Annotated in this window: 115 protein-coding genes, 4 tRNA genes and 3 pseudogenes (1 of these 122 running past the window's edge); 40 read left to right on the top strand and 82 right to left on the bottom strand. The window is 43.4% G+C overall.

Annotation, left to right across the window (positions count from 1 at the left end; all coding sequences use genetic code 11):
* The 11 genes and pseudogenes from MTN95_RS08805 to MTN95_RS08755 all read right to left on the bottom strand — a co-directional run.
* Window positions 1–465, bottom strand: partial view of a M20 peptidase aminoacylase family protein gene (locus MTN95_RS08805; protein WP_248337819.1) — the beginning only. It extends 678 nt beyond the left edge of the window; only the first 465 of its 1,143 coding nucleotides appear in the window; its start codon is at window positions 463–465; its stop codon lies off the left edge, out of view.
* A 15-nt stretch (window positions 466–480) separates the two neighbouring features.
* Complete coding sequence (locus MTN95_RS08800) at window positions 481–1,230, bottom strand: amino acid ABC transporter ATP-binding protein (RefSeq protein WP_105954550.1); 750 nt, start codon at window positions 1,228–1,230, stop codon at window positions 481–483.
* A gap of 12 nt (window positions 1,231–1,242) precedes the next feature.
* Window positions 1,243–1,917 carry an amino acid ABC transporter permease gene (locus MTN95_RS08795; RefSeq protein ID WP_024123423.1) on the bottom strand — a complete coding sequence of 225 codons (675 nt, stop codon included), beginning with the start codon at window positions 1,915–1,917 and terminating at the stop codon, window positions 1,243–1,245.
* 22 nt (window positions 1,918–1,939) lie between these two features.
* Window positions 1,940–2,734 (bottom strand): amino acid ABC transporter substrate-binding protein, encoded by a 795-nt coding sequence (locus MTN95_RS08790; RefSeq protein ID WP_095712644.1) that lies wholly within the window; start codon window positions 2,732–2,734, stop codon window positions 1,940–1,942.
* Window positions 2,735–2,757: 23 nt separating this feature from the next.
* Window positions 2,758–3,255, bottom strand: a complete 498-nt coding sequence (locus tag MTN95_RS08785; protein ID WP_095712643.1) for a GNAT family N-acetyltransferase — start codon at window positions 3,253–3,255, stop codon at window positions 2,758–2,760.
* Window positions 3,256–3,268: 13 nt separating this feature from the next.
* Entirely contained in the window at window positions 3,269–4,594 is a 1,326-nt protein-coding gene (locus MTN95_RS08780) for an LLM class flavin-dependent oxidoreductase (RefSeq protein ID WP_248337817.1), read from the bottom strand.
* A 185-nt stretch (window positions 4,595–4,779) separates the two neighbouring features.
* Window positions 4,780–5,010: pseudogene (locus MTN95_RS08775) on the bottom strand (hypothetical protein).
* Window positions 4,997–5,983, bottom strand: a complete 987-nt coding sequence (gene yxeI / locus MTN95_RS08770; RefSeq protein ID WP_248337815.1) for a choloylglycine hydrolase family protein — start codon at window positions 5,981–5,983, stop codon at window positions 4,997–4,999. Before yxeI ends, MTN95_RS08775 begins: the two are co-directional and overlap by 14 nt.
* Window positions 5,984–6,134: 151 nt before the next feature.
* Complete coding sequence (gene yidA / locus MTN95_RS08765) at window positions 6,135–6,947, bottom strand: sugar-phosphatase (protein WP_105954554.1); 813 nt, start codon at window positions 6,945–6,947, stop codon at window positions 6,135–6,137.
* Between the two features lie 39 nt (window positions 6,948–6,986).
* A complete protein-coding gene (locus MTN95_RS08760; RefSeq protein ID WP_248337813.1) occupies window positions 6,987–7,547 on the bottom strand; it encodes a hypothetical protein in 561 nt (186 codons plus the stop codon).
* Window positions 7,537–7,959: a DUF3255 family protein gene (locus tag MTN95_RS08755; protein ID WP_044160075.1), complete on the bottom strand. Its 423-nt coding sequence runs from the start codon at window positions 7,957–7,959 to the stop codon at window positions 7,537–7,539. Before MTN95_RS08755 ends, MTN95_RS08760 begins: the two co-directional genes overlap by 11 nt.
* A 104-nt stretch (window positions 7,960–8,063) precedes the next feature.
* On the opposite strand from MTN95_RS08755, the gene cotNE reads away from it, so the two are divergent.
* Together cotNE and MTN95_RS08745 are read left to right on the top strand one after the other, a co-directional pair.
* Window positions 8,064–8,429: an inner spore coat protein CotNE gene (gene cotNE / locus MTN95_RS08750; RefSeq protein WP_095712641.1), complete on the top strand. Its 366-nt coding sequence runs from the start codon at window positions 8,064–8,066 to the stop codon at window positions 8,427–8,429.
* Window positions 8,430–8,675: 246 nt separating this feature from the next.
* Window positions 8,676–9,029: a hypothetical protein gene (locus MTN95_RS08745; protein ID WP_105954556.1), complete on the top strand. Its 354-nt coding sequence runs from the start codon at window positions 8,676–8,678 to the stop codon at window positions 9,027–9,029.
* A gap of 43 nt (window positions 9,030–9,072) precedes the next feature.
* Here MTN95_RS08745 and MTN95_RS08740 read toward each other — a convergent pair whose 3' ends face one another.
* Entirely contained in the window at window positions 9,073–9,471 is a 399-nt protein-coding gene (locus MTN95_RS08740) for a hypothetical protein (protein ID WP_248337811.1), read from the bottom strand.
* A 174-nt stretch (window positions 9,472–9,645) separates the two neighbouring features.
* Between MTN95_RS08740 and MTN95_RS08735 the strand changes: the two genes are divergently transcribed.
* Entirely contained in the window at window positions 9,646–10,611 is a 966-nt protein-coding gene (locus MTN95_RS08735) for an iron-hydroxamate ABC transporter substrate-binding protein (RefSeq protein ID WP_105954558.1), read from the top strand.
* A 41-nt stretch (window positions 10,612–10,652) separates the two neighbouring features.
* On the opposite strand, the gene MTN95_RS08730 is transcribed toward MTN95_RS08735, so the two are convergent.
* The 15 genes from MTN95_RS08730 to iolA form a co-directional block, all read right to left on the bottom strand.
* Window positions 10,653–11,000 (bottom strand): YxeA family protein, encoded by a 348-nt coding sequence (locus MTN95_RS08730; RefSeq protein WP_202853160.1) that lies wholly within the window; start codon window positions 10,998–11,000, stop codon window positions 10,653–10,655.
* Between the two features lie 13 nt (window positions 11,001–11,013).
* Entirely contained in the window at window positions 11,014–12,882 is a 1,869-nt protein-coding gene (gene yxdM, locus MTN95_RS08725; protein ID WP_248337809.1) for an FtsX-like permease family protein, read from the bottom strand.
* Complete coding sequence (gene yxdL / locus MTN95_RS08720; RefSeq protein ID WP_014115765.1) at window positions 12,857–13,630, bottom strand: ABC transporter ATP-binding protein YxdL; 774 nt, start codon at window positions 13,628–13,630, stop codon at window positions 12,857–12,859. The genes yxdM and yxdL overlap by 26 nt, the downstream gene beginning before the upstream one ends.
* Window positions 13,631–13,773: 143 nt before the next feature.
* Window positions 13,774–14,751, bottom strand: a complete 978-nt coding sequence (gene yxdK, locus MTN95_RS08715; protein ID WP_105954561.1) for a two-component system sensor histidine kinase YxdK — start codon at window positions 14,749–14,751, stop codon at window positions 13,774–13,776.
* Entirely contained in the window at window positions 14,748–15,437 is a 690-nt protein-coding gene (yxdJ, locus tag MTN95_RS08710) for a two-component system response regulator YxdJ (protein WP_202853158.1), read from the bottom strand. The genes yxdK and yxdJ overlap by 4 nt, the downstream gene beginning before the upstream one ends.
* Before the next feature lie 106 nt (window positions 15,438–15,543).
* Window positions 15,544–16,416: a class II fructose-1,6-bisphosphate aldolase gene (gene iolJ / locus MTN95_RS08705; protein ID WP_248337807.1), complete on the bottom strand. Its 873-nt coding sequence runs from the start codon at window positions 16,414–16,416 to the stop codon at window positions 15,544–15,546.
* A 20-nt stretch (window positions 16,417–16,436) separates the two neighbouring features.
* The gene (gene iolI / locus MTN95_RS08700) at window positions 16,437–17,273 is read right to left on the bottom strand and encodes a sugar phosphate isomerase/epimerase family protein (RefSeq protein WP_248337805.1); all 837 of its coding nucleotides are present in this window, start codon (window positions 17,271–17,273) and stop codon (window positions 16,437–16,439) included.
* Between the two features lie 86 nt (window positions 17,274–17,359).
* A complete protein-coding gene (locus tag MTN95_RS08695) occupies window positions 17,360–18,229 on the bottom strand; it encodes a sugar phosphate isomerase/epimerase family protein (protein WP_059335278.1) in 870 nt (289 codons plus the stop codon).
* Between the two features lie 21 nt (window positions 18,230–18,250).
* Window positions 18,251–19,285 carry a bifunctional inositol 2-dehydrogenase/D-chiro-inositol 1-dehydrogenase gene (iolG, locus tag MTN95_RS08690; protein WP_248337803.1) on the bottom strand — a complete coding sequence of 345 codons (1,035 nt, stop codon included), beginning with the start codon at window positions 19,283–19,285 and terminating at the stop codon, window positions 18,251–18,253.
* Window positions 19,286–19,307: 22 nt separating this feature from the next.
* Entirely contained in the window at window positions 19,308–20,627 is a 1,320-nt protein-coding gene (locus MTN95_RS08685; protein ID WP_248337801.1) for an MFS transporter, read from the bottom strand.
* A 14-nt stretch (window positions 20,628–20,641) separates the two neighbouring features.
* Window positions 20,642–21,535, bottom strand: coding sequence for a myo-inosose-2 dehydratase (iolE, locus tag MTN95_RS08680; RefSeq protein WP_095712630.1), 894 nt, complete (start codon window positions 21,533–21,535; stop codon window positions 20,642–20,644).
* Between the two features lie 15 nt (window positions 21,536–21,550).
* Window positions 21,551–23,464 carry a 3D-(3,5/4)-trihydroxycyclohexane-1,2-dione acylhydrolase (decyclizing) gene (iolD, locus tag MTN95_RS08675; RefSeq protein WP_248337799.1) on the bottom strand — a complete coding sequence of 638 codons (1,914 nt, stop codon included), beginning with the start codon at window positions 23,462–23,464 and terminating at the stop codon, window positions 21,551–21,553.
* Between the two features lie 32 nt (window positions 23,465–23,496).
* Window positions 23,497–24,474 carry a 5-dehydro-2-deoxygluconokinase gene (iolC, locus tag MTN95_RS08670; RefSeq protein WP_248337797.1) on the bottom strand — a complete coding sequence of 326 codons (978 nt, stop codon included), beginning with the start codon at window positions 24,472–24,474 and terminating at the stop codon, window positions 23,497–23,499.
* A gap of 23 nt (window positions 24,475–24,497) precedes the next feature.
* Window positions 24,498–25,313: a 5-deoxy-glucuronate isomerase gene (iolB, locus tag MTN95_RS08665; RefSeq protein WP_248337795.1), complete on the bottom strand. Its 816-nt coding sequence runs from the start codon at window positions 25,311–25,313 to the stop codon at window positions 24,498–24,500.
* 74 nt (window positions 25,314–25,387) lie between these two features.
* Window positions 25,388–26,851, bottom strand: coding sequence for a methylmalonate-semialdehyde dehydrogenase (gene iolA / locus MTN95_RS08660; protein WP_105954570.1), 1,464 nt, complete (start codon window positions 26,849–26,851; stop codon window positions 25,388–25,390).
* Between the two features lie 406 nt (window positions 26,852–27,257).
* Between iolA and iolR the strand changes: the two genes are divergently transcribed.
* From iolR to MTN95_RS08630, 6 genes are all read left to right on the top strand, one after another.
* Window positions 27,258–28,013, top strand: coding sequence for a myo-inositol utilization transcriptional regulator IolR (gene iolR / locus MTN95_RS08655; RefSeq protein WP_024123450.1), 756 nt, complete (start codon window positions 27,258–27,260; stop codon window positions 28,011–28,013).
* Window positions 28,014–28,066: 53 nt separating this feature from the next.
* Window positions 28,067–28,999 carry an aldo/keto reductase gene (locus MTN95_RS08650; protein ID WP_248337793.1) on the top strand — a complete coding sequence of 311 codons (933 nt, stop codon included), beginning with the start codon at window positions 28,067–28,069 and terminating at the stop codon, window positions 28,997–28,999.
* A 213-nt stretch (window positions 29,000–29,212) separates the two neighbouring features.
* Window positions 29,213–29,863 (top strand): hypothetical protein, encoded by a 651-nt coding sequence (locus MTN95_RS08645; RefSeq protein WP_105954571.1) that lies wholly within the window; start codon window positions 29,213–29,215, stop codon window positions 29,861–29,863.
* Between the two features lie 3 nt (window positions 29,864–29,866).
* Entirely contained in the window at window positions 29,867–30,175 is a 309-nt protein-coding gene (locus MTN95_RS08640) for a DUF2653 family protein (protein ID WP_024123453.1), read from the top strand.
* Between the two features lie 212 nt (window positions 30,176–30,387).
* Window positions 30,388–30,963 carry a CGNR zinc finger domain-containing protein gene (locus MTN95_RS08635; RefSeq protein WP_248337925.1) on the top strand — a complete coding sequence of 192 codons (576 nt, stop codon included), beginning with the start codon at window positions 30,388–30,390 and terminating at the stop codon, window positions 30,961–30,963.
* A gap of 153 nt (window positions 30,964–31,116) precedes the next feature.
* The gene (locus tag MTN95_RS08630) at window positions 31,117–32,502 is read left to right on the top strand and encodes a sugar porter family MFS transporter (RefSeq protein ID WP_248337791.1); all 1,386 of its coding nucleotides are present in this window, start codon (window positions 31,117–31,119) and stop codon (window positions 32,500–32,502) included.
* Between the two features lie 44 nt (window positions 32,503–32,546).
* On the opposite strand, the gene htpG is transcribed toward MTN95_RS08630, so the two are convergent.
* On the bottom strand, window positions 32,547–34,427 hold the full coding sequence (gene htpG, locus MTN95_RS08625) for a molecular chaperone HtpG (protein ID WP_105991069.1): 1,881 nt from the start codon (window positions 34,425–34,427) through the stop codon (window positions 32,547–32,549).
* Window positions 34,428–34,616: 189 nt separating this feature from the next.
* Window positions 34,617–34,868 (bottom strand): hypothetical protein, encoded by a 252-nt coding sequence (locus MTN95_RS08620; protein ID WP_024123458.1) that lies wholly within the window; start codon window positions 34,866–34,868, stop codon window positions 34,617–34,619.
* Between the two features lie 118 nt (window positions 34,869–34,986).
* On the opposite strand from MTN95_RS08620, the gene MTN95_RS08615 reads away from it, so the two are divergent.
* The gene (locus MTN95_RS08615; RefSeq protein WP_248337789.1) at window positions 34,987–35,808 is read left to right on the top strand and encodes an SDR family oxidoreductase; all 822 of its coding nucleotides are present in this window, start codon (window positions 34,987–34,989) and stop codon (window positions 35,806–35,808) included.
* A 147-nt stretch (window positions 35,809–35,955) separates the two neighbouring features.
* Here the strand turns inward: MTN95_RS08615 and MTN95_RS08610 are convergent, their stop codons facing one another.
* The 4 genes from MTN95_RS08610 to MTN95_RS08595 all read right to left on the bottom strand — a co-directional run bounded on the left by MTN95_RS08610 (window position 35,956) and on the right by MTN95_RS08595 (window position 37,253).
* The gene (locus MTN95_RS08610; RefSeq protein ID WP_024123460.1) at window positions 35,956–36,180 is read right to left on the bottom strand and encodes a Blp family class II bacteriocin; all 225 of its coding nucleotides are present in this window, start codon (window positions 36,178–36,180) and stop codon (window positions 35,956–35,958) included.
* 16 nt (window positions 36,181–36,196) lie between these two features.
* Complete coding sequence (locus MTN95_RS08605) at window positions 36,197–36,427, bottom strand: hypothetical protein (protein WP_024123461.1); 231 nt, start codon at window positions 36,425–36,427, stop codon at window positions 36,197–36,199.
* 192 nt (window positions 36,428–36,619) lie between these two features.
* Window positions 36,620–37,045: a DUF6773 family protein gene (locus tag MTN95_RS08600; protein ID WP_095431017.1), complete on the bottom strand. Its 426-nt coding sequence runs from the start codon at window positions 37,043–37,045 to the stop codon at window positions 36,620–36,622.
* Complete coding sequence (locus MTN95_RS08595) at window positions 37,035–37,253, bottom strand: helix-turn-helix transcriptional regulator (RefSeq protein ID WP_105954576.1); 219 nt, start codon at window positions 37,251–37,253, stop codon at window positions 37,035–37,037. Before MTN95_RS08595 ends, MTN95_RS08600 begins: the two co-directional genes overlap by 11 nt.
* 413 nt (window positions 37,254–37,666) lie before the next feature.
* Between MTN95_RS08595 and MTN95_RS08590 the strand changes: the two genes are divergently transcribed.
* The gene (locus MTN95_RS08590) at window positions 37,667–39,850 is read left to right on the top strand and encodes a peptidase domain-containing ABC transporter (protein ID WP_105954577.1); all 2,184 of its coding nucleotides are present in this window, start codon (window positions 37,667–37,669) and stop codon (window positions 39,848–39,850) included.
* Window positions 39,851–41,320 (top strand): beta-barrel domain-containing protein, encoded by a 1,470-nt coding sequence (locus MTN95_RS08585; protein WP_248337787.1) that lies wholly within the window; start codon window positions 39,851–39,853, stop codon window positions 41,318–41,320.
* Between the two features lie 323 nt (window positions 41,321–41,643).
* On the opposite strand, the gene MTN95_RS08580 is transcribed toward MTN95_RS08585, so the two are convergent.
* Window positions 41,644–42,786 (bottom strand): TetR/AcrR family transcriptional regulator, encoded by a 1,143-nt coding sequence (locus MTN95_RS08580; protein WP_248337785.1) that lies wholly within the window; start codon window positions 42,784–42,786, stop codon window positions 41,644–41,646.
* A gap of 141 nt (window positions 42,787–42,927) precedes the next feature.
* Here MTN95_RS08580 and MTN95_RS08575 point away from each other — a divergent pair, with 141 nt between their 5' ends.
* The gene (locus tag MTN95_RS08575; protein WP_105954580.1) at window positions 42,928–44,265 is read left to right on the top strand and encodes an aldehyde dehydrogenase family protein; all 1,338 of its coding nucleotides are present in this window, start codon (window positions 42,928–42,930) and stop codon (window positions 44,263–44,265) included.
* Between the two features lie 122 nt (window positions 44,266–44,387).
* On the opposite strand, the gene MTN95_RS08570 is transcribed toward MTN95_RS08575, so the two are convergent.
* On the bottom strand, window positions 44,388–44,813 hold the full coding sequence (locus tag MTN95_RS08570) for a DUF5391 family protein (RefSeq protein ID WP_105954694.1): 426 nt from the start codon (window positions 44,811–44,813) through the stop codon (window positions 44,388–44,390).
* A gap of 144 nt (window positions 44,814–44,957) precedes the next feature.
* Window positions 44,958–45,491 carry a MerR family transcriptional regulator gene (locus tag MTN95_RS08565; protein WP_248337783.1) on the bottom strand — a complete coding sequence of 178 codons (534 nt, stop codon included), beginning with the start codon at window positions 45,489–45,491 and terminating at the stop codon, window positions 44,958–44,960.
* A gap of 157 nt (window positions 45,492–45,648) precedes the next feature.
* Between MTN95_RS08565 and MTN95_RS08560 the strand changes: the two genes are divergently transcribed.
* Complete coding sequence (locus MTN95_RS08560; protein WP_248337781.1) at window positions 45,649–46,104, top strand: RDD family protein; 456 nt, start codon at window positions 45,649–45,651, stop codon at window positions 46,102–46,104.
* Between the two features lie 53 nt (window positions 46,105–46,157).
* On the opposite strand, the gene MTN95_RS08555 is transcribed toward MTN95_RS08560, so the two are convergent.
* The 3 genes from MTN95_RS08555 to yxaF form a co-directional block, all read right to left on the bottom strand.
* Window positions 46,158–47,360, bottom strand: a complete 1,203-nt coding sequence (locus tag MTN95_RS08555) for a DUF418 domain-containing protein (RefSeq protein WP_248337779.1) — start codon at window positions 47,358–47,360, stop codon at window positions 46,158–46,160.
* Between the two features lie 150 nt (window positions 47,361–47,510).
* Window positions 47,511–48,524: a quercetin 2,3-dioxygenase gene (locus MTN95_RS08550; protein ID WP_248337777.1), complete on the bottom strand. Its 1,014-nt coding sequence runs from the start codon at window positions 48,522–48,524 to the stop codon at window positions 47,511–47,513.
* An 89-nt stretch (window positions 48,525–48,613) separates the two neighbouring features.
* Entirely contained in the window at window positions 48,614–49,189 is a 576-nt protein-coding gene (yxaF, locus tag MTN95_RS08545; protein WP_202853702.1) for a transcriptional regulator YxaF, read from the bottom strand.
* A 130-nt stretch (window positions 49,190–49,319) separates the two neighbouring features.
* Between yxaF and MTN95_RS08540 the strand changes: the two genes are divergently transcribed.
* Window positions 49,320–50,390, top strand: coding sequence for an SDR family oxidoreductase (locus MTN95_RS08540; RefSeq protein WP_105954583.1), 1,071 nt, complete (start codon window positions 49,320–49,322; stop codon window positions 50,388–50,390).
* A gap of 71 nt (window positions 50,391–50,461) precedes the next feature.
* Here MTN95_RS08540 and MTN95_RS08535 read toward each other — a convergent pair whose 3' ends face one another.
* Window positions 50,462–50,893 (bottom strand): MarR family winged helix-turn-helix transcriptional regulator, encoded by a 432-nt coding sequence (locus MTN95_RS08535; protein ID WP_095712611.1) that lies wholly within the window; start codon window positions 50,891–50,893, stop codon window positions 50,462–50,464.
* A gap of 223 nt (window positions 50,894–51,116) precedes the next feature.
* Between MTN95_RS08535 and MTN95_RS08530 the strand changes: the two genes are divergently transcribed.
* Together MTN95_RS08530 and MTN95_RS08525 are read left to right on the top strand one after the other, a co-directional pair.
* Window positions 51,117–51,521 carry a CidA/LrgA family holin-like protein gene (locus tag MTN95_RS08530; RefSeq protein ID WP_248337774.1) on the top strand — a complete coding sequence of 135 codons (405 nt, stop codon included), beginning with the start codon at window positions 51,117–51,119 and terminating at the stop codon, window positions 51,519–51,521.
* Complete coding sequence (locus MTN95_RS08525) at window positions 51,491–52,183, top strand: LrgB family protein (protein ID WP_248337772.1); 693 nt, start codon at window positions 51,491–51,493, stop codon at window positions 52,181–52,183. The genes MTN95_RS08530 and MTN95_RS08525 overlap by 31 nt, the downstream gene beginning before the upstream one ends.
* Window positions 52,184–52,314: 131 nt before the next feature.
* On the opposite strand, the gene MTN95_RS08520 is transcribed toward MTN95_RS08525, so the two are convergent.
* Window positions 52,315–52,815 carry a DUF1433 domain-containing protein gene (locus MTN95_RS08520; RefSeq protein ID WP_248337770.1) on the bottom strand — a complete coding sequence of 167 codons (501 nt, stop codon included), beginning with the start codon at window positions 52,813–52,815 and terminating at the stop codon, window positions 52,315–52,317.
* 61 nt (window positions 52,816–52,876) lie between these two features.
* Between MTN95_RS08520 and MTN95_RS08515 the strand changes: the two genes are divergently transcribed.
* Both MTN95_RS08515 and MTN95_RS08510 read left to right on the top strand, forming a co-directional pair.
* On the top strand, window positions 52,877–54,346 hold the full coding sequence (locus MTN95_RS08515) for a lipase (protein WP_248337768.1): 1,470 nt from the start codon (window positions 52,877–52,879) through the stop codon (window positions 54,344–54,346).
* Window positions 54,347–54,360: 14 nt separating this feature from the next.
* Window positions 54,361–54,771 (top strand): hypothetical protein, encoded by a 411-nt coding sequence (locus MTN95_RS08510; RefSeq protein WP_248337766.1) that lies wholly within the window; start codon window positions 54,361–54,363, stop codon window positions 54,769–54,771.
* A gap of 146 nt (window positions 54,772–54,917) precedes the next feature.
* On the opposite strand, the gene MTN95_RS08505 is transcribed toward MTN95_RS08510, so the two are convergent.
* The gene (locus MTN95_RS08505; protein WP_248337764.1) at window positions 54,918–55,949 is read right to left on the bottom strand and encodes a polysaccharide pyruvyl transferase family protein; all 1,032 of its coding nucleotides are present in this window, start codon (window positions 55,947–55,949) and stop codon (window positions 54,918–54,920) included.
* A gap of 87 nt (window positions 55,950–56,036) precedes the next feature.
* A complete protein-coding gene (locus MTN95_RS08500; protein ID WP_248337762.1) occupies window positions 56,037–57,185 on the bottom strand; it encodes a glycerate kinase in 1,149 nt (382 codons plus the stop codon).
* A gap of 193 nt (window positions 57,186–57,378) precedes the next feature.
* Between MTN95_RS08500 and gntR the strand changes: the two genes are divergently transcribed.
* From gntR to ahpF, 6 genes are all read left to right on the top strand, one after another.
* Window positions 57,379–58,110, top strand: coding sequence for a gluconate operon transcriptional repressor GntR (gene gntR / locus MTN95_RS08495; protein ID WP_202853706.1), 732 nt, complete (start codon window positions 57,379–57,381; stop codon window positions 58,108–58,110).
* Entirely contained in the window at window positions 58,103–59,644 is a 1,542-nt protein-coding gene (gene gntK, locus MTN95_RS08490) for a gluconokinase (RefSeq protein WP_248337760.1), read from the top strand. The genes gntR and gntK overlap by 8 nt, the downstream gene beginning before the upstream one ends.
* A gap of 28 nt (window positions 59,645–59,672) precedes the next feature.
* Window positions 59,673–61,019 carry a gluconate permease GntP gene (gntP, locus tag MTN95_RS08485; protein WP_044160144.1) on the top strand — a complete coding sequence of 449 codons (1,347 nt, stop codon included), beginning with the start codon at window positions 59,673–59,675 and terminating at the stop codon, window positions 61,017–61,019.
* A gap of 25 nt (window positions 61,020–61,044) precedes the next feature.
* Window positions 61,045–62,457 (top strand): decarboxylating NADP(+)-dependent phosphogluconate dehydrogenase, encoded by a 1,413-nt coding sequence (gene gnd, locus MTN95_RS08480; protein ID WP_248337757.1) that lies wholly within the window; start codon window positions 61,045–61,047, stop codon window positions 62,455–62,457.
* A gap of 290 nt (window positions 62,458–62,747) precedes the next feature.
* A complete protein-coding gene (ahpC, locus tag MTN95_RS08475) occupies window positions 62,748–63,311 on the top strand; it encodes an alkyl hydroperoxide reductase subunit C (protein ID WP_024123485.1) in 564 nt (187 codons plus the stop codon).
* Window positions 63,312–63,324: 13 nt separating this feature from the next.
* On the top strand, window positions 63,325–64,854 hold the full coding sequence (gene ahpF, locus MTN95_RS08470; RefSeq protein ID WP_095712603.1) for an alkyl hydroperoxide reductase subunit F: 1,530 nt from the start codon (window positions 63,325–63,327) through the stop codon (window positions 64,852–64,854).
* A gap of 111 nt (window positions 64,855–64,965) precedes the next feature.
* Here the strand turns inward: ahpF and MTN95_RS08465 are convergent, their stop codons facing one another.
* The 3 genes from MTN95_RS08465 to MTN95_RS08455 form a co-directional block, all read right to left on the bottom strand.
* Window positions 64,966–66,318 carry a polysaccharide pyruvyl transferase family protein gene (locus MTN95_RS08465; protein WP_105954593.1) on the bottom strand — a complete coding sequence of 451 codons (1,353 nt, stop codon included), beginning with the start codon at window positions 66,316–66,318 and terminating at the stop codon, window positions 64,966–64,968.
* A gap of 290 nt (window positions 66,319–66,608) precedes the next feature.
* The gene (gene bglA / locus MTN95_RS08460; protein WP_248337755.1) at window positions 66,609–68,048 is read right to left on the bottom strand and encodes a 6-phospho-beta-glucosidase; all 1,440 of its coding nucleotides are present in this window, start codon (window positions 68,046–68,048) and stop codon (window positions 66,609–66,611) included.
* A 13-nt stretch (window positions 68,049–68,061) separates the two neighbouring features.
* Window positions 68,062–69,930 carry a beta-glucoside-specific PTS transporter subunit IIABC gene (locus tag MTN95_RS08455; protein ID WP_248337753.1) on the bottom strand — a complete coding sequence of 623 codons (1,869 nt, stop codon included), beginning with the start codon at window positions 69,928–69,930 and terminating at the stop codon, window positions 68,062–68,064.
* 157 nt (window positions 69,931–70,087) lie between these two features.
* Between MTN95_RS08455 and MTN95_RS08450 the strand changes: the two genes are divergently transcribed.
* From MTN95_RS08450 to fbp, 3 genes are all read left to right on the top strand, one after another.
* Complete coding sequence (locus tag MTN95_RS08450; protein WP_248337751.1) at window positions 70,088–70,798, top strand: GntR family transcriptional regulator; 711 nt, start codon at window positions 70,088–70,090, stop codon at window positions 70,796–70,798.
* A 69-nt stretch (window positions 70,799–70,867) separates the two neighbouring features.
* Window positions 70,868–71,026 carry a hypothetical protein gene (locus MTN95_RS08445; protein ID WP_105954597.1) on the top strand — a complete coding sequence of 53 codons (159 nt, stop codon included), beginning with the start codon at window positions 70,868–70,870 and terminating at the stop codon, window positions 71,024–71,026.
* A gap of 240 nt (window positions 71,027–71,266) precedes the next feature.
* On the top strand, window positions 71,267–73,192 hold the full coding sequence (gene fbp / locus MTN95_RS08440; RefSeq protein ID WP_248337749.1) for a fructose-1,6-bisphosphatase: 1,926 nt from the start codon (window positions 71,267–71,269) through the stop codon (window positions 73,190–73,192).
* Window positions 73,193–73,646: 454 nt separating this feature from the next.
* Here fbp and MTN95_RS08435 read toward each other — a convergent pair whose 3' ends face one another.
* The 5 genes from MTN95_RS08435 to MTN95_RS08415 form a co-directional block, all read right to left on the bottom strand.
* Window positions 73,647–74,243, bottom strand: a complete 597-nt coding sequence (locus MTN95_RS08435; RefSeq protein WP_248337747.1) for a hypothetical protein — start codon at window positions 74,241–74,243, stop codon at window positions 73,647–73,649.
* Between the two features lie 1,123 nt (window positions 74,244–75,366).
* A complete protein-coding gene (locus tag MTN95_RS08430; protein ID WP_248337745.1) occupies window positions 75,367–76,203 on the bottom strand; it encodes an HNH endonuclease family protein in 837 nt (278 codons plus the stop codon).
* 151 nt (window positions 76,204–76,354) lie between these two features.
* Window positions 76,355–76,591 (bottom strand): hypothetical protein, encoded by a 237-nt coding sequence (locus tag MTN95_RS08425; protein ID WP_248337742.1) that lies wholly within the window; start codon window positions 76,589–76,591, stop codon window positions 76,355–76,357.
* A complete protein-coding gene (locus tag MTN95_RS08420; protein ID WP_248337740.1) occupies window positions 76,588–76,911 on the bottom strand; it encodes a hypothetical protein in 324 nt (107 codons plus the stop codon). The genes MTN95_RS08425 and MTN95_RS08420 overlap by 4 nt, the downstream gene beginning before the upstream one ends.
* Window positions 76,912–76,923: 12 nt before the next feature.
* Window positions 76,924–77,403, bottom strand: coding sequence for a JAB domain-containing protein (locus MTN95_RS08415; RefSeq protein WP_248337738.1), 480 nt, complete (start codon window positions 77,401–77,403; stop codon window positions 76,924–76,926).
* 299 nt (window positions 77,404–77,702) lie between these two features.
* On the opposite strand from MTN95_RS08415, the gene MTN95_RS08410 reads away from it, so the two are divergent.
* Both MTN95_RS08410 and MTN95_RS08405 read left to right on the top strand, forming a co-directional pair.
* Window positions 77,703–79,973 (top strand): hypothetical protein, encoded by a 2,271-nt coding sequence (locus MTN95_RS08410; protein WP_248337736.1) that lies wholly within the window; start codon window positions 77,703–77,705, stop codon window positions 79,971–79,973.
* Window positions 79,974–80,076: 103 nt separating this feature from the next.
* Entirely contained in the window at window positions 80,077–80,676 is a 600-nt protein-coding gene (locus MTN95_RS08405; protein WP_248337734.1) for a ScaI family restriction endonuclease, read from the top strand.
* A gap of 123 nt (window positions 80,677–80,799) precedes the next feature.
* Here the strand turns inward: MTN95_RS08405 and rlmH are convergent, their stop codons facing one another.
* Both rlmH and MTN95_RS08395 read right to left on the bottom strand, forming a co-directional pair.
* Window positions 80,800–81,279, bottom strand: coding sequence for a 23S rRNA (pseudouridine(1915)-N(3))-methyltransferase RlmH (rlmH, locus tag MTN95_RS08400; protein WP_003243164.1), 480 nt, complete (start codon window positions 81,277–81,279; stop codon window positions 80,800–80,802).
* 80 nt (window positions 81,280–81,359) lie between these two features.
* Window positions 81,360–81,530: a CxxH/CxxC protein gene (locus tag MTN95_RS08395; RefSeq protein WP_003236479.1), complete on the bottom strand. Its 171-nt coding sequence runs from the start codon at window positions 81,528–81,530 to the stop codon at window positions 81,360–81,362.
* A 184-nt stretch (window positions 81,531–81,714) separates the two neighbouring features.
* Between MTN95_RS08395 and MTN95_RS08390 the strand changes: the two are divergent.
* Window positions 81,715–82,125 (top strand): annotated as a pseudogene (locus MTN95_RS08390) (hypothetical protein); the annotation flags it as partial.
* A 35-nt stretch (window positions 82,126–82,160) separates the two neighbouring features.
* Here MTN95_RS08390 and fdhA read toward each other — a convergent pair.
* The 6 genes from fdhA to MTN95_RS08360 all read right to left on the bottom strand — a co-directional run bounded on the left by fdhA (window position 82,161) and on the right by MTN95_RS08360 (window position 86,613).
* Window positions 82,161–83,387 (bottom strand): formaldehyde dehydrogenase, glutathione-independent, encoded by a 1,227-nt coding sequence (fdhA, locus tag MTN95_RS08385; RefSeq protein ID WP_248337732.1) that lies wholly within the window; start codon window positions 83,385–83,387, stop codon window positions 82,161–82,163.
* Window positions 83,388–83,449: 62 nt separating this feature from the next.
* Window positions 83,450–83,620, bottom strand: coding sequence for a hypothetical protein (locus tag MTN95_RS08380; RefSeq protein WP_024123503.1), 171 nt, complete (start codon window positions 83,618–83,620; stop codon window positions 83,450–83,452).
* A 195-nt stretch (window positions 83,621–83,815) separates the two neighbouring features.
* Window positions 83,816–84,064: a DUF2651 family protein gene (locus tag MTN95_RS08375; RefSeq protein ID WP_101859660.1), complete on the bottom strand. Its 249-nt coding sequence runs from the start codon at window positions 84,062–84,064 to the stop codon at window positions 83,816–83,818.
* 18 nt (window positions 84,065–84,082) lie between these two features.
* On the bottom strand, window positions 84,083–85,246 hold the full coding sequence (locus MTN95_RS08370) for a hypothetical protein (protein WP_248337730.1): 1,164 nt from the start codon (window positions 85,244–85,246) through the stop codon (window positions 84,083–84,085).
* Window positions 85,247–85,255: 9 nt separating this feature from the next.
* A complete protein-coding gene (locus tag MTN95_RS08365) occupies window positions 85,256–85,993 on the bottom strand; it encodes a YiiX/YebB-like N1pC/P60 family cysteine hydrolase (RefSeq protein ID WP_105954617.1) in 738 nt (245 codons plus the stop codon).
* A 149-nt stretch (window positions 85,994–86,142) separates the two neighbouring features.
* A complete protein-coding gene (locus MTN95_RS08360) occupies window positions 86,143–86,613 on the bottom strand; it encodes a GNAT family N-acetyltransferase (protein WP_248337728.1) in 471 nt (156 codons plus the stop codon).
* A gap of 109 nt (window positions 86,614–86,722) precedes the next feature.
* Here MTN95_RS08360 and rapG point away from each other — a divergent pair, with 109 nt between their 5' ends.
* Both rapG and MTN95_RS08350 read left to right on the top strand, forming a co-directional pair.
* On the top strand, window positions 86,723–87,820 hold the full coding sequence (gene rapG, locus MTN95_RS08355) for a response regulator aspartate phosphatase RapG (RefSeq protein ID WP_248337726.1): 1,098 nt from the start codon (window positions 86,723–86,725) through the stop codon (window positions 87,818–87,820).
* Window positions 87,821–87,937, top strand: a complete 117-nt coding sequence (locus MTN95_RS08350) for a Phr family secreted Rap phosphatase inhibitor (RefSeq protein WP_010332587.1) — start codon at window positions 87,821–87,823, stop codon at window positions 87,935–87,937.
* A 38-nt stretch (window positions 87,938–87,975) separates the two neighbouring features.
* Here the strand turns inward: MTN95_RS08350 and rocF are convergent, their stop codons facing one another.
* The 3 genes from rocF to rocD form a co-directional block, all read right to left on the bottom strand.
* Window positions 87,976–88,866, bottom strand: a complete 891-nt coding sequence (rocF, locus tag MTN95_RS08345) for an arginase (protein WP_024123509.1) — start codon at window positions 88,864–88,866, stop codon at window positions 87,976–87,978.
* Window positions 88,867–88,939: 73 nt separating this feature from the next.
* Window positions 88,940–90,343 carry an amino acid permease gene (locus MTN95_RS08340; protein WP_095712589.1) on the bottom strand — a complete coding sequence of 468 codons (1,404 nt, stop codon included), beginning with the start codon at window positions 90,341–90,343 and terminating at the stop codon, window positions 88,940–88,942.
* Between the two features lie 224 nt (window positions 90,344–90,567).
* Window positions 90,568–91,773: an ornithine aminotransferase gene (gene rocD / locus MTN95_RS08335; protein ID WP_024123511.1), complete on the bottom strand. Its 1,206-nt coding sequence runs from the start codon at window positions 91,771–91,773 to the stop codon at window positions 90,568–90,570.
* A 240-nt stretch (window positions 91,774–92,013) separates the two neighbouring features.
* On the opposite strand from rocD, the gene rocR reads away from it, so the two are divergent.
* On the top strand, window positions 92,014–93,396 hold the full coding sequence (gene rocR, locus MTN95_RS08330) for an arginine utilization regulatory protein RocR (RefSeq protein WP_105954622.1): 1,383 nt from the start codon (window positions 92,014–92,016) through the stop codon (window positions 93,394–93,396).
* A 92-nt stretch (window positions 93,397–93,488) separates the two neighbouring features.
* On the opposite strand, the pseudogene MTN95_RS21645 reads toward rocR, so the two are convergent.
* The 14 genes and pseudogenes from MTN95_RS21645 to dnaB all read right to left on the bottom strand — a co-directional run.
* Window positions 93,489–93,601, bottom strand: a pseudogene (locus tag MTN95_RS21645) (hypothetical protein); the annotation flags it as partial.
* 19 nt (window positions 93,602–93,620) lie between these two features.
* On the bottom strand, window positions 93,621–94,820 hold the full coding sequence (gene htrC / locus MTN95_RS08325) for a serine protease HtrC (protein ID WP_105991102.1): 1,200 nt from the start codon (window positions 94,818–94,820) through the stop codon (window positions 93,621–93,623).
* A gap of 81 nt (window positions 94,821–94,901) precedes the next feature.
* Window positions 94,902–95,696: an MBL fold metallo-hydrolase gene (locus MTN95_RS08320; protein ID WP_024123515.1), complete on the bottom strand. Its 795-nt coding sequence runs from the start codon at window positions 95,694–95,696 to the stop codon at window positions 94,902–94,904.
* 14 nt (window positions 95,697–95,710) lie between these two features.
* Window positions 95,711–96,556: a two-component system regulatory protein YycI gene (locus MTN95_RS08315; RefSeq protein ID WP_202853274.1), complete on the bottom strand. Its 846-nt coding sequence runs from the start codon at window positions 96,554–96,556 to the stop codon at window positions 95,711–95,713.
* Window positions 96,543–97,910, bottom strand: a complete 1,368-nt coding sequence (gene yycH / locus MTN95_RS08310) for a two-component system activity regulator YycH (RefSeq protein ID WP_044160402.1) — start codon at window positions 97,908–97,910, stop codon at window positions 96,543–96,545. Before yycH ends, MTN95_RS08315 begins: the two co-directional genes overlap by 14 nt.
* On the bottom strand, window positions 97,900–99,735 hold the full coding sequence (gene walK / locus MTN95_RS08305; protein WP_044160205.1) for a cell wall metabolism sensor histidine kinase WalK: 1,836 nt from the start codon (window positions 99,733–99,735) through the stop codon (window positions 97,900–97,902). The genes yycH and walK overlap by 11 nt, the downstream gene beginning before the upstream one ends.
* A gap of 6 nt (window positions 99,736–99,741) precedes the next feature.
* Window positions 99,742–100,449 carry a cell wall metabolism DNA-binding response regulator WalR gene (walR, locus tag MTN95_RS08300; protein WP_010332599.1) on the bottom strand — a complete coding sequence of 236 codons (708 nt, stop codon included), beginning with the start codon at window positions 100,447–100,449 and terminating at the stop codon, window positions 99,742–99,744.
* A gap of 383 nt (window positions 100,450–100,832) precedes the next feature.
* Window positions 100,833–100,905, bottom strand: a tRNA-Phe gene (locus tag MTN95_RS08295).
* 35 nt (window positions 100,906–100,940) lie between these two features.
* Window positions 100,941–101,017: transfer RNA gene (locus MTN95_RS08290), tRNA-Asp, on the bottom strand.
* Window positions 101,018–101,099: 82 nt separating this feature from the next.
* Window positions 101,100–101,171: transfer RNA gene (locus MTN95_RS08285), tRNA-Glu, on the bottom strand.
* Window positions 101,172–101,181: 10 nt separating this feature from the next.
* Window positions 101,182–101,257: transfer RNA gene (locus tag MTN95_RS08280), tRNA-Lys, on the bottom strand.
* A 222-nt stretch (window positions 101,258–101,479) separates the two neighbouring features.
* A complete protein-coding gene (purA, locus tag MTN95_RS08275; RefSeq protein ID WP_248337724.1) occupies window positions 101,480–102,772 on the bottom strand; it encodes an adenylosuccinate synthase in 1,293 nt (430 codons plus the stop codon).
* A 206-nt stretch (window positions 102,773–102,978) separates the two neighbouring features.
* Window positions 102,979–103,398, bottom strand: coding sequence for a VOC family protein (locus tag MTN95_RS08270; RefSeq protein WP_248337722.1), 420 nt, complete (start codon window positions 103,396–103,398; stop codon window positions 102,979–102,981).
* Between the two features lie 118 nt (window positions 103,399–103,516).
* The gene (gene dnaB, locus MTN95_RS08265) at window positions 103,517–104,881 is read right to left on the bottom strand and encodes a replicative DNA helicase (protein WP_024123520.1); all 1,365 of its coding nucleotides are present in this window, start codon (window positions 104,879–104,881) and stop codon (window positions 103,517–103,519) included.
* A gap of 170 nt (window positions 104,882–105,051) precedes the next feature.
* Here dnaB and MTN95_RS08260 point away from each other — a divergent pair, with 170 nt between their 5' ends.
* Complete coding sequence (locus MTN95_RS08260; RefSeq protein ID WP_038954329.1) at window positions 105,052–105,252, top strand: DUF2188 domain-containing protein; 201 nt, start codon at window positions 105,052–105,054, stop codon at window positions 105,250–105,252.
* A gap of 52 nt (window positions 105,253–105,304) precedes the next feature.
* Here MTN95_RS08260 and MTN95_RS08255 read toward each other — a convergent pair whose 3' ends face one another.
* Window positions 105,305–105,508: a hypothetical protein gene (locus tag MTN95_RS08255; RefSeq protein ID WP_059335329.1), complete on the bottom strand. Its 204-nt coding sequence runs from the start codon at window positions 105,506–105,508 to the stop codon at window positions 105,305–105,307.
* 120 nt (window positions 105,509–105,628) lie between these two features.
* Here MTN95_RS08255 and MTN95_RS08250 point away from each other — a divergent pair, with 120 nt between their 5' ends.
* From MTN95_RS08250 to MTN95_RS08240, 3 genes are all read left to right on the top strand, one after another.
* On the top strand, window positions 105,629–105,769 hold the full coding sequence (locus tag MTN95_RS08250) for a YycC family protein (protein ID WP_003242786.1): 141 nt from the start codon (window positions 105,629–105,631) through the stop codon (window positions 105,767–105,769).
* A gap of 72 nt (window positions 105,770–105,841) precedes the next feature.
* On the top strand, window positions 105,842–107,050 hold the full coding sequence (locus MTN95_RS08245) for a CynX/NimT family MFS transporter (protein ID WP_248337720.1): 1,209 nt from the start codon (window positions 105,842–105,844) through the stop codon (window positions 107,048–107,050).
* A gap of 134 nt (window positions 107,051–107,184) precedes the next feature.
* Complete coding sequence (locus MTN95_RS08240) at window positions 107,185–109,260, top strand: ArnT family glycosyltransferase (RefSeq protein ID WP_248337718.1); 2,076 nt, start codon at window positions 107,185–107,187, stop codon at window positions 109,258–109,260.
* Window positions 109,261–109,296: 36 nt separating this feature from the next.
* On the opposite strand, the gene rplI is transcribed toward MTN95_RS08240, so the two are convergent.
* From rplI to MTN95_RS08220, 4 genes are all read right to left on the bottom strand, one after another.
* Window positions 109,297–109,746 (bottom strand): 50S ribosomal protein L9, encoded by a 450-nt coding sequence (gene rplI / locus MTN95_RS08235; RefSeq protein ID WP_010332608.1) that lies wholly within the window; start codon window positions 109,744–109,746, stop codon window positions 109,297–109,299.
* Window positions 109,743–111,722 carry a cyclic-di-AMP phosphodiesterase GdpP gene (gene gdpP / locus MTN95_RS08230; protein ID WP_105954631.1) on the bottom strand — a complete coding sequence of 660 codons (1,980 nt, stop codon included), beginning with the start codon at window positions 111,720–111,722 and terminating at the stop codon, window positions 109,743–109,745. Before gdpP ends, rplI begins: the two co-directional genes overlap by 4 nt.
* Window positions 111,723–111,758: 36 nt before the next feature.
* The gene (locus MTN95_RS08225; protein WP_101859650.1) at window positions 111,759–112,688 is read right to left on the bottom strand and encodes a YybS family protein; all 930 of its coding nucleotides are present in this window, start codon (window positions 112,686–112,688) and stop codon (window positions 111,759–111,761) included.
* A gap of 224 nt (window positions 112,689–112,912) precedes the next feature.
* Window positions 112,913–113,062, bottom strand: a complete 150-nt coding sequence (locus MTN95_RS08220; RefSeq protein WP_010332611.1) for a hypothetical protein — start codon at window positions 113,060–113,062, stop codon at window positions 112,913–112,915.
* Window positions 113,063–113,207: 145 nt separating this feature from the next.
* Between MTN95_RS08220 and MTN95_RS08215 the strand changes: the two genes are divergently transcribed.
* Window positions 113,208–113,693, top strand: a complete 486-nt coding sequence (locus MTN95_RS08215) for a spore coat protein (protein ID WP_024123527.1) — start codon at window positions 113,208–113,210, stop codon at window positions 113,691–113,693.
* A 29-nt stretch (window positions 113,694–113,722) separates the two neighbouring features.
* Here MTN95_RS08215 and MTN95_RS08210 read toward each other — a convergent pair whose 3' ends face one another.
* Window positions 113,723–114,100 carry a winged helix-turn-helix transcriptional regulator gene (locus MTN95_RS08210; RefSeq protein ID WP_024123528.1) on the bottom strand — a complete coding sequence of 126 codons (378 nt, stop codon included), beginning with the start codon at window positions 114,098–114,100 and terminating at the stop codon, window positions 113,723–113,725.
* 209 nt (window positions 114,101–114,309) lie between these two features.
* Between MTN95_RS08210 and MTN95_RS08205 the strand changes: the two genes are divergently transcribed.
* Window positions 114,310–115,239: a manganese-dependent inorganic pyrophosphatase gene (locus MTN95_RS08205; RefSeq protein WP_010332614.1), complete on the top strand. Its 930-nt coding sequence runs from the start codon at window positions 114,310–114,312 to the stop codon at window positions 115,237–115,239.
* Window positions 115,240–115,343: the final 104 nt, after the last annotated feature.

Below are 115,343 nucleotides of genomic sequence, written 5' to 3'. Positions count from 1 at the left end.
AAAAATGGCAGAAACATCATCCAGCACGCCTGCTTCTATGACTTTCCTTGCTCCTGCGGCGATTTCTTCCGCTGGCTGAAAGATCAAGCGGACCGTGCCTTTCAGCTCGTCTCTTCTTTTATTCAGCAAAATGGCCGTGCCGATAATGGAAGCTGTATGAAAGTCATGCCCGCACGCATGCATCGCGCCGTCAATCTTAGAGGCAAACGGCAGGTTCGTTTGTTCTTGGATCGGGAGCGCATCAATGTCCGCTCGTATCGCGATCACAGGTCCGTCTGACTGCCCTTTGATTTCCGCAATTACACCTGTTTCTAATTGAGGAACGTCAAGAATCTCTATATGTTCTTCCTCGAGCCAGCGGCGGATTTTTTTTGTCGTTTCAAACTCTTCAAATGAAAGTTCAGGGTGTGCATGAAGGTCACGCCGCATATTGATTAAACGTGTATGAAACGTTTCTTCGGCCATTCTTCTTCTTCCCTTCTATATAAGCTCTGCAGGCTCTCCCACCTGCTTGATAAATCGTTTCGTCCGTTCGTTTTTCGGATGGTCAAACAGTTCTTCAGGCGTTCCCTGCTCGATAATATGGCCGTCTGCCATAAAAATCACTTTATCGGCAACCTCTCTTGCAAATGCCATTTCGTGGGTGACGATGATCATTGTTGTTTGTTTTTCCGCAATCGATTTGATGACCTGAAGCACACCCGCCACGAGCTCCGGGTCAAGCGCCGAAGTCGGTTCATCCAGCAAAATCGCATGCGGATTAACCGCAAGTGCCCGCGCGATGCCGATTCGCTGCTGCTGGCCGCCGGACATTGTGATCGGGTAGCTGTCAGCTTTATGCTCTAAACCAACCTGCCTCAGAATCTCCATCCCAATACGGTTCGCTTCATCTCGTGATTTTCTTTGAGCCGTGATTAAAGCCTCAGTAATGTTTTGCAGGGCGGTTTTATTTTTAAACAGATTGTAATTTTGGAAGACCATGGCCGTTTGCTGACGGAGCTGGTACGCTTCCTTGCGTGTAAACTTTTCCGCGTTCAGTTTGGCTTCTCCAATTTCAATGATGCCTTGATTAGGGCGCTCCAATAGATTCAAGCACCGAAGAAGCGTTGATTTTCCGGAACCGGACGGACCGATGATCGCCACCACTTCTCCGCGTTTTACTTCAAGGTCGATTCCGTCCAGCACGACCAGATCTTTAAACGCTTTGCGAATATTTTTTACTTTTATCAACTAATATCACCTCTAAGTCCGGTATGGCTTGCTCATGGCGCGTTCAAACAAGTCCTGCAGGATGCTGTAAATGATTGTAAGAACCCAGTAGACAATCGCAACCGCCAAATAGGTTTCAAAATACTTCAGATTTCCTGATGCATACATCTTGCCTTGCGCAAACATCTCCATGACACCCAAAGTAAATGCCAATGAGGTTTCTTTTAGGAGGCCGATAAATGTATTACCCGTTGCCGGTATCGCATTTCTGACTGCTTGCGGAAGGATAATTCGTCTGTAAGCCTGAAGTTTCGTCATACCGACAGACAGGCACGCCTCCAGCTGCCCTTCATCAACAGAGTTAAGAGCGGCGCGGAAGATTTCTGCCAAATAGGCGGCGTTTTTTAAACTTAAACCGATAATGGCAGCTGTGAGAGCTGTCATCTTGCTCATCTCCGGAAACAGCTGCGGCAGCCCGTAATAAATTAAGAACAGCTGCACAAGTGTCGGCACGCCCCGGAAAAATGAGATATACAGCTTTGACAGCTGATGAAGCACTGGAATTTTGTTTTTTGTAATGAGTGCGAGAATAAGTCCTCCGATAATCGCAAAAATCATAGCTGCTACAGCCATAAACAATGTAATCGGAAGGGCCTGAATTAAAGTCGGGAATGCTGAGATCATGAATTCCCAATCAATCGTATTCATTCTGGTGGTTCACCGCCGTTTCTTAATGCTTCTGTTCTGCTGTGATATCTTCGTTAAAATATTTTTCTGAAAGCTTTTTAAGCGTTCCGTCTTTGCGCAGTTCATCGAGCGCTTTATTGACTTTTTTACGGGTCTTGTCGTGCGCGTCATCCTTGGCAAATGGGAATGCGACTTGCTCGTACACAATCGGATCTCCGGCTAGCTTCAACGGCAAGCCTGTTTTCTTAATTTGTGCGATCAGCACACTTCGGCTGTTTACGTAAGCGTCCACACGTCCGTATGCGACATCCTTCAGCGTGCCTTCTTGTGTTTCGTATGTTTTGATATTGATTTTTTTGTCAGGATCTTTGCTTTCAAGATTTTTCGCGTGATTTGAACCTAAAACAGCAGCTACTGTCTTTCCTTTTAAATCGTCTGCTGATTTGATGTCGTTGTTGTCTTTTTTGACGACAATCTGTGTTCCTGCATAAGAGTACGGTTCTGTGAAGTTGTACATTTCCTTGCGTTCATCTGTCACCGCTACCTGATTGGAAATGGTGTCAAGCTTGCCTGTTTGAAGCTCTCCCATCAGACCGCTGAATTCGAGCAGCTTCCAGTCCAGTTTCATGCCGATTTTCTTTGCAACAGCTTCCATTACTTCTACATCAAAACCTGTCAGCTTTCCGTCTTCTTTATAAGCGAATGGGTAGCTCTGTCCGGTCGCACCCACATGAAGTACGTTGTCATCCTCTTTACTGCTGCTGTTTCCATTGCCGCAAGCTGATAGCACGGCTAATAACGCAGCAACTAACAGCACAGTCCATTTTTTCATTTTCATTTGATTTTCCCGCCTTTTATCTTTTATAGGTCATGTCGCAGTTGTTTTTTCATATAGACTGTCATATGTCCTTTGCCCAGATCCTTCTCGCCTGCTCGGACATATCCTTTTCTTTCATACATCTCGATCAGCCACGGGTGCTTATCCGCTGTTCCTAGCGATACAAACGGAACCTTTAGCGTATCGCGCAGGATGGTCTGCTCAAGCCATTGAAGCAGCTTTGTCCCGACTCCCTTTTGCCCGGTTTCAGGATCAACAGCGAACCACCAGATATGAGGAACGCCATACGGTCCAGGCTGCTGCCCCCAAGGCATTCGTAAGGAGATGGTCGCGATGATCCGCCCGTCTTCTTCCATGACGTAACAGGCGTTTTTTCGGATATTGTTTAGGACCAGATCCAGATCCGCTTGGGCCGCGGCAAAACGAATGCCGAGCTTTCGAATCGGTTCATAGGCGCGCCATGTCAGTTCGAGAAGCTGTTCGGCATCACGTTCAGCTGCGAGGCGATATTGCGTCTTCATCGAGCGTTCCTCCTTACTTCGCATAACGGTTTACCGGTTTTTCTAAACCAAAATGCTCTCTCAATGTTGTGCCTTCATATTCTTTTCTGAACACGCCGCGCTCCTGTAAAATCGGAACCACTTTGTCAACGAACAGTTCAATTCCTTCTGGAAGAAGCGGAGGCATGATATTAAATCCGTCACAAGCTTTATGATCGACCCATTCCTGCATCTTGTCGGCAAGCTGTTCCGGCGTTCCGACAAAAATGTGATGGCCTCTGGAGCCTGCAACGTATTTGTAAAGCTCACGTATTGTCATATTGTCTCGTTCAGCCATTTCTTGAACAAGCTTAAATCGGCTCTTCACCGCATTGGATGCATTCGCGTCAAGCTTTGGCAGCGGCCCGTCAAGCGGATATGCAGACAAATCAATACCGCCTAAATAATTCTGCAGGATTTGCAGACCGACAGATGGAATGATTAAATCTTGAAGCTCTTGATATTTAGCCCGCGCCTCTTCTTCAGTGTCTGCGATGACCGGAAAAATGCCCGGCATGATCGCAATTTTCTCAGGATCGCGGCCAAACTCGGCTGCCTGCTTTTTAATTGATTGATAAAATTCCTGTGCCGATTCCAAATGGTTTTGCGCCGTGAAAATCACTTCAGCCGTTTTGGCAGCCAGCGCTTTCCCATCCCCTGATGAGCCCGCCTGAATAATGACCGGCTGGCCCTGCGGCGTTCTTGAAACGTTCAGAGGCCCGCGGACTGAGAAATAATTTCCTTTGTGGTTGAGCTCGTGCATTTTTTCTTTATCGAAGAATTCACCTGTTTCTTTATTGCGGATAAAGGCGTCCTCTTCCCATGAATCCCAAAGCCCTTTTACGGCCTCGACAAATTCTTCTGCCCGCTGATAGCGCAAGTGGTGTTCGAGATGCTTTTCCCCGCTGAAATTCTGCGCTGTTGACTCAATGGATGAGGTCACGACATTCCATCCGGCACGGCCGTTGGACAGGTGATCCAGTGAGGCGAATTGTCTGGCAATATGAAACGGCTCGCTATAAGTAGTAGAAGCTGTCGCTGTCAGGCCAATTCTTGAAGTCACCTGCGCCAGAGCTGAAAGCAAAGTAAATGGCTCAAACCTTGTAAGCACATTCGGATGCGATTTGCTGTCGATTGACAGGCTGTCTGCTAAAAACAGCATATCCAGCTTGCCCCGCTCCGCTGTTCTCGCCAGCTCTTTAAAATAATCCAAGTTCATACTCGCATCCGCAGGCGCGTCCGGATGCCGCCAAGACGCAACATGATGTCCGGTCCCCGCAAGAAAAACTCCTAATTTGATTTGCTTCTTTTTGCTTGTCATGACGTTACTCCTTTTATAATGTTTTAGGCTGAAAAGTCCGAAAAATAAACTCCTATATTCCTAGTCGTTTAATATGAATAAATCAAAATGTACATTTGTATTGCGAGTTTGTCAATGAGTTGAGATTAATTTTTTCTATTTAAGCTGAAAAGACCCTTGCGTAACCATAATGGAACGGCATTGGTTCATTCAACTAGTGCAATAACCTGTATATCGGCAAGAAAACTGAGTCTGATGAAGCAAAGACTAAGTTTTTATTCAAAAAATGGATATGCGATTTCGCCATTTCCTTGCCTTTTCTTTCGCTTTTAGCAAACTGCCTATCCACTCAGACGCCGTAACGATCGTATATAAAAAACAGCTGACTCCGGATTCAAACCGGAATCAGCTGATTGATGTGAATTAATTAAGCTCATGAATACTTTCTTCTGCTTTAGCGGAAAACACTTTAGGCTCCAAACAGTCAAGGTCTTCATGAAATAAATTTACTTTTTGGATTTGCCGATTGTCATAGTGGTGGAAATAGTAGTTTCCCGTGTCGTTACACATCACGGAAGTATATTGCGTATAATGAATTTCGTCTTTTTCCGTTATCACTGCGCCCTTGGGTATCGTCATATTTGCCAAAATTTGAAGAGCGGCTGTTACACCTTTCGTTTCATCGGCCGCCGGCTCTAGGTGTTCTTTCAGATACACAGCTCTGACAAATCGGGAAGGCGGTGTATAATCCCCCGGCAGGCCTACAGTTCCTAAGCCTTGGCCAAAAGCGGAAAGGGCTAATCCGCCCAGCTCTTTGCTCTCTAATTGCTTCGGTCTGATTCCTGTATATTGCTGCAGATTGGTTACATGCCATATAAAGTCGGGGCTGTTCGTCATGACACCAGGCTGATTGTCATAGACTTTGAGGCCATCTGCTCTCGGTTCTATCGTCAGGCTGCGTCCCGTCCGGTCTGACAATATCCAGTGAAGCGGTAAAACCGTATCCAATAGATCTAATTTTTTCTCTACAATCGTTAAAGATCGAATCTTTTCTTTCACGTCATCCAAAGACTTACAGACTGACAGCGCCCATGTCACAAACTCATGCGGGGCAATGTGTACGGTGTCTTCCCGTATCGTTTTTTCGTACTCCGCGTAGCCCGGAAAATAAAGTGCAGCACACGATAAACCGTTTTCATTAACGCCGTCTGCAAATAAAATATTACCAAGTTTTCTCCCCATACCGATAAATGCGTACTGTGTCTGATAGGCCTTTCCGTCAGCTTCACTACTCCAACTGTAACGGCGCGGATAGAGAATAACCTCTGTCCCCAGCTGAAATGCAAAATCCATTGTTCTCGCTAATACATGTTTACGGTCAGCAGTTTCCAATGTAAGACTTGTGCACATCTGATCAGTCCCCCTTTTCAATTCAGATTAATATCATACATATTGTGAACGAATTGGTTTTATCAGCATAACGAAAGTCAAATCGATTCGTCAAAGAATTGACATTATATCAATAAAACGAAAAAATCCAGCCTTTAAAAGGCTGGATTTTTTATTTAGCCAAAACAAGCTCGTGAATCGCATGCGCAACGCCATGTTCATTATTGGAGCGCGTTTGAAAGTTTGCGGCCTCAAGCACTTCCGGAATGGCGTTTGCCATGGCAACGCCGCAGCCGGCCCATTCGATCATTGTCAGATCGTTGCCGTTGTCGCCTATGCTCATGACTTCAGCCTGCTTGATTCCGAGCAGATTCGCCAGCTGACGCACAGCGTTTCCTTTGCTTGCTTCCGGATGCAGAATTTCGTAAAAGAAAGGAGCGCTTCTGACCATCGTATACTTTTCTCTCACGTCTTTCGGTATCGATGTAATGACGCGGCTTAAGTGCTCTGGTTGATCAATAAACATCACTTTCGGAATGAGAATGTCTTTAGGTATCTCCTCAATCTTGCGGTAATGAAGCGGCACCTGTGTCACGTACGACTCATATACGGTAAATTCGCTGATATCACGGTTAGGCGTATACAGGTTGGCTGAGTCGAAGAAGTGCATCGGTGTCTTCAGCTCTAAGCTCAGATCATATAATGATGCCAAATCATCATATCCTAGAGACAATTCCGTCACCACTTCTTTTGTATGCGTATTTTGAACAAGCGCCCCATTATAGGCAATGACGTAGTCGCCTTCCTCAATTAAATTGAGTTCATCTAAGTATCTCCGAACACCTCCGATAGGCCGGCCGGTGCAAAGAACAATTTTTACCCCTTCCGCTTTTGCGGCATGCAGCGCGTCGCGGACCTCCGCCGTCACTTCATGATGATCATTTAAAAGTGTTCCGTCCATATCAATTGCTATTAATTTGTACATCCTGCATCTCCTTCGTGTCGTTTTCAGGCTATAGTCCCATCATATCGTTTTTTCTTTTTGATATTCAACTGAAAGCGATGATTTTCTCCTGTTTCTGTTTAGACGTCTGCCTTGTCTCCGGATCCGCGTGCGCGGCTTTCGCTTTGGTTCTGCACCCTTTTCGCCGCTTTCTGCTTGTTTCTGTTTCATCAGCAGGAAGCCGGCAGCTAAAAATGGAATACCCGTGATATTTAAGATTGCAAGCTTCACACCCGCCGCCGTCAAAAAATATGCCCATGAAGATGAAGGATTCCGTCTGATCATCACATAAGCAGCCATTTCCAGAACAATCATGACCGCATGAAGCACTAAACAATAGATAAGCAATGCAATCACAAAAAACAGAACATAATTCACCATGGCGCCCGAGTACATCATAGAACGCAGCATTTGCATAAACGATAACGACTGCATCGTTCCGTTTATGACATTCGGATTGTAGATCGTATAGTCACTAAATAAATGTTTGATTTTGAGAAAAGCCCATAATACCAACAACCACTGAATGATATGTAAAATAAGGCCTGTTAACACCAGTCTTTCCGCTTTTTTATTTCTCATGTTTCTCCTCCTTGCGGGCCTTTGACTCGATTCTTGTCATCGTTTTTTCCTGACCATTTTGCTCCCATATCAACGTCCCGTCTTTCCCTCTTTTCAGTTTGCTTTTGAGCGGATAATAGGAGCCAAGGTACTGGATCTCAATGGAACCGTCAGCGCTTTGAGATATTACCTTGTATTCCATAAAGGGCAGCTGCACCTCTCCTCTCCCTTCAATCACCTCCGTCTCCAGCACCTTGTCTTTGGTAAATGTGACCGTTGCTGATTTCACGCCATCCATGGGACCGGGGATAATGCCCTCATCCCAAGTTCCGTAATAAAACGGCGTCTCGTCTTTTGGCTGCTGACAGCCCGAAATGATGAGACATACAGCAGACAGGAACACAATAACAGGTCCTTTTCTGCTCAGCGTCATCACCGTCCTTTCTTACTTTTTTAGGCGAATGCCGTGGCACTGTGCCAATGACTACATAGATTATAAGGAATTCACCCACATTACTTTTTAAGGAGATTGATTACATGAACCCTTATCAATATTACAGCCCGCAGCTCCCTCAGCAGGAACCCTACTATAGCCAATATGAATACAATCCATATCCGCAGCAGGATGTATACCAGCCATACCAGACGGACAGACAGCCGGCATTGGAAAGAAGAATCGCTGCTCTTGAACGGCAAAACGAACAGCAGACAAGAGAATTAACCCGTCTGTCGAATGAGGATCGCCGTCAAAACCGGGAAATTGCAAGAATGGCCGATCAGGTCAATCAGCTAAGCCAGACTGTTGAACGCCATACACGCCGCTTAAACCGGCTCAATCAGCGCCTCCGCGCGGTAGAAAACAGATTAAATATCCCATTTACTGCGGGCGAAGGCGGTTTCTGAAGCAAGAAAAGAAAAAAGCGGAATACGATTCTCCAGATTTCGGAGTTTCGTTTTCCGCTATTCTTATGTGCAGAGCGGGACATTTACATAAAAAGGGTTTTTACAAGTATACAATCTTTGCCGATTTCATTCAAAGATAGAGGGGGGAAGGAAAATAATTGTAGTTCCCCTTTTGCAGAATTTCTTTTGGTTCGGGTCGCATGATAATACCGACAAATGTCAATTGAACATACGGAGGGGTCATTTATGCACAATACGCAACACAGCCTGCAGCAGCTGAACCAGTGCCGCCAGACAGCTCAGCAGCTTATTCAGCAAACACAGCAAAGCAGCAACCAATATCGTCAAATGCTTCATCAGGAGCAGCAAAACATCCAAATGCTGCAACAGATTCTAAACCACGAACAACAAGCTGCACATACCATTCAGCAAGCGCTGCACGGACATGACACAGCCATTCAAAAATGCCAGCAGGTTGTCAACATGTGCAACCAAATGCAGCAGGAACTTACTGGACAATCCAGCATGATGAATACGAATGTGTCTACACTTCCATTCGGCCAAAACACGCCATTCCAGCAGCAGTCCTATCAGCAGTAACATATAAAAAGCTCAACACAATGTTTAGTGTTGAGCTTTTTTCTTACCGTTCTTTGCGAATATGTATATCCTGAATAGACTGTTTCGGCGCATGAAATCTGCTCTCGGCTTCACTTCTTGCCTCAGCAAAGGCCCGTGCCTCCACATTGTCTTTGTAGACATCCAGCTGAATCAGATACAGCGGACGCACTTTAAGACCGTGAATAATCGTCACAGCCCACAACGGGAGCACAATAAGCAATCCGGGCGGATCAGGCAGCACGAAAGCAAACGCAAATACGAAAAAATAAATGATTGCGTACATGATCCACTTTTTATTTCTAACCTTGATGCCAATAAATAAAAAGGCAAAAAAACTGGTAATGGCAAAAGGCATGAAAATAAACAGCATCCACCAGCTATGAAGCCATTCCCATGCGGCACCTCTTTTTGTGATTTCCATATTTTCCTCCTCCTATTTACCTATAATAATCGATTAAGAATATCGCGTCACTTGTATAACAAAAACTTTCTCCTTTTAAAATAGTGATAGACGGGGCACAGGTTTCTTGCTATATTATTAATTGATAATGATAATCATTACTAATGAATCAAAATACATATTGGAGGGTTCTTAATGAAAAAGAACACATTGCTCGCAGGCATGCTGGTGCTGCTTCTCATGTTTGTCAGTGCTTGCAGCGGCACGGCTTCGAAAGGAAGCTCAGGTGATTCAGCTTCAGATAAGACAGAAATGAGAACATACAAATCAACAAAAGGCAACGTCCAAATTCCTGCACATCCGAAACGCATCGTCACTGATTTTTATGCTGGGGAATTGCTGTCTGTCGGGGCAAATGTGGTCGGCTCGGGCTCATGGTCATTTGATAATCCATTTTTAAAATCAAAGCTGAAAGATGTAAAGGATGTCGGTGATCCGATCAGCGTTGAGAAAGTAATGGAGCTTCAGCCTGACTTGATTGTTGTCATGAATGAAGAGAATGTCGATAAATTAAAGAAAATCGCTCCAACCGTTGTCGTTCCTTATAACACCGCGAAAAACGTCGAAGATACCGTAGCAATGTTCGGAGATATTGCGGGCGCCAAGGATAAAGCAAAAGCATTTATGGCTGACTTTAACAAAAAAGCGGAAGCAGCCAAAAAGAAAATAGCCGGCGTCATCGACAAAGATGCGACCTTCGGCATTTATGAAAACACGGACAAGGGCGAATTCTGGGTCTTCAATGACAATGGCGGTCGCGGCGGCCAAGCTGTATACAACGCGCTTGGGTTAAAAGCGCCTGAAAAGATTGAACAAGATGTCATCAAAAAAGGCGAGATGAAACAGCTCTCTCAAGAAGTGATTCCTGAGTATGCCGCAGATTATATGTTTATTACGGACTACAATCCGAAAGGCGAAAGCAAAACACTCGACAAGCTGAAGGAATCCTCCATTTGGAAAAACCTAGACGCTGTGAAACATAACCGTGTGTTTATGAATGATTTTGACACCTTCTATCCGTACGATCCGATTTCTGTCAGCAAACAGGTTGATATCATCACCGACATGCTGATCAAACGGGCCGAAGAAAATAAAAAATAAAGAAAATGGCACAGTTATGACACTGTGCCATTTTTTATGATTCACTTTAATGCTGACTGTACGGAGTGCGGCATATCTTCAAACCTGACTTCTTCCCAAGTCTCGACATACTTTCCTTTTGCCTTCACCTTCAAATATGCGTTCTTCCGAAGGTCTTTACCGGCGAAAAAGGTCACTTCTTCTTTTTTTCCGGATGCATGATATCCGTCTAATGTATACTCAGTACCGCCTGGGCTAAGATGTTTGCCATCTCGATCAATCTGCACATAGACATCTTGCTGGTGAATAAACGGATTAAATCTGTCTGTAACATCGTTATGAAAAAAGAGAAGCCCGCATATTACGGCAGCAGCCGCCAAAACGACCAGGATTGCCATTGCTTTTTTCATCTTTACCCTCCTCTTACTTGTTCATTTTTTTCAAATAGCTTGACCGCACCGCGAGGAAGAATAGAAGCTGAAAAAGGAAAAACCCTCCGATGGTGAGACTGAGCGGTCCCGCTACATCGGAATAGCCATCCACGGCCAATGTTCTCAAGGCAAACAGCGTATGCATAACAGCAATGACAAATGGAAAGAAAAAGAGAATCGCCAATTGTATCGTCACGCTTTGTGACATCTCACGCTCACTCAAACCGATTTTGGCCAGCGAACGGTAACGCTCCCGATCTTCTTCTAAATCGGTGAACAGCCTGAAATATAAGAAACTTGCTGCCGCGATAAAGAAGACGATCGCGATAAACAGGCCGATGAATAAACTTAAGCTCGGCAGCTGCACCGTATCATAGTAAGTCCCGGCTTTTGCCATAAAATCAGAATGCACGTCGATATAATTGCCGTAAATCTCATTTTTCAAGGATTGGCTGAACCCAAGACTGTCTTTCCAATGATCATACCTGTAGCCGTATAATGTCGCTTTATCACCGAGTGATTTGAGCTGATCAAAGGTTTTATCGTTCACCGCGATGATGGCATTTAATGAAATCAGCGGTTTTTTGACTTCTTTTACCGACAGTTTTTGGTCAGACGGCTTGCCTTTTTGGTTCAGCAGCTTCAGCTGATCCGGCGCTTCGTTTTTGAAATTGCGGTCATACGTGCCCGGGAAAAAGACAGCCTCACCATTTTTCAGGCCGTTCAGCTTGACATGGAAGTATTTTGATACATCCGATTCGCTGATCATGTAAACAGGGGGAACAGTTTCTCCTTCCTGATAGCGAACATAAGAAACATCTATTTCGTCTTTCTTATACGTAAAGCCGTGTGTTTTCAGTTCATGGTCAATTTTTTTCAAATGAGTCTCTTCTTTTGGATTGCCGCTGTAAGATATATACTCCATCTCATAAGCGGACTCTTCCGCCCCGACGGTCGATTTGTACATCGCGAGCACACCCGTAGCAGTAAACGCAACCGCGGAAATAATGCTGACAATAAAGAACAGGCGGGCGTTGTCTTTTAAACGATAGACAAGATCAGAAACCCAAATGACATTTTTCCCGCGCAGATAAAAGGTTTTCCACTTCTTCAGCGCGCGCAGAATCCATATGCTGCTTTGGCTGAAAAAGAAATATGTTCCGATGACGGTGAGCAGTAAAATGATAAACGGTTCGGCCCCGTGGACATTGCCTTTAAGAACCATGCCGTACCCGCCGCAAAGACAGGCGATGCCGAATAAGGACAGAAGCACGGACGGCTTAGGCTCCGGCTTAATCTTGTCAGTGCCCTTTATTAATTTGATAACCGTATTTGATCTGACAAAAAGGATCGTAAACTGCGATAAAAAGAAAAATAAGAGCAGAAATCCGCCGGCCGTAATACCGAGCGCTTTCCAGGGCATATACAAAGGCAGCGCGTCCATTTCTAAAATATAAGCGCCGACCGTAAAGAACGTCTTTGAAAAAATGAATCCTCCGATTATGCCGGCTGCAATTGACATGACGCCGATGATCATGTTTTCCGCAGTAATGAGCTTTCTCAGCTGCCCCGGCGTGATGCCCTGCATGAGCAGGATGCCGAATTCTTTATTTCTTGATTTCAAAAATGCGTTAACCGAATACAGAACAAATAAGAAAGAAAAAACAAAGATCATCCATTCCGCAGCGGTTAAGCCTTTTTTGGCGATATTATTCAGGTAGCCTTCCTTTAATGCCGGATGAAACAGGAACATCGCAAAGGTAAAGAAAATCAAAACGGAAAAAGCGCTGCTTAAAAAGAATGCAAGATAGGCCCTTTTGTTTCTCGTGACGTTTTTATAAGCGAACTGAAGAAAGGTCATTTGCGTTTCCCCCCAGCATAGATAGCACATCGAGAATTTGTTCATAAAATACTTGGCGGTTTTCTCCGCGGTAAATCTCATTAAACAGTTCGCCGTCTTTTATAAAGATGACGCGGCGGCAGTAGCTTGCCGCAACAGGATCGTGGGTCACCATCAAAGCCGTGACATGATCATCCTGATTCAGGCTCTGCATCGTTTCCATGACGTCTTTTGACGCTTTGGAATCAAGGTTGCCCGTCGGTTCATCGGCCAGGATGAGTGACGGCTTATGAATGACCGCTCTTGCGATGGCGGCACGCTGGCGCTGTCCTCCGGATACTTCAAACGTCCGTTTGTTGAGCAGGTTTTCGATACCGAGCTTTGCCGCGATGCCTTGCAGTTTTTCTTCCATTACAGATGGTGCTTCTTTTTCAAGCGTTAACGGCAGCATGATATTTTCACCGATTGTCAGCGTGTCCAGAAGGTTGAAATCCTGAAACACAAATCCGAGCTGCTTGCGGCGGAAATGAGCGAGCTTTGTCCGCTTCAGGCGATGCGGGTTTTCTCCGTGAATCAGGATATCGCCTGAATCCGGACGGTCGATCGTTGAAATGATATTCAAAAGCGTTGTTTTCCCGGACCCGGACGGCCCCATCACCGCCGTAAACTCGCCTTCTTCTATTGAAAATGAAATTTGCTTTAAGGCTTGATAGGATACTTGTCCTTTATAAGTTTTATTTATATGTTTGACTTCAAGCATATTCGCCATGAGAATCCTCCTTATGGTTTTATTCTTGTTGATCTGGGCTGCTTTCATGTAGTGCCGGGACGTTCAACATAAAAATCCCCTTGACATAAATCCATGTTATCAAGGGGAAACAAAGCGGGCTATGTTGTTTTCTTAACGCAGCCTTACATTTTTGTAAGAAATGAAAATCGAACTGATGTCCCTTCACCGGGAGACGAGCTGATGTCCACAGTATGATTGAGCTTACTTGTAATTTCTTTGACGAGATGGAGGCCGATTCCCGTAGATTCTTGGTAACGCCGCCCGTTTTCACCGGTGTAATAAGGGTCAAATACCCGCTTGATGTCTTGCGAGGGAATCCCGACGCCGTAATCTTTGACTTCAAGCACCGTCCTGTCTTCATCGCGGAAGACATTCAGCTCAAGTCTGTCACTCTTGCCCGCTGAATACTTGACCGCATTTGTGACCACTTGGCCGATCGCAAATTTGAGCCATTTTGCATCGGTGTAAATCTGATGATCATCGCAAACGTTCATTTTCGGATAAACGCGATATTGAATAAAAAATCGTTTATAGCTTTGAATAACTGATTGAAGAAGCTCGGACAGGGAAACCGCTTCAATTTTAAAATCCCGTTCAAACAGGTCGAGCCTTGAAGAATAAAGAAGCGTCTCCAGCCCGAATTCAATCTGCCGGACTTCTTTTTTGATTTGTTCAAAAACGGGCTCATCCTCTTCCTGAATGATTAAATTAATGACCGACAGCGGCGTCTTTACTTGATGCACCCATTGATTCATATACGTCACCCGCGCGTCAAGCTTGGCTTCGGTCTCATGGAGCTTCTGGTGCTGAAGCCGGATCAGCTCCATCTGCTTTTCATACAGCTCTGAACAAAACACTGAAGAACCGAGATACGGGATGTCCGTCCCTTCCTGTCCTGAACTGAGCCAATGATACACGCCGCGGTCTTTGTACCAGCGATAGGCAAGATAACCCGCCAAAATAAGAAGCTGCACGCCCAATATGTAAAACAAGTGAGAAAAAGAATGAAGACCCGCAAACCAGTAATAAAAAAAGACAAACAGCCCTTGAAGGAGAAAAAGCAGAATCAGCACTGCATGAGACCGGAGAAACAGCTTCATGACAGCGCCCTCAGCTGGTAGCCTTCGCCCCGCACCGATTCAATCGAAACAGGCGCATTCAGCTCCCGCAGTTTTTTCCTGAGCCTCGTGATATACACGTTAAGTGTATTATCATCGACGAAAATGTCGGTGTCCCACGCTTTTTCCATGAGCCGGTCTCTTCCCGTCACCTTTTCTCCCCGCTCCAGCAGCACTTCCAAAAGCTTACTTTCTTTTTTAGAAAGCTCGCTTTTTTCTTCATGAAAGCGCAGTTCAAACCGTTCCACAAAGAGCTGCACGCCGGCATATTCAACCACTTTCTCCCCCTGTTTTGCGGCGTACTCTCCGTATGCCCTGCGGATCTGGCTTTTGATTTTCGCCAGCACAATATCGTAGGAAAACGGTTTTTCGATATAATCGTCTCCGCCGTTTTCAATCGCCATCACCTGATCCATTTCCCCGCTTCTGGCTGAAATGAAAATGATCGGGCTTGTGGAGTGCTGGCGGATCTGGCGGCACCAATAATAGCCGTCATAGGACGGTAGGTTGATATCAAGCAGCACCACATCAGGCTTTTCTCGCAAAAAGACATCAAGAACAGCCGTGAAATCCGCGGCGACCACGGTTTGGTATCCGTATTTTTCAAGATAATTCTGCAATAGTCCGCGAATGTCTTCACTGTCTTCCACAATCATGATTTTATTCAAACTGAACCACTCCCGTTTCTTACACTGCTGCCATCATCATAATCGTTTCGGGGGTACGGACGCAACACCGCACAAAAAACCGCCATCTCGGCGGTTTCAGGTCTCTTCAGCCGACCTGCTGCTTAGCTGCTTTACCGGCTGATCCGAACTCTCTCATTTTGCTTCGCACTGTCTCTTCCACGGCTCCAATGCCGGGTGTCATATAGCCGCGCGGTTCGTACAGATCGCTGTTTTCCTGAAACATGCGGCGTGTTTCGTTTGTCCAGGCTACCATACATTCCGTATTGATATTGACCTTCGCGTGGCCGAGCGTGATGGCTTTTTTGATCTGATCCCGCGGAATCCCGGATGCCCCGTGAAGAACGAGGGGAATATCAGTCATGCGGGAGATAGCCTCCATTTCCTTAAATCCGAGATTCGGCTCACCCTGATATTTGCCGTGTACAGAGCCGAGGGCAGCGGCTAGCGCGTCGATATTGGTTTCTTTGACGATCCGCTCACATTCCGTGATATCGGCATAGCGGACCCCGCCGACCAGCCCGTCTTCCATTCCTCCGACCGTGCCGACTTCGGCTTCTACTGACACACCGTACTTTGCGGCATAATCGGTGACTTCTTTTGTCATCGCGATATTCTCGTCAATCGGCTGATGAGAGCCGTCAATCATCACTGAGCTAAATCCGGCATCAATTGCCTGTCTGCAGCGTTCCGCACTGCTTCCGTGATCAAGATGAAGCACCACGGGAACGGTAATCGCCATTTCCTCCATTAACGCGCCGACCATGGCGGCAATCGTTTTAAATCCGCCTAAATAGTCGACAAGGCGATCGGAAGCCGCGGCGATGACTGGTGATTGCTCCTTTTGCGCCGCCTGCAAAATCGCCTTCGTCCACTGCAGGCCGTTGATATTAAACTGTCCGATCGCGTATTGCTCCCGCTTTGCATCTTCAAGAAGCTCTTTCATCGATACAAAAGCCATGTTCACCCCTCCTTTATCAATTACATGCTGAAATATTTTGATACCGCATCAATTGTAGTTTCTTTCGCTGTTTGAATTGTTTCTTCCGCACTGAGCTTATAGTATTCAGGCCGGAACAGCTCAACGGATACCACCTCAGAGAAGCCGATTTCCTTGAGGGCTGATAAGTGGGCATCCAAGTCAATCGCCCCTTGGCCGGGCCATACGCGATCTTCATCCGTTAAAAAGCCGATTGGGAAATCTTCCGTATCGTCAATATGATAAATAAAGATTTTCTTCCCGTCCGCCTGCTTTAAGCTTTCAATATTTGATCCCATCGCATGGAAGTGGAAGCTGTCAAAGACAAGCCCGACATTGTCGCGGCTGACAGTATTGATGATGTCATACGCCTGTTCAAACGTATTGACCGTACATTGCGGGTGGCCGACAAACTCAAGGGCGATTTTTACGCCGTACGGTTCGGCGATATCAGAAAGCTCAGTCAGAACCTCTACACAGCTCTTTTTGATCTCTTCTTTTAAAATTTTCTGCTCCGTCACAAGCGGAACGGCCACCACATATTTCACACCGAGGGTTTTGCAGGTTTCCATCATGCCCTTAAATTCAGCAATGATCTCCTGATAGCCCTTTTCATCACGGTTATTGAAGAAAACGAGTGCGTTTAAGGCAAGCGGTTTAATGTGATGGGTTTGAAAGTATTCCGCAAGATCGGCCAATGAATGGTCTTTTAAGTACTCCGGCAGCTTATCCATTGTGCGGATTTCAATATAATCATAGCCATGCTTTTCGCATAGCTCTAAATCCTGTTTAAGATTTGAGTTTTCCAATGTTGTTGCTTCATTGAAACACAGTTTCATGTCAGACTCCCCCATCTGCGTTTTAGATATGAAGGGAGTTCGGCAGGGAGGCTGTTCGCCATATCCCGCCGAACTCCATGCTCAGCTTATGCCAGACCTAATTCTTCTTTCATTTTTTTAAGCATAAATCGGCTTGATTCATCCGCTCTTTCGTCTACCCAAGCAAATACGGCATTCGTCGCAATTCCGTCGAACTTCATCTCTCTCAGCTTTCTGAAAATCGTATCAAAATCAACCTCGCCTTGACCAATGTCCAAATGCTGGTGAACCGTTACTTTCGCGTCAGGCGGATTGACGATGTAGCGCAGGCCGTGAGCCGCTTTATGATTAAAGGTATCTGCAAATAAAACATGTGTGAGACGGTCGCCGGCTTCGTCAAACATTGTCGCGATATCTCCTTTTCCGTCATCATAGAAGAACGTATGCGCAGTCGAGTAGACAAGGTTGATCCAGTCCTTGTCGAGCGCGCGGATCATATCCATCGCACCTTTGTGCGTTTCGATAAAATCGTACGGATGGGCTTGAAGATTGAGTTTAATGCCTTCTTTTTCAAAGACTGGCAGAAGCTCATCCATGGATTTGATAAATTTTTCTTCGCTTGTTAAAGGATCATATTTTGAACCGCTGAATTCACTGTTCATCAAATCCACTTCAAGTTCAACCGCAATTTCGATCGCCCTTTTCCAGTTGCGCACCGCAGCCTGGCGGCGGTCTTCTTCAGGACCCGCCCAGTGGTAAAGCGGAAGGAGTGATGAAAGCTTAACACCTGTATCCCTTAAAAGCCGCTTTAATTGTTTGATCTTTGCTGAATCGACTTTCGGATATTTATAGAATGGACAAAAATCCTCGCGGGGGGAAAGTTCAATATATTCATAGCCAAGCTCCGCCGTTTTATAGACCATTTCCTCCAACGTTAAATCATCTCGATACATCGATGGATCCAATGCTAATTTCATTTTTTTCACTCCTCCATATTCCTAGTTTTCCACTGTTGTAAAGGATTGATAGAATTCAGGTTTTTCCTTCAAATCAACCTTTTCTTTTTGTCCAGATTCCTGGGCTTTTACACACGCGTCAGTCGTAACGGCAGCAATATAGCCGTCCCAAGCCGTCGGCCCGCTGACTTCGCCTTTTTTCCGGATCGAATCAATGAAGTCTTGGATTTCCACATCGTACGCATCCACAAAGCGTCTCTGCCAATCCATCAGGATATTTGTGCTGAATTTGCCTTCTTTTCTCATGCTGATGCTTGATGGTTCAGGAAGCTTGATGATGCCGTCTTCTCCAACGATCTCACATTGAATGTCATAGCCGTATTTACAGTTCACATAGATCTCAGCATTGATGACGATACCGCCTTTTGTTTCAATGACTACGATTTGCGGATCTTTTAAGTGCGGCAGGGCATTTTTTGATTTTTTCGGATAGATGACTTGAACGGACTCGTAGTCATCATTGACGAGCCAGTGCAGCACATCAATTTCATGAACAAGTGTATCGACAACGGCCATATCCGTTGTATAGTTATCAGCTACACTTGGGTTGCGGTGCGCGCAGTGAATCATAAGCGGCTCGCCGATGACATTGTTGTCGAGCGCCTCTTTCAGCTGTACGTAACCGCTGTCATAACGGCGCATAAAGCCGACTTGAACGAGGCGTTTCCCCGTTTTCATTTCCTCTTCAACGATGCGCATGCATCCTTCAGCAGTTGTCGCAAGCGGCTTTTCACAGAACACATATTTCTGGGCTTTAATGGCTTTCAGCACACTCGATTCGTGCGCAGGCCCCCAGCTTGTCACTAGGACAGCGTCTACATTTTCAGCTGCCAGAAGGCTGTCATCATCAGGATATACTGCTGCGTTTAATTGGTAGTGCTCAACGACGTTCTGTGCGGCTTCTTGATTCACATCCGTTACAGCTACAATTTCTGCGCCGGACAGTTTGTTTGTGATGCGGTTAATATGTTCTTTTCCGATTGCTCCAGTTCCAATTACGCCAATACGTAAACTCATTGACAGCCACTCCTTCTGTTAGTTACATCATTTTGCTTTCAGTTTCTTGCTTTACTTGGCTCCGAGGAGATCCGTAGAGTTCCTCTTGAATTTGTTCAAGCGACTTGCCAGATGTATTCGGCGCGAAAAGAAGCCCGATCATCATGCTGGCCGTCACACACCCGAGGAGAATTGCAGCCATCGTTCCAATGCCGAAATGGCTGATAATCATTGGGACAAACAGACTCCAAATCCCTATTGAGATACGAACAAGAAAAAACATCAGTCCTTGTGCGGAAGCACGGTATTGAGTAGGGAAAATTTCGCTGGCCCATAATTGATAGTTCGCCTGCTGGCCGGCTCCGTTATTGATCCCCATCACCACGATAAACAGAAGCAGGACCGGCATTCCTTCAACCGGGAGCAGAAACAGCGTCCAGCCGATGACGGCCATAAAAGCAGCGATTCCAAAAACCGTTTTTCTATATTGATCTGCAAAGGGCATAAAAATCAGAGCGACCCCAAGGCCGGTAAAGATAAACAGACCCATTTGCAAAAGATTTGCCATGTTGGCAGATACCCCGCCGACCTGCTGATAAATGTAAGGCATAAAGAAGCCCATAACGCCGGCGGCTAAGTTCCAAACCAAGTACACACCCATTAAAAACAGGATGCTTTTTACATACTTAGGCTTGAGCAAATCAAAATACGAGGTTTTGTGTAATACAGCCGGCTTCTCTGCCGCCTGTATGTCTGCGGGCTTATTTTTCTGCTGCCACGCGTCTGACTCAGGAAGCCTGATTCTGAGGACGTACGTAATCAGCGCAATCACCAGCAGATGAGCAAACACAATTTTATTTCCCAACAGACCTAAATCACCGACCAACACAGAGAGAAGCAGAACGGCGACTGCCCCTGCGGCCCACGCAACCTGTGCCACGCCGCAGTGGCGAGCCCGGTTTTTCTTAGGCGCGTTTTCCGCGATGATCGTCCATGAGGCGGTGATATCAGCGCCAACTGATAGCCCGATAATCATGTAACCGCTTAACAGCATGGGGAAGTTAACACTAAACAGGACGAAACAAATCCCCAGCGCATAAATCAGCATGCTGTTCGTATAAACAGCTTTTCTCCCGACTTTATCCGCCAAAAATCCGCCGAGCAAAGCGCCGACAGCGGCAGAGATGGCATTCGCGCTCAACGCGCCGAGCAATCCGATTTGGGTATCTGACAGCTTCAGGTAACTGACCCATAACGATAAACCAGCAGATCCAGCCACAATCGAACCGGCATCAATGTAGTTAGCCAATGCTGCCGCGATTGTCCGTTTATTGAAGGCCGAATCTGCATTGGTATTGCCCATATATCCAGTCCCCATTACGCCAGATCCAGCAACTGCTCATCAATATAGTTTCTCGCGATCAATGCATACTCAAGCGGGTTTGCGACATCGGGGTCCTGTTCAGCTTCAATGACAATCCATCCGGAATAATTGTGTTTTAACAGCAGCTGATATACGTCTCTAAAATCAATGCAGCCGTCACCGGGAACCGTAAACATGCCTTGTAAAAACGCTTGCTGAAACGATTTCCCTTCGAGTTTGCATTTTTCCATGACATTCAGCCGGGCATCTTTAAAATGGACATGTTTAATGCGATCGATATGCTTTTTCAGCATGCCCATGTAGTCGCCGTCAGAAATATATGCATGGCCCGTATCGTAGAGGAGGTGCACATGTGCAGGGTCTGTTCCCTCCATCAGGCGGTCCACTTCAGCCGCTGTTTGGACGCCGGTGCCGAGATGGTGATGATATACCAGCTTTAAGCCATGCTGATCGGCAATTTTCCCAAGATGATTTAATCCTTCACAAAGCCGTTCCCATTCCTCATCAGTAAAATGCGGCTTCTCTGTGAACACGTTTTTCTCCAGACTTTGCACGCTGTAGGTTTGTTCAGAGACAACTGCGACATCTGCATTGACTTGCTGCAAATACTCACAATGCAGGGTAAATGCCTTCGCCGCTTCACCAAGTCCGTCACGCAAAATAAAACTGCTGAACCATTTTCCCGCAATGCGTAAATTCCGAAGCTTAAGCTCTTTATTAAGAATGGAAGGCTCGGGGAAAAAGCCCCCGACTTCCGTACCTTGAAAACGCGCGACAACAATATCACTTAACAAATGCTGAAGTGTATTTCCCGCTCCGATTTCAGGCATATCATCATTCCGCCACCCAATGGGAGCGATCCCCCACAGGATTTCATGTTTGCCCATCATGATGCCTCCCCTCTAATACTGCTTAGCAGATTCGAGCATGTTCTCTTTTGCTTCATATGCTTTTTGAACGCTTTCTTGTTCAGATACCTCAGCCACTCCGACATGCCACCAGCTGTCATAGCCGTCAGTCATTGTTTTTGGCAGCACTTTCATTTCAATCAACGTTGATACGTCTTGTTTCTTCGCATCCTCTAACGCCGCTTTTAACTCTTCTACTGTGTTAGCACGGTACGTTTTCGCGCCGTAACCCTCAGCGACTTTCGCGTAATCGACATTCAAGATTTGGTTGTCATCTGTGCGGAACTCACAGTAGTAGCTGCCGCTTCCGTGGTCCATTTGCAGGTTGTTGATACATCCGAATCCTGAGTTGTCAAAGAGCAGCACATTGATCTTCTTGTTATACTGAATCGCTGTGATCAGTTCGGAATGAAGCATCAGGAAGCTGCCGTCTCCGACAATCGTATACACTTCTCTGTCTGGGTGAGCCAATTTAAGCCCCAGTGTTCCGGACACTTCATAGCCCATGCAGGAATATCCGTACTCCAGGTGATACGTATTCGGGACATTGGAGTGCCACAAACGCTGCAAATCTCCCGGGAGAGAGCCTGCCGAACAGATAATCACGCTGTCTTCAGGAATGGTCTCGTTAATCGTCAGCAATGCCGTTGTTTGCGGAAGCTCGGTATTCAACGCATCAGCGTACTCGTTTAGAATCTCTTGAGAGAAATGATGTTTGATTTCCGGATCAAAATCTTCCCGTTTAAATGTCACTTTGCTGAGGCGTTCGCGTTCAGCGAGCCATTCGTCCTTCAGCTCTTGAATCGTTGAGCCGAATTCACTCTTATAGCCTTCAAGCAGGCCGTGCAGTTTGCCAAGCGTCACTTTCGCATCCGCCACCACTTGGAACGCATCGAGTTTATACGCCTGCATTCGGCTGACATTGATGTTCAGAAACTTCGCTTTATCAAAATCAAAAGCGGTCTTAGAGGATGTCGCAAAATCCGTATATCTTGTGCCGATACCGATAATCAAATCAGCCTGGCGGGCCGCCTTATTTGCCGCGAGTGTTCCTGTGATGCCCATTCCGCCCAAGTTGTTCGGAAAATCAGCTTCCACAGTCGATTTGCCTGCCTGTGTTTCAACCAGCGGAATGTCACAGGCCTCAGAAATGGCGATTAATTCATCGCGCGCACCGGAATATTTCGCGCCTCCACCTACGAGGATCACAGGGTTTTTGCTGGCTTTAATCAGCTCCGCCGCACCTAGAAGCTCACGCTCGCTCGGCTGCATGCGATCAATATAGTGAACCCGTTTGACGAAGAAACTTTCATCGAAATCGTACGCTTCGCCTTCCACATCCTGAGAAATGCAAATGGTCGCCGGACCCGCTTTTGCCGGATCAGTCATGACTTCAAAAGCGCGAAGCAAGCTGCTCATCAGCTGCTCAGGGCGTGTAATGCGATCCCAGTATCTCGATACAGGCTTCAATGCATCGTTTGTTGTAACCGCCGCACTGTACTCTTGCTCCATTTGCTGCAGTACAGGGTCGGGCTGTCTTGTCGCAAATGTATCTGCCGGAATGAAGAGAACAGGAATATTATTTGCCAATGCAGTGCCGGCTGCCGCCACTAAGTTGGCCGCTCCCGGTCCGACAGATGTTGAGACCGCGTAAATTTTTCTTCTCAGCATTTGCTTGCTGTACGCCATTGCGGCATGCGCCATTCCCTGTTCATTTTTCCCTTGGTACACTTTTAAATGGCCAGCATCCTGCTCAAGCGCCTGCCCAATCCCTAAAACATTTCCATGACCGAAAATCGTGAAAATCCCTTCTACGAAAGGCTCTTCCTTGCCATCAATATGGATGTACTGCTGGTTTAAGAATGTAATCAGCGCTTGTGCTGTTGTTAAGCGAATTTTCTTCCCCACAAACGATCCCACCTTTACTCGATCTTTTTCAATTATGACTGTGCTTCAATAAGCTGAGCGATTTCATCCGCCGTCGGCATGGCTTCCGATGAGCTGTGCTTGCTGACAACAATGGAGGCTGACGCGCTGCCGTATTTCAATGCCGTTTCAATGTCTTTGCCGCTGACAAGTCCGTAGATAAAGGCCGAAGCATACGAGTCACCGGCTCCGAAGGTTTTCAGAACTTTTGTCTTGTACGCTTGGGCGCGGAAGACTTCGCCGGATTTGCTGTATGCGTACGAGCCTTCTACGCCATGCTTGATGACGACGAGGTCGGCTGAATGATCAAATAAATAATTGACAGACTCTTCATTGCTGCCGCCTGTGCGGTTTTCCATGACATCGAATTCATCCCGTGTTCCGATGACGATATCGGACTGCTCAGCGACCAAAGAATAGTAAACAGCTGTTTCATCGGCTGACTGCCATGTATATGGGCGATAATCCAGTTCGAACACGACTTTTACCTGGTGCTTTTTCGCATATTGAACGGCTTTTAACACCGCTTCCCGTGACGGGCTTTTAGCGAGCGCTGTCCCGGAAACGAGCAGCATTTTCGCATTTGCGATGTAGTCCTCGCTTACCTCTGAAGGCTCAAGATAAAGATCGGCCACGTCATCGCGGTACATTAAGATACTGCATTCTTCCGGGCTCAGAATTTCAGTAAATGCGAGACCGGCTTTATGCCCTTCCTTATCAACGACCATTTGCGTTGTGTCTACGCCGTTTTTTCTCATATAGGACTCTATGAATCTGCCATGCTGGTCATCTGGAATTTTGCCGATAAAGCCCGCTTTTAAGCCGAGCTTTGAGCTGCCGATTGCGATATTCGCAGGCGAACCGCCGACGTATTTCGAAAATGTCATCGTTTCTTCCATTGGGCGATTGTATTCAACCGCGTTCAGATCAATACACGCCCGGCCGATGGCAACAATATCAAAGTCCTTCTCTTCATTGAATGTATACTTCATCGTAAACAGCCACTCCTCACTTGTTAGCGTTCTAAAATCCACTCATGAGCCGGATCATTATAAAACTTCCATTTTCGTGTCGGTCCTGCCATGACATTTAAATAGTAGGACGTATATCCGTCCGGCACACCTACCGGGTGATATCCCGCAGGAACGATGACAACGTTTTCATTTTCTACAGTCATTGTCTCGTCAATGGAGCGGTCATCTGTGTAAACGCGCTGAAATACAAAGCCTTGGCCCGGATCTAATTCATGGTAGTAGGTTTCTTCCAAGAAGGATTCCTCCGGCAGGTTGTCTTGATCGTGTTTATGAGGCGGGTAGCTGGACCAGTTTCCGCTGTCTGTATACACTTCAACCACTAAGAGGCTGTTAGCTGAAGGATCTGAATCCGGAAGAATGTTGTGAACGGTCCGTTTGTTGGAAAACTTTCCGCGATGTTCAATCCCGTTGTCTTCCGCCTTGATCAGCTTTGTCGGAAGCTGTTTCTCTGATGGCGAATAGCAAAGCGCCACTCGCGCATCACGCTCTGCCGTAATCTCAAAGGCACGGTCATTGGAGATATAGACGCTGTCTGTCGGTTTTCTCTCAAATACGCTTTCACGCGTACCGATATGTTCAAACGTAGATTCATGATCCGTCACTGTGATTTTTCCTGTCACTGCCACAATGCAGATTTCTTGTTTTTTCAATTCTTCTGTATAGCTTGAACCGGATGAGAGTTCTAACACTTTGAACTCTACATAGGTAAGATCTGAGTTTGATTTCGTTACTTCATGCACAAGCTTGACGCCTTTTGATACTTCATTCGACTGCGGCTTACGCAACAAATGACTCATGGTTAAGCCCTCCTCTTTCTATGGTAAGCATGAGTCCGAACAGCGCAGAGACACGCCGTTCGGCTGTTCGTCGTTTAGTTAAAATCAGGTGCCGGGTATCTTGCTGTCACCACTTTTTTACGCGTGTAGAAGTCAACGCTGTCTTTACCGTTCGCGTGCAGCGTTCCGAAGAAGGAAGACTTCCAGCCGGAGAATGGGAAGAATGCCATCGGTGCCGGCACACCCAGGTTGATGCCGAGCATTCCCGCGTCAATATTTTCACGGAAGTAGCGGATGGCATTCGAATTGGATGTGAACAGGCAGGCGCCATTCGCAAATTCAGACTTGTTGGCAATCTCAATGGCTTCTTTCAGGTTTTTCACACGAATGACGGATAGGACGGGAGCAAAGATTTCATCTTTCCAGATCGTCATCTCTGTTGTGACATTATCGAAGATTGTCGGGCCGACAAAGTAGCCGTCGTCAGACACATTTTCACGTCCGTCACAAACGAGTCTCGCGCCTTCTTCCAGCCCTTTTTCAATGTAGCTGAGCGTGCGTTTCTTGTTGTCCTCACGAATAACCGGTCCCAAGAACACGCCGTCATCAAGGCCGTTTCCGATTTTAATCTCAGCGGCTTTTTCCTGAAGCTTCGCCATGAATTCATCAGCGATACCTTCTTCAACTGTCACAACCGCACAAGCCATGCAGCGTTCTCCGGCTGAACCGAAGGCTGCTCCGATGATGTTTGTGATCGTGTCTTCGAGATTCGCATCATTCAGGACAATCGTGTGGTTTTTCGCGCCTGTCAGAGATTGAACACGTTTTAAGTTTTCGCTTCCTTTTTTGTAGACGTATTCACCGACCGGCTTTGAGCCTACGAATGAAATCGCTTTAATTTCAGGATGCTCGAGGATGCCATTCACAACGTCATGCGCACCGTATACGACGTTGAAAACACCTTTTGGAAGGCCCGCTTTTTCAAACAGCTCAACCAATTTCTCCGTTAACAGCGGCGTACGCTCAGACGGCTTTAAAATAAATGTGTTGCCGAGTGCAATGGCCATTGGGAACATCCAGCAAGGAACCATCATCGGGAAGTTAAATGGTGCGATTCCGCCGACAACTCCAATCGGGTAGCGGTAGTTCGCCGCTTCTACATCCGTCGCAATAGAAGCAAGTGAGTCACCCATCATCAGAGAAGGCGCGCCTGCCGCGAACTCAACGTTTTCAATCCCGCGTCCCACTTCTCCCAGAGCTTCTTTTGTGTTTTTGCCGTTTTCGATGGTAATCAGATGAGCAAGTTCTTCTTTATGCTGAGACAGCAGCTGCTGGAAGTTAAATAGAATTCTCGCACGGCGCGGAACCGCCACTTTCGACCATGTTTTAAATGCCTCACCTGCTGTTTGAGCCGCGTAATCAATATCTTCTTTTGTAGAAATCGGCACTTGGCACAGCACTTCTTTCGTAGCCGGATTGATAACGTCTTCATATTGATCCGTTTTGCTTTCAACCCATTCACCGTTGATATAGTTTTTTAATTTTCTGATTTCTGCCATTCTTATTGCCTCCTTCATTAGTAAACACATACACTTGTATGGATGGTTCAGGATAGATTCATAAGATAACAATTAAACGCTTTCAAAAAAACAAAAAATCAATGGTTAGATACACTTTTTATGTAAGCAACCATATCATCACTGAAATCACACACAACAGGTTACTTCTTGGTCATTTCTTGGTTATATTCTAATCGTATAATACCCATAAGTCAATCATAAACACTACATTTTTTCATTATTTTTATTATACTAATCTTTCAGTAATGCAAGAGACCGCCTGGAAGTCCAGCGAATCTTGCAAAAGATACATACCAATGTTATCATTTTTTAAGCAACTATTGATTAACTTTTGGTTTTTATTATATATTTACATTACTTTAAGATTCAAGAAGGAGTTTTTTGTATGAAATTGATGCGGATACAGGAAATGGAGGAGTACATTTTATCGCATGGCACTGTTTCCTTAGATGAGCTGTGCCAGGTTTTCAATGTCTCAAAAAACACAGTCAGACGCGATATCAACAAGCTGACGGAAAAGGGTGCGATCGAAAAAGTATACGGCGGCGTAACATCAATTGAGAAAACCGCACTTGTTCCTTTTGAGAATCGCACCATCCAGCACCAAGATGAGAAAACAAAAATTGCCCATTATGCTTCCCGGTTTATTGAAGACCATGACTTAATCTTCATTGACTCAGGAACAACGACCAAATCGATTCTCGATACGCTTGATCCGAACAAAAATGTCACCATTTTAACCAACAGCTTGGACATTATCAATGCGGCATCTGCTATGAAGAATATCAACTTAATCATTATCGGAAACAACTATAAAAGAAAAACACGCTCCTTTGTCGGCATGGATGATCCGGGCACTTTGGAGAAGTACAATATCAATAAAGCCTTTATGTCTGCAACCGGAACAACACTGACACACGGACTGACCAATTCGGACCTGCTCGAGTATGACATTAAAAAGAGGATTTCTGAAAAAGCGAAAGAAGTGTATTTATTGGCCGACCATTCAAAATTCGGAAAATCAACGCTGCTGACCTATGCGCCCTTTGACAGACTGCACTGTATTGTGACCTCTCAGCCGTTAGATGACGAGTACACGCAGTACTGCCATGAGCACCAAATCGGCATTCATCTGGCCTAACGTTTACAATAGTGTTGAGAGTCTTTCATCAATTTTATTCCAGGAGGTAGATCATGAAAAAAGCAACGCTCGGAAAATCAGACTTGCAGGTATTCCCTATCGGATTAGGAACAAATGCTGTCGGAGGACATAACCTCTACCCGAATCTGAATGAAGAAACCGGAAAAGAATTGGTTCGCGAGGCCATTCGTAATGGCGTGACCATGTTAGACACTGCTTATATTTATGGCATCGGCCGTTCGGAAGAGCTAATTGGTGAAGTGCTGCGCGAGTTCAATCGTGAAGATGTCGTCATTGCCACAAAAGCCGCGCACAGAAAAGAAGGAAATGACTTTGTTTTTGATAATTCGCCTGAGTTTCTGAAAAAATCAGTTGATGAAAGCCTGAAACGTTTGAATACCGATTATATCGATCTGTTCTACATTCACTTTCCGGATGAACATACGCCGAAGGATGAAGCGGTTAACGCACTGTATGAAATGAAGCAAGCCGGAAAAATCCGTTCCATCGGTGTCTCCAATTTCTCTCTGGAACAGCTGAAGGAAGCCAACAGAGACGGTTTGGTCGATGTGCTTCAAGGTGAATACAACCTGTTAAACCGTGAAGCGGAAACAACCTTCTTCCCGTATACGAAGGAACACAATATTTCATTCATCCCTTACTTCCCGCTTGTATCAGGATTACTGGCCGGAAAATATACGGAAGATACGACGTTCCCTGAAGGAGACCTGCGAAACGAACAGGAACACTTCAAGGGCGAGCGTTTCAAAGAAAATATCAGAAAGGTCAACAAACTGGCGCCGATTGCTGAAAAGCACAACGTGGACATCCCTCACATCGTATTGGCTTGGTATTTGGCAAGACCGGAAATTGATATTTTAATCCCTGGAGCAAAACGTGCCGATCAGCTGATTGATAACATCAAAACAGCCGATGTAACGCTTTCTCAAGAGGATATTTCGTTTATTGATAAGCTGTTCGCATAATAAGAAAACAGCCTTCTCCATAGGGAAGGCTGTTTTTTTGCCCATAAATTGGTTTGATTTTGATACAAAACTTACAAAAAGAGCCATGAATCCGATAAAATAAAGGTAGTTTATCTCAGAAAGAAAGTGATGAAAAAAGCTAAACATGATATGAAAGATTGATATGATTCAAACCAGAAATAACGGGCCGTTGCGGTCTATGGAGGAAACAGAATGAAACTGAAATATGTTAAAGCCTTAGTTGCAGTGACCGTTGCTTTAGGTGTACTGCTGCCATCAGCCATTTCTCATGCAAAAAGTTTTAGCGGCCGCTCCTCATCCAGTCACAGCAGCCGAAGTTCAAGCTCGTCATACAGCGGAAGCTATAAATCCAGCCCGAAATCAAGCTACAGTTCAGGATCAAGCTCTTCAAGCAAAAAGTCCAAAACGTCTGATGATTCATCATCATCGATTTCGCTGAAAAAGAAATCTTCCGAAAAGACAAGCTCATCAAGCTCTAAAAAATCGTCAGGCACGTTTTCCGGCGCCACATCAAAAGTAAGCGGAAAGACATACAGCGGAAAAACATCTAAAGCTTATGTTGGCGGACGTTATGTTTCAGTGAATCATTATTACAATGCAGGATTCTCGCCATCAGGATGGTTTGGCTATTATAGCGGATTCACAACGAGTATGTTCATGATCAGCATGATGCACCCTTGGGGTTACACCTATCATCCAGTCGGGGGCCCAGGCTATGTTTCTTATGGCGCTTCACCCATTGCCTGGATCGTTGATGTCATTGCTTTGATCATTATTTTAATCATTGTCATCGCACTGATTCGCGCATTTAAAACACCGAAGACGTACAGAAGGAGCTTTTAGGTCATGAAGTTAGTATTAAATGAGCAAGAAATTGTAGACGGGATTTGTGTGTATATTTCTAATGAAGAAGAGATTTACCCTGAGGACGTTGAAGTAAAAGAGCTGTCTTACAACAAGCGTACAGGATTCTTCGCTGAAGCTAAATATGGCCTGCATCACAAGCAGCTTGAGTCAGATGACATTTCAGAAGGCATTATTCAGTTCTTAGAGGAATACCACAACTTCAATCCAGACGTTACCGTCGTTGAATTGCAATTTGATAAGAAAAAAGGATTCTCCGCCTTGGTTTTCGTCAACGAGGGTGAAGAATAAAAATGTCCTAATCAGAACCTTACTCCGGGCGAGTAAGGTTTTTTTATGATGTTTTTTGAAATGCAGGTACAGAAACGGCTGTTTCCGGTCATGGGAGACGCACCATCCCTAATGATCAGCAGACTGCCTGACAGATAAAATGGGAAAAAGCCTCCTTTTACTCATATCCTTGCGTGAAAAAGGTTTTGGCGCTTACAATGATTTTGAAAGGAATGATTACATTGGCAAATGCTCAATTCCCTCTTATCACACAAAACCTTTCTCTCGATCTCGTTAATACTGAAATCATAAGCTATGATAAACGGCACGATCTCATCCAGTCAGAAAAAGATCTGATGGCATGGTTTGAAATAATGGGAGAAACTGCTCCTTTTCTCAGGTCTTTTACGCTGCAGCAAGTCCAAGAACAATTGCAACGGATTCATCAATTCCGCGCTGAGCTGAGAAAACATTTTGAGAGTATCGCCGAAGGCAGTAAACCTTCTCTAGCTTTTATCGCTTTCCTGCAAGATCAAATCGCCGCCGCTCCTTTTTCTTATCAAATCTTAGATGACAAACTTGCCCGCATTCCGAATGGAAAACCAGATGATTCTATTTTATCGCTTATCGCTTACGATGCATTATGGCTGATTCATACAAAAGAAATCCAACAGCTGAAACGGTGCGCAAACGAAAAGTGCATTTTGCTTTTTCTTGATAAAACAGGAAGGCGAAAATGGTGCTCCATGAAGATATGCGGCAACAGACAAAAAGTCTCACGCCATCATAAAAAAGTCAATAATGAGTAAAAATCCGTTCCCCAGAGAACGGTTTTTTATCGAAATCAAAACTAACCATTAAAAATAAAAATGTTTCAAATCGATTAGGAGAAGGGTACTAATCTATTAACTTTGTTACACATCGTACATACTCATTGGCTCAAAGACTGAGGAGGAACATTTGTGAAGACAAACACAAGGAAATATATGATCTACTTTTTCGGCGCTTTAGGGGGGCTGCTTTACGGTTACGATACGGGCGTTATCTCGGGAGCGCTGCTGTTTATCAACAATGATATCCCTTTAACAACACTGACAGAAGGATTGGTTGTCAGCATGCTGCTCCTCGGCGCGATTTTCGGTTCCGCCTTAAGCGGCACGTGCTCCGATCGCTGGGGCAGGAGAAAAGTCGTATTTGTTTTATCCATCATTTTTATCGTCGGGGCGCTTGCTTGTGCATTTTCTCAAACCATTACCATGCTGATCACGTCTCGGGTCATTCTCGGCTTGGCCGTAGGCGGTTCAACGGCGCTGGTGCCTGTATATCTTTCAGAAATGGCACCGACAAAAATCCGCGGAACACTCGGCACGATGAACAATTTAATGATTGTCACCGGTATTTTACTTGCATATATCGTAAACTATCTATTCACACCGTTTGAAGCGTGGCGCTGGATGGTGGGGCTGGCTGCGGTGCCTGCCGTGCTTTTATTAATCGGGATCGCATTTATGCCTGAATCACCAAGATGGCTCGTGAAGCGCGGGCGTGAAGATGAAGCGAAGCACATCATGAAAATCACTCATGATCAAGAAGATATTGAACGTGAACTGGCAGATATGAAACAAGGGGAAGCAGAGAAAAAAGAAACAACACTCGGCTTGCTAAAAGCCAAATGGATTCGCCCTATGCTTCTCATTGGCGTCGGCCTCGCCGTTTTCCAGCAGGCTGTCGGAATTAACACGGTTATCTACTACGCGCCAACCATTTTCACTAAGGCCGGTCTCGGCACATCGGCATCGGTGCTCGGCACAATGGGAATCGGCGTACTCAACGTCATCATGTGTATTACAGCTATGATTTTAATCGACCGCATCGGCCGCAAAAAGCTGCTGATCTGGGGAAGCGTCGGTATTACGCTGAGCTTGGCCGCACTATCGGCTGTGCTCCTGACGCTGGGGCTCTCAACATCAACAGCTTGGCTGACCGTCGTTTTTCTCGGTGTTTATATCGTATTCTACCAGGCGACATGGGGTCCGGTTGTATGGGTTCTGATGCCTGAGCTCTTCCCATCCAAAGCGCGCGGAGCCGCGACGGGCTTTACCACTTTGGTGTTATCGGCAACCAACCTGATCGTGTCGCTGGTCTTCCCGCTGATGCTCAGCGCCATGGGCATTGCATGGGTGTTTACAATTTTTTCAGTCATTTGTCTTCTCTCATTTTTCTTCGCCCTTTACATGGTTCCTGAAACCAAAGGGAGAAGCTTAGAAGAAATTGAAGCAAGCCTGAAAAAACGTTTTAAAAGAAAGAACAACGGACAAAGCCGTATGCTCAATGAACGGACGTCATAAATAGAAAAAGGAATCGTCTCATCGGGACGATTCCTTTTTTATGATTACACCATCACCTTGCACATATTGTTCGTAAATTCCACAGGGTCCTGAATCGGCAGACCTTCGATCAGAAGCGCCTGGTTGTACAGGAGATTTGTGTACAGGCTTAGTTTCTCTTTATCTTGTTCGAAAGCGTTCTGCAGCGTGTTGAATACCTCGTGATTCGGATTGATTTCCAGCACTTTGTCCGCTTTTACATTTTGGCTGTCCGGCATCGCATTTAAGATTTTTTCCATCTCGATTGTCACTTCACCGTCAGCTGCAAGGCAGACCGGATGAGATTTGAGGCGTTTCGATACTCTGACGTTTTTCACTTTGTCAGACAGAATATTTTTCATTTCCTCAAACAGATCCTTGTACTTGCTTTCCTCTTCTTCAGACTGCTTTTGATCCTCTTCTGAATCGATGCCAAGATCGCCGCTTGAAACAGATTTGAACTCTTTTTCTTGATATGAAGCGAGCATTTTGATCGCAAATTCATCGATGTCCTCTGTAAAGTAAAGAATTTCATAGCCTTTGTCCGCTACCATTTCCGTTTGCGGCAGTTTTTCAATGCGATCATATGAATCACCGGTCGCGTAGTAAATATATTTCTGCTCTTCAGGCATTCTGGATACGTACTCGTCCAGGCTGACCAGTTTTTTCTCTTTGGAAGAGTAGAATAATAAGAGATCCTTCAATTGATCTTTATTCGCGCCAAAATCATTGTACACGCCGAACTTCAGCTGTCTGCCGAACGATTTGTAGAAGGTCTCATATTTTTCTCTGTCTTTTTTCAGCAGGCTCTGCAGCTCGCTTTTGATCTTTTTGCTGATGTTTTTCGCAATCAGCTTCAGCTGGCGGTCATGCTGCAGCATTTCTCTGGAAATGTTCAGCGACAGGTCCTCAGAATCAACCATACCCTTCACAAAACTGAAGTGGTCCGGAAGCAGATCCGCGCATTTGTTCATGATGAGCACGCCGTTGGAATAGAGCTCCAAGCCTTTCTCATATTCCTTAGAATAATAGTCAAACGGCATGTTTTCAGGAATAAATAAAATGGCGTTGTAGCGCACGGCACCGTCAACACTGATATGGACATGAGTGAGCGGTTTATCAAATCCGTAATGCTTTTCAGAATAGAACGTTTCATAGTCCTCATCTGTCAGCTCGCTCTTGTTTTTTCTCCAGATCGGCACCATGCTGTTAACCGTCTGTTCCTCCTGCACCTCTTCAAATTCATTGTCGCTGCCTTCCTTCGGCTTATTAACCGTTGTATCCATTTTGATCGGGTAGCGAATGAAGTCAGAGTACTTTTTGATGATCGCTTTTAAACGATATTCTTCTAAAAACTCATCATAGCTCTCATCTTCCGTGTTCTCTTTGATCTTCAGGATAATGTCTGTGCCGACAGAATCCTTTTCACAGGGCTCAATTGTATAGCCGTCTGCGCCAGCAGATTCCCATTTATACGCTTCTTCGCTGCCGAGCGCCTTACTGATAACGGTCACCACATCGGCAACCATAAACGCCGCATAAAATCCGACACCGAATTGCCCGATGATGTCATGGCCGTCCTTCAGTTCGTTTTCTTTTTTAAACGCAAGAGAGCCGCTTTTCGCAATCGTACCGAGGTGCTGTTCAAGCTCGTCCTTTGTCATTCCAATCCCTGTATCCGTAATGGTCAGTGTTCTCGCGCCTTTGTCAGCCGCGACTTTTATGTAGTAATTGTCTTTATCGAAGGTTAGCGCATCATCCGTCAGCGCCTTGTAATAGATTTTGTCAATCGCGTCACTCGCATTGGAAATTAACTCGCGAAGAAAGATTTCTTTTTGAGTGTAAATGGAGTTAATCATCATATCCAGCAGTCGTTTGGACTCTGCTTTAAACTCTTTTTTGGCCATTCAGCTCGCTCCTTTTTCATGCTTTGTGATGTTATGTAAACTCTTTTCAGCATCTATTTATCATAAATGACGACTCATGTCAATACGGTTTTCATCAAAGATTGATAGATGCATATATATGTAAATTTAACATTAGTTGGGTGTGTTTTCACTATTTTTTCTAGACATTCAGATACGAAAAAGAGAGGATCATCCTCTCTTTTGTCCTGCATCATTCCATCGGCTAAACTCCCGCTTCATCCAAATATGCACCGGATAGAAAAACAAACAGAACGGTATCAGAAACAATAGATTATGCCATGAAGCATTCAGAAATGCGCTAGCTGTAACCGGAAACGTAATCTCTTGCAATAAAAAAGAGATGACAGTCAGCACAGCAAACGCAGCCGGAATCGTAATGAGACAATAAAATTTGAGTTCCTTCTTATGCTGTATCTTCAAAACACATAAAACCTCCCAACAATTTCTAGTTCATTTTAACATATACAGGTATTACTTTTCTCACATGTTTATCACTGCACACAGCGGGAAGACAACTAGAAAAAGGAGGATTCGTGTTATGGGAAGACTTGATAACAAAACCGCTGTGATCACAGGCGCTGCGACAGGCATTGGACAAGCAACGGCAGAGGTTTTTGCCAATGAAGGCGCGCGTGTGATTGTCGGCGATATGAATGAAGATCAAATGAAAGAGACAGTCGAAGCGATCAGACAAAACGGAGGACAAGCTGAGGCTTTTCACCTTGATGTGTCAGATGAAGAAAACGTGAAGCAATTTGCTGATCAACTCAAAGACGCGTACGGAACGATTGATATTCTCTTTAACAACGCCGGCGTCGATCAGGAAGGCGGAAAAGTGCACGAATATCCCGTAGATCTGTTTGACCGCATTATCGCAGTCGATCTGCGCGGCACGTTTCTTTGCAGCAAATATCTGATTCCGCTTATGCTCGAAAAGGGAGGCTCCATCATCAACACCTCCTCCATGTCAGGCAGGGCTGCAGACCTTGACCGCTCCGGCTATAACGCCGCAAAAGGCGGAATCACAAACCTGACAAGAGCGATGGCAATTGATTACGCAAGAAGCGGCATCCGGGTCAATTCCATCTCACCGGGTACGATTGAAACGCCGCTTATTGACAAATTAGCTGGCACCAAGGAACAGGAAATGGGCAAGAAATTCCGCGAAGCCAACAAATGGATCACGCCGCTCGGCCGTCTCGGCAAACCGAAGGAAATGGCGACGGTGGCGCTGTTCCTCGCATCTGACGACAGCTCATACGTCACAGGCGAAGACATCACCGCAGACGGCGGCATCATGGCGTATACATGGCCTGGCAAGATGTTGATTGATGAGAAATGGAAGGAAGAAACAAAATAACTGAGATAGTCAGTTAAAAGAATTTATAATAAATAGACGCTACAAAACATTATGTATATATAAATACAAATATAACAAGACCGAGAAAAGATATACTCTTTCCGGTCTTGTTACATAATGTTCAAACTAGTTCTTTATGTATTTTTATTACCAAGCGTTTATTCCGCCAACTATACCGCCAACTATGCCGCCAGTAATTGCTCCGCCGGCACCACCAACGGGTCCGCCAACAGCTGCTCCACCGACGCCTACTGTTGAAGCACCGACTAATGCACCTGAAAAAGCTCCGCCAAGGGCACTTCTCCAGCCTCCGCCATCAATTTGTTCCATTTCTTTTACATTCAATTCTGAAAGACGATTATTATTTTCCATTTATGCTATTCCCTCCTTAAAGCCATTTTCCTGCGATTAATGACCCGCCTAAATAACCAACTGACCCTGCAATTGCACCTGCATGGGCACCAAGAATAACACCTGGAACTCCTCCGACTACACCTGCGCCGGCACCTGTAACTACTGCACTGCCAAGATATTTAGCATAACTTCCTCCATCAATTTGTTCAGCTTCTTCAAGAGTCAATGCCTGAAGTTCAACGTCTTTTATGCTTTTTGCGTTCATCAATATTCCTCCTCAAAGTTATTCAGGTAAATAATAATAACTAGTATAAATTTACCATGGGAATTATAATATTACATAATAAATCCTAAATCAATAGTTTTTTCCATAAAATCATCTATAACCTATCGATCAATTTATATATAGTAAAAGAGAGCTTAACCTAATTCAGTTATTTAGGTTAAGCTCTCTTAATTAATTCTCTAATTCTTTTTTCTGCTGCCTGTTTGAAAATTTATATGTAGTATACATGATGAGACTAAAAGGAATTAGCCATAAAATATACATAAGAATTTGGAATAAGAATTCTTTAGTTGTAAAAGGGAATGTAATGATTTTAAATAATACCGACGTTGCCATATACAGAATAAAAGTAAAAACAATTAAAAGAAAGTACGAACTCTTCTTCTTCTTTTTCAGATTTACTCTTAAAATGCCTTTTGACATAGCTCTTAATCCATAATATCCGCTTCCAACAAACAATATGATAATTGTCATTAACGTGCTCGGCATTTTAAACATAATCGAAAGTATAAAAGAGACAAAAACCAAAGCAATTACTAAAAGAAAGCTTTCATGACCTATTTTATTTTCAATATGACTTATTCTCTCATCCTTCATTAGTTTCTTCCTCCCTGTTATACGTCCAAAATACATCATTCAGAGTAACTTTCAATTCTATACAAATTTTCAAACATAATTGTAAAGAAGGATTATACTTCCCTTTTTCAATTAATCCAATCGTCTGTCTTGTCACTCCAATTTTTTCGGCAAGTTGTTCCTGTGTTAAATTCGCTCTTGTTCTTTCCAACTTCAAATTATTATTCATTGGCAAGTCTCCATTGGTTTATTTATCTGTAGCATATCATATATAAAAAAACCATGCAAACTATATATTGCATTTATCCATATATATTTTACATTTAGTCTATTATATCTTACAATGAATTTAACATTTATAGGAGTTGGTAAAATGAAATTGTTCTATATCTTTATAATCGCAGGGGGTTTATTTTGTATATCTCTTTCTTATTTTTTTCACTTAGGTGTATTTAATCTTGCTTTATATCTTATCTATATCAATTACGCATTTATATTATATAAACGTGCCAAAAGCTCTAAATAACAATAAATATTTACCTTAAAAAGGTTGACAAACCATGAAAATGTAATAAAATGATGTCTATTCTTTATATTATTATATATATTCTAAAAAATGACCTTCATTATGGAGAGTAGTATATGTTTTTTAATAGATATCATTGTGTACGACAACTTGATCAAAAAGATTGTGGAGCAGCCTGCCTATCAACAATTGCAAAACATTATGGCTCAAAGCTCTCTCTAGCTTATATACGTGACATTGCTGGAACTGATACACAAGGTACTAGTGCTCTTGGAATGGTAAAAGCCGCCGAACAGTTGGGGTTTTCAGCAAAAGCTGTGCGTGCAGAGCATACAGCTTTTGATCAGTCCATTACTCTTCCAGCAATTGCACATATTATTATAGATCAACAATTATTGCATTACGTTGTTATACATAAAATTAGTAAAGATAAAATTATCATTGCGGATCCTGGAAAAGGGCTCGTTACATATCAAAAAGATGATTTTTTTAAGATTTGGACAGGCATCTTAATACTTTTAGCACCTACTGAGACTTATAAAAAACAGACCGAGACAAGTAATATAAGTGCCGATATTTTCAGGTTGATTCTTCAGCAAAAATCGTTGATTATACATACGTTTTTAGCATCCTTTATTATTACCGTCTTCGGGATCCTCGGTACTTTTTACTTTCAGACGATCATCGATCAAATCCTACCTAATGGATTAAGTAACACATTACATATTCTTTCAATCGGCCTTTTGATTATGTATTTATTTAAGGTTTTCTTAATAGGTTTTAGGCAATACCTAATGATTCTCCTAGGTCAAAAATTAAGTATCTCCATCATGTTTGGATACTTTCAACATGTGCTTACTTTGCCAATGAAATTTTTCAGCAATAGAAAAGTCGGCGAAATTATATCCAGATTTACTGATGCTAATAAAGTGATCGATGCTGTTGTCAGTGCATCGCTTTCGGTCATACTCGATACCATTATGCTTATTATGGTTGGTATTTTCTTATATCTGCAGAATACTACTTTATTTCTCATCACATTGGCTTTCATACCTTTTTATATTTTGACGGTTTGGATTTTTATAAAACCCTACGAAAATATAAATAACACAGAAATGGAAAACAATGCGCAGCTGACTTCAAAGATTGTTGAGACGCTTAACGGCATCGAAACTGTTAAAGCATACAATGCGGAATATATGATGTCATTTGAAACAGAAAAAAGATTTGTGAAATACTTACGATCAGCTTTTAAACACGGAGTTATTGATAACCTTCAGGGTTCCATAAAAATGTTTTTGGATTTAGCAAGCGGTGCATTGATACTGTGGATCGGATCAACTCAAGTCATGAAAGGCACCCTTACTATTGGTCAGCTTATTACATATAATGCCTTATTAACCTACTTCTTAAATCCTTTACAAAACATCATCGGCCTACAATCTAAGCTTCAGTCAGCATCTGTTGCGTCCAAAAGGCTCGGAGAAATTCTAAAGCTAGAACCCGAATTAATAGAGAAAGAGGCGCGAATAACATCGACGTCGTCAATTACAGGTCCGCTTTCTTTTAAAAAAATCAATTTTCGATACGGAACTCGAAGGCTCATCTTAAAAGATATTACACTGCATATTCAAAAAGGAGAGAAAGTTGCCTTTGTTGGAGAAAGCGGTTCAGGAAAATCTACTTTGACTAAGCTTTTAATGAAATTTTATACAGCTGAATCAGGTGAGGTTTTAATCAATGGTTATCATATAAATGATATTCACACCAACGCGTTAAGAGAAAGCATAAGTTATATACCTCAAGAATCTCATTTTATACAAGGATCAATTCTTGAAAACCTTTTGCTTGGGAACTCAGGAAGTTTTACCTTTGAAGAGATTATAGAAGTATGTAAACAAACTAAAGTACATGATTTTATCAATGATTTACCAATGAGATACGATACTCTTGTAGAAGAAAACGGGTCTAATTTATCTGGAGGCCAGAAGCAAAGACTCGCAATTGCCAGAGCATTATTAAGAAAACCTAACATTCTCATAATGGATGAATCAACTAGCAATCTCGATACGACAACCGAACAGGGAATATCAAAGATGATATACGATCAGACTGTTGATGTAACTACGATTATAATTGCTCATCGTTTGAGTACAATTATGAATTGCGACAAAATATTTGTCATGGAAAATGGAGAAATCATAGAGTATGGGAACCACAATGATTTATTGAAGAAAAAAGGCAAGTACTATGAGTTGTGGGAGAACCAAATGCCATCGAGAGAGATGGTGACAATTTAGATGAAACGTAACTTTTTCAATTTAAATGATTTGAGGGATAGCAGAGAATTCTACGAATCAAAACCCAAACCAATTGGTGTTTTCTTTACATATATACTGATAGCTTTACTTATTGCATGTATTGTTTTTAGTTTCTATGGAAAGAAAGAAGTAATTCTAAAAACGACAGCTGACATCCAATATACCAAGCCTAACAGCAACGTAACAAACGAAGTAGCCGGCAAAGTAAAAACAGTTGATATTAAACAGGTTGATAAGGTGAAAAAGGGAGATACTCTATTAACTCTAGACAATACTGAAATCCAAGCGCAGAAAAAAGCTGTTAAAGAAGATATCAAAGATTTAAAAGAACAAGCTGCGTTAAACAAAACTCTAAAAAAAAGTATTGAAAATGACAAAAATTTATTCAGCGAGAACGATCATTGGGGTTATCAAGATCAATATCTCTCATATGAAAAACAAAGTAATTTGTTAGAGTCATCAAAAGAAAATGCAAAAACTCAGCAGAAAAAACTTAAGAAGCAGAAAAAAAGCATAAAAAATAGTCTGGATAAGACAAAAAACAAAGTGAAACTAAAGCTTCAAAGAATTTCTGACCTGCAAGACTCCATTAAAAACAATAAATCCTTTGCCAAACAGGATGATAAGTACAATTCTTACTATAATAGTTATCAAACTAACAAACAAAATGTAGAGCAGCAGCTTGATGATCTACAGAAGATGAAAGATGAGCTCGATAAAAACAGTTTCTCACAGCAGAAAGAGAATCTAAACGGACAGCTTGAAAGTTTAAAACAAGATATGCTAGTAAAACTAAGTGAAGAAAAAGACGAATTAAATCAATCACTTGATGAGATTAACAGTTCAATGAAAAGTGACGATTCTGACAGTGATTCCGATAACTCAGAGGAAACAAATTATAAGCTTTCCATTGAACAGCTTAAAACAAACTTGCTAAATCAAACATCTCAAAAGCAAACAGATCTTCAGACCACTCTTAAATCAAAAGAAGATGATCTAAAGATGCTAGATTTACAATTAGAAAAATATAAAATAAAAGCAACTAGTGACGGCTATGTTAATGTACTAACAAATATATCTCCAGGTGACAATTTACAAGCAGGCACTGCTATTTTGACTATTGTCCCTGATAAAGAGAAGCTTAGAGCTAACATTTATATTCCGAGTCATGAGATCACAAATATTAATGAAAAAGATGAAGTAAGATTCCATATTGAAAATACAAATCAAACCATTAAAGGTGTCATTATCAAAATAAGTCCAGACAGTATTAGTGATCAAAATGGGCAAAAATTTTATATTGCTGAAAGCACGATAGAAAGCAAAGAAATTGTTAAAGATAACGGAACAAAAATACATTTAAAAAATGGCATGCAGACAGATGTATCAATTATCGTTGATTCAAAAAGATATATTGATTATTTTTTAGATGTATTACACTTACGTTAATTTCCATTTAGAGAAATGTGCATATATGTCTCAAAAGCAGATGAGAATCTGCTTTGAGGCATTTTATTTTTTATAAGAAAGGTATAGGACGTATAGAATCATGTCTCAAAACAAACTGTTATTTTTACTCTTTTTATTCTCTTCAATCGTTCGCCTTCTCTTCAATACAATATTGGCCCCCCACTGTAAGCTGGAAGTCTTGGATGGTGAATATTGTTTTTATTCTTTTGTCTCTTCTATTTCTCAATCTCACCTTAAAATAAAGAAAATCAAAAGACCAAGTATCATAACGACCCAAAGCCCGGATCAAGTCTCCGGGCACTTCAAAGCAATACCACCTTATACTTCTTCACATCCAAAAACTGCAAAAACTCCCTCGCCAGCACTTCCGGCGCATGCACCTTCCCTTCCTCGAGCCGATACAATATCAGCCCGATAATCATCGCCGATACATAATAGGCATAAAGCTTTTTCTCCGCAGGAATATTAGTTTGCTGATGCAGATAAAATGATTCCAACGCTTGGAGCATCTCGGGTATCACATGAGGAACACCCCAGTCCCGATTGAGCAAATGGACAATAGGCATGCGGTCTAATGCAGAAAGCAGGCCGGCGAGCGCCTCCTCCGCTTCTTTTAAGGAAAGCTCATTCGGACTTGAGGCAATCGTCAGGTGATCTATCATCTCCGTACATGATTGCTGAATCATGGTCTGCAGCAATTCCTCTTTGCTGGCATAGTGATCATAAAAGGTTGCGCGGCGGATATTGCTTTTCCGGGTAATGTCAGAAATCGTGATGGCCGCGTAGTCTTTTTTCTCTGCCAATACGTCCAGCAAAGCCTTCTGCAGCGCTTCTCTCGTTCGAACCACACGCCTGTCGATTTGCTTGTCCTCCTGCCGCTCCCTTGACGGAGCCTGTCCAAACAGCCAATAAAACCGCTTTTGAGAAACGAGCTCCCAAACTTTTTGGCTGATGGCTTCCGGAGACGCGTCCGCATCCTCATTCAGCCAATAAAGGATAATCGCGTACGTGTACAAAGCCCGGTAATGTCCGTAAATCTCCTGTTCAATCGGCGTCAGATTCACATTGACCGGAGCCAGCAAAACATCCTGCTGAAACACATCCTTAAAAAAACGATGAAAATGTTCTCTGTTCATCATCGTGCCAAAAAAGGATCGATGCTCGTGGACAAAGGACAGAGTCGGATGCACAGTGTGCCGTTTTTTATTTAAATGGAGTGTGTCCATATGCTTGAAGGCGTCATAGAGCGCTTCGCCCAGCCCTTCCTTCATGTCTTCGATCACATCCTCAATAATGGAGAACTTGTCTTCATAATAAAGGTAGAGCGTCCCGCGGCTCACTTTGGCCTTTTCAGCGATTTCTTTCATTGTGATGTGTTGAATATCTCTTTCTTCCAATAAAGCCAGCAGCGCCTGTTTCACTTGAGCTTCAGCAGATTCCGCCACAAAAACACCCCCAGTCATTAGACACATATTCGATATATGTACGGTAACGTATAGATGATTCTCCGTTGTCTTTCTTATAGAAAAGATACCACTTTATAATAGTTCCGAGATAAGCAGAAAGCAAATGAGGGGGATTTTACAATGGAACAGCAAGTAAAAGACGACATTCAGCGCGTCTTCCAGCTTCAGAAAAAACAGCAAAAAGTGCTGCGCGCTTCAACAGCGGAACAGCGTAAAGAAAAGCTTCAGCGCTTTTTGAATTCCGTCATTGCACATGAAGAGGAAATCATCGAAGCGATCCGCAAAGACGTGCGGAAGCCATATCACGAGGTCAAAAAAGCGGAAATCGAGGGTACAAAAAAAGCGATCAGAGATAATATGAACAACCTGGAAACATGGATGGCACCCAAAGAAGTCGGTTCATCCTTAAGCTCTGATGCCAACGGAATCCTTATGTACGAGCCTAAAGGCGTCACGCTTATACTCGGTCCGTGGAACTACCCGTTTATGCTGACGATGGCGCCGCTTGCCGCTTCTATCGCTGCAGGAAACAGCGCCATTGTGAAGCTGTCAGACTTTACAATGAACACGAGCAACATTGCTGCAAAAGTCATCCGAGATGCTTTTGACGAAAAAGAAGTTGCCATTTTTGAAGGAGAGGTTGAAGTGGCCACTGAGCTTCTTGATCAGCCGTTCGACCACATTTTCTTCACCGGAAGCACAAATGTCGGAAAAATCGTCATGACAGCCGCCGCCAAACACTTGGCATCTGTCACGCTTGAGCTTGGCGGCAAGAGTCCGACCATCATCGACAGTGAATACGACTTATTGGACGCAGCGAAAAAAATTGCTGTCGGCAAGTTCGTAAATGCCGGCCAAACCTGCATCGCACCGGATTATATCTTCATTAAAAAAGACGTGCAGGACAAGTTCGCAGGCATTTTACAAACCATTGTCAACGCAGGATTTATGGAAGATGATTACACGCCGGATCGAAACAAATTTACGCAAATTGTCAATGACCGCAACTTTAACCGCGTCAAAGCGTTATACGATGATGCCATCGAGAAAGGCGCGGAAGTCGTGTTCGGCGGCGTATTTGATGCAAGCGACCGTACGATCTCGCCAACCGTTTTGAAAAACGTTACGCCAGATATGAAAATCATGCAGGAAGAAATCTTTGCACCGATCCTGCCGATGATGAACTATGAAGACATCGATGAGGTCATTGATTACGTAAATGACCGCGATAAACCGCTAGCGCTTTATGTATTCAGCCACAACCAAGACCTGATTGACAACGTCCTTCAGCACACCACATCAGGAAATGCAGCGATCAATGATGTCGTCGTTCATTTCAGTGACGTCAACCTGCCATTCGGCGGCGTAAATACAAGCGGAATCGGCTCTTACCATGGGGTATACGGATTTAAAGAGTTTTCTCATGAAAAAGGTGTGTTTATTCAAGCAGCTAAATAAACATGATTTAGAGAATCTGCATCATCTTGCAGGTTCTCTTTTTCTATCATCGCCGACAAAGTTTCATAACAGTAAATAAATGTAGTTCACAGAAAAATCATGCATTAACACAAAATAGAAAACTATGTAAAATCCCTTGTGACAGGTTTCTTTGGCGCAGAACGAAACGCTGCAAAAAACCAAATGATGTTTACAGCCGCTGAAGCGAGACAGAGCCCCATCACAGTGGTTACATCAGAGAGCGGATGGTCACCGAATATACTGACCATCAGCACAATGGCGGCAGTAGATAAGTGAATCAGCAAACCCATGCCGCAAAGCGCCGCCATCACAAATCTCATTGCATCCACACCCAGCATGTAAATGAGGATTGGAATGAGATAGAAAACAAGTATCATACCAATTGCCGACCACATACCGATAGAGTTGAACTGATTGGCTGAGGACCCCGTGTCTGCCAGCGGAGAAAGTGAAGCCGCAGCAATCATCACGCAAAAAAGGAACCCAGAAATCGCAGTCATGATCACCACGCTATTTTTTCTGGACATGATCAATTGACACCTCCTAAAATAGAAATATTAACCTTTATTATTATAAGGTAAAATCTAATAGAAATCGATGGGTTTTCTAAAAACACCCATAAAAAAAGATATACTCCATTCATTTGAAATAGAGTATATCTGGAAAAAACGTTAAGAACTGAACATCTGATCCATTTGTTTTAGTTCATCTTTTGATAAATGAAGATTTGCTGTTTTGATATTCGTCTTGAACTGGCCAGGCCGAGTGGCTCCAGGGATGATCAAATCAATCCCAGGCTGATGCAGCAGCCATGACAAAGCGACCTGTGCCGGCTCCGCTTGTTTTTGTTCAGCAAACCGCTTTAATTTCTCCAGCTTTGCTTCGATCAGCTCCCACACCTGCTGCAAGTCACTTTGCTTCTGTTTCAATTTCTCCTGGTAATTTCTTAGCAGCTCGCGCTGAGTATCATCCAAGCGATCTGTCTGTTCCTGCAGGCTGAGGAACGGCTTCATTTCCTCTAAAGACATGCCCGTTTTCTTCAAACATCTGATGAACAGCAGACGTTTCTTGTCATCCTCACTAAACACCCGATGGCCGTTCGCCTTTCGTTTAACCGGCGGAAGCAAGCCGATTTTCTCATAATAGCGAACCGCATCCTCAGTCATTTGGCACTGCTCCATGACTTCCTTTAATGTATAAGGCATGTTTGTTCACCGTCTGTGGTAGATTTATATAGTAGAAAAGAAAGGATAAAAGACTCATTTTTCAGTAATATCAGGATTTTATCACCATATCATATTGCAAAAGCTTTTTTTACAACGTATACTGTTCCAGATTAATTCAAAGGAGAGAGAAATATACATGGAAAAACCGGCAGGATTTTGGATTCGTGTTTTAGCTTATTTGATTGATGGCATTATTGTATCTGTTCCTAGCTATATTATTCTATTTATTATCAATTCAGTATTTATCGCTGGATCCATCGCAACAGACCCATACATGACAAAAGACGAATATATGGTGAAATACTTAACGCTGGCATTTTTGCCAACCATACTGATTATGATTGTCATCAGTGTGCTATATTACGGTCTGCTTACAGCTTCTAAAATGCAAGGCACGCTCGGCAAGAAAATTCTCGGGCTGAAAGTAGTCAATGAACAAGGCGGACGCGTGTCTATCGGGCAGGCAATCGGCCGTTACTTTGCGTACATATTATCTGGAATTATCTTTTATATCGGTTTTATCATGGTGGCATTCGGAGAGAAAAAGGGCCTTCATGACATCATTTGCCGTACACGGGTTGTATATAAATAATTGAAAACATGAAAAAGTCTAGACGTCAATTATGAGTCTAGACTTTTATTTATCTATGATTTCTTCAAGATCGGCTGCCACTTCATATACGTAAGGCTCCTCCAAAGCCACTCAAACGGCCCCATTCGGAATGCCCGCAGCCAAAGATGGCTGATGATCATTTGAAGGGCACATACCGCGATCGTGATCAGCACGCCCGCAGCCGGATATACTTTTCCGTATAACCCTATCCCGTAATGATAGAAAATCCACGTACAAATGATTGATTGCATGAGATAGTTGGTAAATGCCATTCTCCCGACTGCGGAAAAGTATTGCAGCGGCTTAGCCAGTCTTGTCTTATGATAAAGATACACAATCGTTGTGACGTAGAAAAACATAAGAAAAGGCGCACCAACCAGCAAAAATACTTCCATTTCGGTCACACTGTACAATATATGAGCGCTGATGCCAATGACCAGCCCAGACAGCCATACTCTTTTTAACGCTTTGCGGTGCTTTTCCGGCTGATGCAGAAATCTTGATTTTGCCGCCGCGGCTCCCAGCAAAAACATACTGAAATATGGGATGGAGGCAAAAAAGAAATTCAGCGGATTATAGGTCAGCATGCCATTCATTGACATATAAACGAGCCGATCGTGGATTCGCTGTTCCGCAATGTCTTTCAGGCTGCCGTTTCCGTAAGCATGCAGCGCCTGCTTCGCTTGCTGAATGGCTGCTTGTGCCCATTCTTGTCCGTTTGCTTGATGAAAGCTTGCCAAAATGAACGGAAGAGAAAACAGGAGATACAAAGAGACTGCCCATACCAACAGTGTTTTCGGCTTTGCTTTTCTGAACAAAAGTAAAACCAAACCAAGCAGGGCGTATTCTGTTAAGATATCCCCGTCCCATATCAAAAAAGCATGAATGGTTCCAAAGATGAAGAGTGCCAATAATCTTCTGATATAAAGCGGGACAAAACGTTTTCCTTTGCTTAACGCTCTCTCCATCATCACCACCATGCCAAACCCAAATAAAAATGAAAACAGTAAAATACATTTGGTTTGAATCAAAAATTTCAATATTTCTGTTGCAGCAAAGTCTGCACCAGACCACTTTTCCGTGAAAAAATTATCCTTTCCAAGCATAGACAAATACATATCCGGATAACTGAAGTGCGCCAAATTCACAAATAGGATGCCGAAAATGGCAATTCCTCTTAACACGTCAAGCACACCAATCCGCTCATTTGTCAGAGTCGGCTGTAATGAAGCCATATGAATCACGCTCCTTTTTTTTATACCTCAATCCTATGAAAAAAAGAAGCGAAGAAACATCGATTTAGGTGGCAACGCAAAGGAAAAACCTTACAATCTCGTCACCTTCACAATAAAAAACCAGGCTTCACAGGAAGCCCGGCGGAGATATTATGGTTTCATGACCTTTAAATCTAATGTCTCGATATTCTGCAAGACACGGTCGAATCGCAAAGCTTGAGGCTCACTCGGGAAGATATGCCCTTTATACGGATCTCCTAACGTGCGGAAAAACGGCTCAAATAAGCCCGGAACCAATACACCCACCATTTTTGTATAGTGAGAATCCAAGCGATATGAGTGTACAGTGTTGGCAGGAACATGCAGGAAATCTCCAGGATTAAGCTGAATTTCTTCACCATCGGCCCACATCGTCATTTGCCCTTCAAGGCAATAGAAAGTTTCTGTATGATGCTCATGGTAATGATCAACGATGCGATCGCCTTTAGGGCCTTCAGATGATACAACGATAAATTGCCCGTCCGTATTCTTTTGCGCAGCCACAATGCGGTGAAGCTGATCGCCCGTCAATAGGCGGTCTCCTTCTCCAGACTCAAGCACATATGGAACAACGCCGGCCGGAAGTTCTGTATTCTCCACTAGTTTTGGAGCACCGGCACGGTTTTCATCCTCCGCAAATATAATGTCCGCCGCCTCAGCCGCTTTTGTAAAACGCTCTTTTGATACCTCTTCGCTTGCGTGCGGCGGATGTTCAGCGTGATCATACGGCGTTCCAAGCACGGAATACATATGTGCGACGTTCCCTTTCATTGTGTAAGACACCAGCCGTGTTCTGTGGCTCTGCATCCGGTAGCTGTGCGGCGTTCCGGCCGGAATGTTCGCATAATCACCAGCTGCTAAAAGATGATGTTCTCCATCAAGCGTCAGTTCAAGCTTACCGTCCAGAACAAGAAGCCCTTCATGCGTATTTTTGTGAATATGAAGCGGAAAGGCATCTCCTTTTCCCCCAGAAAGCAGAACGATCTCGAACAAATCTCCCGTGCTCTTTCCGTTTGCCAGCACTGTCGCGACCTGTCTGCCGAACAAATAGCGCTCTCCCTCTCCGCTGCGAAGCAAGTAAGGCACTTTTTCTTTGGGCAGTGAATGTTTACTTAACGTTTTCATGTTGTGTCCTCCAATTTAGACCAGTCTATATATTATAGGTTTCCGACTAGACCGTTCTATATAATTGTAGGGGAAAGGATAACAAATTGCTACCCTTTTTTCCTCACCAATACTGGAATTTGTTCGGCAATGAGAAGAAGGGGCGTTTTGTCTTTATTCGTTAAAGAAAGCATAATGCCGCCTTCAATCATCGAATTGATCAGCATTCCCAGCTGGCTTGCTTCTTCTTCTGCAAATCCGTTTTCCATTAATTTTCTGGCGAAAACCGCTTCCCAGCTTTTAAACACCTTCATGCAAACCGTGCGCAGCGGCTCGCTGATTAACGCCGTTTCACTCGCCAGCAAGCCGACTGGAATCCCTTGAATGCTTTCCGTATTGTCAAACTGGCTGGCGGTTTTTTTGATAAAACGCTGAATCGCTTCAACAGGATCAGAGGATTCATCCATGCTTTTCTGTATCACATGTTCAACGATCTTACCCGTATATGTAACCGCTTCAATTGCTAATTCTTCTTTGCCATTCGGAAAAAAGTGATAAAGCGATCCCTTAGGAGCACCGCTTTCTTTCACAATCTGGTTTAAGCCCGTCGCGTGATATCCTTGCAGCTGGAACAGACGTGACGCTGCGTGAAGGATTTTTTCACGTGAATCTCCTCTGCTAGTCATTGAAACATTCCCTCCTAGGTATGGTAGAGCGACTTATATAATATAAAAAAGAACCATGGGATTGTCAAAAGGGGTAAGAACCTCCTGGAAGGGGTAAATGTAGACAAACATGTCTAGGAGGGGATTCTCGATGACAACTGATGATACGGTCACCAATACTGAACAGCTTGAAAAACAGCAAAACCCGAAAACGAAGCTCAAACTGAAAAAAGTAAAGGATCAAGTCATCGTCATTACCGGTGCCACAAGCGGAATCGGCCTCGTCACCGCGAGAATGGCGGCCGAAAAAGGAGCAAAAGTCGTCGCAGCAGCCCGAAATGAAGACGCCCTTCAGGAGCTCGTTGATGAAGTAAAGAAAAAAGGGCACGAAGCCATCTATGTAAAAGCGGATGTGGGAAAAGAAGAAGACGTCAACCGCATCGCAGAAACCGCGATCAGCACATTCGGCCGCTTTGACACATGGGTTAACAACGCCGCTGTTTCGGTTTTCGGACACGCCATGGATGTTACCACCGAAGACATGAAGCGCGTGTTTGACACCAATTTCTGGGGTCCGGTCTATGGAACAAGGGCAGCCGTCAAACACTTTACAAGCAGAGGCGGTCCGGGTGCTCTCATCAATGTAGGAAGCCTGTTCGGCGACAGAGGAACCGTTATACAATCCACCTACGCGTCTGCGAAATTCGCGCTTCACGGATGGACAGAAAGCATCCGAATGGAGCTTGAAAAAGAACAGGCACCCGTCTCGGTCACACTCATCCATCCAGGCAGAATCGACACGCCTTACAACGAACACGCCAGAAGCTACCTGGACAAACAGCCGGCTCATTACCGCTCTATGATCTACCCGCCGGAAACTGCAGCCGAAGCCATTCTGTTTGCCGCTGAACATCCGAAACGCGACATGTACATCGGCTCGCAGGCAAAAGCCATCGCCATGCTGGGTGCACTCTTCCCCCGGCTGACCGACAGGCTGATGGAAAAAATCATGTACTGCAGCCAGCATGCGGAAAGACCGTCCAAACCGCGTGAAGAAAGCGCGCTTTACCATGCGGGCTACGGCATGCATGACAGGGGGACAAATAAAGGGTGGCTTCGGTCAAGAAGCTATTATGTAAAGGCCACAAAGCGCCCGGCGGTAACTGCGGCTGCGGCTGTCGGGCTTGCTTGTGTCTGGGCTGCCGTTAAACGCACCAAATGAGACCTTCCATCATTTGATTGCACACCATAAAAACCCATGCAGATGTAACATAATGCATGGGTTTTTTGATGTTAATCGACAAAGGCCTTGTTCATACGCTGCAGAAGTTCGCCAAACATCTCTTTTTCATGTATTGACCACTCTTTCAGCATCTGTTCATAACGTTCTAAGCGCATCTGCTGATCTGCCTTTAATGCTTGTTTGCCGAGTTTTGTAATGGTAAACAGACTGACTCTTCTATCGGAAGGATCGGTAAAACGATAGATAAGCTCCTTGGCCTCTAAAGCTGCAGCTTGTCTGGAAAGAGTAGAAATATCAAGCTTAAACGACTCCGCCAGCTCTTTTACACGAGCGGGTCCAAACTCATCCAATTGTCTCAATAATAAGTAAGAGGATCTCTCCAAATTCCCTGTTCTTTTCTCTGATTGATCCAGATAAACAGCTCTCCTGATAAATGTGGTCAGCTCATATTCAATCAATTCGACTGGATTCTGTTTTTGCAATCGCTTTCGCTCCCCATTCCGATGTTTGACATTGACAGCACTCTATATACTTGTATAATACAAATGTATAAGATCTGTATGAATAAGTGTTGGATGATAAAATCTATTTATTTACTTGTATAGTACAACCATATAAAAAGAAAGTAAAGTCATTCCTCAGAACAAACCAAAAGGAAGGCATCCAGAAAGGAGGAAGCTGTTCTAATAGAGAGCAGTACTTGCTGTGAAAATCATTCGAATAATTTTGCAAGTGTTGATATTATATGTGTTTTTTATCATCGGAGAAGCACTTCAGCATCTGTTTCATTTACCGATATCAGGAAGCATAGTCGGCTTGGTATTGCTGCTGATCTGCTTAGCCCTCCGTATTGTGCCGGTTGCCATTATTGAAGACGGAGCCAGGTTTTTATTGTCCTTTCTGCCATTGTTATTCATTCCGGCTATGACCGGAGTGATGAAGTATCCATCTCTCGTTTCATTAAATGGGTTGATGTTGCTGATTACAGTCGTTTTGAGCACCATCTTCACGATCATTGCAGCAGGAGCCGCCAGCCAGGTTCTGGAAAAAAGAGCCAACAAACGAAAGGAGAAAAAGAAATGCAGCAAGCATGTATCGCAATCATTATAATTCTTTTGACAGTTACGGCTTACTTAGCGATGGTACAGCTCTACAAGAGATTCCCATTTCCATTTCTTATCCCTGTTCTGACAACGACAATTTTGATTGTCGCGTGTTTGGCGATGTTCCATATTTCGTATGAAGGCTATATGATCGGGGGAAAATGGATCAATTCTTTGCTTGGGCCGGCTGTTGTGGCACTGGCATATCCGCTTTATAAACAACGGCACATTATTATGAAATACAGTATTCCCATTATAGGCGGTGTGCTGGTCGGTTTGTGTATGGGGATGATCAGCGGACTCATTTTCGCAGAAGCATTCGGGGTCAATCATGACCTCGTATTGTCCATTCTGCCGAAGTCGATCACAACCCCAGTTGCTATCCAAATTGCCGCCGGCCTTGGCGGTGTTCCTTCCATGACAGTCGTATTTGTCATGATTGCTGGTTTTTCAGGCGTCATCCTCGGGCCGCTGATCCTAAAATGGCTTCGTATCCGCAGTTCACTCGGAAAAGGCATCGCATTAGGCAGCGCCTCCCATGCACTCGGCACCTCAAAAGCATTTGAATATGGAGAACTGGCCGTATCCATGAGTTCGGTCTCAATGACGCTTTGTGCGGTACTCGGCTCATTCTTTGGGCCGCTCGTCGTCTGGCTGTTTCATATTTAACAAAAAAAGACTGCCTTCAGCGGGCAGTCTTTTTCCATATCTATTTTACGCTGCTGATGCCGAACTGGCGTCTTGGAAAATGGCAAAGAGGAGAAAGGAAACCGATCAAAATAAACAGGCATTTCGCCTGTTTATTTTAATTCTCCAATGTCTTTTAAATATTGTTCCCGTTCTTCTTTCGTCAAACTATTTAAAAAGTCTTCTTTAACCTCTTTATCAAAATCATCCCAGTTTTCAAATCGATCCGCTAAGTCTTTAGAGAAACTCATGCCATCAACCTTGTTAGAATTATAGATTAAATCAGCAGAAAAATGAAACTTTTCTGGGTCCCCGTTTACATAGCCATCTATAATGATTCTCCCCATCGGGTTTATTTCTATTTCTTTTTCAAAGGTTATCGTTTTTATAAAATGATGAATGTCTTCTTTCTTTAATGTCTCTTCTACTTTACGCTTCATTTTTTCAGCATATTCTTCTGCTTTTTCTCGATCGCTCTTTTCTTCACTGTTCATATTTTTGTTGCCTCCAGTTGTTTCTTTTTCATTGGTTTTATCAATATAAAAGTATAAGGCACCTGCAATTAAAATTATTATAATCGCACCTGCACTTATCATTTTCCTCATGGTTATCATTGGCAATTCATCCTTTTTATTTTATTATACAAGATGTGTACAAAGATTAGGAGTGGCGTAATTGGCTAAGAATAAGTCTATAAAAATTACGGATGAGGATTATAACCGTATATCGAGTGCTGCCTACGATATTCAAAACTATCATAATGGTGAGATTATATATACTAGTAACAGGCAAAAGCTATACGTTATCGATTATAAAAAAACAGAAAAGGGCCTTAACACTCTTACTCTTGTTTCTCATGAGGATTACCGTAATTCTCATGAAGGCAAACACCCTGAAAAAATCCAAAACGCCATCATCGCATACCGCGGATCAGAACCTATCAGCACTAACCAATTAAAAGAAACGATTAAGGAAACAAATCAGCGTGGAAAAAGAGAAGAGCTCATTAAAGAACTAGAGAAAAAAGGGATCAATATTCCAGCTGAAGAAGATGGGTCTTCTTTTGACTCAGTAACAGGTTTCTCTGAATATGCAAATGAAATCATCCAAGATTGGCTTCACATGGATACTAGTTATCTAGTTGGCAAAAAGCCGTTTGATGACGGGACAGAGAACCAGGCGATTCAGGCAGATCAATATGCAAAAAAAATACATAAAGACTTTAAAAATGCTGACATTCAAGTCACCGGTCACTCATTAGGCGGATCTAATGCAAGCTATGCAGTCGTGATGAATGACTTTATAGAACGCGGTGTCACTTTCGAGAATCCTAACATATATGAAAACCTGCCTGAGGATGTAAAAGCCCGGGCCTTAAAAGGGGATTTCCGAAGCCGTTTAACAGAATATATTAATTTAAATGATGGATTATCTTTGCTGAATCGCGATGCTGCTGAAGTAGGCAAAGTAAAAGTGATGTATGACGAAGCTTTGCCCAATGGTGTACAGAATAATAGCCTCCCTGATGAAGTGAAAATGCTGGGTCTTGGACTGAAACATTATGGCAATCAATCTCTTGATATCACACTATTTGCTGAAGCCTTGATGGGAAGTCACGGCTTGGATCGATACAGCTTCCATTCAGATGGCTCTGCCCAAACTGTGGATGATGTTTTAAAGAACAACCCTGACTTTGCATTAGCGATGCTAAACCAAATGAAATCAACGAATGTGAAGGCCAATACAGGTGTTTCGATTCTTATCAAATCACATGTATTAATGAATACAAGTACTCAGTTGAAACATATTGCCGAAACGGAATGGTCAAAAATGATACGCCAGATTGAAAGAATTGATGACAAAGTAAAGGATTCAATTGAGGATGTCAGGAATATGCATACACGAATGGTTGGTTTTGGCGCCTATGATGAATTATCAGTTTCCGATGTCGATGATCTGATCAATAAGATCAAAATGAACAAACCGCACCACCTTTTTTACTCAAAAGAAAAATATGATCAGGCAGTAGATGCAGCGCTCAATCTGCAACACTTTCTACGGATGATTGCAGATGATCTCGGACATATGGGACATGCGTATCATGATGCAGATCTGGCAGCGGCCAGTCGCATGGGGATTTCATAAGGAGAGAAAGAAACATGGATTTTATGAATAAGAAACCAACAGATGCTGACCGTTTTATGCAAAGAGTGACGAGTCAGCATTCAAGCATTTCGATTTTTTCAAATACTAATGTAAATACCTCTGAAATGACACCTGAACAATTGGCGGCGTTCAAAGAGAAGAAGAGACAAGAACAAAAATTGGCGTTGATGAATTCAATCAAAAAACAATTAAGCTATGCATTTCAGGAAGACCGTAAGAATTTGTCTTCGATCCTTGAAAACATTACTGATGCCGAGCAGGCTATAAAGACAAAACGAGAAATCCTCAACCATCATATGTCTGGAAAAGCAATAGATAGTGTCACTGATCAAATGAAAGATCACCTTTCATTTGATAAAGTTCATTCCGATGTTTCGAGTGTAATCAATTCCATTGGCTTATAAGGTAGAGAGTCAATATAGCTTAAAATAAAGAAGATATCATCTCCGACGAAGTGGCGCAGCGGGAACGAATCACGAATGAAACTGTGCGTCTGGAAAACGATCATTAGCACAGAAAAAAGCAGACTGTTCCCAGTCTGCTTTTCCCATTACGATCTAAAGAAATCAATCAGCGGCTGAAAATCCTTAGACAAATCAACGTCATTCGGCTCTGCTTGAAGCAGGCGGTCAATCATTTGCTCTAATTCCTCAATATCATTTTTTTCTGTGTATTCAATGAAGTTTAAGCTTTCAAGCCAATCACGGTATGAATGTTTAGCTTTGCCGTAGCTATTTCCAAAGACGAGGCATGGCGTTTTTGTGATAATCGAGAAGATCATAGCGTGAAGGCGGTCTGTCACCACCAATTGACTGGAACCAATGCGGTCGAGCATTTCCATGAAATGCTTTTCCCGATCCTCGTAATCAATCATATCGACCGTATCAAGCACCGTGTCTGTACGCTCCGCATAGGTTGTTTTTTCTGCCCATTTCATCATGTGTGAAATAAAATCTTCATCGGTTACCTTCTCCTTGTCCGCTCTTAAAATAAAAAGAACGCCGCCCCGTTCAAGCTCTTTCGGTACGATATCCAAAGACAGCACCATATCCGGTGTAAAGATGACATCTGAATTGAAGGTTTCTTTCACAACATCGAGCGTCTGTGTCTCCCGCGCGGCAATCGTTAAATTTGGATTTTGATGGTACGCATCCTGTGTTTTTTTCTTTTCTTTGTTTCCGTCCTCTGTATCTTCAAAATAGACGGATTGCGGAAGAGAAATGGATTTATAGTCTTTAAACGCGGCAAAGACCTTCCTTCTGTCCTCCTCAATATCAAGGTAGAGGTTGCCCAGATTTCCTCCGCCGGTAAAGCAGACAATATCGTCTTCACGGATGATCTCCTTCACCAATTCGATGCCTTCATCCGTCGCGTAGTCCATAATTTCAATATATTCATAGTACGGAAAATGATTTTTAATAAATTTCTCTTCCGCATACGCAATCGCTTGGTCTCCGATGTTTGTGTAACTCGGGGAACCAAACAAAAATACTTTTCGTTTATCATTTAATAAGGCTTCGGGTTTTACATTCGGTGCGATCCCTTTTACTAGTTTTTTGCCTTTGATTTCTTGTACAGTCATGTCTGTGTCCTCCTTCTAGGTTGTGCTTGTTACCTGTCTGTACCCAGAAAGGAGGGTGAATATGCACAGGCATGTGCTTGACCGGCTTTATATCAGATCCATCGTTTTCGCCAGTTTTAAGGATGAGGCAATGTTTCTTGCCGTTCTTTCCATATTCTCAGATGCATGCTCAAGTGCGTCTGCAAGGGGTACGGCTCCCGGCACGATGCTGAAAAGGGCGTCCATCCCGTGTGCATAGACCGCATCACTGTCTCGCGAAACTGATCCTGCAAGTCCAATGACAGGCACATCGTATGCCTTAGCCGCTTTGGCCACGCCAATCGGCGTCTTGCCGTAAACTGTCTGGCTGTCAATCCGCCCTTCGCCGGTAATCACAAGATCTGCATCCTGAACCTTGCTTTCAAACTGGACCGCATCGAGGACAATATCAATGCCTCTTTTCAAATCAGCACGAAGAAAAGTAAACAAACTCCATCCGAGACCGCCTGCTGCACCGGCGCCCTCTGTTTCCCTGAAGCTTGTTTCAAGCGTTGTTTCTGCCACATCCGCAAAGTGAGACAGGTTCTGGTCAAGTATACGCACCATGTCAGGCGTGGCGCCTTTTTGAGGACCGAAAACAGCGGAAGCCCCTCTTGGCCCTGTTAACGGGTTATCCACGTCGCAGGCGACTTCGATTTTCACATTTCGTAATCTGGGATCAAGTCCTGCCACATCTATTGAGGAAAGCTGAGAAAGCGCACCGCCTCCGGGACCGATCTCATGAGCTGATTCATCAAGAAGCCTTCCGCCCAGCGCCTGAACCATCCCGGCTCCGCCATCGTTTGTGGCGCTTCCGCCGATTCCGATGATCAAATGCTCTGCACCCGCATCAAGAGCCGCTGCGATTAATTCTCCCGTTCCTCTAGTAGAAGTGACAAGCGGATCCCTCTTCTCTGCTGGCACAAGATGCAATCCCGATGCGGCAGCCATCTCAATCACAGCCGTTTTTCCGTCTCCCATTAGGCCAAAAAACGCTTTTACCGGTTCCCCCAGCGGACCCGTAACAATCTGCTCTTTTATGATTCCGCCTGTGGCATCGATTAATGACTGTACCGTTCCCTCACCGCCGTCCGCCATCGGCAGCTTCTGATATTCAGCATTCGGGAAAACTGTTTTGAAGCCTCTTTCTATGGCGTGAGCCGCCTCTAACGCTGATAAGCTTTCCTTAAAAGAATCTGGTGCAATAATGATTTTCATCCAATCGCCTCTTTCAAAAAATGATGATTCACACTGTATTTTCTTCAATTTACCATAATTGATTTTGGAGATATATACCAACTTATCAGGAAAAATTTTATTAAAAATTAGAAATGAAAGTGTTTGCATTAATAAAATATTCGCGTTATCATACTTGTATACAAGTATACTCCTTAGTGAGGAAGGTGAGCGTATGCTAGACTCCAAGGACCTGTTGTATCCCGCAAAATGGCTTTCAAAAGCGTCAACCGGCGTTCGCGTCGCATGCGAGCTGAGAATGCGGATTATTTCAGGCATGATTGAAAGCGGTACCATTCTATCAGAAAATACAATCGCGGCTGAGTTTTCAGTAAGCCGTTCGCCGGTTCGCGAAGCGTTAAAAATACTGGCTTCCGAAAAAATTATCCGCTTAGAACGAATGGGAGCGGTTGTGATTGGGTTAACTGAAAAGGAAATCGCAGAAATATATGACGTGCGTTTATTATTAGAAACGTTTGTCTTTGAACGGCTTGTCAAAATCGACATTGAGCCTTTAGTCAAAGATCTCAGCAAGATTCTAGAAATAATGAAAGTCTCCATCAAATACGAGGACGCGGACGAGTTTTCATTTCAGGATGTGTTATTCCATGAAACGATTATCCGCGCCATTGATCACTCATACATTCAGATGATCTGGAACAATCTAAAACCCGTAATGGAAAGCTTTATTCTTTTATCAATGCGGGTACGGTTAAAGGAAAAGTACGAAGATTTCTCAAGGATTCTGGATAACCATGAGCTTTATATTCAAGCGATCAAAACAAAGGACAGGGCGCTGATGATTCAGTCTCTGCACCAGAATTTTGACGATGTACAAGAAAAAGTAGAGGACCTCTGGCTCTCACAACAAATGCTGGCAAAAGGAGCTGAACACAAAAATGACTAGTTATATGTTAGGAATCGATATCGGTACGACCAGCACAAAGGCTGTATTATTCACTGAAAACGGAGACGTGGTACAGAAAGAAAGCATCGGCTACCCGCTCCATACGCCAGACATCTCAACGGCTGAACAAAACCCGGAATTGATTTTTCAGGCTGTCATCCATACAACTGCAAAAATCACGAAACAGCACCCGGAAAAACAGATCTCATTTATTTCCTTCAGCAGCGCCATGCACAGCGTCATTGCCATGGGCGAAAATGATCAGCCTCTGACGCCATGCATCACGTGGGCAGACAATCGAAGCGAGGGCTGGGCGCATAAGATTAAAGATGAACTCAACGGGCATGAGGTCTACAAACGAACAGGAACACCCATTCATCCCATGTCACCGTTAAGCAAAATTGCCTGGATCACAAACGAACGGAAAGAAATCGCTTCCAAGGCAAAAAAATATATCGGCATTAAAGAATACATCTTTAAACAGCTGTTTGATGAATATGTCATCGACTATTCCTTAGCATCAGCGACTGGCATGATGAACCTCAAAAGCTTGAATTGGGACGAAGAAGCGTTACACATCGCAGGGATCACGCCGGATCACTTATCCAAACTCGTGCCGACAACCGAGATCTTTCAGCACTGCAGCCTGGAATTAGCGATCCAGATGGGGATCGATCCGGAAACACCTTTTGTCATCGGCGCGAGCGACGGCGTACTGTCCAATCTCGGCGTCAATGCCATTAAAAAAGGAGAAATCGCCGTTACAATCGGTACGAGCGGCGCTATCCGAACCATTATCGACCAGCCGCAAACCGATGAAAAGGGGAGAATTTTCTGCTACGCGTTAACGGACAAGCATTGGGTCATCGGCGGTCCGGTGAACAATGGAGGCATCGTTCTTCGCTGGATCAGAGATGAATTTGCTTCGTCAGAAATCGAAACAGCAACAAGACTGGGAATTGACCCATATGACGTGCTGACGAAGATTGCTGAACGCGTCAGACCGGGTTCTGACGGTCTGCTGTTCCACCCGTATCTTGCCGGGGAACGCGCTCCGTTATGGAACCCGGATGTACGCGGCTCATTTTTCGGCCTGACCATGTCACATAAAAAAGAACATATGATACGTGCAGCATTAGAAGGGGTCATTTACAATCTGTACACTGTGTTCCTGGCGCTAACAGAATGCATGGACGGACCGGTCACCCGAATTCAAGCGACTGGCGGCTTTGCAAGATCAGAGGTTTGGCGGCAAATGATGTCGGACATATTCGAATCTGAAGTCGTCGTTCCTGAAAGCTACGAAAGCTCATGTCTCGGCGCCTGCATTTTAGGCCTGTATGCGACAGGAAAAATCGACTCGTTCGAAGCCGTGTCCGACATGATCGGCAGCACGTACAGACATACGCCAATCGAAGACTCAGCCAAAGAATATAGAACATTAATGCCGATATTCATCAATCTATCGAGATCATTAGAAAATCAATATACCCAAATTGCAAATTATCAAAGAAGCCTAATTACACACAAATAGCACATGACATGAAGGGGAGGGCATTATCATGCCATTAATCATTGTTGCACTTGGGATCTTAGCATTACTATTTTTGATTATGGGCTTGAAATTAAATACATTTATTTCCTTATTAGTTGTATCATTCGGCGTGGCACTGGCACTTGGGATGCCGTTTGATAAAGTTGTCAGCTCCATTGAAGAAGGTATAGGGGGGACACTTGGCCACATTGCACTCATCTTCGGACTCGGTGCGATGCTGGGCAAGCTGATTGCTGACTCAGGCGGCGCACAGCGTATAGCAATGACGCTCGTCAACAAATTCGGCGAGAAAAATATACAGTGGGCTGTTGTGATTGCTTCCTTTATTATCGGAATCGCGTTGTTCTTTGAAGTAGGATTGGTTCTATTAATCCCGATCGTTTTCGCAATTTCAAGAGAATTGAAGATTTCTATTTTATATCTCGGTATTCCGATGGTCGCAGCATTATCCGTCACACACGGGTTCCTGCCGCCGCACCCGGGACCGACAGCAATTGCCGGAGAATACGGCGCAAATATCGGGGAAGTGCTGCTGTACGGCTTCATTGTTGCTGTTCCGACAGTCCTGATTGCAGGGCCGATATTTACAAAGTTCGCGAAAAAAATCGTTCCTGCATCATTTGCGAAAAACGGAAATATCTCGTCACTCGGCACACAAAAAACATTCAAGCTTGAAGAAACACCAGGCTTTGGAATCAGTGTGTTTACAGCAATGCTTCCGATTATCATTATGTCGATTGCAACCATCATTGATTTGCTTCAGGAAACAATAGGATTTGCGGATAACGGTCTTCTGGCTTTCATCCGTTTGATTGGGAATGCATCGACTGCCATGATCATCTCACTGCTCGTTGCTGTTTACACAATGGGAATCGCACGCAACATTCCCATCAAAACCGTCATGGACTCTTGTTCTACTGCCATCTCGCAAATTGGCATGATGCTGTTGATCATCGGGGGAGGCGGCGCCTTTAAACAAGTGTTAATCAATGGAGGTGTCGGCGACTACGTAGCGGATTTATTCAAAGAAACGGCATTATCGCCGATTCTGCTGGCATGGCTCATCGCAGCGATCCTGCGCATCTCCTTAGGATCAGCAACCGTTGCCGCATTAAGCACGACGGGGCTCGTCATTCCATTGCTGGGACAGTCCGATGCCAACCTTGCATTAGTGGTGCTCGCAACAGGTGCAGGAAGCGTCATCGCTTCACACGTCAACGATGCCGGCTTCTGGATGTTCAAAGAATACTTTGGATTAAGCATGAAAGAAACCTTTGCCACATGGACCTTGCTGGAAACAATTATCTCCGTTGCTGGACTAGGATTTATATTATTGTTAAGTTTAGTTGTATGAAATTAATGAAGGAGATGTAACACACATGTTCAATACAATTGGTGTCATAGGCTTAGGCGTAATGGGAAGCAATATCGCCTTAAACATGGCAAATAAAGGCGAAAAAGTCGCCGTCTATAATTACACCAGAGATTTAACGGACCAGCTTGTGAAAAAGCTGGATGGACAATCGCTGAGCCCGTACTACGAGCTTCAAGATTTTGTTCAATCACTAGAAACACCAAGAAAAATCTTTCTGATGGTCACAGCGGGAAAACCGGTCGATTCCGTCATCCATTCGTTAATGCCTTTGCTTGAAGAAGGAGACGTCATCATGGACGGAGGCAACTCCCACTACGAAGACACAGAAAGAAGGTATGACGAGCTGAAGGAAAAAGGAATCGGCTACTTGGGAATTGGCATTTCCGGCGGTGAAGTCGGCGCATTAAAAGGGCCTTCCATCATGCCGGGCGGAGATCGAGACGTCTATGAAAAAGCCGCTCCGATCCTGACCAAAATCGCCGCACAAGTCGGAGAAGACCCATGCTGTGTCTACATCGGACCAAAAGGGGCAGGGCACTTCACAAAAATGGTGCACAACGGCATTGAGTATGCAGATATGCAGCTGATTGCTGAAGCCTATACATTTCTTAGAGAAACGCTTCGTCTGCCGCTCGAAGAAATCGCCAGCATCTTTGAAACGTGGAATCAAGGTGAGCTGAAAAGCTATCTAATAGAGATTACAGCGGAGATTTTACGGAAAAAGGACGAACATACAGGTCAGCCGCTGATCGATGTCATTCTTGATAAAACCGGCCAGAAAGGCACAGGAAAATGGACAAGCATGCAAGCTATTGATAACGGCATTCCATCCGCTATTATCACCGAGTCCTTGTTTGCCCGCTACCTGTCGTCCTTAAAAGAAGAACGTATGGCGGCTGAACAATTGTTAGCCGGTCCGGAAACAGAGGAAAAACATTACGATAAGGATCTCTGGATTGAATACGTCAGACAAGCCTTATACATGGGAAAAGTATGCGCCTACGCACAAGGCTTTGCTCAATATAAAATGTCATCTGAGCTTTACGGATGGGACCTGCCGCTTAAAGACATCGCTTTGATTTTCCGCGGCGGCTGCATCATCCGCGCGGATTTCCTGAACGTCATCAGCGAAGCATTCCAAGAGCAGCCAGATCTCTCAAACCTGCTGATCGCACCTTATTTTTCAGAAAAGCTTAAAGCTTATCAGACAGGCATGCGAAAAGTCGTTTGCGAGGGAATCAGCGCCGGAAGCGCGTTCCCATGCTTAAGCACCGCGCTCTCTTACTACGACGGCTACCGCACAGGGCGTTCCAACGCCAACCTGTTACAGGCGCAGCGCGATTATTTCGGCGCCCATACGTACGAGCGGACAGATATAGATGGCGTTTTCCATACCAATTGGTCTGATGCAAACTAATAGATAAGGCTGACAGCTGGAGCTTTTATACCAGCTGCCAGCTTTTTTTATAGGATAAACTCACAAATCACAACTAATTGAGAATCAGACATATAAAATTTGAATATTTGTCAAAGAGCAATTTATGCTGATAACACCAGCACTTTCCTACACGATGAAAGGAAAAAGAGAAAATAATTAAGGGGTTTTGTCTTGACAAAAAATATATATTAATTAATAATTCATATATAATTAGAATTATTATTGAAAGCACTATTGCTTTCTAAACCATTTTTAGGAGGAATAACATTATGTCTTTAATCGGTAAAGAAGTACAACCATTCGAAGCAAAAGCATTCAAAAACGGTGAATTCATCGATGTAACAAACGAATCTCTAAAAGGTCAATGGAGCGTATTCTGCTTCTACCCAGCAGATTTCTCTTTCGTATGCCCAACTGAGCTTGAAGATCTTCAAAACCAATACGCTGCACTTAAAGAATTAGGTGTTGAAGTGTACTCTATCTCTACAGATACTCACTTCGTACACAAAGGCTGGCATGACAGCTCTGAAAAAATCGGCAAAATCACTTACGCAATGATCGGTGACCCATCTCAAACGATCTCTCGCAACTTCGATGTTCTTGACGAAGAATCTGGTCTTGCTGACCGCGGAACATTCATCATCGATCCAGATGGCGTGATCCAAACTGTTGAAATCAATGCAGGCGGTATCGGCCGTGACGCAAGCAACCTGATCAGCAAAGTAAAAGCAGCACAATACGTTCGTCAAAACCCAGGTGAAGTTTGCCCGGCTAAATGGGAAGAAGGCGGCGAAACTCTTACACCTAGCCTTGATCTAGTAGGTAAAATCTAAGGAGTGCATTCCATTGGTACTTGATCCAAATATCAAAGCACAATTAAATCAATACATGCAGCTAATTGAGAACGACATTGTTCTCAAAGTGAGTGCAGGTGAAGATGACACTTCTAAGGACATGCTGGCTCTCGTTGATGAGCTGGCTTCCATGTCATCTAAAATCACTGTTGAAAAAGCTGAATTGAACAGAACGCCAAGCTTCAGTGTGAACCGCGTCGGAGAAGACACTGGCGTCACTTTCGCCGGTATTCCTCTTGGACACGAATTCACTTCTTTAGTGTTGGCATTGCTGCAAGTGAGCGGCAGACCGCCTAAGGTAGATCAGAAAGTCATTGATCAGGTGAAGAAGATCAGCGGTGAATACCACTTTGAATCTTATATCAGCCTGACATGCCACAACTGTCCTGATGTTGTACAAGCTTTAAACATGATGAGCGTGCTGAACCCGAACATCACTCACACCATGATTGACGGTGCGGCATACAAATCAGAAGTTGAAAGCAAAAACATTATGGCAGTGCCAACGGTTTACCTAAACGGCGAATCCTTCGGAAGCGGCCGTATGACCCTCGAAGAGATTCTTGCGAAAATGGGCAGCGGAGCAGATGCATCTGAGTTCGCTGACAAAGATCCTTACGACGTTCTTGTTGTCGGCGGCGGACCTGCCGGCGCAAGTGCAGCCATTTATACGGCACGTAAAGGAATCCGCACAGGTGTTGTCGCTGAACGCTTCGGCGGACAGGTTCTCGACACAATGAGCATCGAAAACTTCATCAGCGTAAAAGCAACTGAAGGACCGAAGCTTGCTGCAAGTCTTGAAGAGCACGTGAAGGAATATGATATTGATGTCATGAACCTTCAGCGCGCAAAACGACTTGAGAAAAAAGATCTGTTCGAACTTGAACTCGAAAACGGTGCTGTCCTAAAAAGTAAGACAGTCATCCTTTCAACAGGTGCCCGCTGGCGCAATGTCAACGTACCTGGTGAACAAGAGTTCAAAAACAAAGGTGTCGCTTACTGCCCGCATTGTGATGGCCCATTGTTTGAAGGCAAAGACGTAGCCGTTATCGGCGGCGGAAACTCTGGTATCGAAGCAGCGATAGATCTTGCAGGTATTGTCAATCACGTCACTGTGCTAGAGTTCGCGCCGGAACTGAAGGCAGACGAAGTCTTGCAAAAACGTCTCTACAGCCTGCCAAACGTCACTGTACTCAAAAATGCACAAACAAAAGAAATCACAGGCGATCAGAGCGTAAACGGCATCACGTACACAGACCGCGAAACAGGCGAAGAAAAACACGTTGAACTCCAAGGTGTATTCGTCCAAATCGGTCTCGTGCCAAACACAGAATGGTTAGACGAAACCGTTGAACGCAACCGCATCGGCGAAATCGTAGTCGACAAAAATGGCGCCACAAGCGTCCCAGGCTTATTCGCTGCCGGCGACTGCACAGACGGTCCTTACAACCAAATCATTATTTCAATGGGATCAGGAGCAACTGCCGCTTTAGGCGCGTTTGATTACCTTATCCGTAACTAATACAAGAAAGCCTCTATATTGCCTGATTGGCAGCATAGAGGCTTTCTTTTTTACACCATATTGCATATTTTATCCACTTGTAATAGAATTGTAATATTGTAGTGTGAATCGTCACTTCACACTAAGCATATTTGCTGTTTTTAAAGCGAAACGCACTGATTTTCTATTTAAAGTACCTTGATACTTTTTGACCTTGTTTTTCAGATCTTTAATGGTTTTTTCCTTTTTTGCATTTTCTAATGCCACAAGCGCTTCCCAGCGTTTAGCTGTTTCTGTAGAACTGCAGCCGCTAACTGTAGTCACAGGCGGAAGAAGCTTCGTGCTAGATAGCTTTTCGTCAAAAGGAACTGTATCAGGAATCATCTTCTCTTTATAAATATGGTCCAATTCATTTTTATTTAAGAAGCTGATAAAATGGTCAAAGTTTTGTGCTTGCCGTTTCTCAGGCTGATGGAAATCAAGTGTTTCAATTAATTCTGACAGTTTTGTCTGAGCCGTTATCTCATTTGCCATGACATGCGTTAACTGATGGTACTCAGCTAATTCCCGCATTCTGGCATCTTTCGGCAGCAAAAGGCTCGGTGTTCCGGCGATCGTCGCTGCGATATTTCCATGCAGTCTTGCGCCAAAGCTCAAATCAGCTTGTTTCAGGAAGTCCAGCCAAGTCGGCACATTTAAAAAGAACCGCACTCTATCATTCTGATAAGCAGGGTCTTCCATGCTGACCGGATAATTATCGGCAGGCTTCGCTAAAGCAGGGGCACCGGCATATGTCAGAATCATCTCTTTCCGCCATTGCGGGATAAAGTAATGATTAGGGAACTCTTTCATGCTTCTCGTAATGAAGTCCAGCACATGCTTAGGAGACAGCCTTGACGAGTTAACCGTCACTATCGATTCTGATGTGATATTGGTTTCTCTTATCTTCAGTTCTCTTCCAAACGCATACATAGAAGGACAGCCAATTACCGTATGGTCAACACCTTCACGGAAGCCTAATCTGGAAAGGTATTTCGCTGTAATCTCACCGCGGACACCGATCATATTGGATCTCTCCAGCACCGCACTCACAAATGCCTTTACATCCTGATCAAATGGGAAACCCTCATTTAACTTCGGTTCAAATGGAGCACGCAACCCAACACCAATTACAACAACCGGAATGGTTAGTTTTTTGATTAATTGGGTATATTTCCGTAATGAAGGCACAAAATCCTCTCGGAATGCATCTGCCAGCGGAATAATGTACATATCATACTTTTTATTGATTTGTTCAGCATCTGCCGGATTAATTCGATAATAATCAGGAGTAATTGTTGTTTCTTCCGTCATCAGCGTACGAAACACACTGTAAGCATACACTAGGTTTCCTACGTTGCCGCCGATGGAGTTGCGAACAATCATTTCAGCTGCATTAAATGTATCAAATGGTGATATGCCAGCTCTTATTAAAATGTTTTTCAATGTGATGTTGCCCCTTCCTCGCCAAATTTTTGTCAGGAGATGTGCTTAGGGAACTCTATCATGATCTTAAAATCTTCAGCCGGACACCCGCTTTCATCCCTTTTTACTCACAAACCCTCTCCCTTTCTTCCGTTCTAATATTAAATTATACAAAAAAGAATCTTACAGGTGAAATCATAACATAGCGATCAGCGTTGGTAATCTATTCCCATTACTGGATATCGGTTCGGATCACACAAAAAACCCGAACCAGGCACACCAATAAAAGTGCTCGATTCGGGCCATCTGCTTTATAATACCTCACCATTCGTTTGAATGACTTGTTTGTACCACTCAAATGAATCTTTCTTATAGCGCTTCATTGTTCCGTTTCCTTCGTTATCACGATCAACATAGATCATGCCGTAGCGTTTTTTCATTTCGCCTGTTGTGAAGGAGACAATATCAATAATGCCCCACGGCGTATAGCCGATTAAATCTACACCGTCGTAAGTGACCGCTTTTTCCAGTGCTTCAATATGTGATTTCAAATATTGAATTCGTTCCGGGTCATGGATGGCGCCGTCCTCTTCCAGCGTATCAACCGCCCCAAAGCCGTTTTCAACGATGAATAATGGAATTTGGTATCGATCATAAAAGCGATTTAACGTGTATCTCAAACCAGTCGGATCAATCGCCCAGCCCCAGTCACTGGAGGTGATGTACGGATTTTCAACACTATTAGGCAGCCCGCCGTTTACGACATCTCCTGTATTGTCATTTTCGACATCGCTTTTCACAGTTGTCGACATATAATAACTGAAGCCTAAATAATCGACTGTCCCATTTCTCAAAATCTCGTCATCGCCGTCTTCGAAGGTGATATTGTAACCTTCTCTTTCAAACTCTTTTAACGCATACTTCGGATAATAACCGCGAACCTGCACATCCGGGAAGAAATAACGCTGTCTCATTTCTTCTTCAGCAAGCATCACATCTTCCGGATTAGAGGAGTAAGGATAAATCGGTACGTGTGACACCATGGCCCCAATTTGGAACTGAGGGCTGATTTCTTTACCTTTTGCCACAGCCAATGCACTTGCAAGTAACTCGTGGTGCGCCGTTTGGTACATGACTTCCTTGGCGTTTTCATTTTCTCCGACCACGACACCTGAGTTCGTCCATAGGAACAGAGGGTTGTTCACATCCATCTGGTTATTGATCTCATTGAATGTCATCCAGTACTTCACTTTATCTTGATATCGGTTGAAGCAAACCTCAGCAAATTTGACGAAAAAGTCTACGACTTTGCGATTTCTGAAGCCGCCGTATTCTCTTGCAAGATGCAGCGGAAGTTCAAAATGAGAAAGGGTAATCACCGGCTCGATTCCATGCTTCAGCAATTCATCAAATACATTATCGTAGAATTGCAAACCTTCTTCGTTCGGTTCAGCCTCATCGCCTTTCGGGAAAATCCGGCTCCAACCGATGGACGTCCGCAAGCATTTTAATCCCATTTCCGCAAACAAAGCGATATCTTCCTTGTATCTGTGATAGAAATCAATGGCTTCATGGTTCGGATAAAATTCGTTCTCTTCAACGGACTCCGTGATTTTTCTCGGCACGCCGTGCGCACCCGCTGTCATCACATCGACGACACTAGGCCCTTTACCGCCTTCATTCCATCCGCCTTCAAATTGGTGGGCAGCTAATGCACCGCCCCATAAAAAATCCTTCGGCATGTTTCCCATGTGTTATTCCTCCTCAGCTTACAACTGTAAATAGTTTTTGATCCAGCGTACTTTCTTCAAGTTCCTCGATGAGAATTTCCTGATACGCATGTGAATTGGTGATGATGACTGGAGTAATCGTTGTTAACCCTTTCTGTTCAATGAATGCTTTATCAAATTCAGCAAGCACCTCGCCTTTTTTGACTGTATCTCCCTCTTTCACCTTTAAGGAAAAAGGAGTTCCGTCTAACGTCACTGTATCCAGCCCGATGTGCACAAGCAATTCGACGCCAGACGCCGAACGAAGGCCGATCGCGTGCTTTGTAGGCGCAACCATGACGACGGTTCCGTCAAACGGAGCATAGAGCTTATTATCGGATGGCTCGATCGCCAAGCCTTGTCCCATGGCACCTGAGCTGAATACCTCATCAGGCACCTTAGAAAGCGGAATGACCTTGCCGCTAAACGGAGCATATACGGTTTCTTCATTTGCCTGTGCCGTTTGAAGACTTTCCTTTTCCGGCTGTGCAGCTGTATCATCACCATAGCCAAAGATCTGAATCAGCACAACAGGAAGAATCACCGCAATCGCAGCACCGATTAAAATACCCCAGATGGACGTCGGGAATTGTTCATTGATGCCATTCACGATCGTCAGAGGTCCCGGAAGTCCGGCATACGCAAAGTAATACGGATTAAAGAAACTGGCCGTGATGGCACCAACCGCGCCGGAAATACACCCAAAGATAAACGGCTTTTTAAATCTTAAGGTCACACCGTAGATCGCAGGCTCTGTAATGCCAAACAGTCCTGTGACCCCAGCTGAAACGCTGACTTTTCTCGTTTCCTTGTTTTTCGCTTTTAAGATGACGCCAAGCACAGCCCCAACCTGCGCAACCACCGCAATCGTTTGATACGCCTGGAATGAATCCCGGCCGTATAAATCAAAGTTTGCCAATACCATCGGCGTGATGCCCCAGTGTACACCGAAGATCACGATGACCTGCCAGAATGCGCCGATGATGGCTCCAGCCAAAGCCGGCACGTTTTCCGCCAAGAAGTTGTAACCGTTTGCAATTCCATTTGCGCCTAGCGTTGTCACAGGACCAATGAGGACAATTGTTACTGGCACCATAATGACCATGCATAGAAAAGGAACAAATAACGGTCTGACCACTTCGTTCATTCTCTTATTCAAGAATCGTTCAAGGTAAGACAACATCCACACTAAAAATAATGGCGGCAGCACGGAAGACGTGTATGTCGTTTGCGACAAAGCAATTCCTAAGAAAGAAATGCTCTTTCCGTCTGCGATTTGAGCAGCCATCTCCGCCCATGTCGGGCTGACTAACGCGGCACAGCACGCTACAGCGATATACGTGTTGGTCTTAAAATGCTTTGATGCCGTAATCGCGATAAAAATAGGCAAAAACGTAAACGGCGCCCATGATATGAAACTAAAAACCTGATAAGTTCCCGTTTTCTCAAAGCCATCAAACAATAAATTAATGATGATTAATGCACCTTGCAAAATACCGGCCGCAGCCAAAATGTACACAAATGGCGCAAACACAGCTGACATGGTTGCGATAACACGGTTCAACATCGTTCCTTTATTTTCACTCTGTTCATCGGACAGATCAATATTGACCAGCTTCGAAAACGCTTCGAAAACGTCCCCTACGTGCTGTCCAATGACAATCTGAAATTGGCCGCTGTTCTCCACGACCGTAATCACGCCGGGCATCGATTTAACGATATCCTTCGCTTGCGGCTTAGACCGCTTCAGCACCAAGCGAAGCCTGGTAGCGCAGCGAGAAGCCCCTATCACATTCTCTTCCCCGCCTACGGCCTCCAAAATGTCTTTCGCTAGTCTGGTATAATCTCTCACTTTCCCCGACATTTTCACCCACCCCTTTGTTTTAGTTACGCTTTCATTATAATTGTACCGGTATAATTTATCAATACTCTAACAAAATATTTGTGCCTTTATCATCTCTGTAAGCGGTTTATGCTATAATTTTGACAAGTGAAACTATACGAATAAATGAGGAATGCGTATGTTAAAGTACCAGCAAATCGCAGCGGAAATCGAAAAGTATATAGTAGAACACGAGCTTACACAGGGAGATAAACTGCCAGTGCTAGAAACCCTCATGGCCCAGTTTGAAGTCAGCAAAAGCACCATCACAAAGTCTCTGGATCTATTAGAACAAAAAGGCGCGATCTTTCAGCTCAGAGGAAGCGGCATTTTCGTTAGAAAGCATAAACGAAAAGGCTACCTCAGCCTTCTGTCCAATCAGGGATTTAAAAAAGACCTTGAGGATTTCAATGTCACCTCAAAAGTCATTGAGCTGGACGTGCGAAAGCCAACACCGGAAGCGGCAGAAAATCTCAACATCGGACTTGACGAAGACGTCTACTATGTCAAAAGGGTCCGCTACATCAATGGACAAACCCTATGCTTCGAAGAATCCTATTACAACAAATCCATCGTGACGTATTTGAACAAGGAAATTGTTTCTCACTCCATCTTTCATTACATCCGGGAAGGATTGGGACTGAAGATCGGTTTTTCTGATTTGTTTCTTCACGTGGGGCAGCTTAATGAGGATGAAGCGAATTATTTGGGGCTGAAGGCTGGACTTCCGAAGCTTTATATAGAGAGTATTTTTCACCTGACAAATGGGCAGCCGTTTGATTTCTCGAAAATTTCTTATAATTATAAGCAGTCGCAGTTTGTGGTGCAGGCTAATAGTTTTTTGCTGTAGGGCAGTTGCACCTTGCTTCTAATGAAGAAACACCCCTCTTCTATCAATCAACTATGGAAGGTGGTCGACATGTACAAAATCATCATTCCTGCCATACTAGCCATCTTTGCGCTCTGGATACTCTTACAGATTTCACTAGAGATGAGCATCGTTAAGAATCCAATGAACTACTTTATCGTATTCATTATCTTTTTCCTCTTTATCAAGATGGCGAAAGAAAAGCATTGAAAGGCTATAGGAAACCAGATTTGTACTGAAATCTGGTTTTTTTGTGCTTCACTTTATTCATCCATTTTATCCTCACTCATTTCGCCACCCTCTTTTCCTCATTTTCATTGTCTCTAAAAGGAGTTATGCGTTACTATCGTATAAGGGTCCAATGATGAAAAATAATGACATACTTTTAAATTATCCTGATATGCACATGCTCATAAATAGGGGTTTATTCTAAAAAGGGGATGGACGGTTTTGGAAAGCAAGTACTTAGATTTACTCGCACAAAAATACGATTGTGAAGAAAAAGTGGTAACGGAAATTATTAATTTAAAAGCGATACTGAACCTGCCAAAAGGCACCGAGCATTTTGTCAGTGATTTGCACGGGGAGTATCAGGCATTCCAGCACGTGCTACGTAATGGTTCAGGACGAGTCAAAGAGAAGATACGCGACATCTTCAGTGGTGTCATTTACGATAGAGAAATCGATGAATTAGCGGCGTTGGTCTATTATCCGGAAGACAAACTGAAGTTAATCAAACATGATTTTGATGCGAAAGATGCGTTAAACGAGTGGTATAAAGAAACGATTAACCGAATGATTAAGCTCGTTTCTTATTGCTCCTCGAAGTATACCCGCTCCAAATTACGCAAAGCACTGCCTGCCCAGTTTGCTTATATTACGGAGGAGCTGCTATACAAAACAGAACAAGCTGGCAACAAGGAGCAATATTACTCCGAAATCATTGATCAGATCATTGAACTTGGCCAAGCAGATAAGCTAATCACCGGTCTTGCTTACAGCGTTCAGCGATTGGTGGTCGACCATCTGCATGTGGTCGGCGATATTTACGACCGCGGACCGCAGCCGGATCGGATCATGGAAGAACTGATCAACTATCATTCAGTCGATATTCAGTGGGGCAATCACGATGTCCTTTGGATCGGCGCCTACTCTGGCTCTAAAGTATGCCTGGCCAATATTATCCGCATCTGTGCCCGCTATGACAACTTGGATATTATTGAAGACGTCTACGGCATCAATTTAAGACCGTTGCTGAACCTTGCCGAAAAATATTACGATGATAATCCATCTTTTCGTCCAAAAGCAGACGACAACAGACCAGAAGCTGAGATTAAGCAAATCACAAAAATTCATCAAGCGATTGCGATGATTCAATTCAAGCTTGAGAGCCCGATTATCAAGAGACGGCCGAACTTTAATATGGAAGAGCGGCTGTTATTAGAGAAAATAGATTACAACAAAAACGAAATCACGCTGCATGGAAAAACATATCAACTGGAAAACACCTGCTTTGCGACAATCAATCCGGAACAGCCAGATCAGCTATTAGAAGAAGAAGCAGAAGTCATAGACAAGCTGCTATTCTCTGTCCAGCATTCCGAAAAGCTGGGCCGCCATATGAATTTTATGATGAAAAAAGGCAGCCTTTATTTAAAATATAACGGCAACCTGTTGATTCACGGCTGTATTCCTGTCGATGAAAACGGCAATATGGAAACGATGATGATTGAGGATAAATCGTATGCGGGCCGTGAGCTGCTCGATGTATTTGAACGATTCTTATGGGAAGCGTTTGCCCACCCGGAAGAAACCGATGATCTGGCGACAGATATGGCCTGGTATTTATGGACAGGCGAGTATTCCTCCCTCTTCGGAAAACGCGCCATGACAACATTTGAGCGGTATTTCATTAAAGAGAAGGAAACGCATAAAGAAAAGAAAAACCCGTATTATTATTTACGCGAAGACGAGGCAACCTGCCGAAACATCCTGGCAGAATTCGGCCTCAATCCAGATCATGGCCATATCATCAACGGCCATACACCCGTAAAAGAAATCGAAGGAGAAGACCCAATCAAAGCAAACGGAAAAATGATCGTCATCGACGGCGGCTTCTCCAAAGCCTACCAATCCACAACAGGCATCGCCGGCTACACGCTGCTATACAACTCCTACGGCATGCAGCTCGTCGCCCATAAACACTTCAACTCCAAGGCAGAAGTCCTAAGCACCGGAACTGACGTCTTAACGGTGAAACGATTAGTGGACAAAGAGCTTGAGCGGAAGAAAGTGAAGGAAACGAATGTGGGTGAGGAACTGTTGCAGGAGGTGGCTATTTTAGAGAGTTTGCGGGAGTATCGGTATATGAAGTGAGGGATGTGGGGTTCAGGGATTATTCTCTGGGCTCTTTCTTGCGTTACTTACTTAGTACATCAAATTGCTAACAAGTCTGGTTTTTTGCTCATTCATAAGTGCGTATAATATGGTGAAAATTTGATTTTATTCTCATATGAGAATAACTTAATAAATCAAGATATTGAAGTATGAACTTTTTCTATAAACAACTCTTATATACACTCCATTATGTTGAATTTAGTTCCTTACAGGCCAAAAATCAATTCATGTCGCTCATAAAACAACTAGTAAATTATTACTGAAAAATTATTGTTTTTGTTCCATATTTTTAATACCTCCCAGTATGATGTTAGAGTAAACTTGAGATGCCTATTATTGAAATTCCCCCGAAAATAATAATTCAGGACTAAAATAAGATAAGAAAAAACAGTCTAACCATTAATTAGACTGTTTGCTTGTAATTTCAGAAGTGTCATTTCAAACAAATATATATCATTTTTTTTCTAAAGTTTTCTCTTATATTATTTGAATTTGGATCTCGAAGCATCTCTTTATATGAATTGTAATACCTTATAATTTCCGATGTAATATTTCCTACATCAACCTTGATATAGTCCTTATCCTCTGTTTTCATTAGCTTCACTGCATAATCTTGATTAAATGTTAGTTTACTCTTTCCTTTAGTTTGTGCTGAATGAAGTATTCCACATCTAATATCTGAATAAAATATATTGGCTATTTTTTTATTAAAAATATCTGGGAAAACGTTTGATAAAAATTCAGAATAACTTTTTTTATTTCCACCCTTTGTTTCATCCCATCCATACCTAAATTGTAATAGCGTCTCTATTAATAAACAATTAAGAGCCATTATTGCAAATCCATCTATTATTAATTCATCTTCTTGAATTAAATTATCTATTATATTTAAATATCTACCTTTGATTCTATCATCAAAAATTTTTATAGCATCATCCCAGTTATCGTTCGAATTTAATTTAATACCTAAATCTAAAAAGTCGTCCTTAGTGTACCTCAAAGAAATAAATGATTTATTGTTATGTTCCATTAATTTTACTCCTTCACTATTATACAAAATAAAACCTCATCTACTTATTATGATGCAACTCACCTCTGTTTTCTATTTAAGGTTCTCTACCTTATTCGATCTCAAAAAAATATTTTTCATATTTTATTAGTTTGAAAATTAATAGGTTAACAAAAATGAACTATCAATTTAATGACAGCTCATTTAAGAGATTTTTTTCTCACAGTATATTTAATAAAGATTAGAATACCTCGAGTAATCGAGGAAAGACGTCATTAATTAATTATAAAGCGATATAAGACACCAACTAGTCCGACAAAAAAACAAAGATTGTAGCAGTGTCACTAATCATAGACATCCCCTCCTGAATACCAGCTATTTGCATATGTCTCCATTGCTCCCTAGCATTTCATCGTTTTCACAATTCCGAGGCGACAAATAAATTGTATAATTTTTTCAAATAATTTAAAACAAATTTTCTATAACTATGGTATGTGTAGAATAGAAATTAGTAGATCGTCTATTGGGATTTTCTAAAGCTCTATACAACTCATTTTGAGTAAACTCATTTAATAACAGTTGTATAAACCATTTATTTACCTTATCTTTACTAACATGTAATACATGATGTTTATAAAGCCGTTCATTAAAAACCATATTTTTCAAAGTGCTTTTCACTTCTTATTCAAATTCATTGGTTGGGTATTTATTTACTATTTTAATGCCTTATTAGTAATATCTAAATTTTTAGCAACTTTAATATTTGCATTAATAAAATACACGTTTTAAAATTTAGCATTAGAAAAAATCAGTATCTTTAAGATTTACACCAAAAAAAATTACATCTTCTAAATAACTTTCTTTAAAAATATTTTTTAAATTAGTATATATAAAGTCTATTCCTACTAACATTTTCTTTATGATAAGGCTCACCATGGTAGGTCAAAGTGAGGTTTGGCACTCTAATAAGATTCATTTTTTGTTAGTTCCATAACAAAAGGAGAAAGCGTGTTTTTTTACGCCGCTTTCTCTATTCTTGTCCAACAAATAATACTCCCTTAGTATTCGGAGCTCAAATTTATTATTAACTTTAGTACTGCTTTACATTGTAATGATAATGTTTTACGGGCTAGTTCAACTTCTCTTAAATTAAACCTTTTCTCTTTAACTCTTCAATTATCTTTGATTCTTTAGCGGTTGGAATTATAGAATGTTCCTCTTGAACTGGGAGATCTGATTGATTTAATCCCCAATCCTTTAGTAACATTAACAACTCGTCTGAAACCCGAATATCTCTCTCACGAATTTCATCTAGCCCCCAAATTTCACGCTGCTTAGAAAGGTCAAGTAATAACTGCACTTTTGATTTCTCATAACTCTCTTGTTTCTTTTTAAAGTAACCGTTACTTGCAATAATGTTCAGCTTTTTTTCAAAAGGAATTTTATTCCCTATATGTTCCACTAACTCTTTTACCTCTCCATCTGAATTACTTGGAAAATAACTTGATTGCCATTTCTGAGGAAGTATATGCTCTATCTCCCATTTCTCAGGGAGTAGTTCCTCTTGGCGTTGATAAGCAAGAATCTTTAATATCATACGGACAGTATTACGGTGAGCCGTCCTAACCTTTACTTTTAATTCCTGTTCATCTACTTTAGTAAAATCAAATATGGGCATAGACGATCTAATAATTTCACAGTTTAATTTCAAAATTCCTCGTTTTACAGCATTAATAGTTGGTGTAACAATGTACTGTGCCGCCAGAACTGCGAGTAATTTCTTGAGAAATTTCAGAAATAGTTCTTCAAAATCTTGGGAACCATTATATTTAAGATAGTAAATAACCACTGGATATTTCCAAAATTCATTTGGATACGAAGATAATCCGTCAAGAACTTGTTTAATTTTAATATTTTTCGACCAATTTTCATCTTCAATTTCTACACGATTAATAACTACAATCTTATGTAGATTGTTCATCACATCGCTTTTATATAACTGATCAAAAGTATTCCTTGAATAGTATTTCCTTATCCCTGGTGTCGTTGTATTTCTATCATTTTCTAAAGCTCTTAAATAAAACATATAATAATAAAATAATTTCGGAATCTCGTTTCCGATTTTTTATTCTTTATTTTACACTAATATCACTTAAGACAATATCCCCTTCTAAGTAATCCACGTACCCCCAATCTTCAAATCCCATTTTTCGTTGATAAATATTTTCGCTTTCGAGACAAATCTTTATTTCGATTTCTTCTCCCTTATCATTCGCTGAAAAATAGACAAAAGACCAATCTTCCATATCAAAGCTTACGTGTTGATAAGAACGTTCTTCTAATTCATTAATATATGCTGTATATATCATTTCTCATTATCCTCATCTCGCAGTAATACTTCTTCGTAGATTTTTTCGTCATTTTTCAGACAAACTAAAAAGAGTGGTTGGTTCGTATCAGCATTTAATGCTACACAAACCAACCACTCATGTTCTTCTTTATTGTAAACACAATAATGAACCAATACCATTTCAGGAGAAATACTAAGCAATTCTCCTGTCACAAAGTTTTCATCAAGTTCCTCTTTATACAAAAGAACTGACTCCTCTCCAACTTGTTCTTCATCAACATCGATTCCAAATTGTAAAGACATGAAGATAGCGAAATGTTCCGCGTTATAATAGCACATTGACCTTCCCCCTTAAATATATCCTTTTTCTTTCAAGGATGTGTATTTTCCCTCTCCTATTATTAGATGGTCCAAGAGCTCAATACCCATCAGCTTACCTGCTTCAGCAAGACGTTTTGTAACATCCACGTCTTCTCTTGATGGAGTGGTTTCACCAGAAGGATGATTATGGGCTACCATGATGCTCGCTGCAGATGACAAAATAGCCGATTTCATAACTTCACGAGGACTAACGATGCTGGCATTTAAGCTACCGATATGGCAGACATTTATGGATACAGGTTGGTTCTTGGTGTCTAAGGTTACAACAATGAAGTGCTCCCGGTCTTTATCTTCTAAGAATTCTTTTAATAATTCATACGCATCCTGTGGTGAACGGATACTTCTTCTTTTATAAAGGAGGCTAGATTCTTTAACTAGCTTGACTGAAACAATGTTAACCCTTTTTGCTACTATTTCAAAATTTTCACCCTGGTTTTGTTTTGTAATCATTTACATCCTCCAAATAGTTTTATTGTGGTTCCTTCGAGTTAATAATATATATTTAAAACCATTGTTATTACGGTAGTGAAAGTAAAATTTTTGATTGACTAAATTAAGACTTTTTAGCAACGATGTATGTTAAAATAAGAACATAGGTTCTCGTATGGATTAATTATCTGATTAAATATATATTATTTTTCTAATGTGACAAAAGGAGGAATATTTCTATTGATAATAATTTCTAATTTGATTAAATTCCAAAGATGATATAATAAAATACTTGGTATCCTAAAAAGGAGGTTTCACCAATGGAGCAACTATCTTTATTAGACCTTGATGAATTTCAAAACGATGAAAATCAAGAATCGAACGGAAAATTCTCAAGTTCTTCTTTACAAAACCCTGCAATATTAAAAGATTTTCCTTTTGATAAAATATATGAAGTATCACGTAAAGAGGCAAGTCGAAAGAAGCCTATTTTCTTCATTCATAAATACTTTGCTAGAAGAACGACTTGCAACTTTAGATTAGCACTTCTTAGCCTTCTTTTTGAAAAGGAGTCTGATATTTGGAGCAGGTTCTATGATTCGAATCAACTTTCCGAGGGAGATAACCTAACCATTTTAGACCCTTTTATGGGTGGAGGGACAACTATTTTTGAGTCTCTCAGAATTGGGGCAAATGTTATTGGTAATGACTTACAACCTCTTTCGAAATTTGTAACTGAAGCAGAAGTACGCCCATTAGATGAAAAAAAACTAAAAAGACATCTTGATACCTTAGAAAAAAAAGTGGGGCAAAAAATAAAATCTTACTTTAAAACTGACTGCCCTGAGTGTAACAAAGAAGCAGATGTAATGTATAACTTTCACGTAAAGCAGGCCCGTACTTCAACAACCAATAAAACGCATGACCTTTATTCTAACTTTATAATCGTTTCTAAAAAAGGAACATACACTCTATGTTGTCCAGAATGTAATACTCTTTTTAAAGATGACTTCCAAACAGGACACGCACACTGCCCAAAATGTGAATATAAAATTGACTCCCCCAATAGTGGATTTGTAGAAAGAGGAAAATATACCTGTCCTGATACAGGAGAAAGCTTTATGTTACGAGACTTAGATGACTCGACTGGGTATCCCAGGAAGACAAAAATTATTGCTCAAGAATATTACTGTGGTAATTGTAAAAGTCATGATTACAAAGGAATCTCAGAAAAAGACTTACGTTTACATGAAACTGCATTAAGGGAATTTCAAGAACTTAAAGATGAATTGGTCATACCGGAACAACTAATCCCAGCAGGCTATAATACTAACCAAATGATAAATCATGGCTATAAAAAGTTTTCGGATTTATTTACGGACAAGCAATTATTATGTCTAGGCTTATTATTAAAAGAAATTGATGCACTAGAAGATACAGATTCTAAATTTTGGTTTATGTTAGCATTCTCAGCATCATTAGAAATGAACAACACCTTTTGCAGATATCAACATAATGCATCTAAAATATCTAATATATTTTTCAATCACGCTTATGTTCCAATTAGTATGCCTGTTGAAAATAACGTTTGGGGAACTAAACTGGGAACCGGTACTTTTATTAAGGCAGTAAATAAAATCATAAAAGGAAAAGAGTTCAATAAAAACATATATGATATTTCAGTGACTAACGGAAAGTCTGGCAAAATATATTCGAGTGACATAGTAAGTGCTAATCCAGTTACTGAATATAAACATTTGAATAAAAATCAACCTTTAATTACAAATTTAGATTCAAGAAAGTTAGAACATATACCTTCAGGTTCTGTAGATGTAATCCTCACAGACCCACCATATGGAAGCAACATAATGTACTCGGAATTAATTGACTTCTTCCACGTTTGGATTAGTTCAACAAAGTTCGGAAAAGAGATAGGTTTTAACACACCTACTTCTCCAAAAGTAGAAGAGGTTATTGTAAATACTGTTCAACAAAAAACTTTTGATGACTATTCTCAAGGATTAACTCAAATCTTCCTCGAAGGTAATAGAACGCTTAAAGATGAAGGTTACTTAATGTTTACCTTCCATGACAATAGTCTTGATGGGTGGATTTCAGTTATTAAATCATTGGTTGCAGCAAATTTTGAGATTGTTGCAGCTTACCCAATCCACTCAGAAACAAGAACAGGAGCTCATACTTCAGCTAAAAATTCAATTGCATTTGACATCTTTTTAGTTTGTAAAAAAAGAAATGAGAAGCCTGAAGAAAACTTCTCTTTTAATACTATAGAAGTTAAATCTTTGGAAAATACAAACAATTTCGTACGAAGGCTAAATGACATTAATGCAGAAGTTACTATCAGAGATATAGAAAACATTTTCATTTCTCAATTTTTCGTTAATTGTTTTTCTTATCACGTGTCTAGTTGGGACACTCTGGACAATATAATTATCCGAGTAAAAACTCTTCTTAAACAATTAGATGAAATCTTTGAAGATTATAACATTGTAGAAAAAAGAACTGGTTGGTGGTCAAATTCCCAAGGTAAAGTATTCTTGCAAAACTTACTTAAAGTAGAAAAGAGCTAAAAAAATCACTCTCTCATGAGTGATTTTTTTTATAATGCAATGAATTTTTTTTAAGTTACATGATACAATTGTCAGTATATAACTTGAAAGGATTTGCATTGTTATGACATCACCGTATGATAATTTACCAATGGAGCAATGGATTAATGTTACTGAAGAGTTAGTTGGCAACCATCCCTTAAATACTGACGATATAGTAAGTATCGTATTAGAAGCGTGGGAAAGAATTTTAGAAACGAAAATCGGCGGGGAACTACAAATAGGGGTAGATGTTTTCCCTAGTCCGCAAATTATGGGAAATTACCTACACGAATTAATTCCCGCTTTGTTAAGTAGAAAATTCCCTCAGTATTGGCGCAAAGAAATCATTAAAGAAGATAAGGACATTGTCTATATACCTGATAATGATTACTCTGTAGAAATTAAAACATCTTCTAATCCAAATAACGTATACGGAAATAGAAGTTATGGACAAGAAAATAGTGAAAATAGTTCTGGTAAATCTAAATCCGGATATTATATTACCGTTAATTTTGAAAAGTTTGACGTAGAAAATCCTGCTAACAAGCCGGAAATTAAAAAAATTAGATTTGGATGGATAGACCATACGGATTGGAAAGCACAGAAATCTCAAACCGGGCAAGCTGCTCCAATTTCTAAAGAAGCCAGGGATAATAAACTAAAACTTATATATCAAAAATAGCAGGGGTTTTCCCTGCTATTTTTGATTAAGAGTTAATTTGTAAATCCTTTTTATAAATACAACAAAGCTACACATAGTATTCCAAATGTGTGATATTCCCGGTAATCAGAGTAAAAACCTCATTCACTTATGATAAGGCTCCCCACGATTAATCCGAAATGCCCGATAAATCTGCTCAACTAGTATGAGACGCATCAACTGATGAGGAAACGTCATTTTCGAGAATGACAGCTTTTCATCCGCTCGCTTCATCACCGTATCACTTAATCCAAGTGATCCTCCGATGACGAAGGTGACTTTGCTTTTTCCATAAGTAGCCAGCTTATCTATTGTATCGGCTAGTTCTTCGGATGTTTTCATTTTTCCTTCGATGGCGAGAGCGATGACGTGGGCGTCGGGGCTGATTTTGGATAGGATGCGGTCGCCTTCTTTGTCTTTTATGATTTTCATGTCCTGGTCGCTTAGGTTTTCCGGCGCTTTTTCGTCCGGGAGTTCGATGATGTCGATTTTTGCGTAGGCCGAAAGTCGTTTGGTGTATTCTTCAATGCCTTGCTTGAGGTATTTTTCTTTTAGTTTTCCGATTGTCACAATATTGATATTCACAGGTCATCCCCACTTTAGAAACAAGTTATTCATATATGTTGTCCACAATTGTGGATATCTTTTCTGTATTTTGTGTAAGATCATTCGTTCCCCACTATATATACTGCGGGGTCTCCACATAATTCACAGGCTGTGGATAAACTGTTAGTATGTTCGATTTTTCTGATTTCGGGCGGCAGCTCGTGGTCATCTATGTACATATCCAGCACGGTTTCGATGTGTTCTTCACAGGAATAATACGTTTGTTTCATGTTCAAATCCTCCGATGGTTTCTTGCATTTTTGCAAATATTCTCTTCCCAATATAACCTATTTATTCACATGTTAGTAGTGCTTCGGGCTGAGTTTTATCCACAAATCGACAAACAAGCTGTTGATGACTCTATTTCGCTTGTATGTTAGTTTGGATGTAACCGATGTTTGGGGAGGTCTGCATGTGCGCTTCAGATTGGTTTGGCTTTTTGTGATCATGTTGCTGCTTGCTGGGTGTCAGCCGTCTTATTGGGTGTTAGAGAAGGATCGGATCGGTGAAGGCAGTTCCGAGCTAGAATTATACGCAAATTACCTTCAAACACATGATGATGTGAAAGGATACCAAGTCTTCACCATATCAGAAGGCAAAAAAATGGTCGTGGTGTCTCTCGGAAGCAGCGAGAAGGATAAGAAGCTTGAGGTGTCAGACGTCAAATACTCGCCTAAAGAAACGATTGTAACTGTGAAACGAAAGCCGGCTCCCGAGGAAAATGAGAAAAACCCTTATATTCTGATTGGACTGGACAAAATCGAAGGGGATTTAATTGTCCAAGACGAATCAGGAGATCGCTTTGAAGAAACCGATTATCAGCAAAAAAGCCGGCGTTCGATTGAACCGCCGGCTTTTTTTTATTTCAATGTTCCATGCGGATCAATCACAAATTTCTTCGCCGCTCCTTTGTCAAAATCGCTGTATCCTTTTGGCGCGTCGTCCAAAGAAATGACAGTGGCGTTGACGGCTTTTGCGATTTGCGCCCTGCCGCTCAGGATCGCTTTCATCAAGTTGCGGTTGTATGTCATAGCGGGTGTTTGTCCGGTGACGAAGGTGTGGGCTTTGGCCCAGCCGAGTCCGAAACGGATTTTTAATGAGCCTGTTTTGGCGTCCGCATCCTTTGCACCGGGATCTTCCGTCACGTATAAGCCTGGAATACCGAGACTTCCGCCAACCTGGGTGACATCCATGATCGAGTTCAGCACGGCGGCTGGCGCTTCTCCTTGATTGCCGTGTCCTGATGCTTCAAAACCAACACAGTCCACTGCGGCATCCACGGTCGGTTCACCTAGTATTTGTTCAATTTGCTCGCCGAGGCGGTCGTGTTTTTGTACGTTGACCGTTTCGCAGCCGAAACTTCTCGCCTGTGCCAGTCTGTCTTCATTCAAATCGCCTACAATCACTGTGGAAGCGCCAAGCAGCTGGGCGGAGTGTGCGGCGGCTAAGCCGACAGGCCCGGCTCCTGCGATATAGACGGTCGACCCTGTTTGCACGCCCGCTGTATATGCCCCGTGAAATCCGGTCGGAAAAATGTCGGACAGCATGGTTAAATCAAGAATTTTATCTAACGCCTGTTCTTTATCCGGGAAGACCAACAGCTGAAAATCAGCGTACGGCACCATGACGTATTCCGACTGCCCGCCGACCCAGCCGCCCATATCGACGTAACCGTAAGCCGATCCAGGCCGGTCCGGATTGACATTCAGGCACACATGCGTTTTCTGCGTTCTGCACATCACACAGCGTCCGCAGGCAATGTTGAAGGGCACTGATACAATGTCGCCTTTTTTGATAAATTCAACGTCCCGACCCGTTTCAATGACTTCTCCCGTAATTTCATGCCCGAGCACCAAGCCGTCAGGGGCCGTCGTGCGGCCTCTGACCATGTGCTGGTCGCTTCCGCAAATGTTTGTGGTAATCACCTTCAAAATGACCCCGTGCTCACATTTCCGGTTTACATTCGCCTTCGGAACGCCGGGCCCGTCCCTCAAGATTAACTCCGGATAGCCGATATCCTCCACCGCCACGTTTCCTTTGCCTTTGTACACAACCGCTTTGTTTCCTGTCAACGCCATTCCTCCCATTCATGTGTTTGGACTTTGCGTCCTTGAACATGACTTCGGTTCGGCATGACCCTTTCCCTTTTTCACGCCTGCTTTTTCTGTATTCTTACAACAACAAATATGCCAAGAAAGCAGCCGATAATGGTTCCGATGAGGTCAAACCAGTCCAATTTTCCTCCATTCAACAGGAACACAACAACCGCCGAGATGATGCCGATGATAACTGCCAGAAGAATGACCCGTTTGGTGCGCATATGCTTCCTCCTTTATCTGCATCCATTTTATGAATTCATTTTACAGTAATTAACACCTGTTTGCTTGAAAAGGCCATTCGAGCTTTATAGTTTTGAACCATGTTTAAATGGAGGCTGGACAACGTTCTATCATTGATATGTATCAAATTGCGCAACAAAAAAAAGAGACTTCACAAGTCTCTTCATAAACAGCGGTCAGTTGAATAATAATTTCCTGAGAAATAATGTGACAACACTGGCTGCTAACGCAATTGCAGTATAAAGCACAACCCAAAACATGAATGAACTGTTGCCAGAGGCTAACGTAAACAACAATATCAAACTCGCAATAAAGACGATGAGCGGACCAATCCAAACTTTCTTCCATATGAAATAACCCGCTGCACCAATTACGCCTGACATCATCGGAAAAACAAAAACGATGAGCAGTATAACGGCTCCCAAGCCGGAACCCCCTTCACCTTAAAAATCCTTCATCACCTCAAAATCATACAGCTTCAAATGACTCTTCGGCGTCACGACGTCCTTTACCGTCCCGATCTCTTTTTCCTTCACTTTCTTTCCGGTTTTCAGGCTGTATTGTTCAATGTATGCAGGCTGGTTGTAGATATATGTGAAGAAATAGAGGCTGCTGCCTTTTTGTGTGATTTCTTTGAAATCGGCCTTCATTTTTTCTGGGGAAAGGGCGAAGGCAATCCGGCTTTTTCCTGTCTTTGCATCGATCTTGTATACCTTTCCGAAGCCATCAATGAAATACAGGGACCCGTGATACGAGAAAAAGCTTTTTTTGAAGCTGAACGGCATAGAGCTGTATATTGTTTGCTCGTCGTTTTTGTATTCGGCGATATCGTAAAGCTCCACTTTGCCGTTTTTCTTATTGATTTTCACCATTTGATAGAGATTGCTGGCTTTTTGCCCCCGAACCATCACATATACAGCTTGATCGTCCGCAGTAAGCTGGGATTCGATTGAGGCTCCTTCCCGATACTGCCATTCAGTGATGGTTTGATATGTGAGCTTCTTTTGATCGGCTTGAATCTGAAGGAGCTGGTAGCCTTTCTCATCGTCTGTCGGGACAAGTGCGTAAATGGCGCCACCGTGAAAACCGGAGGCTCGGATGTAGTAAGGAATGACGTCTTTTTTCCACTCCCCGTCCAACTGGCGGTACAGCTCTGAGCGGTATCCGCCTCCCTTTTTGTCATAGCCGGAGTTGTAGAGGGTGTAAAAGCCGTCCGTGTTTTGCAGAAATCCTGCGCTGTCACCGGTGTGCTGATAGGCTCTTTTATGGGAGCTCAGACCGTCTTTGATCGTGAAAATCTGGTTTTTGTCCTCCAGCATCACACTGTCGTCATGAGCCTTGGCGGAACCCAGCTCAAGGCCCTTCATCTTAAATGAAGACAGAGACCCGTCTTTGCTGATAAACAGGGCATAGCTTTTCCCGCCGCCGAATGCATCCTGATCCGCAGAGGTTGAGACATACAGCAGAATGTCCTTGCCGTCCAGAAAATCAGGGTCTCGGAGATCCTGCTGACTCACGGCTTTATGGCTTTTTAGAGGAGAAACGAAGACAACTAATGCGATTCCTGCGAGCATCAGCAAGGCGATGGTGATCATCCACTTTTTCATATCCGCTCCTTAATGGATCGTCATGACGGTTGTCGTATAGGAAGAACTTGTGATGTCGCGCGGGTAAACGCCTAACCCTTTATTGCTGTCGATATCAATGCCGGCTTTGAGCAAAAATGCGGACCACAGGAGCTTGGAACAGTTTTTGGCGCCGTCATGGCCGGTATTTCTGTTATTGACGAAGTTAAACGAGTATGAGTCGCCGACTTTCGATACCGCCCAGTCGGCAGCGGATGTTTTTTGTGAAGAAGTGACATTGACTGTCTGTACGATGGAGTTGTCTTCCACGTCTCTGGCGTTATAAGCAATTTGTCTGACGCCGTCGCTTGGAACAGATTCAACAATTTTGTCAGCGGCGGAGTACATGCCGACGTGGCCATGGTTGTAGTAGGCTGTGTAGGAGTTGGTGTAGTAGATGTTTCCCTTCGAGCTTGTGGGAAGTTTTTTCGTACCGGATGAGCCGCCCATCATGGACATGCCGCTTTCCTTGGCGAGCTGGTCTCCTTCTGCTTTATCGGCGGTGATTTCATTGTAAAACTGTTTGAGAATGACATCGGTCTTTACGCGCTGCTGTTTGGCAATCTGGCTGGCGGATTTTGTGATTTCTTCTGGAGTCGTGCCTGGCTGAAGCGCTGCGATTTCTTCAGCATAATTCGTGGCCTTCACAGCTTTTGCGGGAGAAATAAACAGGCTGCCGCACATTGTAAGCGCTACCAAAACAATAAACATTTTTCCCATAATACTCATAACATCTCCTCTTTTCATGTGTGTTAGGAAAGATGATTTCCTTTATCAACATTATATTAGGGAAATGTGGAAGGTAGCTAGGTGATTTACAGAATTTTTAGAAATCATTTACAGGAAGGTTGTCTCACAAAAAAAGGCCTTCCCCAGGCCTAGAGCTTCTTACTCATGATTACATCAGTCTCCTGAAATCCAGCCCGCTCATACAGCCGCCTTGCCGTCTCATTATGAGCAAATACGTGAAGAGACAGCTTTCGAATGCCCATGTTTCCCGCCATCTCGTCCAGTGCGTTCAAGGCTTGCTTCGCGAAACCTTTTTCCCGATATGATTCATACAGCCCGAAATCGTAAATAAACGCTTCCTGCTGCGGGTGTTCCGGTTCTGCGTGAATCCAGAGCCAGCCAGCCGTTTCCTTTCCGTTCAGGATGATACTCCACAAATGGTGATGATGCGTTTGCAGCCCATTCGGCAGCAAATCAGAAAAAGTCTGTTTGGACAAAAGCATGGCTTCATCAGGGAGCCACGATCCTGCCTTTACCTTTTCTTTTGCATAATGCTTAGTCGTGTATGTCAGATAGGATCGAAATTCTTCGATCTGCATGGGGGTTAGCGTGATGGTCATATCGCCTCTCCTTTATTTATTGACTAGAGGATTTTACATAAAATAGAAAGAGGTGTTACTATCAAGATAAGCAAATAGATTGATAAATGAATAGAGAAGGGAGTTTCAAATGAATAAGATTGCACCCGCAGAAATCGCTAACATGCTCAACGATTGGTACCTTGCGATCAAGAAACATGAAGTTGAAGAGTCCGCCCGTATCTTTGAAGAAGTGAAGCCTTTATTGGATGATATGGAAGAGGATCAGGAGGTGCTTGCCTACTTCTCCTTATTAGAATTGCGCCATAAAGTATTGCTTCATGAAGCGAGAGGGCTGGGCTTTGAGCATGAGGAGTCTCCTCATATGAATGCTACGTCAGACATGCTGAAATATTACTTTTTTCTGTTTGAAGGCATGTATGAAGCCTATAAAAATAATTATGAAATTGCCATCGGGCTCTATAAAGAAGCGGAGCAGTATCTCAGCAACATCCCCGATCCGATCGAAAAAGCCGAATTTCATCTGAAGGTCGGCAAGCTCTATTATAAACTGGGACAAAATATTGTGTCTCTCAACCATACAAGGCAAGCGGTCAAAACGTTCAGAGAAGAAACGGATTACAAAAAGAAACTCGCCTCCGCATTAATTACGATGTCAGGCAATTTTACCGAGATGAACCAGTTTGAAGAGGCGGAAACCTATTTGGATGAAGCCATTCGCATGACGAGAGAATTACAGGACTATTTTTTTGAAGCCCAGCTTTTACATAACTTTGGGCTTCTCCATGCTCAAAGCGGCAAATCAGACGAGGCCATCTCAAAATTAGAAGAGGCTTTACAGAACGAAGAGTACGCCCGATCTGCCTATTACTATCATTCTGTTTACTTGCTGATACGAGAGCTGTTTAAGACTGAAAAGAAAGAACAGGCCCTGGCTTATTACCAAAAATTGAAGGGAAAATTCAATACTGAGCCGAATAAGATATGTGAGGCAAAAATTGATATTTTATATGCCATTTACGCAGAAGGAGGTCATGCGGAAACGTTTCACTTATGCAAAGAACATATGGGTGTGTTGATGTCGGAGAGAGAATACGACAGTGTAAGAGAACTTTCCATTTTGGCTGGCGAACGGTATAGGGAAAATGACCTTTATAAAGAAGCTGCCCACTTTTTTTATGAAGCGTTACAGATTGAGGAACTCATTAAACAAACGGAGGTTATGTAAATGAAAAAGTTTCTAATTGGCGCAGGCGTTGCAGCAGTGATTTTATCCGGCTGGTTTATTGCAGATCATCAATCACACTCACAAGAGATGAAAGTCGCTGAGAAAATGATTGGATAATAAAAAACCCCCGCTGGGATGCGGGGGTTTTCACATGTCTACAGCAACTTCTTCCCTAGCAGGGATTCTACAAGCTCTACTGCTGTTTGGCCAGTCTTGTTTTCATGATCGAGGATCGGGTTGACCTCAACAAATTCAGCTGAGGTAATGATGCCTGCGTCATACAGCATTTCCATAGCCAGGTGGCTTTCGCGGTAGCTGATGCCGCCGACGACAGGGGTTCCGACACCCGGTGCGTCGTTTGGATCAAGTCCGTCCAGATCAAGGCTGAGATGGACGCCGTCGCAGTCTGATAAATAATCGAGGGTTTCTTCGATCACCTTTGTCATGCCGAGGCGGTCGATTTCGTGCATGGTGTACACCTTCATGCCGCTTTCCTTAATATACTGGCGCTCTCCTTCATCAAGTGACCGGGCGCCGATAATGACGACATTTTCCGGTTTGATTTTAGGCGCATATCCTTCAAGGTTCACCAGTGACTCGTGTCCGATGCCGAGGCTGACGGCCAGCGGCATGCCGTGAATATTGCCTGAAGGTGATGTTTCTAGTGTATTCAGGTCACCGTGCGCGTCATACCAGATGACGCCGAGCTTATCGTAATGCTTCGCTGTACCTGCGAGCGTGCCGATCGCGATACTGTGATCGCCGCCCAGGACAAGCGGGAATTTTTTCTCTTCAATGACGGTGTTCACCTTTTGAGCGAGCTTTTCGTTTCCTGCCAGCACGGAATTTAGGTTTTTCAGTTCTTCATCGTTTTTGATCTTTTCACGGCTGATCGGAATGTCACCGAGATCTTCAACCGTATAACCCATTTCTGACAGCCTCTCAATCAAATGGGCATACCGGATGGCACTCGGGCCCATATCCACTCCGCGTCGTGCTTGTCCTAAATCCATTGGCATTCCAATAACCGAAATCGTTTTATCCATCTGTGATTCCACCTCAACATATAAGATAATGTCCTATGCGGGTTCTAACAAAGATGACTTGCGGACAACGTTTTTAAAGCTCTAGCTGACGATTTGCCTGCTTGCGTTTTTTAATGACGACATGATAAATGATGTAGCAAATGACCATAAACGGTACTCCGCAATACAGCGCGATACGCTGCTCCGGATCAAACGCGAGACTGATGAGAACGACTGTATTTAACGTCAGGCCGATCAGCGGAAGCACCGGGTATAGCGGTGTTTTAAATTTTAGATCTTCTATCTTGCCGCCTTCACGGATATATTTGCGTCTGAACCTGATTTGGGAAAGTGAAATCGCGATCCAGCCGACCTGTGCGCTCATGCCCGCCAAGGATAGAAGCACCATATACACGGTTTCGGCCGCCGCTACTTTTGACAGAAGCGACAGGCAGGCTACAGCCATCGTTACAATTAACGCGTTCAGCGGCACACCTCTTTTATTTGTTTTGCCGAGCGCTTTGAAGGCCTGTCCTTCATTCGCCATCGCGTACAGGATACGAGTCGATGCGTATAAACCTGAATTCGCAACGGATAGCAGCGCGATTAAAATAACAAAGTTCATAATATCAGCGGCATATGGAATTCCGATTTGCTCAAATACGGCAACAAACGGACTTTCCACAACACCCGCCTGTTTCCACGGAATCATGCCGGCAATGACAATGATTGAAAGAACAAAGAAGACAAGTGTTCTCCATACTGTCTGTTTGATGGACCGCGGAATCGTTTTTTCAGGGTTTTCACTTTCTCCGGCTGCAACCCCGATCAGCTCAGTTCCCTGGAATGCGAAGTTCACGGTAATCATCGTTATCAATATTGCCTTTATGCCGTTCGGGAATAACCCATCTTCATAAAAATGCGTCAGAAACGGCGCTTGCTCTCCGCCTTTTAGGTCAATGAAGCCGAACATAGCGGCTCCGCCGAGAATAATAAATAAAAGGATAATCAATATTTTAATGCCGGAAAACCAAAATTCAGATTCTGCAAAGGCTTTCGCGGTTATTGCATTTAAGGTAAACATTAGGGCCGCAAAGACCAGACACCAAATCCAGACATCAACGTGCGGAAACCAGCGGAGCATCAGCTGCCCCGCTGACAAAAATTCTATTGCGCATGTAACTGCCCAGCCGAGCCAGTACAGCCAGCCGAACGCAAACCCGAAGGCCGGGCTGATAAATTTTGTCGCATAGGTCTGGAAGGACCCCGATACAGGAAAGGCGACCGCAAGCTCCCCTAAGCAGAGCATGGTCAAAAACATGATAAAGCCGCCCACTAAATAAGACAGAACCGCGCCGAGCGGTCCCGCTTGGTTAATGGTAAACCCGGTCCCCAGGAAGAAACCGGTTCCGATCACTCCGCCCAATGAAATCATAAACAAGTGGCGAGATTTCATTGTCCGCTGGAGCTGATTTCCGTTATCTTGGTTCGTATTCACATTCTGCACCCCTTCAGCAACTTGTATTGGATCTAAGCTGGAACATCTATCGTGATGCGTATCCCAGTTTGCTGTCCAAAGAGTCTCTATCTATTTAATATAAAATTCACTTCTTCTCATAAAGATACATTATACTAAAATACTGTAGCTGAGCAAATAGGGAGTGCTAATTTTTCTGTTGTAAATTTATACAAACGAAGTGAATATACCGCCATGATGCGGATTTATGCCTTTTGCAGCACATGCTTAATTTTTTCAATCGCCCAATCCAAATCCTTTTTGGAAATGATTAATGGCGGTGCAAAACGAATAACGGTATCATGCGTTTCCTTGCATAAAAGTCCTTCATCTTTTAAACGCTCACAATATGGACGCGCCGCTTCCGTCAGTTCCACACCGATAAACAGCCCTCTGCCGCGGACTTCTTTAATGATTGGGTTATCAATGCTCTCCAGCTCTTGTTTAAAATACTCTCCAAGCTCAAGAGAACGCTCCGCCAGCTTTTCATCTTCCAGCACTTCCAGTGAGGCGATGGACACCGCACATGCCAGCGGATTTCCGCCAAATGTGGAGCCGTGTGAGCCCGGATTAAACACGCCTAAAACGTCGCGGTCTGCCGCAATACATGAAATCGGGAACACACCGCCGCCAAGCGCTTTCCCCAAAATGTACATATCAGGATCAATGCCATCCCAGTCACAAGCGAATGTCTTGCCTGTACGTCCGAGACCCGTCTGAATTTCATCGGCAATCAACAGCACATTTTCTTCCTTACAAATTGCCGCCGCTTCCTGCAAAAATCCTTCAGGCGGAATCACAATGCCCGCTTCGCCTTGAATCGGTTCAAATAAGAATGCCGCTGTGTTTGGCGTAATCGCCTGGCGCAGCGCTTCCGCATCTCCGTAAGGGATTAGTTTGATTCCCGGAAGCATCGGGCCGAATCCTCTTTTATACTCCTCTTCAGAAGAAAGAGAAACCGCCAGCATCGTCCGGCCATGGAAATTTCCGACGCACGCAATGATCTCCGCCTGATTGTCCGCCACGCCCTTCACTTCATAAGCCCAGCGTCTCGCTGCTTTCACCGCAGACTCAACCGCTTCAGCCCCCGTATTCATCGGCAGAATCATTTCTTTGCCCGTCAGCTTAGCCGCCTTTTCGTAAAACGGTCCGAGCTGATCGTTGTGAAACGCGCGAGACGTCAGCGTGATTTTATCAGCCTGATCCTTTAACGCCTGAATGATCTTCGGATGTCTGTGCCCCTGATTCACCGCAGAATAAGCACTCAGCATATCCATATATTCATTGCCTTCCGGGTCCTTTACCCAAGCACCCAGCGCTTCAGAAATAACAATTGGCAGCGGATGATAATTGTTGGCACCGTAATGAGACGTCTGATCAATAATTTCTTTGGATTTTGATAAAGCTGGCATATTTGAATTCCCCCTTGTTTTCTGTTTCAACACAATATCCTGCTTTCCCTTTTTATAAATGCAAGTTTCGTGCCAACTCGCACATTCGTGTATTTTCTACAATATTCGAGGCAAGGGTGCAAAAATATTCAGATATTTCGCACGAAATTTTCATATAGTGCAAAATTCTTTTGCATATCCTCTCTATTCTTTTATAAAATAGAAGCAATATTAAGAAAATAAATGAGGGAGGTTTATACTTTGGTCAAAGACAGCGAATTCCTCACATTAGTGTTTCAGAGCATTTTGGATGAAATTGATGTCGGCCTGCACGTCGTGGACGAGCATGGAAACACGATTGTTTATAACAACAAAATGATGCAAATTGAAGATATGGAGAAGCAGGACGTCTTAAATAAAAACCTGATGGATGTATTTATGTTTTCGAAGCAGCAGGACAGCACACTTGTGCAAGCCCTCCAGGAAGGCAAAACGATCAAAAATGTAAAGCAGAGCTATTTCAACAATAAAGGCCAGGAAATCACGACAATCAATCATACATATCCGATCGTCCAAGACGGCAACATCAAAGGCGCTGTCGAAATTGCCAAGGACGTGACAAAGCTGGAACGCCTGATCAGAGAGAATATGCATAAAAAAGGAAACGCGACTTACACATTTGACAGCATTCTCGGCACCAGTCCGGCGGTTCAGGATGTCATCGAAAACGCCAAGCGGGCGACCCGCACCTCTTCCTCGGTTCTTCTCGCAGGTGAAACCGGCACGGGAAAAGAGCTGTTCGCACAAAGTATCCATAACGGCAGCGACCGATCAAGCGGCCCGTTCATTTCTCAAAACTGTGCGGCTCTGCCTGACAGTCTGGTGGAAAGCATCCTGTTCGGTACGAAAAAAGGCGCGTTTACAGGTGCCGTTGACCAGCCTGGCCTGTTTGAGCAAGCCCATGGCGGCACACTTCTGTTAGATGAAATCAACTCACTGAATTTAAGCTTGCAGGCAAAATTGCTGCGCGCCCTGCAAGAACGGAAAATCAGACGCATTGGTTCGACCAAGGATACACCGATTGACGTGCGCATTATCGCCACAATGAATGAAGACCCGATTGATGCCATTGCGGGTGAACGAATGCGAAAGGACTTGTATTACAGGCTGAGCGTCGTGACACTGATCATCCCGCCGCTTCGGGAACGCAAAGAGGACATTTTGCTTCTCGCGTCAGAGTTCATCCAGAAAAACAACCACCTGTTTCAAATGAATGTCGAACATATCAGTGAAGATGTGAAGCAATTTTTCTTATCCTACGATTGGCCGGGAAATATTCGCGAGCTTGAGCATATGATCGAGGGCGCGATGAATTTCATGACAGATGAACAAACGATTACGGCCAACCATCTGCCATATCAATACCGCATGAAAATCAAGCCGGCAGACATCTCGAAGCCGGAACCCGCAGGGCATCAGCCCGCCGCTGATTTGAAAGAAAAAATGGAGAGCTTTGAAAAATATGTGATCGAAAACATCCTTAGAAAACACGGCCATAACATTTCAAAAACCGCTCAGGAGCTCGGCATCAGCAGACAAAGCCTGCAATACCGGCTGAAGAAGTTTTCTCTGCACGCAAAATAAACCTATGTACATCATTAAAATAACAACCAGTAATCATACAGAACAAACCATTAAAATAAACGCTGAAAATGGAAAGCTGACAAGCCCTTACACGCTGTTTCACGTGTAACATCCATCTTGTATTTTCTTCATATTCGATCTTTTTTTTGAAATGGAACGGGCGTGATCCCGTTCCGTTTTTTTGCATAAAAAAACAGCCTGGCATCAGTGCCAGACTGCTTGTATTAACTTCCTAACTGATCTGCGGAGGACAGCTTCACTTCAACGGATTTTTCTTTTCCGCCGCGGTAAAACGTCACCTTCACCCGATCACCGACTCTTTTCTGATAAAGCCGCTTCCGAAGATCCACAATATCATTTATTTTTTGCCCGTCAAATTCAGTGATGACATCCAGCTCCTTGAGTCCCGCTTTTCCGGCAGGTGATAAGGCATCTACACCCATTATCACAGCTCCGTTGGTCACATGTTTAGGAAGCTTCAGCGTTTCGTCCCAATGGTAGCTTGCGATATCATTTAACGATTTCATTTCAATACCAAGGAACGGACGTTTCACTTTGCCGTATTTCTCTATATCCTCTATCACCGGGATCACAAGCTTAGATGGAATGGACAGGCCAATCCCTTCAACCGCTGACTCCGCGATTTTCATTGAATTGATGCCAATGACTTTTCCGTCCATATTCAACAAAGCTCCGCCGCTGTTCCCCGGGTTAATGGCTGCATCGGTTTGCAGCACCTCTGCATTCCAGTCAGGCTGACCGTCATCATTGGAATCAACCGGAATCGCCCTCTCTGTTCCCGATATGACGCCCTGTGTGACAGAGCCTGCAAATTCAAGGCCTAACGGATTGCCGATCGCAATTACCGGTTCCCCAGATTTTACTTTATCTGAATTGCCAAAATCAGCGACAGCTTTGATTTTATCGCTTTTCACCCGCAAAACGGCAAGATCCATCAGCTGGTCGCTGCCGACAAGCTCAGCAGACACACGCGAACCGTCTTTTAAACTGATTTCAATTTGGGAAGCGCCCTCGATCACATGATGGTTGGTCACGACATAAGCAGAGTGGTCATTTTTCTTATAGATGACGCCTGAGCCGCTCCCAGCCTCACCGCTTTCTCCCCAAATATCTGTTTTTTGAATGTTTACGACACCGACAACAGCCGGCGACACATTGCTGACAATCTGAGTGACAGCGTTGTTCACACTGACATTCACTGTTCGAATTGATTCCCGGCCGTTGGTCTGCTGCTGATCCGCCTCGCCCGTATCAAACCCCTCATTTGAAAGGTACGGCATAATAAACGCCATCAATACAGCGCCGACAATCACCCCAATCAGGCTTGAAAGAAAATAACCTTTTTTGCTTCTCTTCGGCTGTTCAGGAGTATTATGTTCTTCCTCACGCTCGTAATCCACCATATTCCATCCTTTCAGAGAACGTTGATATGGTTATATTGTGGATTAGAAACTCCTATAATAGTCATGTTACACAAGAAAAAATTATACAGCGCAAAGCGGAGTAGCCTTTTTCGGATCGGTATCAAACAAATCAAATGTTTCGCCTGTCACAAATCCTTTAGAAGCCAATGTCTGCTGGACCGACATTCTGGCCAGCTCTTTCATATTGTTGTCCTGACTCAAATGAGCGAGGTAGATACGAGACGTCTCGTCGCCGATGACATCCGTCATCGCCAACGCAGCATCTTCATTTGAAACGTGCCCGACGTCACTTAAAATCCGCCGCTTAATGCTCCAAGGGTATCTTCCCATTTGCAGCATGCCGACATCATGATTGCTTTCAAAAACGAACACATTCGCCGAGCGGATAATGCCCTTCATCCGGTCGCTGACATACCCTGTATCTGTCATTAACGCGAGCTTGCGCCCATTACAATGAAACACATAAAACATGGGCTCTGCCGCATCATGAGAGACGCCAAACGATTCTACATCAAGTCCGCCAAACGACTTCACCGTCTCCATCGGAAACTCAAACTTTTGATCGGTATCAATTTTGCCGATCTGGTTCTCCATCGCCTTCCACGTCTTCTCGTTCGCATAGATCGGAAGCTTGTACTTTCTGGCGATAACGCCGAGGCCTTTAATATGGTCACTATGCTCATGCGTCACAAAAATGCCGTCCACATCATCCAGCTTACGTCCGATTTGCGCCATTAATCCATCCATGGCTTTCCCGCTCAAACCGGCGTCCACTAAAAACGCGTGATCCTCTGTTTCCAGGTAAAACGCATTTCCCGTACTCCCGCTCGCAAGAACGCTAAATTGCAAGCTCATTTCAGTTCACTCCATTATTTTGATTGGTCTGTATCTAAAATCGTACTCTCCAAAGCATTCACAGTAAAATACTCTTGCACTTTCTTTTTCTCGCCGTTCACTTTTTTATCATACTCCACCGTAACTCTCCATACCGGAGCCAGCACCTGCGTGCTTGTCAGCGGATATTGCGCCACATAGCCGAATTTCACACTCTTTATGGTGCAGTATTCTTTTAATTGATTTTGATAGTACAATAATTCAACCGCATCAAGCTCAGTAATTAAGTTTTCCTTCTGAATCTGTTTAAAGGTTTCAAGCGTCGACTGCTCGTATGACACAACCTCGTTTTTATCGTTTAAGTGCAAAATTACTTGTCCGATCATATTAGAGGAGTTGTCAGTCTTCTGATAAATGTAATGGCCTTCATACGTTTGGAAGTAAATGATTTCTTTTTTAGATTTATCCACCTTCCAAAGCTTATATTTTTCACCATCTTGAATTTTAGAAGACACAAGCGCCTGTGCATCGTCCTCTGTGTTTTTCTTTGAAAGGGCAATCGGGCTCGTAAACTTCATCTTTAAGTTCGTTACTTTATGATCATCACTAGGCATATCCATCATAGGCTTTTGATCCTTGAGTGATTCAATATCATCCTTCGTGAAGACTTTTTGATTCGCTGTGATCCGATAGCCTTCTATCGCTTCTTTATCCAGACCTTCATACGTGATATGGTCTGCCTTCATGTCATGCTCTACATCATTTTTAATGACTTCATATTCTTTACTATTAGATTGCTTCTCAAAAAATTGATAGCCTAAGAAAATATCTAAAATGAGGAAGGCAACGATGAAGATTGTTTTTGTCTTATTCCACTCCATTGTCTGCCCCCTCCTTCGTCAATAATTCCTTCGTAATCGGCACCACTTTTCCATTTATTCTCATAGCCCAAACCGGTTCAAGCTCAACAAGAGGATCATCGTTGGTTGATGTTGAGATCATCTGATACGCAGGGAAAATCTGATCAATTTTGTCCGTATCATACGCCGTTTGTCTGGACAGAAGAGCCCTCACTTCCCTGCCGCTCATCAGCTGTGTCTCACTTGTTTTAATCGGATTCGTTCCAAGACTGTAGTTCGGCCGTTTATAGCTGAGAATATCGTCATTGGCCCATTGGACGGTGATTGCCGAAGTTCCGCCAAACGGTTTAGACATGCTGTTAATGACCGGGAGCTGATCCATAAAGATATAGAAGCTCAGCTGCTGGCTGTCGTTGATATTAAAAAATTGATAGTGATCCGTCCAGCTTCCTGTATCCTCTAGGTACTTCTGGCTCTTTTTGATTAATTCACCTGTTTGATACGAAGTGCTCTGCACTAAATTACGCTGCTGGAATTGAACCTGCCGCTGGGTCAGGCTGACATCTAAACGGCTGATGCCGTCCGTCAGTACATTTCTGTTATTATAATTCGAATCTTCTCTTACAATGCTCGGATCGCTGAACAGCGCTTGTTTAAAAGTGTTTGTTTTAATTGATTCCGTAACAAATTCCTTTTTATCCATCGTAAGCGATTTGTTCGGAAGCAAAAACTCTTTCTTTGTGCCGATCGAGAACAAGCTGTACGCAGGCATATTTGATTCTTTGTTTTTTAAATCGTTCATGATATTCCGGTAGTTTGCTGATTCAACCGTCACTTCCAGAATAAGCTGCTTGCTGTAAGATACCAAATAAATCTTCTTATTCGTTTTTGTTTCATCGAATGGGATCATAATATGATCAAACGAGCTGTATTCAAACGATTGATTGGACCATTTAAACAGCGTTTGAATAATATCAATAGGTATCGTGTCACTGAATTGCAGATCAAGCTTGGCAGCAGAACCGCCTCTTCCATAAAACCAGCTCTTAAATCCGGCCTTATCATATTGATCCGATATATCTTTAATGCCTTTTACATCCCAATGCGGCAAATCTGACCAGACTTCATCATAAAGCGTTTCATCATCGACCTTATAATGAGCACCGTCATCATGAATAAACATTTCCCGCGGTTTTACCGTTTCAGACAGCTTTTGGGTATTTTTTTCAATTTTATGCTTCTCACGCACCGTAGACTCTGCTGATGACGAGTCTTCAGAAAAATTAGGCTGAAATGTCCATATGCTCCATGTAAAAACAAGACTGATGACGACGAGTACCGTAAGTAATATTGTTTTTATATTTTCACGCTTCATCCCAATCATCCTCTTGTTCCTCTTTATATGGAAGAGTAAAAGTTATCGTTGTGCCTTTTCCTTCTACACTGTCTGCCCAAATATCTCCGCCGTGCGCCTGAACCATTTCCCTGGCAATGGCAAGTCCCAGACCTGTCCCGCCGAGCTTTCTCGTTCTCGCTTTATCAACCCTGTAGAAGCGGTCAAAGACTTTTTCGACATCCTTTTTCGGAATCCCGATCCCTTCATCCTTAACGCTGATATAGAGAAGTTCTTCCTCTTCATTTACGTCAATTGAGAAGGTGACATGTCCGCCTTCAGGTGAATATTTTAAAGCGTTGGAAATAATATTATCGAGCACCTGCGTAATTTTATCCTGGTCAATCTCCACATACAGGTTTCTGTCCGGCAGATTGCGGATAAATTCCACATGCTGTTCCTTCGTCATTTCAAAACGATCAATAATGAGCGACATAAATCGGACGATTTGAATCCACTCACGATTAAATTGATAATCCTTGCTGTCAAATTTAGAAAGCTGAAGCAAATCGTTTACAAGCCGAATCATCCGCTCTGTTTCATTCTGCGTCACCATTAAGAAACGCGGCGCAATGTCTTTATTTTCCCACGCGCCTTCCGCTAATGCCTCTAAATAACTGCGCATGGTCGTAAGCGGCGTCCGCAGCTCGTGTGATACATTCGCTACAAACTCTCTGCGCTCCTGGTCAATTTTCTCCTGCTCGGTTACATCGTAAATGACAGCAATTAAACCGTCGATTTTACCATGCTCCCTTTGAATCACGGAGAAATTGACACGAAGCACTGTCAATTCATCGTCGCGCTCAATTTCGAGCAGCATAGAGTCCTGCTGTTCGACTAAATCTTCAAAAGTATAATTCTCTTGAATCCCCAGCAAGCTTGTAATCGGCATTTCTAAGGCTGTTTCACGTGAAACGTTCAGCAGCTCCAGCGCCGGGCTGTTCAAGAGAATAATCGCGCCGTTTCGGTTTGTGGCAATAACGCCATCCGTCATATAGGCAATAACAGAGGAAAGCTTTCTGCGTTCACCCTCTGTCATTGCCTGAGCATCTTCAAGCTCTCTCGTTAAGTGATTAAACGTTGTGGCGAGCTGTCCAATTTCATCATGTCCGTACTTTCTAACCTTCCTGGAGAAATTCCCTTTCGCAAGCTCCATTGCCTGCTTCCTCATATCTGAAAGCGGGTGGGTAATGGTTCTGGCCAGAAAAATACCGAGAAGGGCTGTCAAAACGAGGGCCAAACCAGTGCCGGAGGCCAGTATCGTGTTGATGGTCTTCATTTGGCCAAAGACATCTTCCATGCTCGCTACTACATAAATCGCTCCGACAACCTCTTGGTTTTCAGTCGTAACGGGCTTTGCGGAAATGAGGACTCTTATTTTGCTTTTCGGGTCATAATATTTTCTAGAATAAGACTGTTTAGTAGAAAAAATTCTTTTAAAAATGAGATCCGTCGTTTGTTTCCCTGCAACTTCTTCTCCATATGGCCTTGAAGAGCCAACCACTTCATAGCTTTTATCAACAAAACTAATTTCCCGAATCTCATCACTCTTCGTGAAGTCATTCAAAATACGGCTGACATCATCCTTAATGACGGTGCTGTCATTATCGCTCTTATATTCCTGCTCAATATAATAAGAAAGGTTGTCGATTCGCTGATTAAGCGATTGTTCATAAGATGTAATCAGCGACTTCTCTACCTGATTGACAAAATACACACCAATGACTTGCATCGCGATGATAATCAAAAGCACATAAATCAAGGTAATCTTAAATTGGATCGACCGAAAAAAACCAACCTTATTCATTGGGCATTAGTCCTGTTCAGGGTTTCTCAAGTAATAACCGACGCCGCGGCGTGTGACAATCCAATTTGGATGGCTCGGGTTGTCCTCAATTTTTTCACGAAGGCGGCGCACTGTTACGTCAACCGTTCTGACATCCCCAAAGTAATCGTATCCCCATACTGTTTGCAGCAAGTGCTCACGTGTCATGACTTGTCCGATGTGTTTTGCCAGGTAATGCAGCAATTCGAACTCACGATGGGTTAATTCGATCGTTTCATCTCGTTTTGACACTACATACGCGTCAGGGAAGATCACGAGGGAGCCGATATGAATGTCGTTGGAAGATGATTCTTCCTCCGCTGGCGCTGTTGTCAGCTGGCGGCGCAAGTTCGCTTTCACACGGGCTAAAAGCTCTCGTGTGCTGAATGGTTTCGTAACATAGTCATCCGCGCCGATTTCAAGCCCGATGACCTTATCAATTTCTGAATCCTTAGCCGTCAGCATAATGATAGGCATATCGTATTTCTTTCTGACTTCACGGCATACTTCAACGCCGTCTTTATTCGGAAGCATAATATCTAAAAGAATTAAATCAGGCTGAAGCTCTTCCACCATTTCAACGGCTTCATTTCCGTCATAGGCGCAATGCACTTCATAGCCCTCTTTTCTTAAGTTAAATTCTAATATATCTGCAATCGGTTTTTCATCATCTACTACAAGGATCTTTTTATCCATCATTTTTGATTTCCTCCTGCCGAATGGTCTTCATTTCATCTATATCACATTCGTTACATCACTTATGGCCCAAATAGAACAATGGGTCCTTGTCTATTATAACGGTTTAAGGTCAAAAGATAAAAAAAATAAAGGTTTAGAAAAAAACACATTTTTCACCTTCATCCACCAGTTGTCTATCTTTTGTCATGTTTTTCAACTTTTCTTAAAAAAGATAATTTAAATGAAACCTCCCCTCACCTGCGTGCGTCTTTTCATTGACGTCTTCTTCTTTGAACCGGCCGCAGGGCCGGTTCTCCCTTTTTCTTCTATTATAACACTCCGCATGTTTATCCTTTTTATAAAGAAAAAACGCACCTACGATTGCAGATGCGTTTGGTAAGTGGCTCGGGACGGAATCGAACCGCCGACACACGGATTTTCAGTCCGTTGCTCTACCAACTGAGCTACCGAGCCAAATCATTTATTTTTCTCTACTTAGTAAAGTAAAATGGCGGTCCGGACGGGACTCGAACCCGCGACCTCCTGCGTGACAGGCAGGCATTCTAACCAACTGAACTACCGGACCTTACAGTAATTTGTCTGGAGAGCTGTCGTGTCAACTCTCGCAGACAAATAAGGAATTTAGCAATAACGCTAAAGTAAATCAATGACCCGTACGGGATTCGAACCCGTGTTACCGCCGTGAAAGGGCGGTGTCTTAACCGCTTGACCAACGGGCCTTCACAAAAATGGTGAGCCATGAAGGACTCGAACCTTCGACCCTCTGATTAAAAGTCAGATGCTCTACCAACTGAGCTAATGGCTCTTAAGATGCCGGATTTTTCATAGAGCAAACGACTTGGATCAAGTTCTTATCTTGTACTCTATTGAAGCAGTTTCCGTAACAACGAGATTTATAATATCATGAACAAATAGAAGTGGCAATAACTTTTTTGGTTTTTTTTCATATTTTTTTCTCAGACCAACTTATCTGCAGTTTTCAAACAAAAAACAAGCCCCTGAAAACAGGGGCTTGCGGGTATTCTACTTAGTTCGCACGGTACACGCTGCGAAGGACATTTGTCTGTGAACGGTCTGGACCGACAGAGAAAATAGAAAGCGGAATGCCTGTCAGCTGAGACACACGCTCAAGATAGTGGCGCGCGTTTTCCGGAAGCTCGCTAAGGCTCTTCGCACCTGTGATATCCTCAGTCCAGCCTGGCATTTCTTCATAAACCGGTTCACATTCTGCAAGTGCTTTAAGGCTTGCAGGGAACTCTTCGATGACTTCTCCTTTGTAACGGTAAGCCACACAAATTTTCAGTGTTTCAATACCTGTTAACACGTCAATTGAGTTCAATGAAAGATCTGTGATTCCGCTGACACGGCGGGCGTGGCGGACAACGACACTGTCAAACCAGCCGACACGGCGCGGGCGGCCTGTTGTTGTTCCGTATTCACGTCCGACTTCACGGATTTGATCACCGATTTCGTCTTTCAGCTCAGTCGGGAAAGGACCATCGCCGACACGAGTCGTATAGGCTTTTGAGACACCGACTACGTGCTTTATTTTTGTCGGGCCGACACCTGAACCGATGGTGACACCGCCGGCAACCGGGTTAGATGACGTAACAAACGGGTATGTTCCTTGATCGATATCAAGCATAACCCCTTGTGCGCCTTCAAATAACACGCGGCGTCCTTCATCAAGCGCATCATTTAAAACAACGGATGTATCGCAGACATATTTCTTAATCTGCTGTCCGTATTCATAATACTCTTCTAAGATATCTTCTATTTTAAATCCTTCTGTCTCGTACATTTTCTCAAGCAGACGGTTTTTTTCTTCAAGATTGCGTTCGAGTTTCTCCGCAAACGCGTCACGATCCAACAGATCCGCGATACGAATGCCGATACGGGCTGCTTTATCCATATAAGCAGGGCCGATTCCTTTTTTCGTTGTGCCGATCTTGTTTGCTCCTTTTCGCTCTTCTTCCACTTCATCCAACTTCAAATGATACGGCAGAATCACGTGAGCTCTGTTGCTGATTCTCAGGTTATCTGTACTGACGTTGCGCTCATGAAGATACGCAAGCTCTGTGACTAATGCTTTTGGATCTACAACCATTCCGTTTCCGATCACACACGTCTTATCTTTATAGAAAATTCCAGACGGGATTAAGTGAAGCTTGTATGTGACTCCGTCAAACTTGATGGTGTGCCCTGCGTTATTTCCGCCTTGATAACGGGCGATCACTTCTGCATTTTCTGACAGGAAATCTGTGATTTTACCTTTCCCTTCATCGCCCCATTGCGTACCTACTACAACTACTGAAGACATGTCCGTGCACCTCCGTTAACCTTTCAAAAACGATTCTATTCAAACAAATCAAGTTTATCAGTGAAGAAACAGAAAGTCAATTGTAAATCCGAACATTAAATTCTTGTAAATCCAAATTCGTTCGCTTTAATTGACTTTAGAAGCGTTTTCTTAAAGATTTGCCTTGAAAAGCTCATGAAACTTTTATCCTTTAGCAGAAGAAAGAATCACTTGCCTGAAATCCCTTTTGTGTTCATGAACACGATCCGCCAGCCGTCTGGATCCTCTATCGTCACCCCTCCATGACTCCAGTACGGGTTCTCAGGTTCAGCCTCCTGATAGCCCATGCTTTTTAATTTTGCAGTAATGGCTTTGATTTCTTCTTCGCTCGGCACATAAAAGACGAGCAGGCTGTCTGGGTGGGGAACGGGGGCTGTTCTTTCCTCTTCATGCTGGGTGAATTCCAAGTGGTAATCGGTATGCGGGAGGCCAAACATGACTCCGTCAAACCCATTATGCTGATGAAATTCACCAATTCGTTTTAAGCCCAGCCCTTCTTCATAAAAGCGAATGATCTGATCAAGCCGGCCCGTAGGTCTTGCTATCCGAATTTGCGCGGCATGAAATTGTGAAAAACGATGTCTCATTGTTACCCTCTCCTTTTTGTCTCATTTTATTAAAACGCTTTCATTTTCACATCCGCTAAGTGGCTGGTTCCTCTTCAGTCTTTTGGATGAAAAAACCCCAAGAAGAAGCTCTTGGGGTTTACGCGCCAGGCGGAACACCTGCGTCATCAAAACGCCGTTCCAGGTTGACGAATTTATTGTATTCTTTTACGAACGCAAGAGACACGGTTCCTACCGGGCCGTTACGCTGTTTGGCAATAATGATTTCGATAATGTTTTTGTTCTCAGATTCTTTGTCATAGTAGTCATCACGATAAAGGAACGCGACAATATCCGCATCCTGCTCGATACTTCCTGATTCACGGATGTCAGACATCATCGGACGTTTGTCCTGACGCTGCTCAACGCCACGTGAAAGCTGAGAAAGCGCGATAACAGGGACTTGAAGCTCCCTGGCGATCGATTTCAGTTCACGGGAAATTTCTGATACTTCCTGCTGACGGTTATCCTTTGAACGTCCGCTTCCCTGGATCAATTGCAAGTAATCGATCAAAATCATGCCAAGACCGCTTTCCTGCTTCAAACGGCGGCATTTGGCGCGGATTTCACTGACACGGATACCCGGTGTATCATCGATATAAATCCCGCTGTTGGACAGGCTTCCCATCGCCATCGTCAGCTTGCCCCAATCTTCTTCTGTCAGATTTCCTGTACGAAGGTTTTGGGCATTGATATTTCCTTCGGCACAAAGCATACGCATAACGAGCTGCTCGGCACCCATCTCAAGACTGAAAATGGCTACACTCTCGTCGGTCTTCGTCGCTACGTTTTGCGCGATATTCAAGGCAAAGGCCGTTTTCCCTACTGACGGACGGGCAGCCACAATAATCAAGTCATTGCGCTGGAATCCGGCAGTCATCCGATCAAGCTCAGAAAACCCTGTCGGAATCCCGGTAATATCGCCTTTTCGATTGTGAAGCTGCTCGATGTTGTCATACGTCTGAACAAGGACATCCTTGATATTTTGGAAGGCGCTTGTATTTTTGCGCTGCGCCACTTCCATAATCGTTTTTTCCGCTTCACTGAGTAAATCTTCGACCTCGTCCTCGCGGGTATATCCGTCCTGAGCGATGGTTGTCGCTGTTCTGATTAACCGGCGAAGAATTGATTTTTCCTCAACGATCTTTGCGTAATATTCTATGTTAGCCGCTGTCGGCACCGAGTTTGCGATATCAGTCAGATACGATATGCCTCCCACTTCTTCCAGCAGGTCCGTGTTGGCAAGCTCTGACGTCACCGTAACTAAATCAACCGGTTCACCGCGGTCTCCGAGCACCAGCATCGCATTATAAATTTTTTGGTGGGACATTCTATAGAAATCATCTGGAATCAATACCTCTGAAGCCAGTGTTAAAGCAGACGGCTGTAAAAAGATAGCGCCTAACACGGCTTGTTCGGCTTCTATATTTTGCGGCGGCAGCCGATCATTCAGAAGGTCTGTCATGCTAAGCACCGTCCTCTCATTAAAAAATCTCCAAACTCCATTTTACCATTTATCCAGAAAAAAAATAGAAAAATTCTTTGTTTCCTATTTTTTTCAGTCAGCAGATTGGATAGTTTCGGACAGTGTCAGGCTGGGAAAAAAACTGATAAATCTTGAGGGAGGAATGAATGATGCTGAAAAAATACGCCGTAACACCCAACGTCGATGCGGACGGCTGGTTTATCAAAGTGGAGAATGTGGCGCCTACAGCTTTATACACCTCAAAAGACGCCGCTATTGAAAAAGCGAAGCAGGTAGCCAAAGAGAACAGCCCGGCAAAGCTTGTGATTTATGACCAGCATAAAAATGTGGAAGATGAACTTTCTTTCTAACAAACTGAAAGCCTTCGCTGCCGCGGGGCTTTTTTTAGCGGGTACGACACGGCTATTCCATCCATTTGAATCCAATACGCATCATGAGATCCGCCGCCTTTTGATACAGCTCCCACTCTTCAAATGAAGCAAATTTCCCCATCAGCTCCTGAAGCTTATGCCGCAATGCAATATATTCTTCCAATGTGACAGCTTTCTCTGTGTCTATCTGATGCTCATACAGCATTTGTTTTAATAATGATAACGGTTTGTTCATGATGAACCCTCCTTATCTCTTTTATAAGGGGCATTTTCCGAATGCACCATTCCTTTGTGATATCTTCTTACGTTTCACATCTGATTCTTGTACAATGGACAAAAGAGAGGAGGGATCTTTGTGAGACCTTTGCAAATTTCTGCTGAAACTGCACAAAAGCTTGCAGAGTCTTTGAATCTGCCGCTTGAACAGATCATGCATATGCCTCAGCATATTCTGCTTGCCAAAATGGCTGAATTGCAGAAAGAGGACAAATCATAACCTGCACTCGCATACTTGCTTACATGTATCGGAATGATATTAAGTATATGTTAGAAAAGAGGAGTAACAGCTTTGCCACATCCACAAAATAAAAAAATCCAATCGTTTTGGCTGATTGCCGGTATTATCTTTATCGCGTTTAACTTAAGACCCGCAATCACTTCAGTCGGGCCGGTCATCAGCTCCATCAGGACCGAGCTGCACATGTCCAATGGGGCAGCCGGTTTTTTGACCGCACTGCCGCTGCTTTCGTTTGCCGTTCTTTCTCCGCTCGCGCCTAAGCTCGGACGGCGCCTAGGAAATGAGCGAACCTTATGGCTTGGTCTCCTGATACTGTTTATCGGTGTTTTGATTCGATCTGCCGGCTATACCCCCGCTTTGTTTTTCGGAACGGCACTCATCGGAATCGGAATTGCGATCGGAAACGTACTTTTGCCTAGCTTAATCAAACATAAATACCCTGAAAAGCCAGGGATCATGATCAGCCTGTATACGACATCAATGAATATATTCGCTGCTTTAGCATCAGGTATCAGCGTTCCTTTAGCGTCCCAGTTGGATGGCGGATGGAAACAGGGATTTCTTTTATGGGGAGGCTTGGCATTTCTAGCCTTGCTGATTTGGATACCTCAGCTTCGCCATCGGGATGCGTCCAACCAGACGCCGCAGCTTAAAACCAGTCCGATTTGGGCTTCCAAAGTGGCATGGTTCGTCACCATCTTCATGGGCCTGCAATCATTTTTATTTTACAGCAGTATCGCCTGGTTTCCTGAGATTCTCCGTTCACACGGGATTGATACGTCAACCGCCGGATGGCTTGTATCACTCATGCAATTTGCGAGTCTGCCTTCCACTTTTCTGACACCGGTTTTAGCTGACCGCGTGAAACATCAGCGCGGGATCGTTGCAGTGCTGACCGCAGTCTATCTGATCGGTCTATGCGGATTATTAACGGGCGGCAGCCATGCTATGCTTGCCATCTGGATGGTGATAATCGGTATCGGACAAGGCTCCAGCATTAGTCTGGCACTCACTCTCATTGGGCTCCGCAGTGAGAATGCGTATCAGGCGGCAGCGCTGTCGGGCATGTCACAGTCATTTGGCTACCTTCTTGCAGCCGTCGGACCGATCTTTGTCGGGTATCTCTTTGACCAGACACATTCATGGACAATGCCGATTGTGCTTCTTATTGCTGCTTTAATCGTCATGGGAACAGCAGGACTCGGGGCAGGACGCGATCGATACGTCCTTCAGACAGAGAGAAAGAGAAATTCAGCGTAGAAAAAGGGCGGGGAAGATGTCTCCGCCTCTTTTTTATGGAAAAACTGTCAGACATTCTTTGAATCTTTATGGTTTATTCATAAGTTTTTCATATTTGTTTTTTACAATAAGACATCATAAAGAGGTGAAAAACGATGAAAACCAAACGTTTCGACACAGTCCTTATTGTTATTTTGCTTGCAGCGGCTTTTCTCAACACCTATCACATTTGGCAGGATGACGCCGCGAACCAATACTATCTGGCAGCGGTGAAAAGCATGACGCAAAGCTTCCACAATTTCTTCTATGCGTCATTTGACCCTTCCGGATTTGTAACAGTTGATAAGCCGCCTGTTGTTTTATGGATTCAAACGATCTTCGCGCTGATCTTTGGTGTTCATACGTGGAGTGTCATCATTCCTCAGGCTCTCGCCGGGGTTGGATCGGTATTCCTTCTGTACAGAATGATCAAACCGACATTTGGCATTGGAGCGGCCCGCGCCGCCGCGCTTGTCATGGCGCTGACACCGATCGCAGTCGCCGTCAGCCGGACAAACAACATTGACAGCATGCTTGTCTTTACCTTATTGCTCGGTTCATCATGCCTGCTTCGGGCGGTCAAACAAGGCAAGCTCGTTTGGCTCCTGACAGCTTTTGGCCTGATCGGCCTTGCATTTAATATGAAAATGATGCAAGCCTTTATGGTATTGCCTGCATTTGTGTTATTCTACCTGATTGCTTCTCGGATTTCGCTAAAGAAAAAAACAGGATCGCTGATTCTGTCTCTTATCCTCCTAACCGGTATATCGCTCTCATGGGCGGTTATTGTGGATTCAACATCCTCCTCCAGCCGGCCGTATATCGGAAGCAGCCAGACAAACTCTGTGTTAGAACTCGCCTTCGGATATAACGGCACAGAGCGGCTGCTTGGGCAAACCACCGGCCTTGCACGCGGTGATATGAATGGCGCAGGCGGCGGCAACATGCAGAATAATGGCACGATGCAAGCGCCAAATCACAATGAGTCCTCTGACGGAACCTCTTCATCTCAGAACGGAAACAGCAAGGCAGATGGAAATCAAAACAGCACCGGTTCCTTCGGGGGCAATGCACCTCAGCCGCCTTCTGGACAAAACGGCACTTCCAATGGAGGGGGCGGCACACCTCCAACAGGCGGACCAGGAAATGGAGGACCCGGCGGTGGCGGCGGAAAAAGCATGAACATGTTCGGCACAGGTGATGCAGGACCGCTTCGTCTCTTCCAATCTGCTCTTTCCGGCCAGATCAGCTGGATGCTTCCATTCGCATTGATCGGATTATTAGGTGTAATTGTCAGCTGGTACCGTGATCGCCGCGGTCAGGCTACGGAAATGCAGGAAACGATATTCTGGACAGCATGGCTCGTACCTGTGGCAGGTTTCTTCAGCATCGCGGGATTCTTCCACCAGTATTACTTGATTATGCTGGCACCGCCGATTGCCGCACTTTCCGGTATTGGATGGTATACAATGTATCGCTTATACAAAAACAATAAAGATTGGTCAAGCTGCCTGCTGCCAGCGGCCGTCTTCATCACAGCCGCATTCCAAGTGTATATTTTGAGTGCTTATACAAGCCAAATCGGCAGTGGTTGGATGTATGTACTTGGACTCGCTGGACTCGGCATCACGATTGCTCTGCTCATGCTCAAAAGCAGCAAAAAGCTAATCATTGTCAGCTTATGTGTGCTGCTGCTCGCACCAATCTACTGGTCAGCAACGCCGCTTTTATACGGGGGCAACAGCGTTCTTCCTGAATCCGGCCCGCAGCTTAAAAGCTCGGCAAACGGAGGAAACATGTTCTCCTCAGAAATGGACACCGGTCTCCTGTCTTATCTGAGAGAGCATAATACCGGCGAAGAGTATTTATTTGCTGCGTTGACAACCGTAACGGCTGCGCCATATATCATCAATACAGATGAATCTGTCATGGCACTCGGCGGCTTCAACGGCACAGATCCGATTCTGACTGTCTCTGAGCTGAAAAAACTGGTCAATGAGGGCAAAGTGAAATACTTCCTGCTGTCAGAAACTAACTTAGGCAATACTGAACTCGTTTCTTGGATCAAGAAACACGGCCAAGAAATATCTTCTGACGAGTACAGCAGTTCCTCGAGCAGCACAAGCAGCCAGCAAGGCATGAAAGGTGGACCTGGCGGAGAAAGCCAGCAAACCCTTTATCTCGCAGAATAAAAAAAGGGGCTTGGATCAATCCAAGCCTCTTTTCTATTAAGCTTCTTCTTTCACATGTACCTTTAACACAGCCTGCACCTCAGGATGCAATTTCACAGGAACGTTTGTATATCCTAACGCACGGATGCCGTCCGGCAGTTCCAGCTTTCGCTTATCCACTTTAATGTTATGGTCTTTTTGAAGCTGTTCAGTAATTTGCTTGCTTGTGACAGAGCCGAACAAACGGCCGCCTTCACCTGATTTCGCGCTGAGCTCAACAGTCAGTTTTTCTAATGTTTCTTTTAAGCTCTTTGCCTGCTCAAGCTCTGCGATGGCTTCTTTTTTCTCTTTCTGCTTTTGACCGTTTAGTACACTGATGTTTGACGCGTTCGCTTCAACCGCGAGGCCTTTTTTAATCAGAAAGTTATGCGCATAACCGTCTGCTACGTTTTTCACTTCGCCTTTTTTTCCTTTTCCTTTTACATCCTGTAAGAAAATAACCTTCATCTTTGTACGCCTCCCTCAAAATACTCATCTATGGCGCCCTTCAGCCGCTCCAGCGCTTCTGTTACTGAAATGCCGGATAACTGAGTCGCCGCATTTGTTAAATGTCCTCCGCCTTCCAGCGCCTCCATGATGATCTGAACATTCACATCGCCAAGAGACCGCGCACTGATACAAACAGTTTGTTCATCACGTCTAGCTACCGCAAATGAAGCCTCAACCTCGCTCATCGACAGCAGTGAATCCGCAGCCTGCGCAATCAGCACTTGATCGAAATATTCATCTTCATTCTCAGGCAGAGACGCAATCGCAATGTTCTCTTTATAGAGGGCCGTATGCTGGATCAGCTTCGCCCGTTTAATATAGGAATCAACGGTTTCTTTGAGGAACTTCTGCACAAGCACCGTATCGGCGCCTTTCGCTCTTAAATATGAAGCTGCATCAAAGGTCCGCGAGCCAGTGCGGAGTGAAAAGCTCTTTGTATCCACTATTATACCAGCTAATAGGGCGGTTGCTTCAATCATATTGATTTTTAAGCGCTTCGGCTGATACTCAAGCAGCTCTGTCACCAATTCCGCTGTTGATGAAGCGTACGGCTCCATATAGACGAGCAGCGGGTCTCTGATAAATTCTTCGCCTCTGCGGTGATGGTCGATGACCACAATATGTTCAATTTTGTTTACCAGCCGTTCTTCCATGACAAGCGACGGCTTATGTGTATCCACGATGACAAGCAGCGTGTCGTCATTGGCAATTTCCATCGCTTCTTCAGGCGTAATAAACCTGGACCACAGATCTTCATATTTTTTAATTTCCTCAATCAAGCGCTGCACACTTGAACCGATTTGATTCGGATCAATCACAATAAATCCATCTTTGTTATTTGCCTGTGACACCTTTAATATCCCGATCGCCGCGCCGATAGAATCCATGTCGGGGAATTTGTGTCCCATGATAATCACATTGCTGCTTTCAGAAACGATTTCTTTTAAAGCATGAGAAATCACGCGGGCGCGCACCCTTGTTCGCTTCTCCATCGGGTTTGTTTTACCGCCGTAAAACTTCACTTTACCGTTTGGCAGCTTAATGGCTACTTGGTCTCCGCCGCGGCCCAGCGCTAAATCCAGACTGGATTGCGCCAAATCGCCAAGCTCTTTCAGCGATGAGACCGAAGCTCCGATACCAACGCTTAAGGTCAGCGCAACGCCGTCAAATGAAGTTTTTTCCCGTACCTCATCCAGAATCGAAAACTTCGAATTTTCAAGTTCGGTTAAAATGTGTTCATTAAGCACAGCGATGAAACGTTCTGATGAAGTCCTTTTCAGGAATATTCCATACTCCTGCGCCCAAGCGTTGAGCAAAGATGTCACTTGGCTGTTCATCGTGCTTCTCGTCTGGTCGTCTAATCCTTGCGTCACATCATCATAGTTATCAAGGAAAATATAGGCCAGCACAGTTCTTTCATTTTCATATTGCTTTTCAATCTGTATCTGTTCCGTCACATCGAAGAAATAAAGCAGACGCTCATCCCGTTTGATGACCACTTTAAATTTTCGGTCATTCAATGTAACCGTTTCCGATTCTACCTCTTGTTTGATGAGCGGCACAACTGATTCACACGTATCATAAAGTGATCTCCCCACTAAAGTACTTTCATTAAAGCAAGAAGAGAGAAACGGATTTGCCCATTCTATATAGTATTGATCATTAAAAAGCATGATGCCGATCGGCATTTCCATCAATGCCTCTTCACCGACTTTTTTCAACCTGTAGGATAACGTAGAAATATAAGCGTCAATCTCTTTTCGAATAAGAGAATCCGCGCGTTTTATAAAAAACAGTATAACTGCAAGCAGCAACACTTCGACGGTTCCTATGATCCAGTTAAAATAAAAGCTGATGAGGATTGTAATGATTGACAAAGCAATCAATGCATAGATGGGATACCGAAACAACGGTTTTTCATAAAAGCTTGGCATTTCTATCACTCCCCACCATGTGAGTACAACTCATATTCACTTCACCTTATTCCTTATGTTAAAGCCCATGTCCATAACGCCTAAAATGCGAATGGCTGCCATAAAAATCGGATGCAGAAAACCAAGAATGACTGCAATGACGGCGACTGCCTTCGGATATTTTTTCTTATGGCAATAGAAAAAGATAAATGATAAACCCTGGATAAAAATAAGAAACCCGAGTATAAACTCCCCATTTAAAGCGATAGAGTACAGCATTTGGCCTTTTTCTAAAGGCAGAAATGAAAGAATGACAATCAACAAATACAGCACTACAACACTTTGCGGAAACTTCAACTCTCTAAAAGGCTTTAGACTAGGAATATCGGGGGAGAATCGCCTCAAGAGCGGCTTAGCGATAAGGTAACTGAGGAAAGAAAAAATGGCTCCTACCATCACGATAGCTGTTGGAAAAAGATATTGAACCGTACTCAATTGTTCTTCCATCAGTTTCATTTGTTTCTCAAGCTCTTCAGCATTACCCGATTGTTTCAAAACAGATTCAACGATATCGAGTGATTGCCGGTATTGTGTCATTGCTTCATCAATGATATTGATACCCAAAAACTGAATGCTTATCACAAAATAGAACACGATACAAAGCATATAAATCAGGGCACCCGAAATAATAGCATGACCGGGTTCTCTTTTTTTGAAAAAATGCCCCATGGCAATGCCCGCACAAGCTGACATAAAAGCTACAATAAGTCCGTTAAAGGACCCGACAATAAAGACAACAGGAAGACTGACAGCGCCCATCCATAATCCTAATTTCAATCCGTGTCTGATTGTATAAAGGATCATAGGCAGCGGCAGTGCAAATAACAGAATTGTTCCAATCAATGGTACATAAACGACCAACAGTGTGATGATCGCAAACAAACTGATTAAAATAGCACCTTCCATTAATGCTCTTGTTTGTTTCACTTAGTCACCTCGTATCATACTGAACATACGAATAGAAAAGAGCAGCATAAACGACTGCTCTTTTTTTCATCGCCGCAACATGTTTTGCACCAATGTTTTCATATCATCTCTAAAATTACTTTTATATTTTAACATAAGTCCAAATCGCAAGTAAAATGACGCCAATGTTTCATGTGAAACATTGCAAACGAAAAGACATTCTTTAAAAGAATGCCCATCACTTCTTATTCTTTATCATCCATAAAACCAGAAGATTCTTTGTTTTTCTTCTTCGTTTTTCTGACATACACAAATATTAAAATCACAAGTAAAAGGGTTGTTGCTTGCAGAACGCCGCTGCTAAACAAGAAAAAGTTCTTTATCATGTCCCACATCGTGTTTCACCTCTTTTTGGATGTTCTCAACCCGTATCCTATATAAGGTGAATTTCCCTTTTTAAAAACTTCAAAACATCATGAACAACATTGAACGTTGGGCATATGCTGATACAGAATCTGATTGATAAAGGAGATTTGTTACATGGATGAACGCAGAACGTTGGCTTGGCATGAAACATTAGAGATGCATGAGCTGGTTGCTTTTCAGGCAAACGGGCTCATTAAACTGAAGAAAATGATTAGAGAAGTTAGAGATCCTCAGCTCAGACAGCTTTATAGCGTGTCCATTCAGGCCGTTGAGCAAAACTTAAAAGAGCTTCTCCCATTCTTCCCTCAGGCGCCGATGCCTCGCGATGATGAAGAAGAAGAGCGCGCGGATAATCCATTTTACAGCGGTGACCTGCTCGGCTTTGCCAAAACATCTGTCCGCAGCTATGCCATCGCAATTACAGAAACAGCAACACCTCAATTAAGAACCGTACTTGTCAAACAGCTAAACGCTGCCATTAAGTTGCATGCGCAGGTTTATCAATACATGTATCAGCATGGATACTACCCATCTTACAACCTTTCTGATCTGTTAAAAAATGACGTCAGAAACGCCAATAAAGCCATTTCGATGAAATAAAAGAAGCAGCAAAGGCTCTCCCTTTGCTGCTACTTCTGCTGTTCTTTTAATAAACTGTTCGAACGACGCGCCTCCAGTACTTCTCGGTTGGCGTCGCCCCATTCTTTCATTTGCAATACAATCGGCTCAAGCGTTCGCCCGAATTCTGTCAAAGAATACTCGACCTTGGGCGGCACCTGGTGATAAACTTCGCGATGAACAATGCCATCCGCTTCAAGCTCCCGAAGCTGCAGGGTCAGCATTCGTTGGGTAATACTCGGGCAGATTTTGCGAAACTCATTGAACCGTTTCTTGCCATCTATCATGTGATAAAAAAGGATTCCTTTCCACTTTCCGCCAATGACATCTAGTGTAAATTCAACAGGACAGCCTTCTTTGTTCGGATAAATATTGTTTTTTCGGCTCATGTTCGACCCTCCAATAGTACCTTTTTTGATACTACAGATCATTTTGCAACTGACCTACCCAGTATTTTACACACCTTTCCTCTTCCACTCAAAAAAAATGCTTTTTATTCACATCAATTTTTAAGGGTTTGCATGATTACACCCGCAGCAAGACGTGTTAAACTATAAAAAGAATGTTTACACTACTTAAAAAAGGATAAGGAGTTATCATGGAAAAAATACTTATTTTCGGACACCAAAATCCAGACACAGATACGATTTGCTCTGCTATTGCTTACGCTGATTTAAAAAACAAACTCGGTTTCAACGCTGAGCCTGTCAGACTTGGACAAGTCAACGGCGAAACACAATACGCGCTAGATTACTTCAAACAAGAAAGCCCTCGTCTTGTAGAAACAGCTGCAAACGAAGTGAACGGCGTTATCCTTGTTGACCACAACGAACGCCAGCAAAGCATCAAGGATATTGAAGACGTTCAGGTTCTTGAAGTCATCGACCACCACAGAATCGCAAACTTCGAAACAGCTGAGCCGCTTTACTATCGTGCTGAGCCTGTCGGCTGTACTGCTACAATCTTAAACAAAATGTACAAAGAAAATAACGTAACAATCGAGAAAGAAATTGCCGGCCTTATGCTGTCTGCTATCATTTCTGACTCTCTGTTATTCAAATCTCCAACTTGCACTGATCAAGACGTAGCGGCAGCAAAAGAACTTGCTGAAATCGCTGGCGTAGATGCTGAAGAATACGGCTTAAACATGCTGAAAGCCGGCGCTGATTTAAGCAAAAAAACAGTTGAAGAGCTGATTTCTCTTGATGCAAAAGAATTCACACTCGGCAGCAAAAAAGTCGAAATCGCACAAGTCAACACAGTGGATATTGAAGATGTGAGAAAGCGCCAAGCTGAGTTAGAAGCAGTGATTTCTAAAGTTGTGGCTGAGAAGAACCTTGATCTGTTCCTTCTTGTGATCACAGACATCTTAGAAAACGATTCACTTGCACTTGCAATCGGTAACGAAGCGGACAAAGTGGAAAAAGCATTCAACGTCACATTAGAAAACAATACAGCCCTTCTTAAAGGCGTTGTTTCTCGTAAAAAACAAGTCGTTCCTGTGTTAACAGACGCGATTGCAGAATAATAAAAAAGCATCCCGCTCCGGGATGCTCAGCTTGTAGAGAAAACGATGTTTTTTCTACAAGCTTTTTTTGTTTCTTTAGATGCTTATTGTATTTTAGATACAGA

The sequence above is a fragment of the Bacillus sp. 2CMS4F genome (genome assembly GCF_023161785.1).
Taxonomy (GTDB): domain Bacteria; phylum Bacillota; class Bacilli; order Bacillales; family Bacillaceae; genus Bacillus; species Bacillus halotolerans.
The sequence above is the reverse complement of the archived record's forward strand: the minus strand, read 5'-3'. Positions and strand labels throughout refer to the sequence as shown.

What these genes read in the sequence shown, in the direction of transcription:
- MTN95_RS08795 (WP_024123423.1), bottom strand. Translation starts at nt 1,917, where the DNA reads ATGAATACGATTGATTGGGAATTCATGATCTCAGCATTCCCGACTTTA.
- MTN95_RS08790 (WP_095712644.1), bottom strand. Translation starts at nt 2,734, where the DNA reads ATGAAAATGAAAAAATGGACTGTGCTGTTAGTTGCTGCGTTATTAGCC.
- MTN95_RS08785 (WP_095712643.1), bottom strand. Translation starts at nt 3,255, where the DNA reads ATGAAGACGCAATATCGCCTCGCAGCTGAACGTGATGCCGAACAGCTT.
- MTN95_RS08780 (WP_248337817.1), bottom strand. Translation starts at nt 4,594, where the DNA reads ATGACAAGCAAAAAGAAGCAAATCAAATTAGGAGTTTTTCTTGCGGGG.
- yxeI (WP_248337815.1), bottom strand. Translation starts at nt 5,983, where the DNA reads ATGTGCACAAGTCTTACATTGGAAACTGCTGACCGTAAACATGTATTA.
- yidA (WP_105954554.1), bottom strand. Translation starts at nt 6,947, where the DNA reads ATGTACAAATTAATAGCAATTGATATGGACGGAACACTTTTAAATGAT.
- MTN95_RS08760 (WP_248337813.1), bottom strand. Translation starts at nt 7,547, where the DNA reads ATGAGAAATAAAAAAGCGGAAAGACTGGTGTTAACAGGCCTTATTTTA.
- MTN95_RS08755 (WP_044160075.1), bottom strand. Translation starts at nt 7,959, where the DNA reads ATGACGCTGAGCAGAAAAGGACCTGTTATTGTGTTCCTGTCTGCTGTA.
- cotNE (WP_095712641.1), top strand. Translation starts at nt 8,064, where the DNA reads ATGAACCCTTATCAATATTACAGCCCGCAGCTCCCTCAGCAGGAACCC.
- MTN95_RS08745 (WP_105954556.1), top strand. Translation starts at nt 8,676, where the DNA reads ATGCACAATACGCAACACAGCCTGCAGCAGCTGAACCAGTGCCGCCAG.
- MTN95_RS08740 (WP_248337811.1), bottom strand. Translation starts at nt 9,471, where the DNA reads ATGGAAATCACAAAAAGAGGTGCCGCATGGGAATGGCTTCATAGCTGG.
- MTN95_RS08735 (WP_105954558.1), top strand. Translation starts at nt 9,646, where the DNA reads ATGAAAAAGAACACATTGCTCGCAGGCATGCTGGTGCTGCTTCTCATG.
- MTN95_RS08730 (WP_202853160.1), bottom strand. Translation starts at nt 11,000, where the DNA reads ATGAAAAAAGCAATGGCAATCCTGGTCGTTTTGGCGGCTGCTGCCGTA.
- yxdM (WP_248337809.1), bottom strand. Translation starts at nt 12,882, where the DNA reads ATGACCTTTCTTCAGTTCGCTTATAAAAACGTCACGAGAAACAAAAGG.
- yxdL (WP_014115765.1), bottom strand. Translation starts at nt 13,630, where the DNA reads ATGGCGAATATGCTTGAAGTCAAACATATAAATAAAACTTATAAAGGA.
- yxdK (WP_105954561.1), bottom strand. Translation starts at nt 14,751, where the DNA reads ATGAAGCTGTTTCTCCGGTCTCATGCAGTGCTGATTCTGCTTTTTCTC.
- iolJ (WP_248337807.1), bottom strand. Translation starts at nt 16,416, where the DNA reads ATGGCTTTTGTATCGATGAAAGAGCTTCTTGAAGATGCAAAGCGGGAG.
- iolI (WP_248337805.1), bottom strand. Translation starts at nt 17,273, where the DNA reads ATGAAACTGTGTTTCAATGAAGCAACAACATTGGAAAACTCAAATCTT.
- MTN95_RS08695 (WP_059335278.1), bottom strand. Translation starts at nt 18,229, where the DNA reads ATGAAATTAGCATTGGATCCATCGATGTATCGAGATGATTTAACGTTG.
- iolG (WP_248337803.1), bottom strand. Translation starts at nt 19,285, where the DNA reads ATGAGTTTACGTATTGGCGTAATTGGAACTGGAGCAATCGGAAAAGAA.
- MTN95_RS08685 (WP_248337801.1), bottom strand. Translation starts at nt 20,627, where the DNA reads ATGGGCAATACCAATGCAGATTCGGCCTTCAATAAACGGACAATCGCG.
- iolE (WP_095712630.1), bottom strand. Translation starts at nt 21,535, where the DNA reads ATGGGCAAACATGAAATCCTGTGGGGGATCGCTCCCATTGGGTGGCGG.
- iolC (WP_248337797.1), bottom strand. Translation starts at nt 24,474, where the DNA reads ATGAAGTATACATTCAATGAAGAGAAGGACTTTGATATTGTTGCCATC.
- iolB (WP_248337795.1), bottom strand. Translation starts at nt 25,313, where the DNA reads ATGAGTCATTTGTTGCGTAAGCCGCAGTCGAATGAAGTATCAAAAGGC.
- iolA (WP_105954570.1), bottom strand. Translation starts at nt 26,851, where the DNA reads ATGGCAGAAATCAGAAAATTAAAAAACTATATCAACGGTGAATGGGTT.
- iolR (WP_024123450.1), top strand. Translation starts at nt 27,258, where the DNA reads ATGAAATTGATGCGGATACAGGAAATGGAGGAGTACATTTTATCGCAT.
- MTN95_RS08650 (WP_248337793.1), top strand. Translation starts at nt 28,067, where the DNA reads ATGAAAAAAGCAACGCTCGGAAAATCAGACTTGCAGGTATTCCCTATC.
- MTN95_RS08645 (WP_105954571.1), top strand. Translation starts at nt 29,213, where the DNA reads ATGAAACTGAAATATGTTAAAGCCTTAGTTGCAGTGACCGTTGCTTTA.
- MTN95_RS08640 (WP_024123453.1), top strand. Translation starts at nt 29,867, where the DNA reads ATGAAGTTAGTATTAAATGAGCAAGAAATTGTAGACGGGATTTGTGTG.
- MTN95_RS08635 (WP_248337925.1), top strand. Translation starts at nt 30,388, where the DNA reads ATGATTACATTGGCAAATGCTCAATTCCCTCTTATCACACAAAACCTT.
- htpG (WP_105991069.1), bottom strand. Translation starts at nt 34,427, where the DNA reads ATGGCCAAAAAAGAGTTTAAAGCAGAGTCCAAACGACTGCTGGATATG.
- MTN95_RS08615 (WP_248337789.1), top strand. Translation starts at nt 34,987, where the DNA reads ATGGGAAGACTTGATAACAAAACCGCTGTGATCACAGGCGCTGCGACA.
- MTN95_RS08610 (WP_024123460.1), bottom strand. Translation starts at nt 36,180, where the DNA reads ATGGAAAATAATAATCGTCTTTCAGAATTGAATGTAAAAGAAATGGAA.
- MTN95_RS08605 (WP_024123461.1), bottom strand. Translation starts at nt 36,427, where the DNA reads ATGAACGCAAAAAGCATAAAAGACGTTGAACTTCAGGCATTGACTCTT.
- MTN95_RS08600 (WP_095431017.1), bottom strand. Translation starts at nt 37,045, where the DNA reads ATGAAGGATGAGAGAATAAGTCATATTGAAAATAAAATAGGTCATGAA.
- MTN95_RS08595 (WP_105954576.1), bottom strand. Translation starts at nt 37,253, where the DNA reads ATGAATAATAATTTGAAGTTGGAAAGAACAAGAGCGAATTTAACACAG.
- MTN95_RS08590 (WP_105954577.1), top strand. Translation starts at nt 37,667, where the DNA reads ATGTTTTTTAATAGATATCATTGTGTACGACAACTTGATCAAAAAGAT.
- MTN95_RS08585 (WP_248337787.1), top strand. Translation starts at nt 39,851, where the DNA reads ATGAAACGTAACTTTTTCAATTTAAATGATTTGAGGGATAGCAGAGAA.
- MTN95_RS08575 (WP_105954580.1), top strand. Translation starts at nt 42,928, where the DNA reads ATGGAACAGCAAGTAAAAGACGACATTCAGCGCGTCTTCCAGCTTCAG.
- MTN95_RS08570 (WP_105954694.1), bottom strand. Translation starts at nt 44,813, where the DNA reads ATGTCCAGAAAAAATAGCGTGGTGATCATGACTGCGATTTCTGGGTTC.
- MTN95_RS08565 (WP_248337783.1), bottom strand. Translation starts at nt 45,491, where the DNA reads ATGCCTTATACATTAAAGGAAGTCATGGAGCAGTGCCAAATGACTGAG.
- MTN95_RS08560 (WP_248337781.1), top strand. Translation starts at nt 45,649, where the DNA reads ATGGAAAAACCGGCAGGATTTTGGATTCGTGTTTTAGCTTATTTGATT.
- MTN95_RS08555 (WP_248337779.1), bottom strand. Translation starts at nt 47,360, where the DNA reads ATGGCTTCATTACAGCCGACTCTGACAAATGAGCGGATTGGTGTGCTT.
- MTN95_RS08550 (WP_248337777.1), bottom strand. Translation starts at nt 48,524, where the DNA reads ATGAAAACGTTAAGTAAACATTCACTGCCCAAAGAAAAAGTGCCTTAC.
- yxaF (WP_202853702.1), bottom strand. Translation starts at nt 49,189, where the DNA reads ATGACTAGCAGAGGAGATTCACGTGAAAAAATCCTTCACGCAGCGTCA.
- MTN95_RS08540 (WP_105954583.1), top strand. Translation starts at nt 49,320, where the DNA reads ATGACAACTGATGATACGGTCACCAATACTGAACAGCTTGAAAAACAG.
- MTN95_RS08525 (WP_248337772.1), top strand. Translation starts at nt 51,491, where the DNA reads ATGCAGCAAGCATGTATCGCAATCATTATAATTCTTTTGACAGTTACG.
- MTN95_RS08520 (WP_248337770.1), bottom strand. Translation starts at nt 52,815, where the DNA reads ATGATAACCATGAGGAAAATGATAAGTGCAGGTGCGATTATAATAATT.
- MTN95_RS08510 (WP_248337766.1), top strand. Translation starts at nt 54,361, where the DNA reads ATGGATTTTATGAATAAGAAACCAACAGATGCTGACCGTTTTATGCAA.
- MTN95_RS08505 (WP_248337764.1), bottom strand. Translation starts at nt 55,949, where the DNA reads ATGACTGTACAAGAAATCAAAGGCAAAAAACTAGTAAAAGGGATCGCA.
- MTN95_RS08500 (WP_248337762.1), bottom strand. Translation starts at nt 57,185, where the DNA reads ATGAAAATCATTATTGCACCAGATTCTTTTAAGGAAAGCTTATCAGCG.
- gntR (WP_202853706.1), top strand. Translation starts at nt 57,379, where the DNA reads ATGCTAGACTCCAAGGACCTGTTGTATCCCGCAAAATGGCTTTCAAAA.
- gntK (WP_248337760.1), top strand. Translation starts at nt 58,103, where the DNA reads ATGACTAGTTATATGTTAGGAATCGATATCGGTACGACCAGCACAAAG.
- gntP (WP_044160144.1), top strand. Translation starts at nt 59,673, where the DNA reads ATGCCATTAATCATTGTTGCACTTGGGATCTTAGCATTACTATTTTTG.
- gnd (WP_248337757.1), top strand. Translation starts at nt 61,045, where the DNA reads ATGTTCAATACAATTGGTGTCATAGGCTTAGGCGTAATGGGAAGCAAT.
- ahpC (WP_024123485.1), top strand. Translation starts at nt 62,748, where the DNA reads ATGTCTTTAATCGGTAAAGAAGTACAACCATTCGAAGCAAAAGCATTC.
- bglA (WP_248337755.1), bottom strand. Translation starts at nt 68,048, where the DNA reads ATGGGAAACATGCCGAAGGATTTTTTATGGGGCGGTGCATTAGCTGCC.
- MTN95_RS08455 (WP_248337753.1), bottom strand. Translation starts at nt 69,930, where the DNA reads ATGTCGGGGAAAGTGAGAGATTATACCAGACTAGCGAAAGACATTTTG.
- MTN95_RS08450 (WP_248337751.1), top strand. Translation starts at nt 70,088, where the DNA reads ATGTTAAAGTACCAGCAAATCGCAGCGGAAATCGAAAAGTATATAGTA.
- MTN95_RS08445 (WP_105954597.1), top strand. Translation starts at nt 70,868, where the DNA reads ATGTACAAAATCATCATTCCTGCCATACTAGCCATCTTTGCGCTCTGG.
- MTN95_RS08435 (WP_248337747.1), bottom strand. Translation starts at nt 74,243, where the DNA reads ATGGAACATAACAATAAATCATTTATTTCTTTGAGGTACACTAAGGAC.
- MTN95_RS08430 (WP_248337745.1), bottom strand. Translation starts at nt 76,203, where the DNA reads ATGAACAATCTACATAAGATTGTAGTTATTAATCGTGTAGAAATTGAA.
- MTN95_RS08425 (WP_248337742.1), bottom strand. Translation starts at nt 76,591, where the DNA reads ATGATATATACAGCATATATTAATGAATTAGAAGAACGTTCTTATCAA.
- MTN95_RS08420 (WP_248337740.1), bottom strand. Translation starts at nt 76,911, where the DNA reads ATGTGCTATTATAACGCGGAACATTTCGCTATCTTCATGTCTTTACAA.
- MTN95_RS08415 (WP_248337738.1), bottom strand. Translation starts at nt 77,403, where the DNA reads ATGATTACAAAACAAAACCAGGGTGAAAATTTTGAAATAGTAGCAAAA.
- MTN95_RS08410 (WP_248337736.1), top strand. Translation starts at nt 77,703, where the DNA reads ATGGAGCAACTATCTTTATTAGACCTTGATGAATTTCAAAACGATGAA.
- MTN95_RS08405 (WP_248337734.1), top strand. Translation starts at nt 80,077, where the DNA reads ATGACATCACCGTATGATAATTTACCAATGGAGCAATGGATTAATGTT.
- MTN95_RS08395 (WP_003236479.1), bottom strand. Translation starts at nt 81,530, where the DNA reads ATGAAACAAACGTATTATTCCTGTGAAGAACACATCGAAACCGTGCTG.
- fdhA (WP_248337732.1), bottom strand. Translation starts at nt 83,387, where the DNA reads ATGGGAGGAATGGCGTTGACAGGAAACAAAGCGGTTGTGTACAAAGGC.
- MTN95_RS08380 (WP_024123503.1), bottom strand. Translation starts at nt 83,620, where the DNA reads ATGCGCACCAAACGGGTCATTCTTCTGGCAGTTATCATCGGCATCATC.
- MTN95_RS08370 (WP_248337730.1), bottom strand. Translation starts at nt 85,246, where the DNA reads ATGAAAAAGTGGATGATCACCATCGCCTTGCTGATGCTCGCAGGAATC.
- MTN95_RS08365 (WP_105954617.1), bottom strand. Translation starts at nt 85,993, where the DNA reads ATGAGTATTATGGGAAAAATGTTTATTGTTTTGGTAGCGCTTACAATG.
- MTN95_RS08360 (WP_248337728.1), bottom strand. Translation starts at nt 86,613, where the DNA reads ATGACCATCACGCTAACCCCCATGCAGATCGAAGAATTTCGATCCTAT.
- rapG (WP_248337726.1), top strand. Translation starts at nt 86,723, where the DNA reads ATGAATAAGATTGCACCCGCAGAAATCGCTAACATGCTCAACGATTGG.
- MTN95_RS08350 (WP_010332587.1), top strand. Translation starts at nt 87,821, where the DNA reads ATGAAAAAGTTTCTAATTGGCGCAGGCGTTGCAGCAGTGATTTTATCC.
- rocF (WP_024123509.1), bottom strand. Translation starts at nt 88,866, where the DNA reads ATGGATAAAACGATTTCGGTTATTGGAATGCCAATGGATTTAGGACAA.
- rocD (WP_024123511.1), bottom strand. Translation starts at nt 91,773, where the DNA reads ATGCCAGCTTTATCAAAATCCAAAGAAATTATTGATCAGACGTCTCAT.
- htrC (WP_105991102.1), bottom strand. Translation starts at nt 94,820, where the DNA reads ATGGTGGATTACGAGCGTGAGGAAGAACATAATACTCCTGAACAGCCG.
- MTN95_RS08320 (WP_024123515.1), bottom strand. Translation starts at nt 95,696, where the DNA reads ATGAGCTTGCAATTTAGCGTTCTTGCGAGCGGGAGTACGGGAAATGCG.
- MTN95_RS08315 (WP_202853274.1), bottom strand. Translation starts at nt 96,556, where the DNA reads ATGGAGTGGAATAAGACAAAAACAATCTTCATCGTTGCCTTCCTCATT.
- yycH (WP_044160402.1), bottom strand. Translation starts at nt 97,910, where the DNA reads ATGAAGCGTGAAAATATAAAAACAATATTACTTACGGTACTCGTCGTC.
- walK (WP_044160205.1), bottom strand. Translation starts at nt 99,735, where the DNA reads ATGAATAAGGTTGGTTTTTTTCGGTCGATCCAATTTAAGATTACCTTG.
- walR (WP_010332599.1), bottom strand. Translation starts at nt 100,449, where the DNA reads ATGGATAAAAAGATCCTTGTAGTAGATGATGAAAAACCGATTGCAGAT.
- purA (WP_248337724.1), bottom strand. Translation starts at nt 102,772, where the DNA reads ATGTCTTCAGTAGTTGTAGTAGGTACGCAATGGGGCGATGAAGGGAAA.
- MTN95_RS08270 (WP_248337722.1), bottom strand. Translation starts at nt 103,398, where the DNA reads ATGAGACATCGTTTTTCACAATTTCATGCCGCGCAAATTCGGATAGCA.
- dnaB (WP_024123520.1), bottom strand. Translation starts at nt 104,881, where the DNA reads ATGACAGACCTTCTGAATGATCGGCTGCCGCCGCAAAATATAGAAGCC.
- MTN95_RS08260 (WP_038954329.1), top strand. Translation starts at nt 105,052, where the DNA reads ATGCTGAAAAAATACGCCGTAACACCCAACGTCGATGCGGACGGCTGG.
- MTN95_RS08255 (WP_059335329.1), bottom strand. Translation starts at nt 105,508, where the DNA reads ATGAACAAACCGTTATCATTATTAAAACAAATGCTGTATGAGCATCAG.
- MTN95_RS08240 (WP_248337718.1), top strand. Translation starts at nt 107,185, where the DNA reads ATGAAAACCAAACGTTTCGACACAGTCCTTATTGTTATTTTGCTTGCA.
- rplI (WP_010332608.1), bottom strand. Translation starts at nt 109,746, where the DNA reads ATGAAGGTTATTTTCTTACAGGATGTAAAAGGAAAAGGAAAAAAAGGC.
- gdpP (WP_105954631.1), bottom strand. Translation starts at nt 111,722, where the DNA reads ATGCCAAGCTTTTATGAAAAACCGTTGTTTCGGTATCCCATCTATGCA.
- MTN95_RS08220 (WP_010332611.1), bottom strand. Translation starts at nt 113,062, where the DNA reads ATGTGGGACATGATAAAGAACTTTTTCTTGTTTAGCAGCGGCGTTCTG.
- MTN95_RS08215 (WP_024123527.1), top strand. Translation starts at nt 113,208, where the DNA reads ATGGATGAACGCAGAACGTTGGCTTGGCATGAAACATTAGAGATGCAT.
- MTN95_RS08210 (WP_024123528.1), bottom strand. Translation starts at nt 114,100, where the DNA reads ATGAGCCGAAAAAACAATATTTATCCGAACAAAGAAGGCTGTCCTGTT.
- MTN95_RS08205 (WP_010332614.1), top strand. Translation starts at nt 114,310, where the DNA reads ATGGAAAAAATACTTATTTTCGGACACCAAAATCCAGACACAGATACG.